This window comes from Paenibacillus sp. F4 (genome assembly GCF_002894905.1).
Lineage (GTDB): Bacteria > Bacillota > Bacilli > Paenibacillales > Paenibacillaceae > Paenibacillus > Paenibacillus polymyxa_B.
Window position 1 is genome coordinate 1 of sequence record NZ_POVS01000006.1, and the last position, 115,343, is coordinate 115,343.

Consider the following 115,343-nt stretch of genomic DNA (forward strand, 5'->3'; position numbering starts at 1 on the left):
GTATCGGAAGCAGCTTATAGCCTAGGGTCTTTTTTCAGTGTCTATAAAATGGGGTCTTGACCAGAACGTCCGTTGGTATACTATTTTGGTTTCAGTCACCTGATGTGTGGAATGGCTCACCAGAACCAGGGTGCATATGAGCAGGCAAGGGAGTGTATCTATAAGTATGCTGAGCTGGGGTGGATGGAGGATCTAAAGGAAGAAGATAATCAGGTTGTCGAGGAGTTCAGGTTTTTAGCCAAAACTAATTTATATGCAGTAGATATTTTGTCTGGAAGTATAGAGCTTGTCGAGGAATACGTAGCCTTTTTGCAGGATAATCTAGAGGAAATATTACCGGGGCTGAATACCATATTACAGGCAGCGCTTATGTATCATTTGGATGTAGGAGATATTTTACATACGTTTGCAGGGCAGATTGATGAATTCGGGAGTTATGAAGACGCAGAGAACGTATCTTACTATTATAGCTACTGCTTTCACTTGGCTTTGTACTATCGGAAGTGTGGCAGATTACAGGATGCAGTGGGGCTTACTTTGCAGGCGATGCAACTAGCTGATCAGTCGGGCAATGATGGTCAATTTAAGAAATGTACAGCATTGTTCGAATCATTGCGTGAGTCAGCGACAGCGGAACAAATCAGCCAATATCGGCAGCTGCTAATGCAGTGTCTTGATGAATACGAAACGGATAGGCATTTCATTGTGAAGAGCGTAAATAATGACCGTTATAATTTGAACAGGGAATAGGCTCGTAACAGAGAGGAAATAGATAGGTAAGAGACGTTTCAGGTGCTAAAATAACTATGTTAAAGGTTCCTTTCATGTTAGGGATCGTAAATGCGATTTTACATTATCATTCGACATAGATAGGGGTATGGAATTTGTTTATTCAGCTTATAGGTGTAGGGAAGTTAAAAGAGAAGTATTTGGTCATGGGAATTCAGGAATACGCTAAACGGCTGGGACCATACATCAAGTTTCAAATGATTGAGGTAGCCGATGAAAAGGCTCCTGACACACTGAGCGAAGCGGAGGTTCGACAGGTCAAGGAGCGAGAGGGAGAGCGCATCCTTGCTCATGTGAAAAGTGAAGCACATGTCATTGTACTCGCTATCGACGGCAAACTGTGGAGCTCGGAAGAACTCGCAGAGGAATTGGACAAACTCGGCACCTACGGTACAAGCCATGTTGTCTTCGTCATTGGCGGCAGTCATGGTCTCTCTGTCGAAGTCCTCAGTCGAGCCCAGCAGAAGCTGAGCTTCGGAAGGATGACCTTGCCGCATCAACTGATGCGATTGGTGCTGGTGGAGCAGATTTATCGGGCGGTGAAAATTAATCGAGGGGAACCGTATCATAAGTAAATGAGATTTTTAAATATTGCGAAAAAAATGTATTGCGAGGTTTTTATATGGAGAAAGTACATAATATTTTTAGTATCCTTATTGGTGAATTTAGAAATGATACACTTAATCAAAATTTGACATTTGTGGTTGCGATTGCTGCGGGTTTATTAACAATCAGTGCTCTTGTTACAATTTTTATTTCATTGAACAAGCGGCATATAATTCAAAAATGCAAAGAACTTACATGGGATATAGAAGATATTATTAATGGAAATGGAAAAGATTACAATAAGTATGAGTTAAAAAGTAAATTCACTTTATCCTGAATTTCGAAAGCCCGTAACAGTAAGGAATCGAGAGACTCAGCATTCGAAAAACCTGTAAGAATCAGGGATAATTTACAGGGGGAATATTCAAAAATTGATTTCCAGCATACAGCTTCCCCCGCCCCAGAAGACCGGGCATCTGAATTTCCATGTTAGATTTTAGAAGTCTTCATTCTAGCTGGGCAATGCGGAATTCCATCCGGTTCCAGCTGTGGCGGTTTGTGAATGTCTTCGCCAGTTTGAGGACGGTGGTTCGACTGTGACTCACCAGCGTTGCTGCACAGTGGAAGAATTCCGGACGAAACCTTGCATTGGTATAGCCCCTATGAACCGGTTCGCAGAGGTTATAGGCCAGCAATTTGACGAGCGGGTCGATTTCATTCGCTTCAAAAGAGCCGGTGGCGATTTTGTCGATGGAAAATCCGCGTTTGGCTTCCTTGATGTAGTTCTCCATACAACAGCGTTGGTTATAAAAGCGCCACAAATCGATGGATTCCCAATCCAGGTTCGTGACGATGGCCTCGTACTCCCAGTCGGTATCCAGCAGGAGACAAGCTTGGTCATCATCAACGACTTTTGCCTTGCGGATCACGGCGACCCGCCGAGGCTTTTTCCAAGACGTGGCTTGGTACCCAAGAGCGATGCCTTCAATGATCCAGTCTTCGTCCACGTAACGTTTCCAGTACCGGCAAGCGGCCACTTCTGTTGCCAAACGCTTTGTCCATTTCATTTTGCCCACGTATCCAATCTTCCGCCCCTCCCACATGGAATAGAAGTCTTCACCGCCAAAACCTTTGTCAAACCGGGAATAGAGAACCTGATGCTGACCGAAGAGGTTAAAGGTCTCTTCCAGAAAAGGGACAGCCTCGGTGGAGGAGTGAACATTTCCTGAGCGGAGCACGGCATTCAGGCAAAGGCGGGACTGTCCCTCAAAAGCGAGCAAGGGGTGGTAGCTTTTTCGCCCCGGTTTATGGGCATTCACGCCTTTTGCTGCTTTGGCCTGATGGCCATAGACCGTCTCCACCGTCGAATCCAAATCAAGAATGAGCTTGGAAGGCAGACAAGGCCGGATCACTTCGAGGTTCACTTGCCGGAGTTCCATTCGAACATGGGGATTGGTTTTCCCCAGCCGATCCAGTTCTTTGTAGAGAAGGGAGTGGTGTGGACAGCGTCCTCCAAGAAACCGCTGAAGGAGAGAGTCCTTTTGCCATCGGCGAAAGTGAAAAAGACGCTCACAGCCGAGAACCCAGCCGACAATGAGATATAGCAGAATGCGATGCACGGAAAACAAGGCATTGTGTGCTTTGCCTCCGGCTAAGATTTGCAGCACCTGGCTCAGTTTAATTTTTTCGAGATAATCGAGGAAGATCTTGCTTCCTCCGATGCTTGTGGACTGATCCAGTGAAAATTCGGTCTTGATTTTATGGATGGGTGTGGTAGACTTCACCTAAAAGGTGCTCCTCTCTTTGGGTGATTTTGTTCTCGCAAACACCATTCTACCAAAGATTTGAGCCCTTTTTTTGTTTTTTAATAGAAGGTTACTTTCGAAATTTAGGTTAATGTTTCCTATATTGTATGCGGAGGCCCCTTAGGAGTAAAAAAACGCTATGCCGGCCACATCCAAAGGCTTAGCGTATATTTCGTTAAAATGTTGGCGGGACCCCAGGAAGCGCTTGAGTAGGGCCGTGTTTATCCGCAGTACAAGCATTGAAAACAATAGTGCAAAGGATCAGGTCGCTGCTGCGGTCTGATCCTTTTTTGCTTGACCTTAGTCTAGGTAATGAACTAGACGGAAGACTGTGTGGGGAAATAATCCATCATGTTATACTGAGAGGGCACTTCCAGCCTATACCAATTTCATTGAAGGAGAATTTTTTAATGCGTAAAAAAAGAGTTACAAAAGTGCTCGCTGTAACGCTAAGCACGTCTCTAGCTGTGACTTACTTGATTGCTTTGGTCGGAGGGCATAGTGTTAGTGCGGAACAGCCCCCTCTTAAGGGGCAAACAATCACAGCGATTCAACCTGCAGCTGTTCCTGCTGCTCCAAGCGGTCCGGTTGACCCCAAAGAAGTGGAGGCCTTCGCGGACAATTACTTTGGGGAAAGCTTGAAGAAGTTCAATGTCCCGGGTGCCATGTTCGTCGTCGTTCAGGACGGACAAGTAGTTTTATCCAAAGGATACGGGTATGCAAACAAAGAAAGCAAAACCCCAGTTGATTCCAATACCGTTTTTCGCATCGGTTCCATTTCTAAGACGTTTACGGCTGCGGCTGTGCTGCAGCTTGCTGACCAAGGGAAGATCAAGCTGGATCAGGACATCCAATCCTATCTCGGAGGTATCACAATACCCAATTCGACAGGTAAACCGCTAACTATGGAAAATATGCTGACCCACATGACTGGGTTCGATTTCCCATATGAAAAAGATGATGACGCCTCGCCCGATCTTCTTAATCAAGAGACTTCTCTTCGAGATTTCTTAATTGATCGAATGCCAACCATCGTCCGGACGCCGGGGGAAGCCTACCAGTATGACGATTATGCTTTTGCTTTGGCGGGATATGCCGTGGAACAAGTTACCGGGCTCCCTTTTCATGAATACATGGATAAAAATATCTTTCAGCCGCTCGGCATGAATTCTTCCCATGATCTTGTAACCCCAGAGCTTAAAGCCCGAATGGCTACAGCTTACGATCAGCAAGGCACGCCATATCCGGAGTATGGCATTTATCCTACGGACATGCCTCAGGGCGGAATGTTGTCCACCGGAAGCGATATGGCTAAATTCATGGTCATGCTTCTGCAAAAAGGAAAGGCCGGAGATCGGCAAATGTTAAGCGAACAAAGTGTTCAGCGAATGAGCAAGTTTTCCGTTTTCGCTCATCCGGCCATACCTATTACAAGCTATGGATTTGAAAGCATTTTCAATGAACTGTCGAATGGTCAGTATGTCGTCGGCAAAGGCGGGAACATCCCCGGATATGCCTCATGGATATGGCTACTGCCTGAGCGCAAAACGGGATTGTTCGTCATTTATAATAATGATTCCGAATTGCGCTCGGATTTGTATGCTGCCTTTATGAACCATTATTACCCGAAGAGCACCGAGACGCCTGAATCGGTATCACCTCTGACAGAACAGCAAGCCGCGCGTTACGTCGGATTATACAGAGACCTGCATACCCCGGCATTTGTGACTAGAATTACGTACAATAACGGACAACTTGTAGCGGAAGACAAATACAAATTGAGGAATGGCAAGACTACTTTGAAAAAGATAGATCCCTTGTTGTTTATGGATGACCACGGGAAGAAAATAGCATTTCTTGAACAAAAGGATGGCGGTATTGCTTATATGTACAGACCTACCAAATCACCGTTAGCCTATTCGCCCAAAATGCAGGAAAAAGCGCTGTTTTCCGATGTCTCGAAAGAAAGCCCCTACCAACCGTCTATTGAAAAGCTCCATTCGCTGGATATCATCAATGGAAGAGATGGGCGCAGCTTTGACCCCAAGGCACCCATGACCCGGGCGGAATTCATCACAATGCTGCTGCATGCTGTCGGCTATCCGCCCTCCAAATCGAAATCCGGTTACACGGATATCGAACACCATTTTGCGGTCAAAGAGATACAGGCGGCGGTCGAGCATCATTGGTTGGGGGAGGAGCCCGGAGGCCGATTTGAACCGGATCGCACGATAACTCGGGAAGAAATGGCCGTCATCTTAACGCGCATTCCTCTTCCATGGCCGCTTGGCGATGAGGTGCGATTGGCAGGGCAAACCGATGAATCGGCTATCAAGGCCGTAAGCAAGCTTGTTGCTGCCGGAGTTACGGATCCAGTCACAATAACCAATTCTGACGGTTCAGTCGATTTCCGCTCCAAAGCACCTTTGCTTCGCCAAGAAGCCTCCTTTTTCATTGACAAGGCTCTATTTGTTCCTTAATCTCTTATCGGCCGTTACAGCCGCATTCGCACCGTGACAGAAACTCCAATCATGACTAACTTGTTGTTTGCTTCCAGTTTCATCTTTCACTACCATCCTTTCTTCATTTGACGGATTGTAATATGAAGTGCGACACCTGCTGGAAATCAATAAAAAAATGGCCCATGACCTGATTCGTGTAGAATGAAAGTTCCAACACCAGCATTCACACAAGGAGAATCAGTCCATGAGTTATTCACATCTTAGCCTAATCGAACGCAGCAAGCTAGAAATCCTGCATCAGCTGTCAGAAGAAAATAAAGTTGTAGACTAGAAAAAGACTGACGGTTCTTCCTTAAGCTAACGGGCAGAATAGTTAAATAAAATGTGGAAATATACTAATAGATTTCGTAATGACCTGATCGGTGTGACGGCTACCGCAGAGCAAAGTATAATGACAGCTACCGCGCAGGGCACGAAAGCAGTATTTTTTTGTATGAAGCAGCCACCAAAGTATTAAAGGCAGCGCAGATCGGCGGCAGGCTCCCGAACATCGCCGTCCTGCAAGCGGAATACAAAAGGCTTCAAGAGGAAAAGCTGTATACCGACTATGGGAAACTAAAAAAGCAGGTAAAGGAATACGACGTTATCAAGCGGAACATTGATGGGATTTTGCGACAGCCAAGAGAAGCCGAACGGCAAAAGGAAACTGAACGATAAGCACAAAAAAAGAACGGGGCGCGGCGGTCATTCATAGACCAACCGCACCCCGTTTTTACTATGGGTGTGTCACGCAGCAGAACGATGATTTTGAGGGAAAAGGTATAAAACCCTTGCTCCTCTCAAAACGTGCCCGGAAACCAGCACTATACACGGGCATATGCGCCCCTATTGCGTAACATTCCGCTGTTTCTGCTTGCGCTCGGCGGTTGTTGATACTGAATTTCTTTCAAAATATCTGATATACTGTTGATAATTGATGTACTGTGTTGTACGATGTATATGCAGGAGGTAGGTGTGAAAGGCGGAACAGATATGACGAATATATGAAAAACAAACCAGTTAACAGAGTATTTTAAGGAAAAGAATTAATTTCTGGGATGCGAAAAAAGAGGAATTTACCGCTTGTTAGGACAGAATAGCGTTGGTAAAACAAAATTATGAATATGATTACAAACTTACAATATTAATAGAGAAGAGGAATTTCTTATGAAAATACGTAGTCAAATTACATTTGCAAGTCTGGCCCTTTTAATAACTGGAAGTTTCCTGCTATACACATTGCCAACCTCAATTGTAAAAGCAGAGCCCACTCAAAATGTATCTAGTTCGTTACAAACAACCACTCAACGAGATCATAATTCCGTCAAGCAAGCAATGCGGGATACATTGCAACTTGGATTCCCGGGGATACTTGCTAAAACTTCTGAGGGTGGAAAAACGTGGGGTTATGCCGCTGGGATAGCGAATCTGAGCACCAAGAAACCAATGGAAACAGATTTTCGATTTCGCATTGGCAGCGTGACGAAGACGTTCACCGCAACGGTTGTACTTCAATTAGCTGGAGAGAACCGCTTAAATCTAGACGACTCCATCGAAAAATGGTTGCCTGGTGTCATTCAAGGAAACGGATATAATGCTAAACAGATTACCATCCGGCAGATATTGAACCATACAAGTGGTATCGCTGAATACTCAAGGTCAAAAGACGCTGATTTTATGGATACAAAAAAATCATATACGGCTGATGAAATAGTGAAGATGGGGATTTCTCTGCCCCCAGACTTTGTCCCAGGAAAGGGCTGGTCTTATTCAAACACGGGATACGTATTGCTGGGTATTCTTATTGAAAAAGTAACCGGAAACAGCTACGCGGAAGAGATTGAAAATCGGATTATTGAACCGCTTGAATTGTCGGATACATTCCTACCTGGCAATTCAAGCGTTATTCCAGGCACCAAGCATGCTCGGGGATATTCCCAACCAGACGAAGCAAGTGAGATAAAAGACGTTACTTATTATAATCCAAGTGCAGGTAGCTCGGCTGGAGATATGATTTCTACTGCTGATAATTTAAATAAATTCTTCTCTTCCTTGCTCGGTGGAAAATTACTGAAGGAACAGCAACTAAAACAAATGCTTACTACAGTTCCTACAGGAAGAGCAGGAATCGATGGATATGGTCTTGGAATCTTTGAAACTAAGCTTCCAAACGGTGTCTCGATATGGGGACACACAGGTGGCATTCTAGGGTTTTCTACTATTGCTGGAGGTACACTTGGAGGCAAGCATACGTTGGTCGTCAGTTTGAACAGTTTGGGTAGAGATAACAGTCCTAATCCTTTTAAAAATATTTTACTTGCTGAATTTAGCAAATAGGAAAAAAGGAAAATACGGATAAATTTTGTCATAGTTTTTATAGTTAAAAATATACCTTTCTAGTTCAAAAGCCTCTGCGTTCGGCGGTTGTTGGTACTGAATTTACTATTGATAAATATAGTACTGTGTTGTACGATATATATGCAGGAGGTACAATACATGAATGTAGAAGATTGGAAATCACAAATTAAGCGAGGAACACTCGATTTTTGTATTCTATTGCTAATAAAGCAACGACCATATTATGGGTATGAAATCATAAGTAAGTTAGAGCGGTATCCTATTATTGCTGCAAAAGAAAATACAATTTATCCACTGCTTAGAAGATTATTGAAAGAAGAATATATTTCTTCATCTTGGCAAGAAAGTACAGAGGGTTTGCCACCGAGAAAATATTATACCCTTACAGAAAAAGGAAACGAATACTTAAACGCGATGTCCTTAGAATGGGATAATTTATTAACAGCTATATCAGAAATTAAAGGAGAGTTAGATTATGGATAAAATTATGAATGACTATCTTGTAAAAATTGAAAAGTATTTGAAATCTATGTCCGATTCCGAGCGTATTGACATTGTAAAAGAAATCAAAAGCGTAATGCTCGAATTGCAAAATAATGGTGTATCTTCTGAGCAAATCATCGAACGGTTAGGAAACCCAAAAGAATTAGCGAAAGCATACTTAGGTGAAGCCATTTCAAAGAACAGTAAATTTAGTTGGCGTAAATTCGGCGCAATATTTGCATTTTGTAGCAGCTTTGCAGGCGTCAGCGGTATGTTACTTTTGCCGTTCATCAGTACTCTTTCCATTGCTTTAATGATTGGTGGAGTTATTACGCTGATAGGTGGAATTGTTAAATTTTTCGGGTATCTTATGGGATATGATATTGCCGGAATAACAATCGAAATGGGAGCATTTACACCAAGCCCAATGCAGTTCTTGCCAATTTCTATTGTGATTGGTGTGTTAATGTTTTGGCTCGGAAAAGTCTTATGGAAGCTTACTATTAAATATATACACGCAATTAGTCAGAAAAAGAAAACAGTGTAATAATATAAAGAACGGGGCGCGGCGGTCATTCATAGACCAACCGTACCCCGTTTTTACTATGGGTGTGTCACGCAGTAAAGCCCTTACCCCTCTCAAAACGAGAGCGGAAACCTGCGCTATACAGGGGCTTATGCCCCCCTATCGCTTAACAATGCCCGTTGTTGTCCTTGAGGCAACCGGACATTACCATCGAAATCTGGTAGGGTATCTTAAACGCAGTGGATGGATTCATTACATCGTCAACCCCCTGCAAGCGAAACGATCGAAAGGCACACAGCTTCGTAAGGTGAAAACAGATGCAGCAGATGCTTGGCATTTGGCTGAAATGAATTACCGAGGGGACGTTAAAGCACACCGTAGCCATCGGAGTTCGCGACTGGAGATGAGCCGGGATACCGGGTCGTGCGGCTATCACAATTGGGCAAAAGAGCATTTCAAAATGGAGATTAGCTTTGTGTTTATGTATATTTAGTGGTCAAACTGTACTCTGTACTTTGTGTTTAGGTTATGTTCTCGATGAACCAGTAGAAGTCCGGATCATTGAGCTAACGGGAAACGTTAGTGGAATAACCAGGGAGCAGATTGCCGTTGCAGCTGTTCCCTAGTTTTCATTGAAGTAACGGGCAGGATAGTTGAATATTAATTCCAGTGAACCGTATCATAAGTGATGGCTAAATTTTTGGCTAAACTTATTAAATCCATAAGCCTCATTGTTTAGAGAATCTAATACAGTACACCATTTTTTAACCGCTGACCCTTCTGCGATCCATGGAGAGGGGTCCTTTGCTGTCAAAATGAAGCGAAGGATTAAGGGACAGGGTATGTCGATTGTGATTTAAAAATTAAGCATTCCCTCCCTAGGGAGAATGGGGTTTGGAAGCGTAATCCGATGTGCGTGACTCTTGGTTTCTAACAATTTCACGATTTCCCCATACCTCTGATGTATAGAAAGGTGTTTGGCAAACGATGTCGAATATTATTTCATGTTACCTCGAGAGGGACTAGATGGGATTGAGGCATAATGAGAGGTAGGAAGTTCACGATGACGATCAGGAACAAGGTAATTCTAACGATCGTCGTTACTGTAATCACTAGCCTTGTGATCGGAGGCGTTGGGATTTACAATCTGAAGCGGGTACAATCCTCGCTTGAGGAGAGCCTTAGTATTAGGGCGGAAGTCATTGATCTCATTCGTACAGCGGATGTCGACCTATATCAGATGCTGTTGGCAGAACGATCGCTGTACAGTTATGAACCAGGGTCGGAGCAATTTTCGAAACAACTGGAGGATTACGAAAAACAAAAGGAGTCGGCAAAGAAGAAACTTAATAAGTATAAGTCAATTGGAACTATTTTTGATAATGAGGAAAAGTTGATTCAAGACTACGAAGCGACGGTTGCAGCGTATGAATTGGTCTCCAAGAAAGTGATTGACGGATTATCGTCAAAGGATTCAACTGTCCGTGAAAGGGCGAATTTTCTTTCTTATCAGGAGGGCAGCGAAAAGTTTGACCAGATGGAAGACGCTTTGGATCACATAGGCGATCTGTACTACGATGATAATCAAATCATGTTGGACAGCACACAAAAACAATACAGCTTCCTGCGATTGATCAGTATCCTCTTAACATTGGCAGGCTTGATCGCTTCATCGTTGCTTGGTTATTTGATCATCCGATCCATCCATCATCCGATCCGTTATTTGCGCGGACGTGTCCGAGAGATTGCGGACGGCAATTTGGCCGTTGATATACGTGCCTTCTCGCAGGATGAGCTTGGGGAATTAACCGCTGATTTTAATATAATGGTATCTCGTATGAAAGAACTCATTTCGACAGTAAGCCAATCGATTGGCCATGTAAATACTTCGGCTCATGAACTTACCTTTATTGCGGAACAAACAACGGCAACCGGCGAGGAAATGACGTCGGGCATTAATGAAATTGCAGTTGGTGCTTCCGAGCAAGCGTCCTTGACAGAGGCAACGAGCCGTGAAACGATGGCGCTATCGGACACGATTGAAAAGGTAAATGTAAGGAACAAAAAAATGACCAGCTTGTCTTCGGAGGCGGAAATCGTTTTAAGAGGCGGCATGGATAAAGTAAAGAAATTACAGGATCACAATCTCCAAACGACAGAAGCCAAACCAACTGGTCGTACAACATATTGAAGGCCTGGCAGAACAGATGCTTACGATTTCTACAATCGTACAAACGATTAATGAAGTATCCGAGCAAACGAAGCTGCTCGCATTAAATGCGAGCATAGAAGCGGCGCGTGCCGGCGATTCCGGAAAAGGATTTGCAGTCGTCGCTACAGAGATTCGCAAGCTGTCGACCATGACTTATGAATCAACAGAGAGAATTAACACAACTATTGCACGCCTCAAGGCAGAAGTTTCTCAAACGTTGCAGGTCATGAATCAGACAGAGGTGGTTATCTCCGACCAATCTCTTATTGTTCAGGAGTCGGGAACGGTATTTGAATCGATTATGGATATGCTAAAGGAAATCATCAGCTCAATTCAAGAGATGGATGGGGATATAGGGCAGATGAATGTTAGTAGGGAACAGGTCATCTCATCCATTATCAAGATATCCGATGTAGCTCGAGACGCAGCTTCTGCCACAGAAGAGATAAGTTCGGCTTCTAACGATCAGAGTCAAGCGTATTCCCATCTGCATAGTGCAGCTGAACAATTGAAACAATCAAGCCAACAAGTGAGCGAAATGATCAGCAGGTTTCGAATTGTACAAGAATAATTAGTACTGAGAATAAGAAAAGGAGCTATCTGACTACAGATGGCTCCTTTTCTGCCCTCGTTGATGAAAAGCGTGCGTACCGTCTCACCTCTAGATGGGGATAATGGTGAATTATTCTGAGGTGTTGATGCGTATCTCCCATTCAATGCGATCATCACAAGCGTTAGATTTTATATGGCTCCTGGAGCGACTACTAAAACGACTATCGGATGGGACTATACAGTCAAGAACAGTGTAGGCGCTAGTGTAAAACCGTTATGATTGTATGGACAGCATAAACTTAATGACCAAGAAGCCTCATAATACTGTCTAAGTTCACAAAGTTACACGATCCGTACTTAGTTTAGACTAAGCGGGTCTGCTTGTTTGCCCCTACTAATTAAAGAATACGGATATCCCTGTTTTGAAAAAGCACTTCAACAAGTCGAGAAACAGTATCAAGATATGCCGGAAGCATTTAGGGGGCATTTTACCTTTGATGAAAACGGAAAGGCAGTTCAATTAAGAACTCCAAACGAAACGAGACAAATGATTGAACGCTTTTTCGCATCACAGAACCGTTACTAATCAGCCGGACGAGGTAATTCGTTATCACTCATCACAGTCAGATAAGCCCAATCTTCTCCGATTCTAATTGGACTGTTCCTATCCACTTTAATTTTTTCTACAGATTCATCAAATTGTTGTTTTCTATCTTCAGTTAAGTTAGAGTAATAGTTTTGCTTGGCTTGCTCAAATAGCTCTTGTGTACCAAAACGATAAAAGAAATAGGGGCTAAATTTATAATCTGCATTTGAAATTGCTTCTGCTACTAATTCATTGGGATTGGATAACAGCTCTTCTACTAATGGAATAAATTGCTGTGAAATATGCATAACGATACGTTGGAAGCTATTCATGAATTCAGGTTTTCCATATAGCTCATACCAATGTATATCAGAGCCTTCATAATAACTCTCATGCAAGCCGCTATGTGTCTTTAGCTTACTGTGCACAATTTTGTAATGTAGGATTGCTTCAGCGCATTTTCCAGCTTCATTATGCCTATTAGACTGCAAATAAATTGATACAATAAATTCATTTCATTTTATAAAATTTGAACAACAACAATCAATTTGATAGAGTTTCAGTAAATAAAACATGGGTTCTTATACTTTTAAAGTGATCCTAACTATTATTTATGAAAAGAATATCTAATGCAGATTAAAATGTTGTAGAAATGTAACTCGTTATTTTTATCTTCTATCTATGAAAAAAGACCCTCACTCAAAACCAACTCCTACCCACTCTCCCGATTTCTATGCTTTAATAAAATGAGCAGTATCAACAAGAAGCGTTGAAAGTGGGATTCTATGAAGCGACTAACGATTGGCCTGTTCGCCCATGTGGACGCAGGCAAGACAACTTTTGCGGAACAGCTGCTGTACCATACGAACAGTATCCGGTCGCGGGGGCGGGTGGATCATCAGGATGCGTTTCTGGACAGCCACGACATCGAGCGGGCAAGGGGTATTACGGTGTTCGCAGATCAGGCGGTAATAGAATATAAAGGAGACAGCTATTATTTAATAGACACGCCCGGACACGTCGATTTCTCCCCGGAGATGGAGCGGGCGATTCAGGTCATTGATTATGCCATTCTGATTGTAAGCGCAGTTGAAGGTGTCCAGGGCCATACGGAGACGGTCTGGCAGCTGCTGCGCAAGCATCCGATTCCGACCTTCTTTTTTATCAACAAGACGGATCGGATCGGCGCGGATGCAGGCAGAACCGAGGCGGATATCCGTCAGCAATTGACGGGGGAAGTATGTTGCATTACACAGAGCTTCGCTGACGGCATAGTCGGCGAGCCGCTGCGGGAGGCCATGGCGGAGCGGGACGAAGCCTTGCTGGAAGTATTCCTGGAGGGAAGAGAGGATTCCGGCTTCTGGCTGGAGGCCTTGCAGAGGATGATAGCGGCGGGTCTTCTCTTCCCCTGTGCTTACGGCTCTGCGCTTCAGGATACAGGCATCATTGAATTTCTGGATCAGCTGCATCTGCTGACGACAACCACTTATGACGAGAATGCTTCGTTCCAGGGGCGGGCTTATAAAATTCGGCATGATGCAGGCGGAGCGAGACTCACGTTCATTAAGGCGCTGGGTGGTCGGCTGAAGGTGAGAGAACAGCTTAGTTACGAGAGCGGCGGGGTTCAATATGACGAAAAAGTTACGCGGCTCTTCTTGTTTAACGGCCTTAAATCGCAGCCGGTGGAACAAGTGGAAGCTGGCGATTTGTTTGCGGTTGCTGGCTTGTCCGCCGCCGAGGCCGGACAAGGCCTGGGGTCGATATCAGACAAGTTAGCTTACGATTCGGAGCCGACGTTACAATCGAAGGTATTATTCGACAATTCGATACATGTACAGAAGGTGCTCGGTGCTTTTCGCATGCTGGAGGCGGAGGAGCCGTCTCTGAACGTCGTTTGGGATGAGAAATTGCAGGAGATTTCTATCCGCGTCATGGGATTGATTCAACTGGAAGTGCTGGAGCAGCTTGTTAGAGAGCGGTTTGGCTTTGCTATCTCTTTTGGACAACCGGAAATCTTGTATAAGGAAACGATTCAATCGGCTGTGAAAGGGTACGGCCACTTCGAACCGCTCAGGCATTATGCGGAAGTGCATCTGCTGATTGAACCGGGAGAAAGGGGCAACGGCATCCTGTTCGATAGCAGATGTCATGCCGATGATCTGAATGTCAGCTATCAGAATCTGATTCGGAATCATCTCTATGAACGGGAGCATCACGGACTGCTGACCGGCATGCCGGTCACCGACGTGAACATTACGCTGCTGAGGGGCCGCGCGCATAAAGAACATACCCATGGTGGCGATTTTCGTGAGGCTGCCTTTCGAGCACTACGACAGGGACTGGAGAAGGCGGACAACGTGCTGCTGGAGCCCTATTACGATTTCAAAATCAAGGTCGCTATCGATGAAATGGGCAGGGTACTGTCCGATATTCAGCGTGCTTCAGGTATTTTTAATCCGCCGCAGACAACCGGAACGCAAGCGGTGGTCACGGGCAGGGTGCCCGTGTCGACTTTCATGAACTACAGTGCCGAATTTGCATCCTTTACGCATGGACGAGGCAGTATCCGCTGCGTGTTCAGCGGCTATGATCGCTGCCATAATACGGAGGAAGTCATAGAGCGGATAGGCTACCGCAAAGGGGCAGACCCACTGTATACATCCTCCTCCATCTTTTGCGCCAAGGGGGCGGGTTACTCGGTGCCATGGGATGAGGCGGAAGCCAAGATGCACCTTGAATTAGAACCTTGAATGAGCTTGCTCTAATGGAGATGAAACTCCAGGTAGGAGAGCAAAAAACCATACCTCAAGTGACGGTAAAAATGTTGTAGTGGATGCAAAATAGTTCAAAAGAGGGTGTCTCAAAGCCGAAAAATAACGGAGAGACATCCTCTTTTATCATGAGGGAGTAAATCGCCCATATTTCCAGGATTCAGGTAGAAAGTAGGTAGATTTAGGACAAACAATTTTTATAATGGAAATAAGATATATATTTTATAGGGCTAAGGGGCGAATGTCATGAAACCGACGCAAGGAATAGAGGCGCTGGCGGCAGAGATTGCCGATGTGGCTAGGACGTCCTTTCGCACTCTTTTTGAAAATGGCGAACGTTACTATTACTGCACGCTATTTACTACTGGAGAGGGACATGCGCCAAGCATCTCCGCCTGGTCATGGGAGGCCTTGGAGAGGGAAGCGGCCAGGCAAGGAGAAGAAAGTGACATGCCGGGGTCAACGATTGCGGAACTCATCAAATGGTCCTATGCCGATTCACCCTATTGTTGTTTCAGGGATGAGGACTTCGATGATGTTAAACAATTGTTTATGAGGCGTCCTTCTATTGCGGAGCTTGAAGCTGACGAATGGAATCGTGAATTTGATTCGAGGCTGAAGGCCATGGAGCTGGCGATGAAAATGCTCGATGATGAAGGCGTGTTTGCCTTGAATCAACCGCGAGAGTCTGTATGCGTCCTTGTCGAGGTCATGCCGCCGGATGAGACTAATACCGAAATCGCCTTACGTTTGAATCGGGCGGAGTCTCCGGTTATGCAAGCATGGCTGGTGGAAGCAGCGGAGTAAGGGCATTCGCGTTTCTTGAGGGAGAGTTGTAAAATGCCTAATGAAAATCAAATGAATATTTTAGTTGAGAGAACAGATTGTATTCTTTATTATGTGGGATCGGCCCTATCGAACGAACATAGTGCAGGCTGGATCGGCGGGAATGCACCTGAATTCTTTGATGATCAATCGGACCTCATCCACGAAGGTAACCAAAAATACGTTTTTTACTTGAGCCTCGTCCATCCCTTTAAACCGGAGAGCATGATTTCGATTTTCATCCCTGAAGACTATGAGGAGTATTTGGAAAACAACATTTATCCTAATTGCTCGGTCAAGGTGATTGAGCATCCCATTTCAACTGAAAGCGCCAAAGATATGTTTACTAACCCAGGGCTTGTAAAGCATGCAATTTCAGACGGGGAACTAAGCCATGACGAAAAATCGATGGATCAGCCTTTTTTGATCAAAGTGGGCGGAAACCCGAGACTTATTCAAAATGAAGACTATTATTTTACGAAGCTCAAGGAGGAGTCATTCTCTTTTTTAGTTCAGGTAGATGAAGATGGTTACCCCGAAACGTTCTTGAACGGCGACGAGCCCATCAAGCGATTTTTGGCGTGCGTATGCCCCATTCGCACAAGCAGGCAGCCCGCCCCTGGCGTAAACTGAATTATAATCAGTGAGCGAGGTGAACTTCCATGGCACAATCGAAAGAGATACGTGCACGGGCTAAGAAGTTTCAGGGCCGTCCGGTCTGTGTCACCCTGCACAGCGGAGAGACTTACGTCGGCTACATCACCGACATTAATCGCGGCGGCTTGACACTTGCCAGTGCTGGAGCTCCCCCACGCGCTTCTTCCGGGAAGCAAGACTCCCGATCTCTCAAACGCAGAGCCAGTTCGCATGCCCCGGGCGTCCGTCTCGGCAACCGGAAAAGCGGCGCTCGCAAGCCGTCTGGCCGTTCGCGCTCCCGCAAGCCGGACGCCAAGGTATCTGCCTTCCTGCCGATGATGGGCTCGCTATTAGGCGGCCTTGGCGGCTCCACTGCGGGCGCAGGAGGTCTTGGCGGTATGCTCGGCGGCGGCTTGCGGCTGTTCGGCATGATCCAGAAATTTGTCCCGGTCGTGAAGATGGGCTACGGTATGATCAAGTCCATTCGCCCGTTTCTCGGCGCCGTTAAAGGCTTGATGCCCCCGGCCAGTCCGGTCACGCCGGATAACGAATAATCGTATACCTGTGGACTTTAAGCCCCTTTGAGTGGTCAAAGGGGCCTAGCCCACACCAACACTTTCTAACAAGAATAAAAATGATCACGGTCTTTGTCATCAAATTTGCCAAGTGTCCGTATCCTAACAAATTCGTGTTGGCCCTCATATGGATTCCATTCATATGGATTTTTTTCTGTGGTACTCTAAGGTGGTTCAGTGGTGACCTTAAGAGAAGCTACAATGAAAGATTACTTAAAGATACATATCATTTTAAAGAGGTACGACCCATAGAAAAAATAATAAAATTGCTGGATAAGCAAACAAAGGAAACCTGGCTATGGTCAACAGGAGGGTTCAAATATGTGGTTTGGGAAGAAAGAAACGCAACTGGATCGAATAAAAAACAAACTGAGTCAAGCCATGCGCAAAGATGCGGATTTCTCGGTGTTTGGAGCATCCTCACATCAATATAGGGTTAAAGAGAAGCTTACAGCAAAAGAACTGGCAGACTGGCAAACCCACAATCAGGTCACACTTCCTGAGCCTTACGCGCTGTTTTTAACGAAAATCGGCAACGGAGGCGCCGGCCCCTATTATGGAATTTATTCAATTGGAAAGGCAACTTCCTACACCGAGCGCCAGGCACTCCTTGCAAAATCCGTTCTGCATCCCGGGATGACCAAAGAGGAATGGAACCATCTGATTGAGCCCCTGACCACGGATGAGGACATTCCCGATGAGGAATACGACGACACCTGTAATAAGGTGTTGGGCGGTATGTTGTGCATAGGCACCCAAGGCTGCGAATATGACATGTATCTCGTACTTGAAGGGAAATACAGGGGGAGAATTGTGTACACCTCCGATTTCCATCCCGATCATCCTTTTTTCTTTGTCTATGAAGACAGCTTTCTGGACTGGTACGAGCGTTGGCTGGATGAAATTATTCTGGATTATGATATCGGGTGGTTTGGCAGTCGAATGCCGGGTGATGAGAATGCGCTGATCCAGATTTATCAGAGCGCTCCAAACGAAGAAATCCAAGCCAAAGCGCTTGATGGAATGTTTAAGTTTAAGAAAGTCTCTCAGCCAACCCTTGATTTTTTGAAAAATATTGCAGAGCAAAGCCCCAAAAATCGAACCACAGCCATTTGGCTCATCTGCCAAACCTCTTTTGACACGGGTAGAACATATCTTCTGGAGCTGTTGCAATCGGATGAACATGAGGATTTTCTGCAAGCTTTACAGATTCTGCACGCTTCCAGTAAAACTGAGGATTTAACGGAGTTTATTCCAGTGATCTTGCAAAGGCTTGACAGGATTCACGACCCGGAAACGTTGCGTTATGCAGGGTATATCTTGGAAGATTACGGTGCGGTTACTCTCCATAACTTTGCGCCTTTCTTGTGTCACGCTGACCCGAAAATGCAAACCACTGCCATCTATGCCGCGCGCAGTTGCGAAAACAAGCTGGGAAGCTGGGAGATCATAGAACAGATGTTGATGGGGGGCGGCCCGCAGGTTCTGAATAACTCGATTTTATACTGGGGTATTATTCCTCATGAGGGGTTGTTGCCTTACTATAAGGAGGTATGGCCGCAATACAAAAGCAATCCGAATTTCAGAGAAAAATTTATCGGTTGTTTGCGAGAACTGCATTTGCCAGAGGATTATTTCGACAAAGACGAGTGGTGAAGAAGGTGTACATAGAGTATCCATAAAGTGTAAACCAATAAGGTTTAGAGTATCACCCTCAGATGATCGGCACCTGCGAGCTCACCTTCGATTTAATTTTGACGTGGCGGAGCCTGAACATTCCGAAATCGGATTTACGAGGAAGCCAAAAAAATGCAAAAAAGCTACTGACATCCCGTTGTCAGTAGCTTTTTTGTACATTAGGAGTATGCGAATAGCGCAGTGTTTGGAGAGGGGGCGACCTTTCTCAAAATCTTATCATAGAGGTGGAATTTATTTATGAGCAATATCAATTGGGAAGTGGATCCGGACCACAGTTCCGTCGAGTTTTCGGTGACGCATTTAAAGATTAGTAGAATTAAAGGAGTATTCGAGCATTTCCAAGCGATCTTGAATTTTGACCCCAATGATTTAACAACCATGGGTATTCAATCTTCCATAGATGCAAATAGTATCACAACTCGCCAATCGCAACGAGATGAGCACTTGAAGAGCGACGACTTCCTTCATGCAGCCAAGTATCCAACCATTACGTTTCAAAGCACCAGCTGCGTCCTTGCTGGCGAAAGGCAATATGAACTTACGGGCAATCTAACTCTGCATGGAGTAACAAAACCCATTACTTTTCATACCGTTTTTGAAGGACTAAACAAAGACCCTCGCGGCCGGGAACGTGTAGGATTTCATTCAACAGCCAGTATCGAACGCAATGAATTTGGCTTGACATTCAACTCGCATCTGGAAAAAGGCGGGATTGTTGTCGGTAATGAAGTGAGAATCGAGCTTTATATCGAGGCAATTAGAATAGAGTAGCGATCCTCAAGGCCATCCTTTTAGCGGGGTGGTCTTTAAACTTGCCGTTACAGGTAGGGTGGTGAACCGTATCACAAATAAGGGCGAAAATGTTGAAGCAAAATTGTTCAGAAACGAACCAAGACTAAGAGCTTACTAATAAGAATGTGGACTAAATGCTATTGCTTCGATAGAATATCATTCTATATTGTTGTATTCAGGATTTTATTAAGGCGGATTGGAGAGGTAATCATGGGAAATACGGATAAGTTTGAAAAGATAGCTAATATATATGACACTTCTGAGAGAATTCACATTGCAAAGGTATCATCTGATGCCATTCGTGAATATGTGGTTGACGCTAATAGTAAGAATGCTATTGATTTTGGGTGTGGGACGGGTCTCGTCGGAATGAGCTTGTTAAATGATTTTAATTCTATGCTTTTTCTGGATACTTCACAAAACATGATTAATCAAATAAAGCAAAAAATTACTGATCTTCATATTCAGAATGCAGATACATTATGTTTTGATTTTGAAAAGGAAGGTCTAACGGATTTACATGCTGACTATATTTTTATGGCTCAGGTTCTACTCCATATTCATGATGTTGAATTCGTTTTATCAAGGCTATTTGATGTTCTAAATGAAGGAGGACATTTACTAATCGTAGATTTTAATAAAAATGAAAAAGTAGTTTCAGATATAGTTCATAACGGATTTAATCAAGAAGAGCTGACTGACATTATGACTAAAATAGGATATAGAGATATTCAGTCCAAAACTTTTTTTAACGGAAGTAAAATATTCATGGGACAAGATGCATCTATGTTTATTCTTGATTCTCAAAAATAAAACTTTTAGGCAGAAATCAGGCTCTCCTTACCGGAAACCATGCTTTGTGTCTTCTCATGCATCGCAGAGGGATTGGATCAAAAGCCGCTTGGCTCTGCAAAGACGATTACCATTACTATGCGATATTTAAAAAATGGCGAAGAACCAGTTGTTTTTCCTCATTAGGTTTGCAGACCGCTTTCGCCTTGTGTCATATGACATTATGGCACTGGCCAATTTGACATCAAGAGCCGTAGGATACGACTACTACTTGTAAAGGATGTGGGCTCTTTGATGACAAGAACCGTCGTCAGCTTTATTCAAAATGGCTATTTCCTACTGCTTACTTTCGCTACCGGATTGTTTTACTTTTGCTTTTATCTGGTCGCTCTTACATTAGGTTTGAGTCTTTCGTTTACCGTCGCGGGCGTTCCTCTGATTACTCGCATTTTGCGAACTACATACGCCTTCCTGCAATTTGAACGCATACAGACCAAGATCTATACGGATATTACCACAGAGCTTTACGTTAAACCAATAAACACCGATGCCTCTATCTGGCTTCAAGCAAGGAAGGAGCTGCTAAATCGGCGCAACTGGATCGCTATCGGCTGGCTGATGCTGAAGCTCCCGGTGGGGATTTTAAGCCTCATTAGTGCAGCCTTGCTTTATATAACTCCACTCGCGATGATTGCGACCCCGCTCCTCTTTCCGCTATTTAATTATTATTTTATGGGTGTACTTATAGATACTGTAATAAAATCCGTACTGGTTTCGGCCTCAGGAGTCGTATTCACTATGGTGAGCTATAGGCTTGCGAACAGCTTGACGCGTATGCTAGGCGGCTACACCCGTCTTATGATCAAGAGTGTGAACCGGTAGCCGGAATGTCCCGGTCTGGATTTAAAAGTATTGTTGGATGATGTTCTGCTCTATAATAGTTACGTAATGTCATACTGATAGTTCTTAGGGGTTGATGGTTTTGTTCGATATGGTAAAGCAGTGGTTCTGGTACGACTGGTTCATGCTTATGATCCGCTTGATTTGCAGTACTTCTCTCCTGCTCACTATCATAGAGCGGCAAGCTCATTTCACGCTGCCGCTTTGGGTTCTTGTGTTTTGGCAGCTTATTGCTTTTTCCGTTCCCTGGCTGTGCTTGCAGCTCAATTATAGATACTACCTGCTTACCGAGATTGTGATCCCGGGCGGGCTGTCCTTGTATTTAGCTTCGTTTTTTCCGGAAGCCTACCTCACATTCCTGTTGTATCCATTTTTAATTGCCGCTAACAGCAAACAAAGAACATATATTTGGTCAGGTCCTTTATCGGTATTGCTCCTACCCGCTATAATTAAGCTGCTTGTAGAGCAGACTGATTTTTGGGTTATGACCATTCAATTCGGGACGGCTTATGCATTCGGATTTTCCTTCCATTTATTGATGGTCAATCATCGTCAAGGCGAAATTATACGCGAGCAAAATGCGGTGCTGGAGCAGTACTTGTCCCAAATCGAGCGCATCACGCTGGCCGAAGAACGAAATCGGCTCTCCAAAGAGCTTCATGATACTGTCGGTCATGCCTACACTTCCCTCATTATGGGATTGGAAACCTTGCGCCCTGAGCTAGAGACGGATACAGGAACGAAACGGCTCGATTCCCTATTGAACCTGGCCCGGAAGAATATGGATGAAGTGAGAGGCTATGTGCATCAAATCGAATCGCCGCATGAAGAACTCCCACTGCTTCAGTCTTTGCGGAAGCTGGCAGAGGAGTTTCAGGAGCATGCTAAGGTGTCGGTTCGTTTCCAGGCCTTCGGGGAGGAATACCCTGTAACGAAGCAAGCGAAGATAGCGCTGTATCGCTGCTTGCAAGAATCATTGACGAATGCCGTGCGTCATGGACACTCGACGGAGATTACGGTTTTGGTGCAATTCGAGCCTCAGCAGACGAGGCTGGAAATTCAAGATAACGGCCGTGGGATGGAACATGGACGGGATGGTTTCGGCTTGAACGCCATGAAAGAGCGAGCGATGAATTTGCAAGGTCATGTTGGCGTCTACACCCAACCGGGCGAAGGCACCCTCGTTACCTGCACCCTGCCACGACAAACGGAGCTTAAGGATGATGTCATCCGTCTGTTGATCGTCGATGACCAGCCTTTTATCCGTGAAAGTCTGCGGACTCTTCTGGAGGAGCAGCAAGATTTGCAAGTCGTAGGGGTGGCAGAAGATGGCGAGCAAGCCATCGAACTGTGCAGGCAGGTTCAGCCTCAGCTGGTGCTCATGGATTTGGACATGCCGAACCTGGACGGAATCTCCGCATCCCGTACCATAAAACAAACGTGGCCCCACATCCGCATCTTGATTCTCACCACGTTCGAAGATACTGGACAGGCTCTGGAAGCGCTGCGAAGCGGAGCGGACGGATACTTATTGAAGTCGATGAAGCCGGTAGAGCTCGCCGAAACAATACGCACGGTCTATCGCGGAGGCACGCTGATCGATCAGGAGATGTCGCACAAATTGTTTGCACAGCTGGAAGCAGACAAGAGTGGGGAAGATCCGTCGACAACCAAAGTGGCCGCGACCTATGACTTAACTCCACGGGAGCTTGAAATTTTACAGTCCGTGTCGAAAGGACTGCGATATAAAACCATTGCCTCCAAATTGTATTTATCTGATGGTACGGTTAGAAACTATGCGTCATCGGTCTATCTGAAGCTGGGGGTTCGCAACCGGGAGGAAGCGGTGCAAAAAGCCCGGGAGGCAGGGCTTCTGGAATAAACCTTACGGCTCTATGCGGATTTCCGTTGGATATGGAGAAAACTAAAAACAAGCGGCAGCATCAGCAGCCGCTTGTTTCTTATTGTACAAGAAAACCCCCAGTTTGATCGGGGGTTCAGGAAATCTTATATAAAGTATCATTATCTTACTTTTTCTGGTTAACCTTTTGAATTAGTGACTGATTGGCAACGTATAGTAATTAAATGCTTGATCCAATAAGGCACTGGCTTCTTGACGCTTCAAAAGCTGTTTGGAGCGGAAGTCTATGGAGCCGTCTAAATTGATCTTGGTATTCGGGTCCATGATACCTTGGGAAACCAGAGCTGTGACTGCTTTAACTGCCCAAGCATCCGTTTCGCCACTCAATTTAACCTTAATTCCAGGCTCAACCTGTTTCAGGTTCTGGATCATTACCGCCGCCATTTGTCTAGTGATAGGAGAATTAGGCTGATAATTACGTAGTCCGGCCATCATCTGCTTCTTATTCGGTTCAATCATGAAAGGTTGTTTATACCACCCGTGGGCGCGCAGCAGCACTTCTGAGAATTCTCCCTGAGTCATCGTTCCTTTCGGATCAAAGAGGTTGGCTGACTTTCCGCTCATGACTTTCAAAGCATTAAGGTTGTTTATATATGGAATATACTTACTATCCGCAGGTACATCAGAAAATGGTGAATCAATGTTTATTTTTTGCGCATAAGCAACGAGGTCTGGGAGCTGCATGTAATACAAATATGCAATATGGCCTGCTTCATTTTTATTAAACGTCAGTTTATTACCTGATTCATCTTCAAATAATAAAGGGTGGATCATTTTTAGTGTATGTTTGCCTGATGTTCCTGTCTCCATTATTAATTTCCCGTCCGAATACGAAACCTTCGTCCTTAAGGCAGCGATACGCGTGTTTTGGTATAATCCCACGTAGTCTTGGGCCTGCTGCTCACTTATTGTCGCGTAGGTTGACTTTGGAACCTCTGATTTTCTCGGATAATAATGATTCATAAATTCTTCATACACGTCAAGACTCATCATGGAGTCGTTATTGTAGGACATGTACATCGCTGTATTCTTCTCAGGCAGAATAACAATCAAGGAAGAATGGCCTGTAACATTTCCTCCTTTTAGAATCACATGCTGATTATTCATCTTCTCTTTGAAGTAGCCCTCGAATCCAATTGTTGTAACCGGGAACTCCTTATCGGGGAATAATTGGTATGTGTGCATTTGCTCTATGCTCTTTGGACTCACCACTTCTTTACCTTTGTACTTGCCTTTGTTCAGGTGCATAATGAGGTACTTCGCCATGTCATCTGCTGTTGAAACGATACCGCCTTCAGGTTTTTCAGTTGGTTTAAACCCATCCAAGGGTATCAGTTCACCTGTTGGCCCATAGTGAGCAGCCATTCTGTTTAACAATTGGGGGGTAAACCGCACACTCGTCGAATTCATGCCTAACGATTTGAAAATATTCTTTTCCATATATTTGGAATATGACATGCCCGTTACGTTTGCTACAGCATATCCCGCTAGCATGAAACCAAAATTGTCATAAGTGTACGCTTCTCCTGGAGGCCTGACAACAGTTGGCATATTTGATGCAATGTACTTCTTCATTGGAAAATATTTGTCCGCGTATTCTGGATGCATTTCCATGAGAATATCTGGTTCATCAAATCCACTTGAATATGTAAGTAGATCAAACATCGTCAGTTTTTTTCCTGTTTTATTCGGAACCTTTATTCCTCCTAAATACTCTTGGATATCGTGTTTTAAGTCCATTTTCCCCTTATCGACCAACTGCATAGCTGCCAATGCAGTGAATGACTTTGTAACAGAGCCGATTTGAAAAACGGTATTTTTATCAACAGGAATTTTTTTGCCCTTGTCGGCATAACCGTAACCTTTGCTTAGCATCACTTTCCCACCTGCAACGACCACAAAATTAGAACCAACTGTATTAAACTTCTTCATCTTGTCCGCAAAAACACCATCTGCAAAAGCTTCTAGTTCCTTGGCATTTCGCGGCCCCTCCAAGCTAGCCTTTTCAGATGCAACTGGTGCGTTAACGGGTGCGGCAACTGACGCGCCGTTGGGTGCCATACATGCGGTAGTTATCGTAGTAGATAATAGTAGAACCGCGAGAATGGTGTAAATCATTTTTTCCATGAATGGTTTCTCCTTGAAATGTATTTTTGCCTTATAGCGTCTGGCAAAACCAAGTATGGCAAAGGACTTGTCATACCAACAAGTTACATTTCGTCACCCACCCATACCAAATCACTCCAAAGTGTCATATGACAATTAGGCTTCTTACAAAGAATATTGAACCCCTTTCACTGCAGCCTCTTCTTTACCGTTTCCCCTTCAATTAATACAGGTTGATAATAGGTGTGGTTGCGTAGATCCTTTTTCCCTTGCAGTTTCTTAATAACCCAATCGGCAGCATCACGTCCCATTTGTTCCTGTGGGTGTGTCAATGTCGTGAGTTTGATGTTCGCATTTTTGGAAATATAGGAATTATCTTGACCAATAATGGACAAATCTTCGGGAACGGATATCCCAAGTTGTCTGCATACATGTACAACTTCTAATCCTACCTCGTCGTTATAGCAGACAATTGCGGTTAACCCGCCTCTTTGTTCGGTCAGAAATTTCTTCAAGTTGGTGGACAGGTCCTGCTTCGTCTCTGTATAGAATGAGAGCACTTGCTCAGGGTGAAACCGTAACTTGGCTTCTCCAAGTGCTTTAATATATCCCTTCATTCGATGCTTTCCTTGTAAATCATCCATTTTGGCAATGATACCAATGTGTGTGTGTCCGTTAGCAATCAATTCTTTTGTTGCCAGATAGCTGGACTGTACGTCATCGAGACAAAAGAATGGAACCTCCAACTCTTCATAATAAGCATTAATCATGATGAACGGAACATCCTGCTCCTTGAACGTCAGATAGTAAGAGATATTGGGATTATATAGATTGCTCTTCGTAGGCTCAATGATCAAGCCATCCACACCAAAGGACAACATCATCTCTAAAGCTTTCTTTTCCTGTGCGACATCATTATTTGTACTAGCTAATAGCAATGAATAATTATCTTCATTTAATCTGGCTTCAATTCCGCGAATAATGGAAGGGAAGATGTAGTCAGAAATGTAGGTCGTGATGACTCCGATGGTTTTATTACTGGAATTCCCGCCGTTTTTTGATCGGAATTGGCTACTGACGTAAGTGCCCGATCCTTTTTCACTTCTTAAAAAACCCTCATTGGATAGCTCTAAAATAGCCTTTCGAACCGTCTGGCGACTAACTTGATATATATCCTGCAAAGCCGACTCCGTTGGAATTTGTTCTCCTACGCTGTATGCTCCTGATAGAATGTTGCTTTTTATATCCTCAAGGATGACCTGATACTTTGGTTTCACTTTATTCCTTCTTTCCAAGTTGTTCTAATACTAATTGATGCATCCATAATATTTGTATGTACATATTTTAGCATAATTATGAGTTTATTATAATCTATTGTCCTATCTGTATAAATACTAAAGACAAAATAGAGAAATACTCGGTTCATCATATCATTTGTAGGCATAACTATGTTTTCGTGTTGACAAATGTACGCACAAAAAATATACTAAGGCTGTAAACAAAAGAAAGCGCCTTCTTTCAATTATTGCGATTATAACAGTTGTTCAGAGAGAGGAGTAACGTGAGCATGGATCAAGACATTAAACAAGCGATTACTAAGGGAGAAACCTCACTTGGTATCGAATTTGGATCCACACGTATCAAGGCAGTGCTGATTGATCATCATTTTGAAACCATCGCATCTGGAAGCTATGAGTGGGAAAATCTCTTGGTAGACGGTTATTGGACGTACAACTTAGAGAGTATTATTACGGGTCTGCAAGAGGCTTATAGTGAAATGAAGCAAGAGGTTGAACAAAAATATGGGATCACCCTTCGTACCGTTGGTTCTATAGGATTCTCTGCAATGATGCACGGATATATGGCTTTTGACAGCAGGGGCGAGTTGCTTGTTCCGTTCCGTACTTGGCGGAATGCGACAACTGGTGCCGCAGCAAAAGTTTTAACTGATAAATTCCAATTCAACATCCCTGAGCGATGGAGTATTGCTCATCTGTATCAAGCTATATTGAACGAAGAGCAACATGTCCCTCAGGTTGATTTTATGACGACGTTAGCTGGATACATTCACTGGTTGTTGACTGGCGATAAGGCGATTGGAGTCGGGGATGCTTCGGGCATATTCCCAATTGATGAGACTACACATGATTATAACGAATCGATGGTTAAGCAGTTCGATGAACTCATTGCGGCCAAAGGTTACGATTGGAACTTAAAAGACATTCTCCCTAAGGTTTATATTTCAGGCGAGCAGGCAGGTGTATTAACCGCCGCGGGAGCCAAAATCTTAGATAAATCCGAAGATTTACAACCAGGTATTCCGCTTTGTCCTCCAGAAGGTGATGCGGGAACAGGGATGGTCGCTACGAATAGTGTAAGAAAACGGACGGGCAACGTCTCTGTGGGAACCTCGGTTTTTGCGATGCTTGTATTAGAGAAGGATCTTTCAGCGGTATATCCGGAAATTGATCTGGTGACTACACCGAATGGTAATCCGGTCGGAATGGTTCATGCCAACAACTGTTCAAGTGATATCAATGCTTGGCTGGGATTATTCCGTGAATTCTCTGAGGCAATGGGGCAAAAGGCGGATCCGAATCAATTGTTCAGTGTGCTGCTGAACAAGGCTTTGGAAGCAGATCCAGATGGCGGCGGTTTACTCAGCTATGGCTATTTGTCAGGGGAGAATATCACCGGAATAGAGAAAGGTCGGCCATTGTTTGTCCGCTCTCCTGAAAGCCGTTTCAATTTGGCCAATTTCATGCGGACTCATCTTTTCACTGCGTTTGCTGCTTTGAAAATCGGAATGGATATTTTGACAAAGAAAGAAAATGTCGCAATTGACAGCATTCTGGCTCACGGTGGTTTATTTAAAACCCCTATCGTCGGACAAAAAATTGTTGCGGCTGCCATGAATGTCCCGGTATCAGTGATGTCAACAGCTGGAGAAGGCGGGGCGTGGGGTATTGCCATTCTGGCTTCTTACATGATGAACAAGGATCAACAAGAAAGTCTGGAAGACTTCCTCGACCAAAAAGTATTTAGAGATGCTGAGGGGCAAGAAATTTCTCCCGACAGTTCCGACGTTAAGGGATTTGAGACATTCATGGAACGCTACACACAAGGTCTAGCAATTGAGCAGGCTGCTGTAGATAATCTAGTGGAAAACTGGAGGAATTGACGTGTTAGAGCAACTGAAAGAAGAAGTATATCAAGCCAATCTGGATTTGCCTAAACATGGACTCGTGAAATACACCTGGGGTAACGTAAGCGCTGTTGATCGTGAGAGTCGCTTATTCGTTATCAAACCAAGTGGTGTTAGTTATGACACGATGAAACCTAGCGATATGGTGGTTGTTGATTTTGATGGCAATGTTGTTGAAGGAGAGATGAGACCTTCATCAGATACACCGACTCACGCCGTACTTTATAAGCATTATGCAGAGATCGGCGGTATTGTACACACGCATTCGACTTGGGCGACCATTTGGGCTCAAGCAGGCTTGGATGTACCTGTAATGGGGACTACTCATGCAGACACCTTCTATGGTTCTGTTCCTTGTGCCCGTTTCTTGACACAAGAGGAGATTGATCGTGGTTACGAAGCGGAAACCGGCCGTGTCATCATCGAAACTTTTGAGCAGCGCGGGCTGGATATTTTAGCAGTGCCGGGTGTTCTGCTTAAGGGTCATGCTCCCTTCACTTGGGGCAAAGATGCAAAATCGGCAGTCATGAATAGTGTCGTGTTGGAAGAAGTTTCGAAAATGAATTTATTCGCACGAGAATTGAATCATTTTGCTGAAGAATTGCCGCAGCGCATTTTAGATAAACACTATTTACGCAAACATGGGAAAGACGCGTACTACGGGCAAAAGTAATATAAACTATAAAATTAAGAAAAGAGGATGAATGATGTCAACAGTAGGTACAAAACAGTTCTGGTTTGTCGTAGGTTCACAACATCTGTATGGAGAAGAAGCATTAGCAGAAGTCAAAGCACACGCACAAGAAATGACCGATGCCTTAAATAAAAGCGGCGTTCTGCCTTATCCGCTTGTATTGCAGGATCTGGCGGTTAGTGCAGACAAAATCACCAATCTCATGAAAGAAGTCAACTATCGTGACGAAGTTGCTGGTGTCATCACTTGGATGCATACCTTCTCGCCTGCAAAAATGTGGATTCGCGGTACTAAATTGCTGCAGAAACCACTGCTTCATTTGGCCACACAGTTCAATGAAAGCATTCCTTGGGCTACGATTGACATGGACTTCATGAACCTCAATCAGGCAGCTCATGGTGACCGTGAATATGGATTTATCAATGCCCGTCTGAAGAAACAAAATAAAGTGGTCGTAGGGTACTGGGAACGTGCGGAAGTGCAAAAGCAAATCGCAGAGTGGATGGATGTAGCGGTTGCTTATAACGAAAGCTTCAATATCAAAGTTGCCCGCTTTGGCGACAACATGCGTAACGTTGGCGTTACGGAAGGCGATAAGGTGGAAGCTCAAATTCAATTTGGATGGACCGTTGACTACTTCGGAATTGGCGACCTTGTTCAGTACGTCAATGCTGTGAAAGAAGAAGAGATTGATGCTTTGTTCGCGGAATACTCCGAACTCTATGAATTTGATTATGGTACTTACAGCAAGGAAGCTTGGGAAGCCAGCGTAAGAGTGCAAGCAAGCTATGAAATTGCCCTTAAACGGTTCCTGGATCATGGCGGCTATACTGCCTTCACTACGAACTTCGAAGACCTCTATGGTATGAAACAGCTTCCTGGTCTTGCCGTTCAACGTTTGATGGCACAAGGATACGGCTTCGCTGGTGAAGGAGACTGGAAGACGGCAGCGCTCGATCGTCTGCTTAAAGTAATGAGCCATAACCAATCCACTGGCTTTATGGAAGACTACACCTATGAATTAGCGGCTGGTCAGGAATCGATCCTTCAATCCCATATGCTTGAAGTTGACCCAACGTTGGCAAGCAACAAGCCTAAAATCATCGTTTCTCCGTTAGGTATCGGCGATCGTGAAGATCCAGCTCGTCTGGTGTTTGACGGCAAGGCAGGAGACGGTGTAGTTGTTTCCATGGCTGACTTTGGCACGCATTATAAACTGTTGATCAATGAGGTTACTGCATTTGAACCGACAGTTCCTGCTCCAAATCTTCCAGTGGCCCGTGTACTGTGGAACGTGAAGCCAAACTTCCAAGATGGGGTTAAAGCATGGATTGAGAACGGCGGCGGTCACCATACCGTGGTTTCCTTGAATCTAACCACAGACCAAATTGTTACTTATGCAAAATTGGTTAACCTGGAATACGTAATTATTAAGTAACTAGAAGATATCCATCTATAAAAGCATTGGGTCAGTCCTCAGGCCCCAATGCTTTTATTGGTTTTCTAAGAATGTATAGATATGGAAAGGTTACTAAGCTACCTGGCGTTATAACGGGATAATTGGTTTCTCCTTAAGGTAATCATTTAATTCATAAGGATGTGATACTATGGCCAATTTACCAGCTACGAAAACGAAACTGGTTATCGTTGAAGGTATACCTGGCTCTGGCAAATCCACATTATCTAGACACATACATGACATGTTAAACACACATCAAATAGAATCGGAACTATTTTTAGAAGGGAACTTACGGCATCCCGCTGATTATGAATCGGTTGCATGTATGCCGAACGAAGAACTTGATCGGCTCCGATCTATCTATTCCGAGGTGTTTCATTACATTGATCCGTTTGTATCTGTGAATGGCAACGACTCTTTAATCGCATATGCACTTGCCCAGCAATCAGCTCAAAATGAAATTCCGTCTAGTTTGTATGAGGAAATGCGGCGTTATGAAATCTACGATGGAGTACCCGTAGAAAAATATTGCGAGTTGATGGTTCAACGTTGGAGTTCTTTTGCTAAGGATCAGCGAGAAAAGGAAAAGCTAATCATACTCGAATGCTGTTTTTTACAGAACCCAGGGTGTGCATTACTCGCTCGACACGATGCTGGAAATGATCGATTTGTTCAGCATGTATTACAGATTGCAAAGCAAATTCAGGACCTAAAACCAATTTTGTTTTATTTGAGGCAACCTAATGTGCGTGAGACGATTGAGCGAGTGAAAACGATGAGGTCTCAAGAATGGTTAGATTTCGCGATTTGGTACCATACGGAGCAAGATTATGGAAAGAAGAAGGGGCTTCAAGGGTATGAGGGATATATTCAGTTCCTTGAACATCGACGTGAGCTAGAATTGCAAATCATTGAGCAACTCCCTTTTCAATCATTTATTATGGATAACTCCGATTATGATTGGGTGAATCAACAACAGACTATTTCGAATATCATAATGAAGTATTTATAAATCGTGAAGCTCATTCGAGGAAACGTTAGTGCAATTAGAAAGGGCCTGTCCCGTAAAGACATATTTTACCGAGTTATTCATATACATGGACTGTTGATTCGATCATTGGAAATCTGTACTCTACATCATTTGCTTCTAAAAGCTTTTTTGGTGTCTGTTATTACTGCTAGTAAGTGAAGCCCCAATAATACAGCGTGTTGAGATCCATTCTTATTATTTCTGCAAAGAAAATTCTCACTTTTTAGCAGAAATGATTTATAATTATCAGATAATAGACAATATAATTTTTAAAAGATTATATTTTAGTTATAATAGAGACAGAAAAGATATGTTCCTGAGTGGAGCCTTGCTTCTTGTATCACCTAAGCAGGAGGGCCTGCTCTTTTTTGCAAATATAAGAGATAAGGAAGGTTTTTATGAATAGCATTCAGAAAAAAACAGACATTATCTTAATTGGTGCCGGAGTCATGAGCGCGACTCTGGGATCATTGCTGAAAGAGTTAGCACCGGAATGGGAAATTCAAGTGTTTGAGAAACTTGCAAACGCAGGGGAAGAGAGCTCTAACGAATGGAATAATGCAGGTACAGGCCATGCTGCACTGTGCGAGCTGAACTATACATCCGAGAAAGCTGACGGATCTATAGATATTCGTAAAGCTGTAGACATTAATGAGCAGTTTCAGCTTTCAAGACAGTTTTGGTCTTTTCTTGTAAACAGCAATTTGATTCGTAATCCACAGGACTTTATCAAACCAATACCTCATATGAGTTTGGTAACAGGAGAGAAAAATGTATCTTTTTTGAAAAAAAGGTTTAAAGCGCTTTCAACTATTTCTCTGTTTCAAGGCATGGAATTTTCCGACGACCCTGAAAAGCTGAAGGAATGGATTCCGCTGATTATGGAAGGCCGTACATTGAATGAACCCATCGCGGCAACCAAAATCGACTCTGGAACAGATGTCAACTTTGGTGCTTTAACACGCATGTTGTTTGAGCATTTAAAAAGTAAAAACGTCGAGATCAATTACAAACATAGTGTAAAGGATATTAAACGTACGAGCGATGGCTCGTGGAAGGTCAAAGTCCATAATCTGGATAACGGTAAAATCGAATACCATAATGCCAAATTTGTCTTTATCGGTGGTGGGGGTGGAAGTCTACCTTTACTACAAAGAACCGGTATTCCTGAGTCCAAATATATTGGGGGATTCCCGGTAAGTGGACTATTTATGGTATGTAACAATCCTAAGGTTGTCGCCCAGCATCATGCAAAAGTATATGGTAAAGCTAAGGTTGGTGCTCCTCCCATGTCTGTTCCGCATCTGGATACAAGATATATCGGTAACCAAAAAGCACTGCTATTTGGACCGTTTGCCGGCTTCTCACCGAAGTTCTTGAAAACGGGCTCAAATTTGGATTTGATCGGTTCTGTAAAACCCAATAATCTCATCACGATGTTGGCCGCAGGCGCAAAAGAGATGGCATTGACCAAATACCTGATTCAGCAAGTGATGTTATCGAATGAAAAGCGTCTGGAAGAATTACGCGAGTTTATTCCGAACGCCAAAATCGAGGACTGGGGGATCGTGGTAGCAGGCCAACGTGTGCAGGTGATCAAAGATACGGAGGGCGGTAAAGGAACACTTCAATTTGGTACAGAAGTGGTTAGTGCCGCTGATGGTTCGATAGCTGCACTGCTCGGCGCTTCTCCGGGTGCTTCTACTGCTGTTCACGTTATGCTGGAAGTATTGGAAAAATGCTTCCCACAACATATGGAAGAGTGGGAACCAAAAATAAAAGAGATGATTCCTTCTTATGGGGTGTCACTAGCGGAAAACCCAGAGCTTTACCAAGAAATTTACAATTCCACGACGGAGGTGCTGGGTCTGGGCGAAAAAGAACCGCTTCATCGTTAATTTTTTATTTGCTGATCGTTCCCAATATGATAGGATGCAGCCAGACAGAAAAGAAAGCAGCGCTATAGGCTCTATTCAGTTCCAGTTGTCCAATGAACGGGTGCAGCGGATTGCTACCCTGGCTTGGTCAAAACGCAGATGGGCGGGGAAAAGGCAGAGCTGTCGGTGGAGGATGGAGTGAAAACGGCGGTCCGACTAGCGACCCGCCGGAGGATGGCCCAACGGGCGGATTCTATTACATGGATGATCAGCTTCCGTGGTAAAGCTTTGTGCATAAATAGATAGGGGCGCACTCACAAGAGGAGGTGCCCCTATCTATTTATATTACATTTGTGCGGTTGGACGGATTACGATTTCGTTCACATCAATATCGGCCGGTTGTTCAATTGCGAATCCAATTGCACGGGCTACCGCGTCAGGTGTCATGGCTAGTTTATCCCGAATGGCAGCGAGTTGATCTCTCAATGCTGGATTGGTCATCCCCTCTGTGAAATTCGTCTGCACAATACCAGGCGAAATGATGGTCACGCGCAGCTTGTCGCCAGCCTCCTGGCGCAATCCCTCTGAGATCGCGCGCACGGCGAACTTCGTACCGGAGTAGACCGACTGGTTCGGCACAGTCTTATGTCCTGCTACAGAAGCGATGTTCACGAAATGTCCGGAACCCTGCTTGCGAAAGATAGGCAGTGCTGCGGCTATACCGTACAAAACGCCTTTAATGTTGACGTCAATCATGTCCTCCCAGTCCTCGACACACAGATCTTCTAGAGGGGAAATAGGCATAACGCCAGCGTTGCTGACGAGAACATCCAGCTTCCCGTACCGTTCGCAAGCCAAAGTAACGAGGTTGTACAGATCCTCGCGCCGTCTCACGTCAGTACGTGCATAGACAGCTTCGCCACCTCCATTGGAAATGCGTGTCGCCAGCGCTTCAAGGCGCTCCGCTCCGCGCGCTCCAAGCACGACTTTTGCTCCACGCTCGGCAAGCAACAGTGCTGTTGCTTCTCCAATTCCGCTACTTGCACCTGTAATCACGACGACTTTGTTCTCTATTCTTCCTTCCAAATGCATAGCCCAATCCTTCTTCCTTTGATCTATTTGCCTTAGGCCCTCTGTTGGCCTTGCAAGTAAATTTTAAGTAGAATTCGATTGAGACAGGTAGACCGATCAAGTCCAATTCTTGCCTAATCCTATTCGGCGCGCATATAATTAGCACATCAATATTAGCGTTCAACGGAAAGGAAGGTGAAGCATGTATGATTTCGTCTCCTCCCCCCTCTGATATTTCTACGAATCTACAAGAACTGATTCGTCTGATTCATCAACATGCGTCTTCGGACGGTACGTTTGTTTCATCTGTGCCAGGACTTTATTTCAGACGTGCAAGCCATGTGTCCGAGCTGAATCATACGGTCCATATGCCCTCCCTGTACGTGGTCGCACAAGGCTCAAAGACAGCAATGCTGGCTGGAGAAAACTATGTGTACGATCCAACAACCTACATGGTCACATCAGTTCAACTTCCCGTAATTGGTAAAATAACTCAAGCCTCGTCGGAACTTCCTTATCTAAGTCTTCAATTATCCATTAGCCCAGACGTCATCCTGGACATTATCAAGAAGAGTCCTCCTCAATGTACCGTAAAGACTGGACGCGGCATACTAGTGAGCCAATTTGACCCTCTGCTGCTTGATGCGCTGCTTCGGCTTGTCAGACTTTCGGATACGCCTGCGGATATTCAGTTTCTTGCGCCGCTTATCACGCACGAGATCCTTTATCGTGTATTACAAGGCGAGCAGGGGGCTTTAATCAGGCAATTTGCCGTAGTTGGTAGCTATGCACATAGCATCTCCCAAGCGATCCATCTGATAACCCGCGATTACTCTAAGCCTCTTGTGATTGAAGAATTGGCGAAGGAAGTAAACATGAGCCCTTCTTCCTTACACAAGCATTTTAAAAAGGTAACGGCTATAAGTCCTCTGCAGTATCAGAAGGTCATTCGACTGCAGACTGCACGCCGCTTGCTGCTCTCGGAGGGATTGGAAGCCGCCAATGCAGGCTTTCGCGTTGGCTATGAGAGCCCTTCGCAGTTCAGCCGGGAATATGGACGCATGTTTGGGCGTCCACCGATGAGTGATGTTAAACATTTGCGCAATTCACTTAGTGTCTCAGTTGATTGAGAGATTCTTCGGGTGATCTGTGGAGGAGGCCCAGAGCAAGTTGTCTTTGGTCTGGTCAAAGAGGGTATATCACACCAACGGAAGTTCGTCGAGCCGTTCGTAAATCAACAATCCTTTCTCTTTCGCCACCCTTACCATTTCATCGGCACCCTGAGAGGGTCCTCCAACCCGAAGCACGGCGTTACAGTAATCAAGCAGGCGAATGGAAGACGGGTGAAAGATTTTGTTAAAGGTCTCATCTCCCAGAGCAGTGGAACCGGCTGTCGTGATAAGGGGCAAAGCATACCACTCTCCCAGCACCGGCATGTGACCAGCCTCGTAAACTTGAAGAGCAATTTCATTCATGTAGTTGACGTTCTTCTCGATTAATACATGATCATCATTCGTTCCAGAACGATACGGGCCTGCGATAAGGATATGAAGCGGTTTCGATTTTACTTTCAAGAGACCTTGGATCTGAGCGTATTGGAGCAGCATTATCGTCTTGGCGTCACGAATCTCGCCGCTTTCGACCATGTCTAGCACTTGAGCAAACGGAAGTTCTATCACTTCAATGTTTTCCTGCTCCTCTTCAAGGCCACCACCGCCACCCGTTGTCATATCTTCACTATACTCGGCTACATAGAAGTGCAGGATTTCGGTAACGGAGCCCGGTGACATATAGGCCTCGCCAACTTTCTGCACACGGTCGATACGGTATCCCGTCTCCTCCTCCGTCTCCCGAAGAATACCTTCTTCCGGTGTTTCTTTATCGAGTAGTCCTGCACAGGTTTCGATAAGCATTCCAGTTTCATTACCGTTCCGATAAGTAGGCATTCGGAACTGTCTGGTCAGTACAACGGTTTGTTTGTGCTGATTATAGAGCAGGATCGTTGCGCCGTTGCCACGATCGTACACTTCACGGGATTGTGTCTCCCATTGTCCATTATTTTTTTCAAACTCGAATGTAACCTTATTTAAGATGTACCAGTTATCCGATAGAAGCTCCTCTTTTACAATCCGTACTCTTGGGTGATATTGTTGTGCCTTCATCTCATTTCCTCCCTAGAAAGATTCCGTTCTCTTTAGTCATTTCGAGAGTTCCGTTCTGCTGCAAAAGCCGATTGATGTGGTCTCGAAACTTGTCAATAGCCGCTCCGACAAGTCGCTCTCTTGCGTTCATCGGAGTCGAAATTATATATTCGATCAGGGGTTCCGCTTCGTCGACCAACAGACAATCCTCGTATCGAAGCAACCGAAGATCGGAAAAGCAAGAAGACAGCAAGTCCCCTCCGTTATCCAGGTGGAACCGTTTAATAGCATGATCCAACACATGAAGCTCAGGATCGAACGAAACCGCCAAGTGTTCGACCTCTTGTAGGTGTTGAGTGCTCATTGTAGAGGTACATACAATACCTCCTTGCTTTAAGATACGGTGCATCTCGCGGATTGCTCTAGGGATGTCCGGCACGTGGTACAGCATGTTGTTAGCGATAACCATATCGAATTGCTCTTCATGGAATGGGATCTGTTGCGCGTCAACAGATAAAAACTTAAACTGCGGATTGTTGCTTCCCAAGCGGCAACGTGCTTCTTCCACCATCCCGCTTGACATATCGGTAAGCGTGATACGCCAGCTGCTTGGAATTCGTTCGGCGTTTCTTATCCAAAAGGTCCCGTCGCCGCAGCCCAACTCAAGAATGTGGGCTCCCGGTTGCACCTCCAGTTGTTCAAAGATCCAACGATGCCAGCCTTGGGGATTCGTACTGTACTTGTCGTAAAGATGTATCCGCGTTTGCAGGCGGTTCGCCGTCCGATATTGCTCCCCCCAATTTTGCTCACTCTGCACGGTTTGAATAACATCCGCCAAATGGTTCCAATCGGATCCATAGGCCGACATTTCCATAGCATCTCGTATTGCATGTACTACGTGCTCCGTATGAGCAATTTTCTTTTGTAAAACATCGAGTTGTGCTTGCAACGAGTGTCTGATCTCTCCGTTGGATGGCGATTCTGCATCTAAAATGTCCATTATTGTTTGAAGCGATAACCCTAGATACTTCAACATCTGAATTCGCTGTAATCTTTCCATATCTTTCATGTTGTACAGTCTTATGGATCCAGTGCGATGACCTCCTGGACTCAGAAGTCCAATTTGATCGTAATAGCGCAATGTCCTGACCGTTATCCCTGTACGTTTGGCAAGCTGTCCTGTCGTCAGACAGTTCTCTTTTTCCATCCATTCCTCACATCCAATTGATTGCTCTAGCATGTCGTTCTCAGCCAGTATAGCAAATGACGTAACGTCACCTTCAAGAAAAATTTATGCAATAAGAAACAAGAGAAAACTACCCTACAAGTCAGATGCTTTTCAAATAACTGAATTATTAAGAGAAGAGGGGATCGAGGTTTTCGTTTCAAGTCCATATCAACGGGCAATCCTAACCATTTAAGAATCAGCTCAATGCTCAGGACAAGAAGTTTTAATATTCGAGGATCTTAAAGAAAGAATTTTTTCTAGTGAAGGCAACCGAATGCCCGATGACGAATTATTCCCTTTGTTAGATAAGTCATTTCTGATCCCAACTTTGCTTTAACGGAAGGAGAGTCTAATGCAGTTTGTCAGAACCGAAGTATAACAGTCTTAAAGGAATTGTTAAAAATCTACCGAGGACGGAAAGTCGTATTAGGCACTCATGGAGCTGCGATGACTTTAATGATGGGGTATTATGACAAGCAGTACGATTTGAATTTTTTACTACACACATCCAAACCAGACGTATACAGAATGGAATTCAATGATCAGGAATTAGTTGAGGTAAAAAGATTGTGGAACATGCCGTAATAGTTTGTGAGGAAAAGGTATACGGACTATTCTTCAAAGAGAGACCACCCTTAAAAAAGGGATGGTCTCTTTTCAAAACTTTACTTATATAGCTATTGCGGTGAACCGTTAAGCAAATCTTCAGCTATTTTTACCAGGTCTTCCTTGCTCAGCGGGCTGTCCTGGTTATCAGATATGTTGTAGTGTAAACGTCTTTTTTCATCGAGCCATCCCAGTCGGTTTTTTCCTACCTCCAAGGGCTTGCTTGTTTCGCTTGCTCTGATGTAATAGGCCTTGGTTCCTTTAATCATCAGCTCCTCAGCCGAATCCTGTTCATTTTGCATCACGGTCGTCTTTGTGACCTCAGGAGCGTATTTGGTGACGGTGATGTTTACATAGTCATTTCCTCTTGCATACCGGGCAAAGGTGAAGTCTGACTTGTCCCAGCTCAGCTTTTGAATAAACAGATGTTCACCTTCCGGTGCAGCTTTGGCCTGTTGCGTCAGTTTATCCGTTAAAGCTCTATATTCCTCTTTGTTCATCATCCCAGGATACCCAGCGACTGGATAGACGTATCCGAAATCAAATCGGTAGCCATCTGGCAGATGAGTGGGACTATGCAACAGTGGGGCTTCTGTCTGCTTGATTTCATCCTGCAGACTGCTGAAGCTAGAAAGTTCAGTCGGTTTGTATGCAAACAGGACAGGATTAGACGAATTTCTTGGATTCATAGAATCGTCCTTAACGTAATAGGCCGCATACTCTCCGGGCTGTAGACGGTCTCTCACCTTTTCGTTCCACTGTGTGTAGGTGGTTGTATACGTTTGGGAAGCGTCCGTTTCGGCAGGTGTTTTGGCGGTATTTAATACGACGTCGCCTTTACTGTTACGGAATTCCAGATATTGCGAAGCGGCGTATCCAGTCACAGAGGCGCCCAATACAAAAAGCAAGATCATGATAGGAGCGGTGATGTGCGGCCGAAGACGCATTTTTACAATGAACCCCTTTTTGGGTTTCGACTTTTGGTAGACCTGTTCCATTACTTTGTCCGAGACGTCAAAGGCTTGGATTTTTAAGACGTTCTCTGGCTCCGTCAGCATATCCATATTTTTTAAGCCCCTGTCTTTCAGATCGGTGTATTTCAGGCCTTGTTCCTGAGTTCTGTCTTGTAATTCACGCATTTTGGGTCCTCCTTTATGGGCTCCATCATTTTTTTGAGCTTTGTTTTTGTTCTGCCGTATTTTTTCTTGATAGCTTCCTCGCTTTTGTTCATAATTTCCCCGATTTCTCTAAACGATTTTTCTTCAAAAATGCGCAGCACCAACAGGTTTCGCTCCTCTGCATTCAGTTGGTCCAATGCCTGGCTCAGCGGTTCACTGAAAAGCTGACGTTCCATAACCTGCGCAGCACTGTCTGAAGTCATATTAGTTGAGGTGAACAGGGTAATCTTAAATTTGCGCTGTAGATTCTTCCTGCGAATCAAGTTCAGGCAGTGATGATAAGCCATTTTATACAGCCAGGAGGAGAAGCCCATTGTGGGTTTGTACATGTTGATTTTTTCAAAAGCTTTGACCAAAATATCCTGTACGGCTTCTTCTGCCTCATGCTCACTTCCTAATAGCCGCCAGCAATACACAAATATCTGACGCTGATACTCCTTCACAATGTAGGCGTAATCCTGGATTTCGCCAGCTTGAACTCGTTTGATTTTGTATTCAATTTCCTCATTCAAAAATTTAGGCACCTCCTCTGATCAAAAAGAAAACTATACCTGTATAACAAATGAAGATGACCGAAAGGGACACCTTGTCTAAAAATTTTTTGAGTGTTTTATCAACTCTCTAAGAGAATACGATAAAGCAGAACGTTTATCACCAACGGTGTTGATTTCATAGGGCTTGGATTTATATTGTGGAAGTAAATAGAATGATAAAGTATACCTATCAAAAATTGAAAATAGATTGTAAAAATATAAAAAGGAGATAAGAAATGAGGTTTTATAATAATAGGGGAGTCCAGATGGTGGTTGCACTTTTATATCCTGTTATAGCATTTGTTATATTAAGCAATAGTCTTATGATAGGTTCATGGACTGTTCCGGCCATTATTGCAATTTTGTTTTGTCTGTTATGGAAAAATACTCTTTATGTAATCATCTCTAATGCCTTGATGTGGATTGTATCCGTACCTATGTGGTGGCTGCTAGTTGAACGTGTGAAAACAGGCCAGGGCGCTGAAATTTTCATTTCGTCATTACCATTCATTATATTGTTATACATATTTGCTGTATTGCTACCCGAGATTTCAATTGTTCTATTTAGACATTACATTTTCAATAACTTTAGACGTCGCAATAGTAAGTAATCTCTGAAACGATTTAGGAGTGCTTTTCCAAAATAACCTATGGATTAGGTAAAGTGGAAGGAATGAGAGATAAAATAAAATTAAGTTAAGTCATTGATAAGGTGAAGATGACTATTGGTTTTATCCAAGAGAGCATACAATTTTCTTGCAAATTCAAAATGGAAAGATGAATTAAACGATCAAGAGGTAAACTAGGCAATCCCGCCCGTTAGCTAACGATAACCATCGGCTGTGCTGGGTGGGGTTGCCTCTCCTTCTTTTATGCAGCATACTTCTACTTATTATTCCCTTTGCGTACCTTTAACAGCTTACCCTTTACGGTTGTATTCTTCATAATCTCAAGCACCAGTGGACCTTTGCCATTCAGAATCTCGACATCTGTCACATTATCCAGAATCGTAATGATCCCGATATCATCTGCGTTGACCCCGTCAAGCTTAGCGATAGTCCCCACGAAGTCGACAGCTCTAAGTTTTTTCTTCTTACCGCCGTTAAAATTCAGCTTCATAATCTGTTGGTTTAATTGCTCGCGCTTATCTTTTTTGAGTGCGGTTTTTACATGCAGTTTCTGCTCAAAATCTTCTCTACGGAGGTCAACAGCCTCTTCAGAGGGAGCCTTTACCTGCGGAATCGCGAACCCAATATATGCTTCAATATCAGCTAATCTTCGGCCATCCTTAGGAGTGATGAGGGAAATGGCTTTCCCCGTTTTGCCAGCACGTCCCGTACGTCCTGTGCGGTGAACATAGCTTTCCTTCTCAAGGGGAATATCGTAGTTAATGACATGGGTGATATTCGTGATATCAATCCCTCTGGCGGCAACATCTGTTGCAATCAAGTAACGGAATTGGCCCCTTCTGAATGCATTCATTACCTCAAATCGCTCGTCTTGCTCCATGCCACCATGAATGCGATCACATGGGTATTCGAGATCAGCCAATGCTCTGAATAATGTATCTACATTCTCCTGCGTACGACAGAAAATAATGCAACTGTCAGGATTCTCAACAATGAGCAGATCTTGCAGTAGTGCCAACTTGTCTGACTCCTTCACCTGAATAAGAGAGTGATCAATTGTGGCGGTCGTTATACCAGTCGCTTTAATCTCAATTCTAACAGGATCTTTCATATATTTACGCGACAGTGTGGCTACATCTTCAGGGAAGGTAGCTGAGAATAACATGGTAACCCGGTCACTAGGCAGCGCTTGAATAATCGACTGGACTTGCTCGATAAAGCCCATATTCAGCATCTCGTCAGCTTCATCAATCACGAGATAGGCAATCCGATCTAACGATAGCGTGCCTCGTTCGATATGGTCCAGTACACGTCCTGGCGTACCTACAGCCACATGCGTCCTTTGTTTTAACTCAGCCTTTTGGATATGAAAAGGATGTTTCCCATAAAGGGGGGTTGCTTTTATCCGCTTAAAGCGTCCAATATTCGTGATGTCTTCGGTGACCTGTAATGCGAGTTCACGGGTTGGCGTCAGGATTAATGCTTGGGGCTTATTCTCATTCCAATCTACTAGCTCACAAATTGGAATACCATATGCTGCTGTTTTGCCGCTACCTGTTTGCGATTTGGCGACAAGATCCTTCTTCTCAAGCGCAACAGGAATAACTTCCGTCTGAATCTCTGTTGGCGTCTCATAGCCCAAGCTATTGAGTGCTCTTACAATTTCTTCACTTAATGCGTAATCTGTAAAATGCTTCTGACTCATTTTCAACCTCTTCTGCGCTGTATTTGAATACCATTACATATATAATGTCATCGTGTATCGAACTTATACTCATATAGTATACTCTATATCCAGGTTCACTCTAATACATATCCATATTAACTGTTTGTCTAACTGAATCCTTGGAACATTTACCGAATAGACGTAGAAACGAGCCTACTCTAAGCAGCAAAGGGAAGCCATGAAGGCACGGGTATCGGCATGTTTCGATATCCGCATGCGTGAAAACATGTGTTACGCACAAAGGGCACCCAATTAGGTGCCCTTTGAACTGCCGTTAGCGCGGAAAACCGTATCAAAAGTATTGTTACGATGAAAAGTGAACCCAATCTCTCCCTTGGACAGCTTCCATCTTTTTAAAGAAAATTTGAGCGCGTTTATTCTCAGTAGAAGTTATCCAGGTCATATGAGCATAGCCATGATTTTGTGAGTACTTTTGACATTCTAAAAAAAGCTGTGATTCTACTTCTGTATCTCTAAAGGGTTCCAATACAAATAGGTCGTTCATAACTGTGATTTTGTCTGCTTTCATCGTGCTAAAGGTAAAGAATAATGTAGCAAAGCCGATTAATTGTCCATTTTGTTCCGCCACAAATTGTATACCGTTTTGCTGCTCAAAAAGGGTATGAATCAAATTATGAATTTTTTCGATAGGTGGCCTAGGGTTTTGATAAAAACCAACGATGTATTCATACATTAACTCGGTCAAACTGCTTAAATCATCAGGCTTAGCGTTTCTTATTAAATATGACATTAGATGTACTCCCTTTTCATTAGTTTTGAATTAATATACATCATTAAGTATATATATGCAAAACTAAGATCAGTGAAGGAATCGTTTGAACTCATGCAAATGCGAAGAAGTATGTAATATGAGCGCAACAAAGGCTGCCGAGAAAATGTATCCGGCAGCCTTTGTTGCGCTGAGGGACATGTGCGTTGAGAATACACTCATTTGTTAAAATTGAATTCATTCCGAATTACTTAAGAAGTGTAAGTGTCACCTCTATCGTGTTATCAATAAATGATCGTTCTGGACGAGACTTTATCATTACGGTCAGTCCAATTAACGATACGACTAGCGCCTGTGATACAGCCTTCGCATTGAGCCCGATCTCAAGCTCACCTGATTGTATACCTCGTTCAATGGTTTCTTGAAATATAACCGATAGGTACATTTGATGTTCCCTTGTAAGAATTTCAAATTTCTCATCATGAGGTGCAAGTTCAACCATTGTATTGATGCAAAAGCATCCTTTCCTAGGGTTTTCTGTATATTCCTCATCGACCACACCTTCAAAAAAAGTTCGAAATGCTTCTTTTACAGATGGGTTGCTTTGAAGTTTGGTTCGGATCATAGAAGCACGGGACATCATGTATTTGCGCAGCGCAGCTTCGAACAATTCTTTTTTGCCCCCAAAAGTGGAATATATACTGGGGCGTTGAATTTCCATTCTGGAAGTTAAATCACTTAATGAGGTAGCTTCATATCCCTTTTCCCAAAATATTTGCATAGCTGCATCTAATACTTTTTCTTCGTCAAATTCTCGGATTCTTCCCATAATCAATACCTCTCATTGCTCTTAATTTTATTCTTAATTCAATGACTCTGATCATAATTGTCAGGGGTCTTTATTTGCGTACCAATTAGTATGTTATTATCTTATAATTAGCCCGTTATATTGTCAAATGCAGATTGGTTTATCGCACCAAGGAGATATCAGTATGAGGATAAATTAAAGTATTTTTACTATATTTATTGACAGTATTCTTTTTGGTGAGTTATATTTACTGGGAAAAATATTTTACCGATCAGTATGATATTTTATCAGTATTTGATTGTCATACAAAGAAAGCTATTAGAATAGGAGAGATGGACCATGGAGATAGGTATTACTTCGTTTGTAGAAACAAAGCCTGACGTTCAGACAGGTGAAGTGATAAGTCACGCACAGCGATTGCGCGAAGTTGTCGAGGAAATTATCCTTGCTGATCAAGTGGGACTTGATGTGTTTGGGGTAGGTGAGCATCATCGGCAGGATTATTCGGCATCTTCACCAGCAGTTGTGCTGTCAGCGGCTGCAGCGCAGACGAAACGGATTCGGCTGACCAGTGCAGTCACAGTGCTTTCTTCAGCTGATCCCGTTCGTGTTTTTCAGGATTTTGCTACGCTGGATGGTATTTCGAATGGACGTGCGGAGATTATGGCGGGTCGAGGTTCCTTTATTGAATCTTTTCCACTGTTTGGCTATGACTTGGAAGACTATGATGAGCTGTTTGAACAACATTTGGAATTGCTCCTTAAAATACGGGAGTCCGAAAAAGTAACCTGGAAGGGCGGGCATCGGCCAGCGATTAACAATTTGGGTGTGTACCCACGGCCGGTTCAGAATCCTTTACCGATATGGGTTGGCAGCGGGGGCAGGCAGGATTCTGCTATCCGGGCAGGTCTGTTAGGACTGCCCTTGATACTGGCGATCATTGGCGGGAATCCGGTAAATTTTGCACCACTTGTCCAGCTTTATAAGAAGGCAGCAGCGCACGCTGGTCATGACGAATCGCAGCTTAAGGTTGGATCGCACTCGATAGGATTTGTCGGAGAGAATAATGAGCAAGCTGCAGATACATATTTCCCTTCTACGATGGCAGGTATGAATAGATTGGGCAGGGAGCGGGGCTGGGCACATTATGATCGTTCTAGCTACGATGCCGCGCGCAGCTTTGAAGGCGCGCTGTATGTCGGCGATCCAGAGACTGTTGCCCAGAAGATCATTCACCTTCGCAAACATGTAGGTGTTACTCGCTTTATGCTGTATGTTCCGTTAAGCACGATGCCGCATGCCGAAGTGATGAGAGCCATTGAGCTGCTAGGAACAGAGGTAGCACCCCGAGTTCGGAAGGAAATAGCCAAGTGGGAAGCGGAGACGGAGAAAAGGTTATAAAAAACAAACATAGGAGTGATTTGCGTGGATTTTGAAAATCGTTTGTTACCAGAATTAAGGTCGGTAATCGCACAATTTCCTGGCTTTCAACTGGAAGAAAATTTAGAACTGAGCAGAAGCTATTTGTCGAGTCCTCCTATTGAGCAGTCGGAGCACGTACGCACGACAAGCCGGATGATTCCGAGCGTAGCAGGCGAGATATTAGTCAAAATCTACGAACCTGCCCAGCGAACTGACGTTAGGCTTCCGGCCATGCTGTGGACTCACGGGGGAGGCTATGTGATGGGGCATCCTGATATGGACGATGCTTTGTGCGAACGCTTCGTGCAGGCGGCCAAATGCGTCGTCGTATCGGTCGATTACCGACTTGCTCCCGAGCATCCCTACCCAGCTGCCATCGATGACTGTTATGCCGCTTTGACGTGGATGACCGACGAAGCTGAGCTGCTGGGCATCGACTTAGATCGGGTTGCAATTGCCGGAGCAAGTGGGGGCGGCGGTCTGACCGCAGCACTTGCTTTAATGGCCCGTGACAAAGGCGGGCCAGCCCTCATTTTCCAAATGCCGCTGTATCCGATGATCGATGACCGCAGTATTACGGCGTCAAGTCATGAAATTACGGCCGATAACGCACCATGGAACCGGAAGAACAACTTGGCGGCCTGGAACATGTACTTGGGGGATCGTACTGAAGACATCGAGGTGTCCCCATACGCTGTGCCGTCGAGAGCGGAATGCTTGGCTGGGCTACCGCCGACCTATACGTGCATAGGCCAGCTCGATCTGTTCCGAGATGAAACGATCGAATATGTAGCACGCCTTGCCCAAGCGGGGGTGGACGTCGAATTCCATCTGTATCCCGGCACATTCCACAACTTTGAGGGGATGGTTCCGCAAGCAGAAGTAAGCCAACGTGCTAGCCAAAGTTATGTAGATGCAATTGCAAGAGCCCTTAATCCTTAAACTATTAAATGGGCAGTCTCCAAAGTGATATGCTTCCAAAAAAGTAGACAGGTTAAATAACAAAACTTGCTACTGTAAGGGGAGCATATCACTTTTTGCAGTAATCTTTTTTGTCGTTTGATACGAGACTAGATTCTAATCGAAACGATGTGTTAAAGGAGCACGAGGTGTTCAGTCGCCCCGCAATGATGTAAAGTTTTTCGGGTAAAATCTTTACTTTTACATGTAGCGGATAATAACCTTTCATTCTTATAATTGGAAATGTAAGCGATTTATTCAGGAGTAGGAATATTAAAAAACTATACGTATGAGGAGGAGATTGTATGTCGAAATTTAAAGTGGGCAAGTTGGTAAGCAGCTTGGCGTTGGCGGGTGTGTTGTTATCATCAGTTCTGATAAACCCGGCTAGTGCCAGTATGGCGAACGGTGGTAAATTCCTCGGGAATATCATTGCTGGAAGTGTCCCTGCAAGTTTCGGAACGTACTGGAACCAGGTGACGCCAGAGAATTCGACCAAATGGGGGTCAGTTGAAGGCAGCCGTAACAACATGAACTGGTCGCAGGCGGATACCGCCTACAATTATGCACGTAACAATGGCTTCCCGTTCAAGTTCCATACATTGGTATGGGGTGCTCAGGAGCCAGGTTGGATTAGCGGACTGTCGGCTGCTGATCAGAAGGCGGAAGTGACCCAGTGGATTAAAGCAGCAGGTCAACGCTATCCGAATGCGGAGTTTATAGATGTGGTGAATGAGCCCCTGCATCAGAAGCCATCCTTCCGCAATGCCATAGGCGGTGACGGATCGACCGGATGGGATTGGGTTATATGGTCGTTCCAACAGGCAAGACAAGCTTTTCCAAATGCCAAGCTGATGATTAATGAATATGGAATTATCAACGATCCCTCGTTAACCGACCAATATGTCAATATTATTAATCAGCTCAAGAGCAGAGGCCTGATTGACGGAATTGGTATTCAATGCCACCAGTTTAGCATGGACACTGTTTCAGTTAACACGATGAACACTGTACTGAACAAGCTGGCGGCAACAGGATTGCCAATCTATGTGTCGGAACTGGATATAACTGGCGACGACAACACCCAGCTTGCCAGATACAAGGAGAAATTTCCGGTATTATGGAAGCATTCTGCGGTGAAGGGAGTTACGCTCTGGGGGTATATCCAGGGACAAACTTGGAAGCCGAACACACATCTGCTGAATTCTAACGGCACGGAACGTCCCGCGCTCCAATGGCTGAGACAATATCTGCAGAGTTAAACTATAGGTGGCACTTAAAACCCAACAGATGCGAACTTTTGCCAAATGTCTGGGCTGGGTAGATGTTTATTTGACGAAGTCTTGGCTGAAATGTTATACGCCCAAGGCTTCTTTTTATTTAGCTTAAACGTATTTTCTGGTTGAAATAAAACCGTCTGGACGGTATAGTAAAGAGGGGTGATCAATATGAATACAACTAAAAAAGCATTAAAAAGAGAATTAATTCTTAAAGCGGCCTCGATGATTGTGCACGAAGAAGGAGTAGAGAAATTAACGTTAGAAGCGGTGGCTAAGAAAGCGGGAATAAGTAAAGGAGGATTGCTTTACCATTTTCCGAATAAAGATGAATTGATTTTGGGAATGGTTGAACAACTATCGACCAGCTTTGTCTCCGAATTTAATGAGAGAGCAGAAAACGATATGCATTCCCAAGGAAGATGGACTCGCGCGTATATGAATACATCATTTTCTGGCGATCGGAATGCAAGTGACCTGTATACCGCTCTTTCAGCAGCACAGTTTACGAACCCTCACATGCTAAAGTTACTTCAGGACGAGTATGAGAATATCCAAAATAAAATCGAAAACGACGAATTGGATCCCGTTCGTTCCACGATCGTCCGATTAGCTATAGACGGCTTATGGTTTGCTGAAATGTTTGGGCTTGCTCCTCCCAATGAAGAAATGAGGCAAAAAATGATGGAAGAATTGAAAACATATATAAAGGAGAATGAATAATGGCTTATCTTTTCTTGGCAATCTCTATTGTTGGTGAACTTGTTGGAACTTCAATGCTTAAAGCTTCAGAAGGTTTCACCAGACTGTATCCGACTCTATTCACAATTGTGGCGTTCGTGATTTCTTTCTTCTTTATCTCTCTATCCCTTAAGACGCTTCCTTTAAATATGACTTATGCCATCTGGTCAGGTGCAGGAGCTGTTGCTACAACGCTTATTTCAGTATTGATTTGGAAAGAAAAAATCAATACAGGAAGTATCGCAGGTATTGCTTTAATTGTTATTGGCGTGGTGGTACTGAACCTATTTGGTGCAGGACATGGTGAGGCAAAAGGTACAGCAGAAACGACGAGTTCAATCGTTCAAAAATAAAATAAAAATTTTCGGGCCGAGGATACAAACACGCTTGAAGGCACAAGGGCATTCGTCGAGAAAGTCCTTGCGCCGTTCGGCGTGAGGGTATAGTTCTTAGTCAGTGCTGCAGCTAATCCAGGGAACTAAATCAGCATGTGAATTTTTTTGATTGAATTACAGATATAATAAGTCTATAATATCGATTGTAGGGTGCTTCATATTCACCACCATACGGAAGCAAGGTGTAGATATTAGTAGACTTTAAAATCTAATTAGTAGAAGGGATGTCTAATTAATATGACCCAGTCTTTATTTGATCCCGAAGTATGGAAGGCTGCTTGGATTAACGATCCGGAAGCCGGTGTAAATCGAATGCTTAGAGCGGGAACGGTACCGGCTCATTCGTTTGATGATATGACGAGGGCAAGAAGCTTCCACGAGCAGGCATTTAATGAAGAGGGAATAAAGAGAACAACCAGAATTATGGGATGGCTAAGGACACAGGGAGTTACCATTAAAGACTCCTCTATCCTAGATATTGGTGCTGCCTCCGGTGTCTTCAGTATTCCTTTTGCAGAGGAAGGGGCAAATGTTACTGCCGTTGAGCCTTCAGGACCGTTGACAGCCTTAATGGAAGAGAGTATTAAGCCATCGATAAAGGAAAACATTAAAATCGTGCGGGAACAATTTGAGGAGTTATCTATTGAGACGAACAGATGGCAAAACAAATTCGATCTGGTGTTTGCATCCATGTGTCCAGCCATTTTCGGTTGGGAAATGGTAGAGAAGGCGCTCGCCTGTGCCAGCCAGTTTTGTTACATCAGTACGAGTGCTGGGCCTAAGGAGCATAGTCTGATTCAGGAATTGCGCCCTGTAGTCGGAATAAAAGAGGACCTAGTACAAACGTCAGATATGGCATATATCATCCAACTATTAAATATATATGGCTATTCTTTTCAAACCCTGATTACTCGTGAAACCCAAACGGTAATGATGTCGGTGGACGAGGCGGTAAAACATACATTAGGCTGGTTCTCATTCTTTGGGATGCCGACAGATGAACAGTCATTACAGAAGGCCGAAACTTATTTAAGAAGGACGTACGCAGGAAAGAGAATTCCTGTCCAACAAGGGGGGCGCTTTGGTAAGGTTTTGGTCCGTATAAAGAATCAGCACATGTATTAATCGTTTTGTCATGTAGCTTCTATTTATTCCCCTTGCCCTTCAGAATCTCAACGTCTGTTACATAATATAGACACAAGAGCATTGTGGGGAAAATGTATTCAAAATAAGAGCCCTAATGAAGGGAAGAACCACTGCATTAGGGCTCTGGAGATTTACTACGACTATGGATCACTGCCAGTTTGTGTGAAAGGATCCTGCTGCATCACTTCGTTCATAAGTATGGGCACCAAAATAATCCCTTTGTGCTTGCAAAAGGTTAGCATTCGAAATGCCTGTCCGGTAACTATCATAATAAGTAAGTGAAGCACTTAAACATGGAAACGAAGTACCAGAATTAATACCCTCACAGACAACTTTTCGTAATCCTTTTTGATACTCTTTAACCTTTTCAGCAAAATACGGGGCGATTAATAGATTAGCCAAATTCGGCTGTTCTTGATATGTTTCGCTTATTACGTTTAAGAATTCGGCACGAATGATGCAACCACCACGGAAAATAAGGGCTATATCCTTTAAAGGTAAATTCCATCCGTAAAGTTCAGAAGTCATTTTATATTGTATAAATCCTTGCGCGTAGGCACAAATTTTACCCATATAAAAAGCTTGTCTAATGTACTCAATCCACACATCTTTATCTAAACTTCGCTGATCAATCCCGGGTCCTGTTAGAATATTTTCTGCATAAACTCGTTCTTCTTTTAAAGAGGAGATGTAACGGGCAAACAATGACTCTGTAATAATGGATGATGGGATCCCATTGTCAATTGCTTGAATGCTTGTCCATTTACCTGTACCCTTTTGCCCTGTTTTATCAAGAATCACATCGATTAGTGGTAAGCCTGTTACATCATCCTTTTTCCGTAAGATCTCTGCTGTGATTTGGATTAAATAACTTTTCAGCTCCCCTTGATTCCATATTTCAAAGATATCAGCAATTTCATTCACAGATAAACGTAACCTTTTTCTTAAAAATGTATAGGTTTCTGCGATTAACTGCATATCTGCATACTCGATTCCGTTATGTACCATTTTTACAAAGTGGCCGGACCCTTTTGGACCCATATAAACACAGCAAGGGTCTCCGTCCACGTGGGCTGCTATTTTTGTTAGAATAGAAGCTGCTTTTTCATATACGTTTTTATCTCCACCAGGCATGATCGAAGGTCCATTTAAAGCCCCAACTTCACCGCCGGAAATACCGATTCCTAAATAACCGATTCCTTTTGACTTCAATTCATCATATCTATGTTCCGTATCTTTGTAATGGGAGTTACCACCGTCCATGATCACATCGCCTGCTTCAAGAAAGGGTACTAATGTACCTATTACCGAATCGACCGGTTTGCCCGCTGTTACCATAAGGAAGATTTTTCTTGGAGTTTTTAAGGAGTAAACAAAATCTTGAATTTCGTAGTAGGGATGGATGGGGTGACCTTCACTTTTTTTAACAAGATCGTCAGTTAAATCCCTCGTATAATTATAGACAGCGACTTGCTCACCCTTACCAGCCATGTTTAAGGCGATATTACGGCCCATTACCCCTAAACCAATGACACCAATTGTGTTGGACATTTTTTCTGCTCCTTTTATTTGAAATGAATAGGCCGTAGATCCTCACTTATAGGCTTAGAAGATTCTAAGAAAAATAAGTGGGGGGATCTACCGCCCGGGAATCATGGTTTATACGAATAAACTTAGTACTAAAATAAATCCTAATCCAGCTACAGAAATGATGGTCTCAAGCAATGTCCATGTTGCAAATGTTTCTTTCATGCTTAAACCAAAATACTCTTTAAACATCCAGAAACCAGCATCGTTAACATGTGAAGCTATTAAACTACCCGCTCCCGTGGCAAGCACAACTAAAGCAAGATTAACGTCGGATTGTCCTAACATCGGAATAACTAAACCAGCGGTTGTTAAAGCTGCAACAGTTGCAGAACCTAAGGAAATACGTAATATTGCAGCGATGATCCAGGCAAGCAAGATGGGTGATAATGTAGTTCCATTGAATAATTCAGCTACATAGTCACCTACGCCGCCATTAATCAGTACTTGTTTGAAGGCTCCGCCACCCCCAATGATTAAGAGCATCATCCCAATATGAGTAATAGCCGTTGTACAAGATGCCATTACATTTTTGATTGGAATTTTCCTTGCTATTCCCATGGTGTAGACAGCTACCAGTAAGGAAATTAACATGGAAGTTGATGCATCACCAATAAAACGGATCGCTGCTAGTAAACTACTATCTTCAAATCCCATTGTTTTTTGAAGCAAAGTAATAACCGTAGCAATAGACATTAAAATAACAGGAAGCATTGCAGTAAATACACTGATACCAAATCCCGGAGTTTCCTCGGATTTAAATACTTTTTGTTCACCTAAAGAGGCAATATTACCCGTTTTCGTAAATGATGCAGGTACGAGTTTTTTGGCAAGCTTAGTAAATACAGGTCCGGCTAAAATAACAGTTGGAATGGCAATAATGAAGCCGTAAAGTAAAACCTCACCAAGGTTCGCGCCATATTCACCAGCAATAACTGTTGGCCCTGGATGTGGAGGTAAGAAACCATGTGTTACGGATAAAGCTGCAACCATCGGAATACCGAGATATAAGATAGAAACCTTTAATTCTTTTGAAATGGCAAATATGATTGGAATTAACAATACTAATCCTACTTCAAAAAATAACGCCACACCGATAATGAATGAAGCAGCTACGACTGCCCATTGGATATTTTTTTCACCAAATTTGTCTACGAGGGTCATGGCAATTCGTTGAGCACCACCAGAATCAGCGATCAACTTACCTAACATCGCTCCAAGTCCAAAGATTAACGCTAAGTGACCAAGGGTTCCGCCTAATCCGGCTTCGATGGTTTTGACAATTTCCTCTAATGGCATTCCAAGTGCTAAAGCGACGCCGAACGATACAATGATTAATGAAATAAAGGTATTCAATTTGAAGCCCATTATTAAAACTAATAATGCTAAAATTCCAATCGCTACGATAACTAATGGCATTGTAATTACCCCCTGCTTTTTATCTTTTTAGTGTTTAATTAAGCTTCTTTGATAATTGGAAATCCGTGTATAATCATCTTCTAATACTCTGGATAGGTTAATGAAAATCGGCAGCAATTTCCTATATTCCTTGGTTGCTTCTTCTTTTGGTGTATGTTTGTTGGTACTGCCAATCATTTCAGAAACGACTTCAAAGGACTGGATTTTTCCGGTGGCATACAAGCCTAAAATACAAGCTCCTAGACAAGAACTTTCGTAGCTTTCTGGAACGACGACTTCAGATGAGAATATGTCAGACATCATTTGCCGCCAAACATCTGATCTTGCGAAGCCTCCAGTAGCTTGAATTCGGGTCACAGGACCGTCCATACATTCGGTTAATGCTAAAAATACGGTGTACAAATTGTAAATGACTCCTTCTAGGGCTGCGCGAATCATATGTTCTTTCTTGTGTGACATCGTCAAACCGAAGAATGAGCCACGTACGTCTGGGTTCCATAATGGCGCACGTTCACCAGCCAGGTATGGATGGAATAACAATCCGTCAGATCCTGGTCTTACACGTTCAGCAATCTTGGTTAGTACATCATATGGATCAATTCCTAGTCTTTTCGCTGTTTCTACTTCTGATGAGGCAAGCTCGTCACGGATCCAGCGAAGGACCATCCCGCCATTGTTCACCGGCCCCCCAATAACCCAGTGCTTTTCTGTTAAGGCATAACAAAATATTCTTCCCTTTTCGTCTGTTTGAGGCTTGTCTATAATGGTTCGAATGGCACCGCTTGTCCCGATTGTGACGGCAACTTCGCCTTTTCGTATCGCATTAACACCTAGATTAGAAAGGACTCCGTCGCTAGCTCCAATGACAAACGATGTTTGTGGATCGATCCCCATCTTTTTTGCTAAATCTGAATCACAGTTGGTAAATATCCTGGTTGTTGGCACGAGCTCAGATAATTGAGAAGGGGTTATACCAGCAATTTTTAATGCTTCTTCATCCCAATCTAATTTTTCTAGATTCATCATGCCCATGGCAGAAGCTAGGGAATAATCCACTACATATTGATCAAAGAACTTTTTAAAAATATATTCTTTAATTCCGATATACTTTTTAACCTTGACAGCGGTTTCAGGAAGGTCATTCACAATCCAGGCTATTTTCGTTAAGGGTGACATGGGGTGAATGGGTGTTCCTGTTCGTTTATAGACTTCATGGCCATTCAGCTCATCTTTTATTTTATGTGCCCATGCTTCACTTCGATTATCTGCCCAAGTGATACAAGACGTAAGTGGGAGGTCATTTTCATCCATCGCAATGACACTATGCATGGCACTGCTAAATGAAACAAACGATAGCTTTTTTTGTGAGTGATGTTTCATGATATTCGAAATGGCCTGTAGGACAGCCTGAAATATCTCTTCTGGGTTTTGTTCAGCTGTCGCTATGTCCGGTGTATAAAGCGGGTATCCAATATTCTCTTGTTGGATGACTTCGCCCTTTTCGCTAAATAGAACGGCTTTCGTACTTGTGGTCCCGATATCTACACCCAACATATAGTTAGTCATTTTGTTGCACGACTCCTTTAGATAGCATTTGTTGTGACATCCATAGGTCTTCTACTTTACCTTGAACATCATCAAAGTTTTCATGTAAAGACTTGATCATGAGGTCTCTATCTTTTGCTTTGATTGCTTCAATATAAAGTTCGTGATTGTTTATAATCCGTGTAAAATCTTCATACTTTTCTTTGAAACGCATACGCATCGACAGAAGAATGAGACTTTCCATAACAGGCTTCAAATTATTCCAAATCATCAGAATATGGGAATGATTGACTGCACGAATAATCGTTTCATGGAATAAGACATCTTGATATGAAAACTCATCAGCATCACCATATTTGATGGCGACTTTCATCATTTCGAGTATTTTACTAAGTTCCTTCGCCAAATCATCAATGTCCATCTTTACAAGACGTTCAAATACGAAGGATTCTATGAGCAGACGGACATCATAAATTTCTTCTATTTCTTTTTCTGATAGGCCAATAACAACGGCTCCCATTCTTTCTAATCGAATGATATTTTCGGATGCCAGTATTTTTAACGCTTCACGAATGGGTGAGCGACTTACAGTGAAATCAGCAGCTAGTTTATTTTCAGATAATATGGTACCGCTTTCAATACCGCCAGAAATAATGCGCATTCTAAGCTCGGATGTTACGCGATCACCAGCAGAGGCTTTTAAAAGCCATTTGGAGGGATATAGGAATTCTGATTCGACCATCATTTCACCTTCTCAATTAATCAAGTATACTTGTATACAGGTATTATAATCTGAAATTTTAAATTTGCAAGCGTATACATTAAATTTGTGTGTGTTCGTCTGATATTTTTCTAAGCTTGATGGGTTTACGAATATTATGTGGCCGCAAGTATTTAATATGAAGATATAAATTTTTCGTAAGTCTTGATTCTGATTGGAGAAGATGGGCTTTTTATATGTGCAAATGCACAATCAATTTCGTCTGTTCTTCAATATTTTTAACGTGCGGCAATCGATATAATGAAAGCGTAATCAAAAATTGCCCGGGGGGTTAGACAGATGGAAGGATTGACGATCAGTTGGATAGGAGCTCTGGCAGGGCTGGCTATTGCAATTATTCTGATATTAAGAAAGCTGAATCCGGTTTACGCTTTATTTTTGGGAGCTATTGTAGGCGCTTTATTGGGCGGAGCCAATCTGGAGCAGACGATCAGCGTGTTAATAAGCGGTACGCAAAGTGTGATGGGGACGGTCATTCGTGTGCTTGCCGCAGGTGTATTGGCAGGCGTAATGATGGAATCTGGGGCGGCGGAGACGATTGCGCAGGCTATTGTAAAGAAGTTCGGCGGCAGTAAAGCGATACTCGCACTAGCCTTGGCGACGATGATTATTACGGCGGTAGGTGTATTTATTCCCGTTGCCGTGCTGATTGTGGCACCTATTGCATTGTCGGTCGGTAACAAGATGGGGATTTCCAAGCTGGCGCTCCTGTTGGCTTTGTCTGGGGGCGGAAAAGCGGGGAACATCATCTCTCCCAATCCTAATACGATTGCGGCGGCGCGCGGATTTAATCTGGATTTAAGCCACGTGATGTTGGCGGGTGTGGTTCCTGCGATATGCGGTTTAATCATGACTGTTTTGGTGGCATCTATGTTGAAAACCAAAGGTGTGAAGGTGTCCGACCAGGATATCATGGACAGTGATGTCGATACATCGAAATACCCGGCGTTGGGACGGGCGATTGTAGCCCCGTTGGTAGCTGTTATTTTGCTGATGATTAACCCGATTGGTTCCATCTCTGGTATTGAAGCACTTTCGAATTTCAAGGTGGATGCGATGTACATTTTGCCGATCGCTGGGATTGTGGGTATGCTGGCCATGGGACAAGGGCGCAATATCCTGAAGTATTCGGCCTCCGGTCTGAATAAAATGACGGCGACCGTGCTGATTTTGATCGGTGCAGGCGGGATTGCGGGTCTGATCTCTGCCTCCAATTTGTCTGCTCAGGTGGTTGGTCTGATTGAAGCTTCGGGAGTTTCCGGTACATTTTTGGCACCGCTTGCAGGTATTCTGATGGCAGCTGCCACGGCGTCCACCTCGACGGGCGTTATTTTGGCGACAGGCTCGTTTGGGGAAGCCATTCTGAACATGGGAACGGCCCCACTCGCTGCAGCTGTGATGGTGCATACAGGTGCTACCGTCATTGATTCCTTGCCACAGGGCAACTATTTTCACGTCACAGCAGACAGCATGAAAATGAGCATTAAACAACGGATGGGATTGATTCCTTACGAAGCTATTGTGGGTGGAACGATGGCAATTGTAGCGACACTCATGTATGGATTTTTACTTTAATATTCACGATGGGGTGACAAGATGAGAGAGAAAACATTTGTGCTGGCACCAGATTCTTTTAAAGAAAGCATGACGGCTAAAGAAGTGTGTATCGCGATGGAAAAAGGACTGCGCAAGGTCTATCCGGCGGCGAATTATGTGCATGTACCGATGGCGGACGGCGGTGAAGGAACGGTGCAGTCACTGGTGGATGCGACAGGCGGACAGATTCGTTATATCGAGGTGACAGGACCGCTTGGTGAACCTGTAACTGCTGTATACGGCTTGCTAGGAGACGGTACTACGGCGGCAATCGAGATGGCATCTGCTAGTGGAATCCATCTGGTCAACAAGGATAACAAAAACCCGCTAAAGACAACAACTTACGGCACAGGGGAGTTAATCCGTGAATGCCTGAACCAGGGAATTCGAAAAATTATTATCGGCATTGGCGGAAGCGCAACGAATGATGGCGGTACAGGAATGGCGGAAGCGCTGGGCGCCAGATTTTTGGATGCAACAGGCAATACTCTTCCGCGCGGCGGCGGTAGTCTGGGCGAGCTGGCCAGTGTTGATATTTCATCACTGGATGACCGCTTGCAGCAGGTACAACTGATTGTAGCCTGTGATGTGACAAATCCGCTGTGCGGAGAGCATGGGGCATCTCAAGTATTCGGGCCACAAAAAGGAGCAACCCCGGAGATGGTGCAGCAATTGGATACCAATCTTGCCCATTACGCCGATGTGGTGAAGCAGCAGCTGGGCAAGGATGTACGCGATCTCCCAGGCGCAGGCGCAGCAGGTGGATTGGGTGCGGGCTTATTGATTTTCACTCAGGCGGCGCTGCAAAAAGGCATTGAAATTGTGATTGAATACACCGGTTTAAAACAAAAGCTCGCCACTGCCGATATCGTTTTGACGGGGGAAGGCGGTATTGATTTTCAGACCAAATTCGGTAAAACTCCTTATGGAGTAGCTCAGGCGGCAAAACAGTCTGGTAAAAAGGTCATTGCGGTCGCAGGTTATATCGGGGAAGGGATCGACACGTTGTACAAGGAAGGGATAGATGCGGTGTTTGGCATCGTGCCGGGAGCCTCGGAGCTCGGTAAGCTGCTGGCCGAAGGGCCGCAAAACGTAGAGCGTACGTGCGAGAATATCGCAAGAGTACTTCAGTTCAGCGAGAAATGAACAGATGGAGAAGAGGGTTATAAACATAAAACGGCATCATACAAATACGATATAATACGAGCGCTCGCCTGTAATCCCGAACTTAGCCAAAGCCGGATTGGCTGAGGAATTTGGGAGTGACGGCGAGCGGAAATATGATATTACTGGCGCATGGTCTGGCGTGAAACAGCAGTTCATTGATACAGTGCCAATAAGCCGTGCGTAAGCTCAAAGAGCTGAAGGAGATTCCGGGGATCTTTACCGGTTAAGGTATGGATGCGCTTCAGGCGGTATTGCAGCGTATTTCGATGAATATTTAATTCATCTGCGGTAAAGGAGACACTGCCGTTATGATTAATAAAGCTTCGCAGCGTATCCAGCAAATCCACAGTATCTTCCAGCTTGCTGACCAGATAGATCGTGTTCGTCAGGTTCGTTTGACTCAATTTGACTAGAAATTCGACTTCCGCAAAAGAAATTTTCTGCACAGGCGGGCGCAAAGCCAGTAAAACATTCATAGCTGATTTGGCTTGCATAAAAACATCCGCAATGTTGTGCTCTTGTCTGCTGACCGTAATCAGCACATCGGGATGGCTGCGTACAAGTGGCTCTAGCAGTTTGTCTGTCGGCTCCTGATTTTGTATTAGGATGAGATAGCAGTCTTCCTCCATACGAAAGGACGGATGCTGCATGAATATATTAGACAATTCGGCTAAATGAGCTGGATCAGCAGGCAGATACTTTACATATACAGCCGAAGTTTTTAGAAGCAAATCAATGTGATATTGAGCTGCTTCTTTTTTTATTTTTTGCGTATAGGCTCCCTGATGATTTAACAACATTTCCAGCACAGACTTTTTGCGGTTGGCTTCGTGGGCCAGATGCTCCAACGAGATGCGCTGTTTAATCAGGAGAGACACCGTAGTTTTAACAATATTGCAAAAAGGACGCACTTCATCGGGATTGCCTGAAATACCAATGACACCAACTAGCTCATGATGAATGACAATCGGTTCATTGGTTCCCTTTTTCTCATAGTGGCCATCCTGCCACACTTCAACCATTTTCCCAGTTTCGAGTGCCTGAACAGCTCCTTGGTGAATGGTCCCGATTCGTTCACTCTCGCCGCTGCCAATGATGATGCCTCGTTCATTCATTATATTGATATTGTATGGAATATCCTTCATCATTTTGTCTACGATGTCTTGGGCTTGTTTTTCGGAGAGCTGAAACAAATCCGGATTCCTCCTTTATCTATAGTGATATAGCGTATTTTAATGTACCAACTTTATGAAAGGGCTTCCAATATATTGTGCATCTGAACAACATGATAAGGCAGGTTGTCGAACATGTCAGTCCATTTTATCATAGATGTGAAGAATCGTTGTACGCAAAAAACAGGGCTCATAGGAGCACCTGCTTTTTGTGTCTATCCTTTTTATTGCCAGCCACGCTGACTAATGACGAACCTCCCGGAAGCTATAGATAATGTCGTGTAGTTCTTGCTTTAAACGGCCGTCTTTAGACGCTGGTGCATATCCAAGCACCTGGTAGTAATCCTTTTCGGTCTCAATAATCGCTACATGGGTGACATAATGGTTCACATCTTTTTGTCCTTTAATCGTAAACTCAATGGCAGGATATCCATGAATCGTTGTGTTAGATGAAGGTCCTACAGTAGAGAGATTAAACTCTTTGGTCATGTTGTATTGAATTTTCTTTGTGTAGTGCTGGAGAGTTACATTGCCCAATTCCTTTTTCGAATTGGATACTACCGCAACGGATTTTTGAATGTACGGATTGAATATCGCAATATCAGTTATTTTTTCACGGTCCGGGTCTGTTGACCAGTCTAGCGGGGCTGAGATCTGAAAACGTCCATCTTTACTTACATAGCTTTGCTCTTTCTTGCTCACCGGAGCTTCAGGAGGTACGTAACTGTCTGCAAGTATAAAAATAGCATTTACAAACGAGGCTCCCAAGATCACCATTGCGGTAAAAAATATAAAGAGCGAACGTTTCATTGTCTTTTTGCTAATCGGCTCTAAATCCCGTACCTTTACAACATATGTACCTGCAGCTAAATCACCAATTCGTTGTCTTGATGCAGTTACTAACACACTGATACCAGCAGGTATCCCACCCATTAGCAATGGATTGGTGTCTATTAGCCTGAGCAGCGTACGAATGAGTGATTTAAGAAAACCAGGAGGCCTTCCTTCCCCGTTAACCACCTTAATACGAAAGACGAACTTACCCAGCGTATAGCCTGTGTAACCTTCCAAAAGCAAATAATAGCTGAAGAAAGCAATAAGCAGAATACAACGGGTTGCAATCGCTAAAGGCAAAAACCATCTGTCCGTTATTTGAATGACAGAAATAAAAAAACAAATATACCCGATTACAAAAAATATGCAATCAAAAACTGTTGCTCCCCACCGTCTAAACAGAGTAGAATTCCCGTATGTTTTTGATAACGCCGCCATCCTGTTTGGATCTACCCCATAATTTTGACCATGCCGAATGTACGTCTGTCTTGAAGTTTCCTGCGGAATGTGTGATATGTGCTGTTCGTCCAAAAAATACACCTCTTCTTAATAATTAAAAACACACTCCTTATATTAACGGTCATTTTACAATCCATGTTTAGGAAAACATTCTATAAACAAAGAAATTATTATAAATATCCCCTCCTCTCATTTACTTTATAATTGGAAGAAGAAGATGTAGGTGAATCAAACAGGGGAGCATGGATAGGAGGAAGGTTGATCATTGTACAACATGATCGACCTTCAGCAGCATACCCATTTCATATTGCTCAATGGGGTCTTTCGAGAGACCTATTTTTTGGGTAAAGCCTTCAAGAGACTCATTGTCAGACAGACAGATGGACACCTTCTCAATCTTGTGGATCTCTGCTGCTCTATGAAGGAGGGCGCATCCTAATCCTTGGTTGCGATGCTTAGGATCGACCCAAAGAAAGTTGATTTTGCCCTTAGCACTCATGCTTACCATGCCGAGGCACGTTTGATTCACTTCGTAGATGCCGAGAAAAGCTTCCTGTGTACTGGTGGCATAATAAGGTGTGTCGCTTTGCCAATGGATGTGGCAGTCGGTGAGGGTCTTACGAAAAGCTGCGATGTCATCAAATGTAACTTCCTTAAGAATATACGAAGATGAGAGGGCAGCGGGTGGGGCGGAGGGCAGAGTGCCGTTGTAGTATTTCAGCGTATAGCGTGGCTGATAGCCTTGATTTTCATATAATTTAACGGCTCGATGATTATCCTTGATGACTTCGAGCCATAGCTGCTGGCAGTCCGCGGAGATGGCTGTTTGTTTATGTAATTCCAGCAACTTGTTGCTAATCCCCTGACCGCGGTAAGCCGGAGCGATGCATAGCGTGCCGCAACGCATGGTCTTGTACCCGTCGAACTGCCGGACACCGCCGAGAATTAAGCCGATCGGTTGATCCACATCCATGGCAAGGAAAGAGTGATTCCGTGTATTACCCTCTGGACCAAAAAAACGTGCTACGAAATCGTCCTGATCCATGGTCAGGCGAATGGAATAATCCGAGAACCCAAGCGAAAACGCTTGAAAAATGTGTTCCATACTGACGTCATTGCATCTCACATAGGTGATCACCGTTATTCCCCCCTAGAAATTCATGCTATATTTGGATTATAGGGAATTAAGGGAGCTCCATCAATCTCCCACTGAAAATGAAAATAACCCCTTAAAAAAGGGGATTGGTGCTGGGTGTTGTAGGGTTGCAATTCGTGTCGCTAAGATCAGGATTGGTAGAGAGGTCACGATAATGGTTGAGCTTATATTCAATAATTTTTTGGGTTTCCATAAGTTTGGAAATTTCTTGTTGAATCTTCTGATTATGTTTTTCAAGTAAGGAGTGTCTGATCGGAATGGTGCTGTTGCCTTGCATCGAAAGTTCTCGATAATGCTTCATTTCCTCTATGGTCATTCCAGTGGCTTTTAATCGGGTTAAAAAGATAATCCCCAGAATCTGATCTCTACTGTAGAACCTGTGTCCGTTAGCCTTTCGTTCTGCATAAGGCAGCAAGCCAATTCGCTCATAATAGCGTATGGTATCCTCTGTTAAACCTGTTAGTTCTGCAGCTTGACTAATAGAGGTTATCGTCTCCGGAATTTCCTGCAAAGTATCCCACTCCTTCATTGTAACGATTACCAAGGCACTTCTCCATTCGAGTCGAAAAATCCTCCTGACGGCCCGTCATTATTTAAAGTGGCTAAACGAACAACGACAGCAGCAGCTTGTTGTACCGAACCCGGTCCTGTAAAGCCATTTAAGTCAGTGGCGGTAAAGCCAGGGTCAGCCGAATTAATTTTGAGAGGTGAGTCTTTGAATTCTTTGGCAAGGGTGACGGTGAACATATTAACCGCTGCTTTGCTGCTATTGTAGGCAAGCAAATTAAATTGTGCATGTTCATGCTCAGGATCGCTATTATAGGTTAACGAACCAAGGCCACTCGACAAGTTAACGATTCTACCACAAGGAGATTTTTGCAATAAAGGCAGCATGGCTTGCGTCACCGCGACCAAACCGAAAAAGTTTGTTTCATACGTTTCTCTTAAATCGTCCAAAGAGAACTGACTTGGAGGATTGGCTCCTCCCAAAGATATGCCGGCATTGTTGATGAGTACATCAAGGGAACCGAATTCTTGTTTGATCTGTTGGACTGCGGAATCAATCGTACTTTGATTCGTCACGTCTAACAAAATCAATCGGGCTTCTACTCCCTCATTAGCCAACTTAGCCACCGCTTCCCGGCCGCTCTGCTCATTCCGTGAGCCAATCAGGATTGTAAGACCCATACCCCCCAATTGTCTGGCTGTTTCATACCCGATGCCTTTGTTGGCCCCAGTAATAAGAGCTGTTTTCCCAATAGTCATGAGCGATTCCTCTTTTCATTATTCTTGAATTTGGCGGCCACCATGCTTTAAATGTACTACTTGGAGTATACTTAAAGTCAACACAAAACCAGCAAAAATATAGCTCGAAGTGCCCTGGACATTCTTTAACTTGGAAGATGGGAGAATGGAATGAATAAAAGGCAAATGGAAATTTTACGCATGTTGTTAACTGAACCAGACCGGTTGTGGTTAGCGCAGGATTTGGCGGATCTGACCGACTGCTCTGAAAAGACGATCCGCAACGATCTGAAAGTAATTGAAGATTATATCGTCAAGCATTCTGATGCCGATCTGGTGAGAAGGCCGGGACGCGGCATTTATCTGGAGATGGGTGAAGCGGATCAGAATGAATTGTTCCATCGACTGTATGCGGACGAGAGTACAGCCCAACATGAGTCGGATGAGGAAAGGGTACTGCATCTCGCCTATCGGCTCTTGATGAATGCCGAGCCTGTGACCATCCAGGATCTAGCTTCACAGTATTATGTGAACAAGACGGTAATTCGTAGAGATATGGAGAAGATTGATGGCTGGCTGCACAGCTTTAATCTGGCCTTAATTACCAAGCAGCGCGTAGGCTTGACCATTCAAGGCTCTGAGAAAAATAAGCGCATCGCTTTGGCGCGGATGAACCAGCTGATTGACAGTCCTGAGTTAACAGGACAGTTGATGCGCAAACAGTTTGAATCGCACGAGATTACAACCATAAATCATGAATTAAAAGCATTGCAAAAACGCCATGAGCTCAGCTTTACTGACGAAGCTTTCGAAGCTCTAATGCTGCATATCCTCTTAATGGTCAAACGAACTAAGATGGGACAACCCATTTCCCTCTCCAAGCAGGACATTGCCTTTTTGCAGGAGAGACGCGAATTTACATGGGCTACGTCTTTTTTGCAGCAGTTGCAAAAGTTGTTTGCCGTGCCTTTTTCCAAGGAAGAGACAGCGTATTTAACTCTGCACCTGCTTAGCGGGAAGTTCCGTTACCAGCAGGAGGAAAGAACAGGAAAACAAGGTGAGCTGGCAGATAGCCACCCGCTTTTGCCTGAGTTGATTGAGCAGTTAGTCCGGCGGATGTCCGAGCTGAATATGATTGCCTTTTCCAAGGACAAAATGTTGCTGAAAGGGTTGAATGTCCATTTATATACGACCCTGAACCGTCTTCAATATGGGTTGACCGTGTCCAATCCTATGCTGGCCGAGATCAAGAAGATGTACCCCTACATGTTCGACCGAGTTATTATTACGCTGGAAGAGGTGGGGAAATGGATCAGGCTATCCTTCCCCGAGGAGGAAGCGGCGTATTTAACGCTGCATTTTCAGGCTTCTGTGGAGCGATTGCACCAGAAAGAGAGTCATCCCCAGAGAGCCATCATCGTGTGTCACATGGGCATCGGTATGTCCCAACTGCTACGCACCAAGGTGGAACGTAAATTTCCGGCTGTACATGTGGAGACAACCCTTTCCAAAGCAGAAGTCCAGGACTATCTGGCAGCCCAGGAGGTGGATCTCGTCATTACCACTGTAGATCTCCCAGAGATGAACATTCCGCACATTCTCGTCTCTCCCTTGCTGGATGCCAAGGACGAACGTCGACTGGAGCAAGTGATCCGACGACTGGATGAGCCGGAACATAGGGCAGCAGAAGAATCGGTATTTTTTAAATATACAACACCTTTTTTGGTCTTTCCCCAGCAGGAAGTGCAGCATCCGGAACAATTGATCTCCAAGCTGGCGCAAATACTGGAGGACAAAGGATATGTGGAGCCTGGTTATGTGGACAGCGTACTGGCACGAGAAAAAATGTCGGCCACGACGATTGGGGGAGGCATAGCCATCCCGCATGGCGGTTCTGAGTGGATAAGGCAGTCCTCCATTGTAATCGCTACCTTGAAGCAGCCGCTTACCTGGGGAACCGAGAAAGTAGAGCTTGTGTTCTTGCTTGCGGTTAAACAAGATGGGCGGGAAGAGATGCGCCAGTTATTTAAGGAATTGTCCCTGATCAGTGAGCAGCCTGCTTTGGTTCATGCCTTATCTAAGGAGACCGATGCGATGAGATTATTAGGGAGAATGAAGGGATAAATTAAAATCAAAAGCTGTGCTCTGGAACAGGACTTATAGATAAGTCCTGTTTTTTGCCGGTATAATTCCGTTTTTCCGAAAGTTCCGGTAAAAAGTTCGTCCGATAACAGCAAGATAGGCGTTTATACTATCAATGTAAGCGGAAACAACAGAGAGAAGGGGAATGACTATGAAGATATTAGCGATTACCTCATGTCCTAACGGAATTGCACATACGTATATGGCAGCTGAGAATCTGCAAAAGGCAGCAGCAAAGCTGGGCATCGAGATGAAGGTCGAGACACAAGGCTCCATTGGAGTCGAAAATCAACTGACCGAGCAGGAGATCCGTGAGGCAGATGGCATTATTATTGCAGCGGATAAAACGGTGGTTAAAGACCGCTTTGTCGGTAAGAAACTGCTGGTCGTTGGCGTACAGGATGGCATTCGCCGTCCAGAAGAATTGATCCAGCGGGTGATGAAGGGTAATGTACCTGTGTACCAAGCAGAGCCACGTTCTGCCGAAGGTAGCTCACAGGAGAACAAACCGAAGCAAAATCCCATCTACCGCCACCTGATGAACGGTGTATCCTATATGGTACCCTTCATCGTCATTGGGGGATTGCTCATTGCCATTGCGTTGACGATTGGCGGTGAGAAGACACCAGGCGGTCTGGTTATACCGGACGGTTCATTCTGGAAGACGGTTCAGGATATCGGCTCAGCTTCGTTTACCTTTATGATACCGATCCTCGCCGGATTTATCGCGATGAGCATTGCGGATAGACCGGGGCTTGCACCGGGTATGATTGGCGGATTCATTGCTGCGAACGGCAGCTTTTATGGAAGTGAGGCGGGGGCTGGATTTATCGGCGGGATTATCGCTGGTTTCCTAGCGGGTTATGTTGCACTTGGGATTCGGAAAATTAAAGTTGGGCGAGCATTACAGCCGATCATGCCTATAATTATTATCCCTGTATTAGCATCTTTAATTGTTGGATTAATCTTTGTCTTTGTGATTGGTGCTCCAGTCGCACAATTGTTTGAAGCTTTAACAGGTTGGCTTGCAGGTATGCAAGGTACAAGCTCAATTCTACTGGCATTGATTCTAGGTGCGATGATCTCCTTTGATATGGGCGGCCCTGTGAACAAAGTTGCATTCTTATTCGGTTCGGCCATGATCGGCGAAGGGAATTATGAAATTATGGGGCCAATCGCCGTTGCGATTTGTATTCCGCCGATTGGGATGGGACTTGCAGCGATGATCAACAAACGTAAATTTGCACCTGCGGAACGCGAGGCTGGGAAGGCAACATTCACGATGGGGTTGTTCGGTATTACCGAAGGTGCGATTCCATTCGCGGCGCAAGATCCACTGCGTGTTATTCCTAGTATCATGGTAGGATCCATGGTCGGTTCAGTCATTGCGATGTTGGGGAATGTAGGTGACAAGGTAGCTCACGGTGGACCGATTGTAGCTGTACTTGGTGCAGTGGACCATGTGCTTATGTTCTTCATCGCCGTTATTGTCGGCGTAGCTGTATCGGTTGTCCTGGTGAGCCTGCTGAAAAAAGATATTGCAGCAACCCTAACTCCGGATGCTGCTGGGGAAGCGATGCCTGGACATTCTACCGCAGGAGCTGGACAATCTGCGATTACTACAAGGGCCGCTACGGAGTCATCTGCTTCAACAACTGTTACAAATAATGGGCCAGCCGTTTCTCCACAAGCCATTCAAATTGAGAAACTGACGGATATTGTAACAATGGATCTGATTAATTTGGATCTGGAAGGAACGACACGAGATGCTGTGGTTGATGAAATGATCGGGGCACTTGAGAGAAATGGAGCCGTAAGCTCTGCCAGTGATTTCAAACAGGCGATATTAGCCAGAGAGGAAGAAGGCTCCACAGGCATTGGAATGAATATTGCCATTCCTCATGGCAAATCGGAAGCTGTCCTGAAGCCAAGCGTGGTCTTCGGCATCAAGCAGGGTGGTGTTGACTGGAATAGTGCAGACGGAAGTGAAGCAAAACTGATCTTCATGATTGCCGTACCGCGCAACAGCAAGGAAAATGCGCATCTGAAAGTGCTGCAAATGTTATCACGTAAGCTGATGGACGATCATTTCCGAGAAGCGCTTCTGGCAGCTACAACGAAGGAAGAAGCATATCAATTGCTGGATCAGGTGCATTAATTCAATGCGCTAAGAACCTAAATTAAAGAAAAGAGGCTCCCGAAGTTTCAGCCGGGAGCCTCTTTTTTGAGAAGGTCTTTGCGTGAGTCAGCAGCGTTCACCACGTGATATAAGTATGATGCCGAGAAATACAAAGCCTGCACCAGCCAGATGAGCAAATGAGAAGGATTCACGGAGGATGATATAGGACAGCAGCAGTGTGCTGACGGGAATACAACCCGTGTATACAGCTGCTGTACTAGCCGGTACTCTTGATACACCCCTAAACCATAATACGTAGCCTAATGCGGTGACAAAGATACCATAATATAAGACTAGCCCAATCTCCCCTACACCAACGTGGTTAAAGTTGAACTGTTGGGCCTCCACAAAGGAACAAGCCAGGAACATGAGGAATGAAAAGAGTGTTATATACATGGTTCCAAGCAGGGAAGAGACATGGCTGGATAGCATCTTGCGTAACACTGTCAGTGCAGCTTCTCCGAACACAGCAGACAGAACAAGCAGCAGGCCAATGAACGAGGTTGCGTTAGGAGCATTGAACCAGAGCGCCGATATGTGAGGTACTTGTAGTGCCAAAACACCGAGCAGTGAACAGGCAATCCCTAGTCCGGGGCGGAGCGTAATCTTTTCTCTCAGCAGCACATACGAAAGAAGTGCAACAATAGCTGGGGTTAAGCTAGTTAAAATTCCGCTTTCGGAAGCAGAGGCGTAGGCCAGCCCGTACAGCATTAGGACGCGGAAGAGAAACATGCCGATCAGGGCCTGAATAAACAGGATTAAGGCATCCCGTTTGCTGATCCTTAGTGAATATTTCTTGATGAATACAATGGGTACCAAGAATAGAAGGGCAACAGCCAGACTGGCAGATTGCGATAAAAAAACAGGTAGCTGCATCACGACCAGTTTACCGACTACCACAGAACTGCCGACAATGGAGGTTGCGATCACTAATTCCATGTAAGTCGAAAAGGTTGGTTTGTTCATTTCATCTCACCTCTTGTACAGATATTGATATATACTGTAGCAATAGAAACTGGGCACTTGTAGATCCAGTTGAAGAGGTTTTTGACAGTACCGCTTGGGGGGCAGCTATGTGGTTATCTATCGATAAGAATGTGACAGTTCCGATGCTGCGTCAGGTATATCAAGCAATACGGGACCGTATTTTAGCCGGAGAACTGCATGCAGGATATAAACTTCCTTCGACCCGGGTGCTGGCCTTACAGTTGAATGTTTCCCGGAATGTTATCCTCGAAGCTTATGAAATGCTGCTAGCCGAAGGCTTAGCCATTGCGCGCTCGGGCTCAGGTACCTATGTAGCCGAAGGGGCCGTCCTTCCAGGTTATGTATCCGCACCGCCTATCGAGGCGTCTGCGTCTGCAGTGGAATCTGCATATTCAAATGAGATGTCGGTAATTTCCTTCCAGACAGGCCTTCCTGCATTGGAATTATTTCCGCGCAAATCATGGGCTGACTTGCTTCAGAGCGTATGCAAAGAGGCTCCTGATCTGGCACTAGGTTATGGCGATCCTGCCGGAGAGTCTGAGTTACGCAGGGAGCTGGCCGACTATTTGGTTCACACCAGAGGAGTGAAAGCCAGCCCGGAACATATTGTAATCACTAGCGGAGCAGTACAAGCGATTCAGCTTGTCACCCGTCTGCTACTGTCAGCTGGAGACGAAGCCCTGGTAGAGGAACCGACAAATGAAGATTTAAAAAGCATTCTGGCGGCCACAGGAGCCACATTGCGGAGTATGCCTGTTGATGATTCGGGAGTTATAACAGCCGATCTGCCGCAAAAGAGACACCCCAAACTGGCATATCTGACACCCTCGCACCAGTTCCCGCTGGGGGGTATCTTGCCGATCCAAAGGCGGATCGAGCTTATTCAGTATGCAGCCCGGACAGGATGTCTTCTGCTCGAAGATGATTATGACAGTGAGTTCCGGTATGACGGGGCGCCCGTCCACTCCTTGCAGAGTCTGGACCCAGAACGGGTGCTATATGTCGGGACGTTTAGCAAAATATTGTTCCCTGCGCTGCGGATCGGCTATATTGTTCTTCCCTCGTCACGAGTCGCTGATTTTATCCGTTTAAAGCAACTGGCGGATTACCAGACAGCGAGCCTGGAACAAATTGTGTTGAGTCGGTATATCAGGAAGCGACTCCTTCATAAACATGTACATAAGATGAAGAAAGTGTATGCCAAGCGTCGTCAAGTCCTGCTTGATAGCCTGGAGCAGCATTTTACAGGGCAATATCGGGTGTGTGGCCGATCGGCGGGTTTACATTTGGTAGCAGAGTTTCAGTTCCCGTTCCGAGAGGATTTGCCGAAATGTCTCCATAGTCAAAATGTATTTGCGGCACAGCTTGAAGGGAACCGGCTGCTCATGGGCTATGGGCATCTAAAGGAAAATGAAATTCGTGAAGGGGTTCGCAGAATCAGGAACGCACTGCAACGGTAGTAAACGCGAAAGCAGCCTATCCTTAGGTGAGGATAGGCTGCCCTTTTCATAGCAAGATATTGTGTTCCATGATCACTATTCATACGAGGTTTGAGCCATGTAATCCTACATAAAGTCAAAAAAATAACGGATTACATGAAAAAAGACGGGCGAGGTGTAGGTCAAGCTATCCACCCGGCTTAAATAGCTTTTTTTCAAAGCATCGAACTTATTATCATCGCCGATTAATAAATCCCGCTTCAGCACGGAAACCGTTAAGCTGCCGAAGAAACCGCTCAAGCTGATCAGCATGCCGAAAATAATTCCAAATTTCAGGTCAAACGGCGTCAGATAGGGATAGATGAAATAGGAAGCCGCTATAGTTACGGGAAAAGCGAGTGCAAAGCCTTCCCAAGTTATATTGGGATTGGATGTCGGGACGATTTTCCGCTTACCGAAATAGAGTGATGCTAGATAGTGTACGACATCATTGAGCTGCGTCAGTACCACTAGAAAAAGTACAAGTTTCGCTCCGTATTGCGGTGTAGCAAACTGAAAATAGGCCAGATGACTCAACCCGAAAACCATTAGCATGAGTCCCCACTGGGTCGAGCTGACACTGCGCAGAAATCCAACCGTTCCTTTGTTGATCAATCGTGGGAGCGGTAGCAGTAAGAATACATAGATAGGGATAAAGACAATGAACATTCCGTACCACCCGATATAAATCCAGTAAAATTGTACGGGAATCGCCAAGTACGCCCATAGAAACAATCTGCGATCAGCTTTTCTGGATCTAATCATAGAAAAGTATTCTTTTAGCGCAAAAAAGGTGAGTGCCATCAGGGAAAGCAGTGAAACAATCGGATTGAAAAGAGTTGCCAAGCAAAAGATAAAGAACATACCCCACCATGTCTTGAGGCGAAGCCCAATAGCTGTATAGTCTTTGTCTGGCTGTGTTTTGACTACTACTATGTAAATCAGATGGATGACCAATAAGGCTGTAAAAATAAGGATTAACGTTAATAGCGAACTGTCCATTACCACTCACCAACTTATCGCGAAATAGGGTTCCATTAGGGTTCCTATGTTATTATGAAGGAATAATTCAAACTTGATAAGGGGAAATTTCGTAAATGGTAGCAGATCAATCCGTCTTTATCTTGCTTACGAATACGGGAACGTTTCTTACGAGAGTCATTAAAAGCTATACGAGAGCGCCATATAATCACGCCTCCATTTCCTTCAACCGGAAACTTTCGGAGTTATACAGCTTCGGGAGAAAGACCCCTAATAACCCTCTGGATGGTGGTTTCGTGAAAGAGGATATTAAGACAGGTACATACAGCAGATTTCCGAATACAACATGTGTTATCTACGAGCTTCAAGTAACCGACCGTGAAGTTGAAAAAATGAAGCGAGTTTTACATGTATTTATCCGAAGTCGCCAAAAATATATGTATAACTTACTGGGTTTGATTGGTATTGCACTCAAAGAACCAGTCGAGTTCAGCAATTCTTATTTTTGTTCGCAATTCGTTGCAGAAATTTTACAGCGATCTGGCATAAAAATATGGAACAAGCTACCCGCTCTTGTTACGCCAGACGATTTTCGTCAAAGTGGTCGATTCCATTTGATCTACGAGGGGAAATTGAGCGAGTATGATCCTCAAGCTTGAGGATCAGCACCGCATGACTTAAACCTCTTCCGGCACAATTACCTCGATATGACGCGGTAAAATACCAAGCTCGATAGGCAAAGACGGCCCTTCCTCACCATCTACATTCGTACTGACCGGTTCTGCGGAGCTGACACTTACATGCTTTGCGGTAAAGTAAACGATATCACTATGATCCTTCAGGTTGCCTAAAAATAAGGATATGCTGGCCGTCACGGTGTTCAATATATTGAGGTTTTTGAAAATAAAGCAGTGAAGTAGACCATCATCAACAGCCGCATCGGGTGCCAGTTTCTCGAATCCGCCAACTGAATTGGTTAAAGTGGCCAAAAAGAGTGGAGATTTCCCTTCCCAGGTCTTGTCATCATAGCGGACGATAAGTGAGTGGGCAGGATGGCTGATAAGCTCTTTCATGCCTTCTTTGAAGTAGGCAAACGTGCCAAACATGGATTTATCGTCTGATGATACAGCTGATAGCGATTCAGCAAGCGAACCTGTGGCAACCACATTGGCAAACATTCGGCCGTTTAAGAGGCCCATATCTACGTTTTTCACGCGGGCAGAAGTCAGTGTACGGATCGCCAGCTCGGGACTTAGCGGAATTTGCAAGGCACGGGCAAAATCATTGACTGTCCCAAGGGGGATGACCCCCAGTCTTGGGCGATGGTCTTGATCAATGAAGCCGTTGATGGTTTCGTGAAGTGTGCCATCCCCGCCGATGGAAACGACTAGGTCACAAGCTTCCTCACACGCATTAACGCAAAAACGGGTGGCGTCCAGTTCCTTTGCCGTTTCTTTAACCGTAACAGCGTATCCTTGGTCACGTAGAATTTCTTCTACGTTTCTGACATGTTGGAGAGATTCCTCTTTGCCGGAAGAGGGATTTACAATGACCATAGCTTTTTTCATATACATGTTCCTTTCTCTGGGGAGAGTTTGTTGTACCAACTCTTACCCGAAAAGCAGACCTTTAGACTCTAGATTAGACATGCGTTATATTTTTAGTTACTATATAAAAGTAAATACAATCTGAATGGAGGATTTCATATGAAAATCGCATTAACAGGAGCAACGGGGCAATTGGGTTCCATCGTGGTAGATACGTTGCTTACATCTGTCTCCACAAACGATCTTATTGTTAGTGTAAGAAATCCAGAAAAAGCAGAGAACTTACGGTCTCGTGGCGTTGACGTTCGTCATGGCGACTTTGATAAACCGGAGACGCTGGATCAGGCGTTTGCTGGAGTAGACCGATTGCTGATTATATCCGCAGACGGGGATAATGATACTAGAATCCGTCAGCATAAAGCGGCTGTTGATGCTGCTGTACGTGCTGGAGTAGGCTTCATCGCCTATACTAGCGCTGCCAATGCCGCTGACAGCACTCTATTCCTTGCCCCCGTACATCGCATCACGGAGGAGTTCATTCGTGAGTCAGGCATTCCTTACTCCTTCCTGCGTAATAATTGGTATCTGGAGAATGAGGCAGGCACGATCCAATCCGTACTCGCGGGGGCTCCTTGGCTAACCTCGGCAGGGTCCGGTAAAGTAGGTTGGGCTACCCGCGCAGATTATGCACAAGCAGCTGCAACCGTTTTGTCTGGCGAAGGGCATGAGAATACAATATACGAGCTCTCCGGTAAGCCGATTACCCAAGAAGAGTTTGCAGCGGTACTTGCTGAGGTTCTGGGCAAAGACGTTCCTGTACAGCAGGTGGATGATGCTACGTATGCCGAGGTTATGCTCGGTGCGGGAGTCCCGGAAGGTGCAATCCCTATTGTGGTCGGTATTCAACAAGCGATTCGTGAAGGAGCCTTGGATGTCGTAAGCAATGATTTCGAGAAGCTGTTGAAACGCCCCCTTACGCCGCTTAGCCAAGGAATGAGTGAACTGATCAAGCAAACCCAAGCATAATAAACGTACCGTAGAGTACAATTTCAACATATGATACTGCTTATGATTAAAACGGATGCTGCCTAGAGAGGCCAGCATCCGTTTTAGTTACATGTTCACCCTCTGGGTATTTTCAGAGGCAGGGCGCTTACGTATCGGTACAAAACTCAGATTAATTTTATCCATGAGTGGAATCGTGACTGTTTATCCAATATACTTGTAGGGAACTCCAAGGGAGACTTGGAGCAAGCTTGGTCTATCAAGGAAGCTTAGCATAGCAGTAGAATTTGAAAATGAATGGAGTACATAATACCATGTCTAATTTACCAAATTGTCCTGAATGTAATTCAGAGTACACTTATGAGGATCGCAGTCTTTTCATTTGCCCGGAATGCGCTCATGAGTGGTCTACCGAGTCAGAAGCAAGCAGTGAAGACGTAAAGGTCGTCAAAGATGCGAATGGTAACATCCTGCAGGATGGTGACTCTGTAACGGTTATTAAAGACCTTAAAGTGAAGGGAAGCTCATCCGTCTTGAAAATCGGGACCAAAGTAAAAAACATCCGTCTGGTGGATGGCGATCATGATATTGACTGCAAAATTGATGGTTTTGGAGCAATGAAGCTAAAATCGGAGTTTGTAAAAAAGAATTAAAATGTAAGAAAGGAGAAGCCTAGGGCTTCTCCTTTTTTATGTTTATAATGGTGCTAACCATACGGTTCCTGTTCCCCTGTACACATTTACTAGCCCTTCGCCGGAAGCAGCCGAGCCCATTTTGGTTTTCCCGGATTTTTCGACGGTGAACTGTAAGGTATTGGACCACATGAGGGCGAAGTTACCATCCACCTTCAGCACATCATTTTGCAATTCTATAACGACCGCTTCTTCGGAAGGGATTGGCGCTTGAAGTGCCAGCACTCCTTTTCCGCGGGCGCTTAAATTAAATAACCCTTCTCCACCCAGTGCTGCAGAGGAAAGATTACTACGTGCAACGACGGATATGTCCAGCGTCGTGTCACAAGCCAAAAACAAGCCGTCTTCGATGGCAATATCATCATTGTCGACATCAATAAGCCAAATATATTGGTAGGTAGGCTCCAGCATAATGGTACCCGTGCCTTTATAGTGCGGTTTAATGGCACCTGTCCCGGTTACAGCACCGGACACCAAGTTTCGCATTAAGCCTCCCACGCCTTTTACACCGGTAGTCATTTCCATGCTACCCACAGTATATTGCATGGCTCCCGCCTTCATCATAATCTCACTATTGTTGATTTCGATCATGAGCTGTTTGCGGCGCATGTTACTTTTGCTCATATAGTAATTGTTTTTCGCAGCCTCCACCGAGGTGGAACTCAAATCTGTTATGTATTCCAGTACCGTAAATCCGCCTAATTGGTCAGTGATGGCAACATTGCTGTTATCCTTTAAATTGTTAATGACAAAAGCCATAAATGTATGTGCCCTCCTTGTTGTATTCATGTTGTGGGATGGGAATCTTCTTTATTCCATAAAATATTCGACAAAGAGACTTCTTTTCCTGCGGCGAATCTAGACACTTCCCTTGGCTGGTTTTCAGACTCAGAAAAAGATTGCTTGAAAAAGATGCAAAAAAGGTTCAATATAAAGATATCGGTTTTTAAAATGATTGGCTTCGAGAGCAGCCGTATGAGAATGAGGCATGAAAATAGGGGGTAGAACAAGTGGAGATAGGTATAAGCACGTTTGTAGAAACAACGCCGGATCCCCAAACGGGTGAGGTCATCAGTCATGCACAACGAATACGCGAAGTTGTCGAGGAGATTGTGCTTGCAGATCAGGTAGGGCTGGATGTGTACGGCGTGGGGGAGCATCATCGTAAAGATTATGCAGCATCTGCTCCGGCTGTTATCCTCGCTGCTGCTGCTGCGCAGACCCAACGAATTCGGTTAACCAGTGCAGTTACGGTGCTTTCATCGGATGATCCTGTACGTGTGTTTCAGGATTTTGCTACACTGGACGGCATTTCGAATGGACGAGCTGAGATTATGGCAGGCCGGGGTTCTTTTATCGAATCATTCCCCTTATTTGGGTATGATTTGGATAACTACGATGAGTTATTCGATGAAAAGCTGGAGCTATTATTGAAAATACGGGAATCCGAGAAAGTTACCTGGAAAGGCGGACATCGGCCGGCAATCAACAATTTGGGTGTGTATCCGCGTCCAGTTCAAAACCCTTTGCCCGTATGGATTGGGAGTGGGGGCAATCAGGAATCTGTGGTTCGTGCAGGCTTGCTCGGATTGCCGTTGGTTCTGGCGATTATTGGGGGGAGTCCTGTACAGTTTGCCCCGTTGGTGGAACTGTATAAAAAAGCCGCTAGGCATGCCGGTCATGATGCATCGCTGCTTCCAGTTGCATCACACTCACATGGTTTTATCGCAGAGACGACTGAGCTGGCAGCGGATAAGTTCTTCCCTTCCACTCAGCAGAGCATGAATGTGCTTGGGCGTGAACGTGGGTGGGGTCCTTACACTCGTTCCAGCTTCGATGCCGCACGCAGCTTTGAAGGAGCGTTGTATGTAGGCGATTCCGACACGGTTGCCCAAAAAATCATTCATCTGCGTAAACAGGTAGGCATTACACGTTTTCTGCTCCACGTACCCGTCGGGACGATGCCGCATGATGATGTCATGAGAGCTATTGAGCTATTGGGAACAGAGGTAGCACCACGGGTTCGTGAAGAGATATCCAAGTGGGAATCCGAGAGTAAATAAGCGGATTACCTCATAGATAAAAGAGAAAGGAGCAGGCCATGGGGGTGAGGTCGCTCCTTTTTTTGCTTCTAAAAAACTATATGCGAGCTGATGAGATCATTCTTTATTTTGTCCGTTTTTTATGAGCGATGCGTTTTTGCAATAGGATTTTACCTTGTTTTAGTCTCTTAGGTTTAGCAGGAACTCTGCGCAAGATAGGTTTCTCTTGGGTTGCTTTGGAAGGCAATGTCATGCGGAGTGTGGAAGATGCAGGTTTTCTTTGACTGCTGCTCGTTACAAAGTTGATAGTATAGTCGAAGACGAACGGGCTAACTGCGATTCTCCGCAGTCCCACGCTTCTACAAGTGGTACAGCCTGTATCCCAGCACCAATTGAAGGCATTCTCAGGAACTTGAGTGAAATATGAACCCCGCCATTCGCGTCCAAAATCATCTTCAGCGTAATAAAAGAACGTATTACCTCCTGCGTAGCCGCTCCACAACTGAACAGTCTGTCCGGGGTTAACGCGGTACCAGCCTGTTTTAGAGTAGTTAACAGGACTACAGCTGAAGTCCGGGTAGGCGAAGACTACAAAGATAGCCGCATTAGTACTGTTGCGAAAATTGAGACCCATTGTCGTCACTTCTTTCCTCATATAGTAATTTACAGTGTATCCTATGAGAGTTTTGAAAGAAGGGAACGGACATGAGTCTCTTAATCGCTAAAATTGAACCATTTGCTGATGTCTATTTTGTGATGTTCATTCATAGATCGCCATTCGTTTGATTCTGGTTGATAGGTATAATCTCTTTGCCAGGTCATGATGTTTTCCACGATTGCCCGTATGGAAGAGGCGATATAGGAGACTTCCTGATTCGTCATCATGGGATGGAGCGACAGACGCACCCAGCCTGGTTTTCGAGATAAGTCTCCCGCATGGATCAGGTCTGTCATTTGTTTAGATGTTTGCTTGTTGATGCCCAGCAAATAATGTCCGTAGGGGCCTGCACAAGAGCAGCCGCCCCGAACCTGAATGCCAAACCGATCATTCAATAGTTTTACAATCAGGTTATAGTGAATATGGCCGACAACGAAAGAAACGATTCCCATTCGTTCTTGGCTACTTCCTCCTAAAATGTGTAGGTCTGGTATGGTACTCAAGCTCTTTAGTAATAGAGATGTCAGTTCCTTTTTGCGCTCCAACAGGCGCTTCTGTCCCATTTGTTCCTTCAGCCGAATGCAGAGCGCCGTTCGAACGGCCTGTAGAAAGGCAGGCGTCCCTCCATCCTCACGGGCTTCAGTATTATCTTTATACTCGTATCCACCCCAAGGATTAGTCCAGCTAACTGTGCCCCCTCCTGGCTGATCTGGAGCACAATTGAGGCACAGCCTCGAATCCATAATTAAAACGCCGCTTGTACCGGGACCCCCAAGAAATTTGTGGGGTGAAAATACAATCCCGTCCAGTTTCTCAAGGGGATCTGTGCGGTGCATGTTGATCTCGGTATAAGGTGCGCTTGCCGAAAAATCAACGAAACAAACGCCGCCATGTTCGTGCATTTTGCGGGCTAGCTGGTAAATCGGCACTTCGAACCCTGTAACATTGGAGCAGGCGGTAAAGGCGCCGATTTTGATAGAGCGATGCCGAAATTGAAGCAGCAGTCGTTCGAGATGAGTTGGATCGACCATCCCGCCAGGACCTGGAGGAAGACACACAACGTCTCCAATGGTTTCTGCCCAGGAAATATGATTGGAGTGGTGCTCCATGTGTGTAACGAAAATAACGGGACGTTCTTTTTCGGCGATGGGGTAGAGAGGCTTTAAATTTTCATGTATTTTCAATCCTAACAGTCGCTGAAGCTTATTCACTGCACCTGTCATACCAGACCCGGCGAACAGGATGATATCATGTTCATTGGCATGAACGTGGCTTTTAATGATTTGTTTCGCTTCTTCATAGGCTTGGGTCATCAGAGTTCCTGTCAAATTAGACTCCGTATGCGTGTTCGCCACAAAAGGGCCTAATTCATTAGCTATTTTCGACTCGATGGGTCCATACAGACGGCCGCTGGCTGCCCAATCCGCATAAATCAGCTTTTTTTGCCCATATGGAGATTCAAAGGTCTGGTTATATCCGATTGTACTTTCACGATACCTTTGGAAATAAGCCTCGTTAGAAGGCTGATACCTACAATTACTGTTTCCAATTCGAGCCATGAGCATACGGCGCCTCCCAAGTCGTTCTGTCTTCTTAGGGTACGTAGGTAGGCCCGAATGGGTTAAAAAAAATAGGCGAGTGTCATCATTTAGTCACAATAAAAGCCTCATCCAAAAGCGGGATAAGGCAGTAGGTCTATCTTATATAAACAACTGCATATCGGATTCGAGCGCATCTTTTAGATACGTTTTGGCCTCGATAATTTCCAGTTCAGGTATAAATTCTTCCGGTTTAAAACCCATAATATCGACCGATAGCTTACAGGCATAAAATTTTACGTTTTTCTTCCGCGCTCCTTTCAAGAAATGAATAAGCTTCGGGGCTTCGTTATCTTCGATCATTTCCGTCAGCATCAGCTTGCCAAGACCGCTAAAATTCATTTTGGATAATGGCAGCTCTTCGGGTCCTTTTGGAGTCATCCAGCCCATGATTTTTTCATAAATCGTCTTGTCCTCCAACGTCATCTTGTCAGGGTCACGAACCAGAAATAGTCCCCAGAACGCAAAAAACATCGTCACGTCCACGTCCAATTCCCGTGCCGTATTTGCCAGAATCAGTCCAGCCATTGCCTTATCATAATCGCCGCTGAACATAAGCAGATTCATCCTTTTATCCACAATTCCCGCCTCCATTACCAACAGATATATTCAGTATGGATTTGGAAATGAGAAGTATGCCCAGTTCACATATTGCTCACAATTACAAGGCATAAGTTGCAAACATGTGGTAATTACACATAAAAACATTCTATTTGCTAATTAGCGGATGATCTGCGAGAAGAATGAGAATAATTTAAAGGCCACATCGGTTTAAAACCCTAAATGACTATTATGGTTTGATTTTATTCAATATATAGTACAACTTTAAAAAAAACAAAAAAAATCATTTCCTTAAGTCCGAATTTCGATTAAAATATAGGTATTCCTCATACCTATGAATCGGAGCGATGGATATGGATAAATTCAAATTTAATTCCGAACACAACAAAATGATTGTTGATGCTATCGTAGATGGATATCGCGATTATATTGAGCATCGTAAAGATCGAAAAGCAAAAATGAAGATCAGTTCAGCTTTTGCCTGGACCAAGGGTAACTTTATCGAAAGTAAGATCGCAGAAGAGTGCGTTGATTACGGTTTTACATATAAAAAATCGAAAGCTGGATTAACGTGGGACTATCTCCAATTTATCCATGGAGACTCTAAAATTCTTTTTCTTATTAAGAACGCGGCTTATTTCAATGAGAAATGTTTTTCACAGGCAAAGCTACCTAGTAATTACGGTGGGAAAGGTCCACGTCGTACCTATCTTCATGAACTTTCAAAAATTAACAAGGATTTATTGTTTTCTCCTACTCAGCAATCCTCCAAAATAGGAGGAGTACCTGAACAACTTTCTTTTCTAATTTTAGAGAGTCAGGTAAAAGATGAACTCGAAAGCTTTAAATCATCCTACAATGAGTTCCATATACTCACATATGCACTTGATGAGGCATATCAGATATCTGAAATAATACATTATTTGCCTAATCCCGATGATAATATTGCTTACCTAATAGAAGACCTCTCAAGTCTTATTTCTGGAGCTGATTTAACGGAAGAAGATCGCGAAGTAGTCGCGCCAGAAATGAATGAAGATATTATGGATCCAGCAGCTTTCGATATTGGGATCTTGGAAGAAGAACAACACAACTAGACAAACAAGACGGGTTAGTCAAATAAGGAGGGAGCAGCATGTTCATAGGTGAAAATTTGACCAATCTACGGATCATGCATGGATATTCAAGAAAACAGCTCTCCGAAATGTTAGGTGTTACAGAACAAGCAGTCTGGCAGTACGAGAATGCGTATACATCTCCTAAAATGCAAATCGTGAATGAGTTAAAGCGGATTTTTAACGTGAAAAGTAAATACTTTTATACTAAAGACATGCTTGCACGGAATATGACACCTGCCAACGTAAACGTAATGAACATCGCTTATCGTTCAAAAGTTTTGAATGTTATCTCGAAGACGCAGGCGGAAGCGAAGCATGTTGAATATTTAGATGCTTTTATTAACTATATCACAGCCAGAGTTAGGCTCCCTACCCTCAAAATTATCAGCTTAAGGGATGAAGTTATCGAATATCTAAACCATTCAGATGACGATAGATCCACTCAAATTGATAAAGTTGCTCATTTGGCACGAAAAAGACTGGGTCTAGCGCAAGATACAAACGACGATCTTATGTTTCTAGTCGAAAAAAGTGGAGTATTCGCCTTTGAGAAGGCAATGGGCGAGGAGATTGATGCTTATAGTCTCTGGACTCGAAACGACCGGCCTTATATCATATTAGGGAATATGAAACGATCAGCCGTTCGGAGAAACTTTGATATAGCACATGAACTGGGGCATTTACTGCTTCATTATCGCGTTGAATTTGCTAATTTAGATCGAAAAGAACACAAAATTATTGAAAATGAAGCAAATATGTTTGCGGGAGCATTCCTATTACCTGAAGACGAATTTACACTTGATATGAAAAATGTGGTTCATATCACAAATCCAGATAATTACTTGGATTTGAAAAAGAAATGGAAAACTTCGCTGCAAGTGTTGGGATACAGGGCGGCCTATTTGGGAAATCTCAAACCAAAAGATCATCGGAACTTCTATGCAGCTTTACATCGAAAAGGTTATTTGAAAATTGAACCACTCGATGAGTTAATTACAATTCAGAAACCAACAAAAATCAAAACGATTATCGACCTTGTCTCTAAAAAGGGCCTCGTGAACATACATCATATGGTTGAGAATGATTGGAAAACTGAAGTATCCTTCTTTTATCATATGACCGGAATTGTTCCTGACTTTTTTAATAAATATTTGGCGAAAAATCTTGATTTCGGTCTACAAAATGTCACGGATATATCCAAGCGTATCTCTGATGTAGCTAAGCAAGTGTAACTATAGCTTTTTAAAACATATATTTAAGGCTTTAAGACTGTCGAGAAACCTATCTTTTTAGATGCAGGTTTCTTTTGTTTATTTAAATTTTCGAGACTCCATTTTCGCCGTTACCAATGTCATATCTACAAACCGCTCCTATTCTGTATAATCTCAAGGGAATTCAAGACATAAGCCTGAGATCGGGAGGATCATGAGAAAGTGAGTATAGACAACAAATATAAAGCACTTGAACTGGAAACGCCGGGCATCTACGAGCTGGAGGGACTGGAAGTCGGGGTCACCTCTAATTGCAACTTCAAGTGTGATTACTGCTGCGCGTATCAGCGGAACGATGGGCAATGCATTAGCAGCAAAGAGGTCATTGATATTATTGATGACATTCCAACGTTAAAACGTGTGCGACTGTCCGGGGGAGAAGTGACCTTGAAGTATGAGGATTGTCTGGACATCGTGGCTCACTGTTCAAGCAAGGGCATCGCTACCCAGCTCAACACCAATGCCAGCTTGCTCAGCCCTGAACGAATTGAGAAACTACGTGATGCAGGACTTTCCAACATTCATATCTCTTTCAACTTCACGGATGCCGATAAATATGCAACCTATTATCATGTTCATCCTCGCATGTATGAGAAAATCGTTCAAAATATCCGGTTATGTACCGAAGCCAAGCTGGAAACGGTGCTGGAGACGTTGCTGTTTGCGGAGACGCAGAATAACATGCCAGCGATTAGCGAAAAGGTATATGAACTCGGTGTGCGTATCCATGAAATCCAAAACAGCATCGTAATGGATCATACCAACTGGAACGCTATTTCTACCAAGGAAGCGCTTGTTCGTTCCGTTCATGACCTGATTGCACATAAAAAGGACGATACTGTGTTGTATTTCACCTGTATGGACCGTTTTGCAGAAGCACTGGGCTTCAAGGAGCAGCCGGGTGTTTATTTTTCCAACTGTGTTGATGGTAAAAAACAGCTCCATCTTCACGGGAACGGGGACATCCTGATCTGTGAGCTATGCCATCCTGTGGTCATCGGCAATATTTATAATGGAACATCCTTAAAGGATATTTACAAAAATAAACCGAAGCAGCTTCAGGAGTTTCTCGACAAACTGCCTTGTCCTGCCTATGATGCGCTTTTTCCTGTAGGAAGCAAGTAGATATGATTTGAGATTGTGAGGCTATAAGCATCTACCACCCTAACAGTCAGGGTGGTGGATATCCTTCATGTAACTCCATGAATCCTTTATTATTTCTGGATTTTACAAAATCCTCATTTGTTTTAATGAAAGGGTTTACATGTTAAAATATAAAAATATGATCTTCTTATGAAAGAAGGAGTAGATATGAAATATAGAAATGTAGGCAACAGTGGTCTTAAAATTAGTGAAATCGGTCTGGGGAGCTGGTTAACGTACGGTACAGCCGCCGAGCAGGAAGCAGCTCATACCTGTATTGCCAAAGCCTTTGAACTCGGGATTAATTTCTTTGATACTGCGAACGCGTATAACCGGGGAGAAGGCGAGAAGGCTATGGGAGCTGCCTTGAAGCCTTATCGAAGAGAGAGCTATGTGTTATCTACCAAGGTGTACTTCCCTATGGACTCCGGTCCCAATGACAGGGGACTGTCACGCAAGCACATTATGGAGCAATGCGAAGCGAGTCTGAAGCGTCTGGGTACGGATTATATCGACATGTACTTCTGTCATCGTTATGATTCGGATACTCCTTTGGAAGAGACGCTGCGAGCGCTCGATGACCTTCAGGCTCAGGGTAAGATTCTGTACGCTGCTGTCAGTGAATGGAGTGCTGCCCAGCTCACGGATGCCCATGGGATTGGAAAAAGGCTAAATTTGCGGCCATTGATTGCTAATCAGCCGATCTATAATATGTTCGAACGTTATATCGAACATGAGGTACTTCCCGTATCCGGGCAGGTAGGTATTGGCCAAATTGTATTTTCGCCTCTGGCCCAAGGGATCCTCACGGGTAAATACAAGCCTGGACAACCTTTACCGACGGGTAGCCGTGGGGCTGATGCCTCGGTCAATAATGTCATCAGCAGTTACATGAACGATACCGTTCTAAACTGTGTCCAGGAGCTGGATAAGCTGGCGAAGGATTTGGGTATCACCCTGTCACAGCTCGCGCTTGCCTGGATTCTGAGAGAACCGGGTATCAGTGCTGCACTCATTGGGGCAACTAAGCCGGCACAAATCGAAGAAAATGTGAAAGCAGTAGAAGTGAGGCTACAACCGGAGACATGCGTGGAAATTGAGCGGATTCTCAAGCAAGCAGAGGGTTTTGAACCTTTGCGTTAAGCATTTTTAACTTGCTTCAAGCATGGCATAAATACCTGAACCCACACTAAATAAAATCCCGCTCACTAAAACAAGGATCTGCTTTTTACTGAGATCCAGCGGATCAAAAAAGATGGGCAACAGCCATTTTAGGCTGATGACAGCCCATAAACCCTCCAGTAATCCTAGCATCAACACCTTTTGTCCCCAGTGAAACTTCATTTGCGGTGTTAGCGGACCTTCGAGAAACAGGTCACCTGAAGTATGGAGGTTCCAAGAAACAATAACTACGAATATAAGAAGAGTTAATAGGGTTGACATAATATAGGTGATATCTTTTTTAGCCTCTTTCGTAAGTTTCGGCGATTTTTTAAACTCAGGCAGGCCAATCAGGAAAAAGACGATTCCTACGATAATAGCCACGCCTAAAGAGGAACCGAGTATGATATTGGCTAAGATGCCGATGCCATTGATGATTAATAATAAAATAAGCTCTCCCCCTTTGGGGTTACGATGATAGTTATTTTATTGTACATGTAGGAACGAAAATGCTCAAATATTTGAAAAAGCCCCAGCACTTTCGCCTGGGACTTTTTTGCTTTTTATCAATTACAATGCTGATTTAATGACCTTTTTATAATACAGGATGGATAGTATCCCGAAACTGGAATATAAGGCGGTGTACAGCACCATAACGATGATCATAGGCATCCAAATTTCGGTTCCAAACAAGAACCAGCCAGATTGGACAGCGAAATAGCTGTGTGATAGGCCAATTACTAAAGGAATGCCGAAGTTAAAGAGTTGTTTTATTTTAATGCCTCTAAGCAGGTCGCTCTGTGTGAACCCTAACTTTCTTAACACGGTGTAATTGGCTTTTTCGTCTTCGCTCTCATCCATTTGCTTAAAATAAAGGATACAGCCTGATGTAATGAGAAAGGTGAGTCCTAAAAATCCAACTACAAACATGATCACTCCCATGTTCCGCTTCTGATTGCTGCTCATTTCAAGGCGTGATGTTTGTTGATCATTAAAATTCGCAGCTGCAAAGAGACGATTGGCTTCTTCAATCTGTTCTGCGTTTATCATATCAATTCCAATATATAAGGATGATTTCTTTTGAATCTCAGGATTTACATCTTTCTTTAACCGCTCAAATATGGTTTCGTCTACAATGGCAGTGGGTAGTCCCCCGGCTGTAAAATAGTAGGGAATCACATACTCCTTTTTTAGACCCAAATATTGTTGATGTATGACTTCTTTTTTTCCCTTCAAATCCAATGGACCAAAGTTTTTCAAGGACATAAATTTCTGTAACAGATCATTATGGCCTGTTAAAATTGCTTGACCTGGAGATACATCCGTACCCTCCACAGATTGATCGCTTATGACAGGCAACGTCATGGAATTCGCACCGATATTTAACCCTTCCAAAGGAGTCTCCATGATTTGCGCTGTGTCCACACTGACTTGAATAACTTCAATTTTCTTCTCACGATACTTTATGTCATGCTCCTGAAGTAACGTTTTGAATTTCTCAGCATCCGGTACATTCGTCATTGCAAAATGGGAAGGTACATTGTCCTCAGCTGCTTGATCCGCAGAATAATAGGCGATATAGCTTAAGGAAAGTAAACCGATGGCAAGTGCCGATACTGTTGTAATAATGGTCAACATCAAAGCATTGGATTTCATGCGGAACATAATGGATGAGAGAGATAGCACCTCATTAATGTTCAAATAGCCGCCTTTACTTTTTCTGATGATATTGGAAATAAAGCGGATAGATCCTTTATAAAAAAGTAGTGTTCCGATGATGACAGTGCCCAAAATAAACACCATAGCCATAAACAACTCATTCATGGATGTAAAGTCTCCGCCAAATAATTTGGAGGAAACATAGTAACCTAAAGCGATGAGAGAGATGCCGATGATCCCGATGATCATCTCATAGATCGTTATTTTCTTGATTTTCCCTTCGGTGGTTGAGTTCACTCTGAACAAAGACAAAATACTTTGTCTCTTGATAAAGGAATAATTCATGAGCATGATCAACAGGTAGATGATACAAAAAACGATGAGTGTTTGAATCAGTGCTTGGTTAGAGAAATATAGAGTGGCAATGGCTTCGACGCCCGTCGTTTTAAATAAGATCATGATCACTAATTTGGAAAAGGAAAATCCAACTCCGATTCCAATAAACAGGGAACTGAAGTATAGAATTAAGTTTTCAGCACTCAGGATGCGAAAAATTTTGTTTTTGGTCATTCCGATCAATTGAAATAGGCCAATTTCTTTGCTGCGCCTTTTTATAAAGATATTATTAGCATATAAAAGGAAGATGCAGACAATGGCGACCAGTAAAACGGAAGCTGCCCTTATGGAAGCTGCACCTTTAACAGAACCCTTTACTTCGTCCATGGAAGGATCGTATTGTAATGTGACGAAAGCGAAATAGAGCGCAACACTAAAAATGAGAGCAAAAACATAAAGGTAATAATTTTTCAGGTTTTTTTTCAAATTCTTTAGAATGAGCAGATTAATGTTCATATTGGACCCCGCCTAAGACCCCTTGGGTTTTCATGATATCCTGGAAGAAGCTTTGTCTTTCCTGCTCGCCTTTATGAAGCTGCGTATACATTTGCCCATCCTTAATAAAAATAACCCGACTGCAATGGCTGGCTGCGACAGGATCATGCGTGACCATAATAATGGTGGCTTTGCGTTTTTGGTTCAACTGGCCCAGCTTATTTAATAAATCGGAAGCCGACTTGGAATCCAGCGCACCCGTAGGTTCATCGGCAAAAATAATACTGGGCTCATGAATAAACGCCCTAGCCGCAGATGTACGTTGTTTCTGTCCACCGGAGATTTCATTGGGGTATTTATCCTTGAGCTCATAAATTCCCAGTTCTGTAGCTACTTCCTGAAATTTTCGGTTGGCCTCTTTTTTAGGCGTTTTGGTGATGGATAAAGGCAAGAGGATGTTCTCCTTCACGGTTAGCGTATCCAGCAGATTATACTCTTGAAAAATAAAGCCTAAATGCTTTTTGCGAAATTCAGCCAGTTGCTTTTCTTTCATTTTCGTCATTTCGATATCATTGATTTTAATGGAACCTTGGCTTACTTTATCAATAGAGGAAAGAACATTCAGCAGTGTGGTTTTACCTGAACCGGAGGCTCCCATAATACTGACAAATTCCCCTTCTTCAATAAGGATATCTATTCCCTTCAAAACCTCCTGCATATTTAACTTATTACCGTAGCTTTTATGAATTTTATGGGCTTCTAAAATATTCACTTCGATGCACTCCTTATTGTTCTTGTAGCCTTATTATAAAAATAGAGCCGATGGTTTTCCTTTGATTAGGCGAACAATACATAAAAGCATGTGACATCTCTGTCACATGCTTACCACACTCACGAAATCATTTCGTTTGGGAAAAATTAAAGTGAAGGTTGTACCCACGTTCGGTTTGGAGTGCACATCTATATGTATGAGCAAGGACTGTGCTGCCTTTTTCGTTAAATATAACCCCATGCCCGTTGAAGTATGATCAGAATGTTGGGTTGTGGAGGTAAAACCTTTCTCGAAAATACGGGGTATATCCTTCGGATCAATACCGCGCCCAAAGTCTTGGACCTCAAGTTGTATTCGATCCCTTTGTTCATAGCTGTGAATGATAATATCACTGGCATCGCTATATTTGATGGCATTGGTTAAGAGCTGTCTGATGATAAAAGCCAGCCATTTGGCATCACTCAGCACTTCCATGTGCTCCAATTGGATGTCAAAACCGATCCCTTTTTGGATGCACCATGACTGTAGTGCTTTGATTTCATTAAAAACCAGAGATTTTAAATTCACTTGCTCGACATATAGATCATTTTCAATAAAGGATATGCGTTTGTGATGGAGCTGCTGATCCAGCAGTAAGTGGATTCGTAGCCATTCATAGGTTAGCTGAGCTTTTAGGGGCTTATCGTCCAACCGCTCAATCATCAAATGCATGGTGGTCAAAGGCGTTTTTACCTCATGAATCCAGGATAATAGTTCATCTTTTTCATGTTCAAGTGTCAATTGATTTTGCGAGATGATCTGTTGTAACCGTTCGGTCTGGTCAGTGATTTTTTGTTCAATGATTTGCTCAAACGGACTCTCCGGTTCGCCTATACCCGTTAGTTCAAGAGGGCTCCTCCATTCTTCTAGTGTTGTATAGAATTTGGTTTCCTTGGGATAGCGAATGATTAAAAAAACCAAGAAAATCATCATGGATAAGAAGACGATATAAAGGATGGGCATTAACGGAATTGCTGCATCCACATAAGCAATGAACAGGATCAGAAATTGCTGGCATACAAACAGTAGAATCCAGCTCCGCCTCTCTATAAGATATTTTTTAATCATAGGAAGGTGCCTCTTCTGTAGCCATGTAGCCTTGCCCGACTTTCGTTTCAATGAAACGGCCCAAATCCAACTCGTCTAATTTTTTACGCAGGCGGTTCAAGTTGACGGTCAGGGTATTGTCGCTGACAAAACGTTCATCATCCCAGAGGCTTTTAATTAATTCCTCTCGTGCGACAATTTTATTTTTTTGTTCGATTAGCAACTTCAAAATAAAAATCTCGTTCTTGGTTAATTCGATGGAGCCAGCCTCATTGGCTACTACATTTTTTTCATAATCGACCGTCGCTCCACACCATGTTTTCAGGGAGACGGGTTCTGTATTGTAATTATATACGCGGCGGAGTGTCGCCTGTAATTTTGCAATGAGTACATCAAAATGAAACGGTTTTTGGATAAAATCATCCGCTCCAAGCTGCATCGACATCACCATATCCGTAGGATGATCCCGTGACGATAAGAAAAGGATGGGAACGTTAGAGTGAGATCGAATCATTCGACACCAATGAAACCCATCAAATTTCGGCAATTGAATATCTATCACGACCAGATCAGGCTTTATCGTTGTGAATTCCTGAATGACTTTATTAAAGTCATGGATGCCATACACATCATAGTTCCATTGAGTTAACCGCTCCTTCATTTCATGGAACAAAGTTTCATCATCTTCAATTAGTAAGATTTTGAACAACGATTTCACCACTTTTTACTTTTTTTAGGATTTTGAAAAATTCGATTCCAGTCGCTTATTGGATTTTGCAAACTCCTCTTTTATAAAGTGTATAGCAAAAATTGTGTATGTGCTACATGTGTGGACTCAACTTGATATAGCGATAATCTACTGTTAATAGTTGAGGTTTATAGTGGGTTTATATTGACTATCTCATATATTTTAAAGGATGGATGCAATGATGGGAATTCACACGTATTTTCGGTCGCTAAATGAGCTGGAAAGAATCATCCGTTGTCCGGGTAAATTTAAATTTGAGGAACACAGCGTATCGGCTCATTCCTGGAAAGTGGTACAATATGCCAAAACGCTAGCTGATATTGAAGAAAGAAATGGGGTCAGTATTGACTGGAAAAAGCTATACGAGATTACGAGCAGTCACGATTACGGGGAGATTTTTATTGGAGACATCAAAACGCCAGTTAAGCATTCCTCTAAGGAACTACGGCTATTAATCCAGCAGGTCGAAGAAGGTATGGTTGAGTATTTTATTGAAGAGAATATTCCCGAAGACTTTAAAGCCATTTTTCGCAAACAGCTAAGGGAAGGTAAAGATGATTCTGTAGAAGGGTTAATCCTTGAAGTTGCGGACAAAATGGATCAGGTGTACGAAGCATTTGCTGAGCTTCAGCGGGGCAATACTGAAAAGGAATTTATAGTCATGTATCGTAATGCACTTGTGAAAATCAAGAATATTCAATTACACTGCGTTAATTATTTTTTGGAAAATATCCTGCCCGATATGGTCAAGGAAGAAACGCCCTCATCCATTGATATCAAAAAGATTACGGAAGAGGCCTTAGCTTTGTAAATGAATTCCCCTACCGTCCAGAAGCTACTGAAGCGCTTCTGTTCATACATAATAATTCTCCTTTCAAACCAGACAATACTTGACTTCAAGTTAACTTTAAGTAGTAACATACGGAATGTGACGTAGTGATTAGGAAATGCGATGACTATTCTGACAATTGAGGAGTGATAGAAATTGAAAAAGAAACAACTGGGTAACAGCGACCTTCAAGTATCTGCAATGGGTCTGGGCTGCATGGGAATGTCCGAATATTACGGTGAGTTGAATGATCAGGAGTCGATCAAAACGCTTCATCGTGCGCTGGAGCTAGGGATAAACTTCTGGGATACTGCCGATGTCTACGGTGTGGGGAAAAATGAAAAACTGATTAGCCAAGTTTTGCGGAGCCGCCGTGACGAAGTGGTGTTAGCTACTAAATTTTCCATTATGCGTGGGGAAGATGGCGCATTTATGGGGGTAAGTGGCCGTCCCGAATATGTAAAAGAGGCATGTGACCGCAGCCTGCAAAGACTAGGAGTAGATGTGATTGATTTGTACTACCAGCACCGTGTCGATCCGAATGTACCTATCGAGGAAACGGTGGGTGCGATGAGTGACCTGGTTCAGGCGGGAAAAGTCCGCTATTTGGGGCTGTCCGAAGCTTCTCCTGGGCTCATTCGACGCGCTCACAAGGTACATCCGATTACAGCCCTGCAAACGGAATACTCTTTATGGAGCCGGGAAGCGGAAGATGAAGTTATACCAACGTGTAAGGAACTGGGCATCGAATTTGTGGCCTACAGTCCACTTGGACGCGGCTTTTTGAGCGGGCAAATTCAGAAGTTTGATGATTTTGCAGAAGATGATTTCCGTCGCTCTGTGCCACGTTTTCAACCTGAGAATTTCCAGAAAAATCTGGATCTCGTGCAGCATGTTAAGGACCTTGCTGCCCAAAAAGGGGTCAAACCTTCTCAACTGGCGTTGGCATGGCTGCTTGCGCAAGAGGGAATTGTACCGATTCCAGGAACCAAGCGGGTTACGTATTTAGAGGAAAATGCAGGAGCCGTCGATGTGGTTTTATCCGCACAGGAAATGGAAGCTATTAACGCAATCATCCCCAAAGGAATGGCAGCAGGCCTTCGCTATCCTGCAGAGCGGATGCCGAATTGGCAAGCTGAATAATGAAGATAATGAGATAAACCCCAAAGCCGTCTTTCACGCGGATCGGCGTGAAAGACGGCTTTGCGGGTTTCATAGATAAGCAAGAACGTACTTTTTCTTTTTACAAAACGGGAGCTTGCAATGCAGTATTGATATTTTGCAGATCCATCGAAAGCTGCTCTTTTACGTTCCAAGGGTGATACCAGCCGCGTTCAATCATGTACGTGGAAATTTGCTCATGCGTATCAATAGCTTCATCCAGTTGCTTTGTAAGAATTGCCTTAATTTCTGGAGTTCCCGCTTCTGTTACGGCCATAGCGTAATTTCTCACACCGCTTTTGGCCGCGTTCAGAAAATCGGCTGCAATGACTTGGTCCGTTAAGGTATGCAGTCCGGTCAAATGCTCCAACAGTGTATTCATGGCTTAACCTCCTGTGAAATGGCTTGATCTAAGAGGGTGCCGAGTTCTTGTAATTGGCGGGTCGATAAGTCAACATCCTGCTGTAATATAGCTTTGAGAGTCGGATCAGAGATCAATGCTTGCATGGTTTTAGACTTGGTAAGACACACTGTTTTGAACGCTGACAACTCATGGACTTCAAGAGTTTCATGCAGGCCATACACCATATGACGTTTACCTCCAATACTCCAATATATAGTTAAGGTTTAAGCACAACTTTGATGCAATTATCCTGTCTGGTATCAAAAATTTCATATCCGTGTTTGGCGTCGCTTAACGGAATGACGTGTGTGACAACGTCTCCGGGGTCCACCTTTCCTGTATCAATCAGCTCATACATATAAGGCATATAGTGAATAACGGGAGCCTGTCCCGTACGTAAATTAACATTTCGCTGAAAAATGTCTCCCAAAGGAAAACCGTTATATCGTCCGCCGTATACCCCGGTAACTTGAATGGTCCCGCCTTTGCGCACAGCTTGTGTAGCTATGACCAGTCCTCCTAAAGCTCCGCCGTGAAGCTTGAGACCGGAAGCGAGAGATTCCAGCGGAGACATTTTACCGCTCATGCCGGAGCAGTCAATAACTACATCTGCGCCTCCTTTGGTTATCTCTTTGAGGTAGTTGCCAACGTTTTCTTGCGATTCCACATTAACAATCTCCACATGATTTGTACGCTTCGCATGTTGCAGACGATAATCCAGATAGTCTGCCGCAATGACCCGTTTTGCCCCTTTGAACCAGGCAAACTTCTGAGCTAACAGCCCTACCGGCCCACAGCCAATAACAATGACAGTATTCCCGTCCGTTACCCCGGCATTATCGACGCTCCAGAACGCAGTGGTCATGGCATCAGCAATCAGGCAAAGCTTCTCGTCAGGATGTTCACAACTCTCCGGAATTTTGAAGTGAGTGAAGTTGGCAAAAGGCACACGTAAATATTCAGCTTGTCCACCCGGATATCCACCAGTTGTTCCTGAATAGCCGAAAAAACCGCCCATTTCTCCGTGCTCATTAGAATGATCACATTGGCTTTCCAATTGGTTTTTACAATAAAAGCATTCACCGCACGCTATGTTGAACGGAATGATCACGCGGTCTCCCTTTTTCAAGTTGGTTACGCCGCTGCCGACTTCTTCTACAACCCCCATCGGCTCATGCCCAATTACATAATTCTCTTGTAGATTCGGAATCATTCCATGAATGAGATGCAGATCTGAACCACAAATAGCGGTTGTTGTCAGTCTGACAATCGCATCATCGGCTTTTTGAATACTCGGGTCCGGAACATCTTTAACCACAACATTTTTGATACCTTGGTAGGTCACTGCTTTCATGCCTGGTTTCCTCCCATATGTTCGTCCGGCGTGCGATCAAACATACCCTTGCGGGTGGTATCGTCTGGGAACAGTTTCATTTTACTGATGTCCACCGTCTTGTTGGCTGATAGTTGATCCAATTGATACTGCTTTTGCAGATCATAGGGATGAAACCATTTTTTTCGTACCATAAGATCAGTGATTTCCTGATGAAGCGCGATGCCTTGATGCAATTGATTGCGCAACAGAGTTCTAGCATCTGAAGAGACGGTTTCCGTCAAGGCTATGGCTGTATTTCGAACCCCTTCCTTGACGCGAACCAGAAAGTCCATCGCTAAGGTCGTGTCTGCCATTTCTGGCATATTTAATGAGTTTTTTGGATCCACATAATCCATTTTAGCGGACTGGATCTGATCTAATGTCACATCATTCACCTCAATTTAATATTGGTGTGGGACGGAATTCTGGAACAGGTGCCTGAAACGGTGCTTTAACATACAATGCTTGCAAATCGGCAATAGCTTGTATAGATTGCTGAACATCTTTTTCCATTAAATCCTTTAGCTCTTGATCGAATACTAAGCCCTGCATTAATTTGGACTTGGCTAAGCATAACGTTTTAAAATTAAGCGCTTCGTGGATCTCTAGGGACTCATGCGCCGCTAATGCAGACTGTTGGCTTATCATAGGATCACCTTTCTTTTATGATTCTCAAAGGTATGTTGTCCAGCGTAACTATGTTTATTCAGAGCTATGAAAAGGTTGGGTTACCGGGGTGTAGCTCTTCATGTAGGGCTCTTGTCGACTTCAACCTTGCCAAGCGATTTTTTTGCCGGTCCTTCAATGACTTCGCCTTGATATGAAAAGCGTGAGCCATGACAAGGGCAATCCCATGTTCTTTCCGCCTCATTCCACTCGACTTCGCAACCCATATGGGTGCATGTTGTGTCCACTAGGTGTAATGCTCCTTGTGGGTCTCGGTATGCGCCCGCTCTTTTGCCGTTTACCCGAATGACCGCCCCTTCGTCGTGATGCAGTTCTTCGGCTTTTTTGTAGTTGATCCCCAATTTCCCAGCAATCAAATGTTTAGCCACATTCGCATTTTGAGTCACAAATGTTTTAATGTCAGGGTCCATATGAAATCTTGAAGGGGAGAAAAGATCCTGATACGGGCTTTCCTCTCTGGTAATCAGATTCGTATTTAATAAAGCTGCCGCTACACTTGTGGTCATTCCCCATTTTCTATACCCCGTAGCAACGAGGATGTTAGAAGTGTTAGATAGTTCCTGCCCAATATAAGGGAGTTTGTCTAGCGTATACAAGTCTTGAGCCGACCAGCGATAAACGATCTCCTTTAATCCAAATGTTTGCTCTGCGAACTTTTTTAAAGCTTCATAGTACTGGAAAGTACAGATTCCTTGTCCCGTTTTGTGGCCTTCCCCACCGACGATAACCATCGGTTCTCCGTTTATTAGTACAGAGCGAAGCGAACGTTTGGGGGTTTCCGCACTTAGGTACATACCACCCGGATAGGTTTTGTCCGTCTTGACCGCTAGTACATAAGACCGCTCGGCATGCAATCGCGCAAAATAAAGACTGTTTGGATCATTGAACGGAAAATGCGAGGAGGATACGACATGATTGCAGGTAATTCTCTTTCCGTCGCTTGTTGTAATGATGGCAGGGTTTCCTTTTTCTACATCTACAACGGTGGTTTGCTCATAAATTTTCCCGCCCTGACGGATGACTTGGTTTGCCAAATATCTTAAGAAAGGTACCGGATTAAACTGGGCTTGGTTATTCATCTTAATAGCTGCTTTAGTTGAAAAGGGCAGAGGCGTTTGTTCGACATAACTTCCCGGGATGCCAAGTTCCTCGTAGGCTTTATATTCGGCGGCGATTTTCTCCACATACGTATCTGCACATGTATAAACGTAGGCATCTTCTTCTGTAAATTGACAATCGATATTAAACTCTTCTACCGTTTGTTTGATAAATTGAAGAGCGTTGTAATTGGCTTCGTAATAGAGCCGGGTTTTTTCCTTGCCAAAATGTGAAATAAACTCGCTGTAGATCAAATCATGCTGTGCGGTAATTTTGGCGGTAGTATGACCGGTTGTCCCATGAAGTATCTGCCCTGCGTCGACGACGGCAACGTTTAGTCCTTTTTTAGAAAGTAAATAAGCAGTGGTAATGCCAGTAATCCCCGCACCTACAATGGCAACATCCACCTGAATATCTTCACTAAGTTTGGGGAAATTGGGGATGTCAGTTGAAGCTAACCAGTACGATTCGGGAAATTGCGGAAATGTGGTACGAGATTCGTCTTGTTTCATTTTTACAAATACCCCTTTGATTACAATTTATGTATATTGTTATCATTGTGGGCTTTTATATTCACTAAACGACTCTTTTTAATACGGAGGGAGTGATGAAATAAAGCCGTCCTTAACGCGGATCGGCGCGAAAGGCGGCTTTGTGGGTTTACATATACAGCTAAGGACGTGGCTTAAAAATGCCGAAAGGACGCCCGACGGGCAGGAATGTACGGCCAAAATGAGCATTCAGAACGGCAGCTCCTGTACCATACAGTGAGAGCAGACCAATGCCCATTTCAGCATAAGCGGCGATGGTATGGAACACCTCTGGGGCAACGCCAAATGCATCGAAGCTAAGACCGAGGAACAGAAAATCAATCAACACAAAAATAAAGAATAAAACCTTATGCGTCTCCATCGCTCCAATGGTCATGAAAAGCGTAAAGATGAGATAGCCCGCAAAGGCAAACCCGAGCTGTTTGCCATCTACAGCAGATGCCAGCTCTGAGCCAAATACGCCCATTTTAATCATCCAGCTACTGGCTACGGCCAACCAGAAGAAGGCGTAAGCACCAAATGCCGTCATGCCGAAGGTGTTGTTATGTTTTGCATCCTGAATGGAAGCAAATAGCTGTGCAAAAGCACCGAGAAATATAGCCCAAGGGATGATGAAGCTTAAGCCTTCGGTGAAGCCAAGCTTTTGGGATGAAGCCACAAGCGTTACAATAGCCAAGCCAAACAGGCCGATCGCACTCGGATCGGCCGTTATGATTTTTACGTTAGAATGAGATTCATTTTGCATAAAAAAATAGAAGCCTCCAATAATGTTCAAGTACGCGTCAATCTGCCGATGCCAGAATCACACTGACATATTGTAACGGAAACCAACCTACTCGCATAGTAGGTAAATCATAAAATTTCTAACGATCTGTCTTGTGATGGGGCAAGGATTTATTAAATGGTGTTACCGCAGGATTTGTGATAATATTTACACCTATATAGAATGAGGAAGTGACATAGTGATTAATATAACGATTCCAACTCCGGATATCACGATTACCAAACAGGTTAACCCTGAGCTCAGCCATATTTACGGATTTACCGACTTTCACCTGATCCCTAGGGATAAGGCAGGTATCTTTATGTTCTACAATGCGCAGGAGGAATTGCTGTTCGTTGGTAAAGCAAGAAAGCTAAGACCAAGAATCAAAAAGCATTTTGAAGATAACGTATCGCCGATCAAGGACAAGCGAAACGAAGTATCGATTATTGAGGTTTGTATTGTGGAAGATGCAGTAGAGCGAGAAATCTATGAAACCTACATCATCAATTCACAAAAGGCTAAATATAACGTCGAAAAAGTATTTTTTAAGTAATGGAGTAACTTCCGTATGAAAAAAAGAGCAATAAGTCGCAGTGACTGTACTGCCCTTATTGCTTTTTTGTATTTCTGCATTTTAGATCCTTCTAGAGAGGGGCCGTGGTATGAACAAAACAGATCGTTTGCTAGCGATCTTGCTAGAGTTGCAGCGTAAGGATATTTTACGAGCCGAGGATTTGGCAGCCATATTCGAAACGAGTGTGAGGACCATCTATCGGGATATTCAGGCTCTAAGTGAATCGGGCGTACCGATTGTAGGAGCACCGGGCATTGGATATTCCTTGATGGAGGGGTACTTCCTCCCCCCCCTGAGCTTTACCGCAGAAGAGGCTTTGGCGTTGCTAATCGGAACGGATTTTGTCGAACAAAAATTTGATACAGACTACGGTATCAAGGCGCAAGCTTCCCGCAGAAAGATTGAAGCCATTTTACCGGAGAACGTTCGCAGGGAAGTCTCCCGGGTGCGTACGACCATCAGACTGCTCGCGGTGGGTGAAGGAGCAAACCATAGCGAGAAAACCTATTTGGAAACGCTGCGTCTCGCTGTATTGGAAAAACGGAAAGTACAGTTTGGCTACTCCAAAAGAATGCCAGAGGCTGACGGGAATCGTCAAAGTGTGCGTGTGGTCGCTCCTTATGGTCTTGTACTGCTCCGTGGTTCTTGGGTGTTAATTGGGCAATGTGAATTGCGGCAGCAGCTTCGCCATTTCCGTCTGTCACGTATGGACGAGCTTATCGTGCTGGAGGACAGGTTTCAGTTGCCTGTCGATTTTCATTTGCAGGATTACAAGCAAACCGATGACCGTCATGTAACTGTTCGCATATTAGCACGTTTGGATATCGCAGATAAGGTGAAGGAAGCGAACAACTTTTATATGGAGGCCATAGAGGAGCGTGCAGATGGACTGCATATACTCTTCCGCGTCAGACAGCCGGAGGAATTACTGCAATGGGTACTTGGATGGGGTGCGGATATGGTTGTGCTGGAGCCTGAGTCGCTCCGGGAGCGGATACGTACGGAAGTGGAAAAAATGTTGAAATGCTACTGACATAATGCTGTCAGTAGCATTTTTGTATAGTAAAGCTACTTTGATAGAGAGGGGCAATTATTAATATATGAATACAACTGAAACATTACAGCGTTTCGAAGAAACGGCACAACACTATCTTCTTGAATTGGACAGCTTTAGCTTGGAGCAACTGCAGTACACACCTCAGGAGGGTCAATGGTCGCTTGGACAAATGTATCTTCATTTGGTGAACTCTGCACTGTATATGCATCTTAAGAACATTGATCTTTGTCTACAACCTAATGGGGAGACAGGAGTTAAAACGGAGGCAGGCACAGCCATTTTTAATCTGGGGAGCTTTCCACCAATGCGTATCCAAGTTCCACCATCCCCGCAGTACACTCCCCAACAACCCACTAGCAAAGAAGAAATTGTGGAGGGATTAAACGTCGTGATCCGCAAGATGAGAGAGATTGAGCCAACCGTTGGGAAATCAACAGGGCCGTCTACCGTCTCTCATCCCAGATTCGGCGCGCTGAATGCTGGAGAGTGGTTTTCGCTCATCGAGATGCATTATCGTCATCATCTTTTGCAGAAGGAGCGCTTGAAGCACGCAATAGCCGATTAATCGTCTCCCGACGCAGTCCAATAAACTGGCCGATTTCCTCCTGCGTCAGCACGTCCGTTAACGTGGCGGGTGCGATGTAGGAGTGGAACCAGCGTTGAAGCTTCCGAAGCTTCTCGGCAGGTGACACCTCGGTGAGCTGGTCAATTCGTTGCTGCATCATGCGCAACTTGTCCTGTAGCTGCAAAGCGATAGCCCGACATTGAGTTGGGTCTTGCTCCAGCGCCTGATACCATTCTTTTTGCGACAAAACCTCAACCTCAGAGGTTACCAACGCCACCGCTGTACCATAATAAGGATTGGGGCTGATCAGGGAGTGGTGCGGGATGATTTCATCGGGCACAATCACATTAACTAAAATTTGCGAGCCGTCTTCATGGACTCGGACAATTTTTAACAAGCCGCTCTTTAAGTGATATAAAGGGCCGGATTCTCCTTGTCGAAATAAGGTCTCGCCTTTGTGTAATATCATGAACGTAAACAGCCTCCATTCCATGTATTCCAGCTTTTAGATGAACCCGCCATTGACGCGGATCGTCTGCCCGGTAACCCACTGTGATTTGACGCTGACCAGGAACTCAATCACATCAGCGATATCTTCCGGTTCGCCGAGCCGACCCATAGCATTCATTTTTTTCATGCCTTCGATTTGCTGCTCGGTTTTTCCTGCTTGGAAAAGCTCGGTGTTCACAGGGCCGGGAGCCACAGCGTTGATCGTAATTTGCTTGCTTCCGAACTCCTTGGCTAGCTGACGGGTAAATTGCTCCACTGCGCCCTTGGTACCTGCGTATACGCTATATGCGGGGAACATTTGTCCGATCACGGATGTGGACAGGTTCACGATTCTTCCGTAGCTCTCCATATATTTCATGGCTTGCTGACAGGCAAAGAAAGTGCCCTTTACATTCAGTGCGAATTGTTTGTCAAAATCAGCTTCGGTTACCTCAGCCAGAGGTTGGGTGATCATCAGCCCAGCGTTGTTAACCAGAATATCCACTTTACCGAATTCAGCAATCGTATTTGTAAATAATGCTTCAATGTCACTCATTTTGCCCAGATCAGCGTGAAGTGCTATGGCTTTGCCGCCTTTTTGAATAATGCTCTCCACGACTTCTTGGGCTTTATCCGGACTGCTGGCATAATTGATGACTACATTAGCGCCTAGATCAGCCAGTTGCTCGGCAATGGCACGTCCAATCCCTCTGGAGGACCCGGTGATAATTGCTGTTTTTCCGTCCAAATGCTTCATATGCGTTTTGTCCTTCTTTCCCTTATCTATTTTAAGTGATTGCTTTTTCTAAAAGCATCCACACATCCGAAAACTCCTGATTAATCACGGGACTCTTCCATTCGTAAGCATGAGCGGGATGATGAAAACGAGCTGTGGCATAGAAAAGGGTACGCGCCAGTTGGGCTGGCTGATCTGATATGATGTCCCCGCGTGCAATGATATCAGCGAGCTGATCCACAATGTGGGCGATATGCTGGTCGATTAAATCAGCGGCTTGCTCGGTGACCCTCGTATACATCTCGAACATTTCCTCGTCGTCGCGGGCATAATACTGTTTGAGTTCAACCAAGGTCTGTATATATCGTTTTAAAAGTGGCGTTCCTAGTATAGATGAATTCTGACAGACCTCCGTTAACGGGCCAATAATCTTTTCATTCAGCCATTTCTCGGTCACACCTTCAAGAAGCTCGGCTTTACTTTTAAAGTGTCGGTAAATGGTGCCATGACTTACTCCCAATACTTTGGCAACATCGGTTACGGAGGTTTTGGCTACACCAAAACGCCTAAGTGTGTCTTCAGTAGCAATGAGAATCTGTTCCTTGGTTAGCACATCTGAGGATTTTTCCATAGGGACACGGTCAAGTACCGTGTGAGTCACCTCCTTGAAGTCAGGATAACACAAAGAGTATCAAATGACAAATATTAATTTTTGTCATTTGATACTCTTTTTTTAAAGAATCTAAAGAAGTGAACGGAAAAATTACAATAGCGATTCGATGACAGGATCAATGGTGCAGGGCTCCGTTGTTACTTCAAATCTCCCTTTTACCTGGCCATCGCGATCGACCAAGAATTTAGAAAAATTCCACTTGATACCGTCGCCAGCGTATATTTCTGGATATTTATCCCGCAGGAAATCCTCCATCCATTGACCGTCTTTGGTTTGGGTATCGAAGCCTTGAAACGGTGCCTGTTGGGTCAGATATTGAAATAAAGGATGAGGAGATGAGCCTCTTACATCCGTCTTCTCAAAGAGCGGGAAGGTTACTCCATGGTTAGTTTGACAGAATCCCTGAACCTCCGAATTGCTGCCCGGCTCTTTTTCATTGAATTGGTTACAAGGAAACGCAAGGATTTCAAAACCTTGTTCCCTCCGTCTTTCGTAGAGCCTCTGCAGATCAGCGAATTGACTGGAGAAGCTACACTTGCTGGCTGTGTTTACAATGAGGAGAACCTTTCCTCTGTAGTCTGAGAATTCAATCGGTTTCCCGTTAATTGAGGTTGCCTGAAAATCATAAATAGACATGTTAACGTTCCTCCTCACGTTATTATTAATACATCATATAACCAGAATTATTATTGGTCTAATATATTATTGGAATCAACTTTATAGGTATTCACAATAACTTCGTTATGCAAAGAACACATTGTCCATTTCTCTCTTGAAATCAAAGAAGACTCGCCTTAAAGAAAGTAGGAGATTTGCCTCTTTCATAGCAAACTGTGGCATTCGCCGTTACCAAGATAGAATATAGATGCATATTCATGTAATGTGTGCAAAAACCCAACAGAATCGAGGGATATTCGTGCCCATTGGAAAGATGATTCAATACAAGGAAATGCGACAACATCCCATTTTACGTTCTCACTTGCCCGAAACCCGCTGGATCAGTAATGCAAGGACTTTACGGATGCTGGATACCTACCGCACAGTCTTCATCAAGCCTAATTATGGGAGTGGAGGAACTGGCATCATACGTGCGAAAAAGCTGGGGAGGAAATATGAGGTTCGTTGTGGCTCCAGTCGCAAAGTCGTTAGATCCCACGCCGTAAGAAAAGCAGTTAGAACTTATCGGAGACCGCATCGTCGTTATTTGGTACAGCAAGGACTTAAGTTAGCCAAGTACAAAGGTTCGATTTTTGATGCCAGAGTGTATATGCAGAAGCCGGAATCGGAATGGGTCATTTCAGGAATAACCGGTCGTGTCGCTGCACCTCGAAAAGTCGTTACCAACTATCGGAAGGGAGGACATGCGGCGCCGTTGTCCAAAGTGCTTTTAAGGGTCTTTAAAAATGACAGAATAAAAATGAAAGAGATTCTGGACCAGATCATCGAGCTTTCTAGAATCATTGCCGACACGATAGATAAAAATCATCCGGTTCGCGAGCTGGGCATCGATCTTGCTATTGAAAAGAGCGGTCAAATCTGGATTATCGAGGCCAATCCGCATCCCGGACATATGTTGTTCAGGCAGCTCCCCAATCACAAGATGATTCGCAACATTTTGAGAAACAAACGTCGTATTCATCATTAGGATAAAGTTTTTGAAATCATTCATTGATAAGAAAAGGAGGAGAACGCCCAAGCAAAGATGCGGGAGCGTTCTCCGTTTTTTTTGTTAAATGACTGACGGATTTAAGACGAAGGCTTTTATGTTAAAATATGTCCGCCATCCACATGAAGGACGGTTCCGGTCACAAACTGATTTTGAATCAAATAAAGTACACCTCGTGCAACATCCTCCGCAAGTCCAACTCGCTTTACAGGAAGCTTATGCGCGACCGTATCATAGAATTGATTACGCGTATTTTCAGGCATTTTGCTGCGGGAAGGTGTATCAATAATACCGGGTGAGACGACATTCACGCGGATGGGAGCAAGCTCTAACGCCAAGGTTTGACCAAGATTTGAAACCGCTGCATTCACAGCACCGAGCGCAGAGGAGCCAATCATCGGCTTGTATGCCACCACTCCTGAAAATAAGGTAATGGAACCCTCGGTTGAAAGTTGGGAAGCTCCGTATTTAGCTGCATAATACTGGCCCCAAAATTTGTTTTCGAATAGCTTGCGGGCTTGATCCGTCTCCAACTGAAGGAATGACCCACCTGAGGTTTCTGCCGCGCTAACGATAAGATGGTCATAGGGGCCGACTTTTTCGAAGAAAGATTTTACCTGCTGCTCATCTGACGTGTCCAGCACATATATTGCAGCACGAGGGCCCAGCATTTCTTTGGCCTTGTGCAATTTATCCTCCGAGCGGCTGGCGATTACCACTTCCGCTCCAAGCGAAATGACTTGCTTAGCTGTTTCTAAACCGATACCTGAGCTTCCACCAATAATGACAATCTTTTGGTTTTGCAAATGGATTACCTCCTAGTATTCATCTGGATTTGTTAATCATGTAATACGGCTTGTAGATGTATATCGAGATCAGCAATAAATTTAGGTATATTTGGATTTTTAATAACATCGTAGCATGCAAAGCTTTTCAAAGGCTCCATACCGAGAAACGTATGTGCAGAATGCAAATGCCTGAGTGCGGCTTCTAGACTAGCGCCATTAAAAAATTGAGTTGGATCATTAAAAGCTTTTTCTGGAGCGTTCCAAGTCGTGGAGAACATATATTTCTTGTCGGTTAATAAACCTCCGCTCCCATATTTATGAGCACCCGTGAAGAATACACCGTAAGCATAGACTTCATCCATATAAGTCTTTAATAATCCAGGAACGCTGAACCAATAGATGGGGGTTTGGTAAATGACTACATCCGCCCATAAAAATTTTTCTTGTTCTTCGCTGAGGGTATAGCCATTTTGAACAGACGTTGTTTTGATTTTGTTCTCTTCACTTAAGAGACGCACCATATTGTCCATCAATGTTTGGTTCAATTTCCCTTCAGACGAATCATATTTTTGATGACCGTTAATGATTAGTATATTTTTCATCTCTTCACCTCCTCGTATTAGAGAAAACATGACTTGCTACAGTGATATTGTATATGTAGTAAGTTTATTTAGGGAAGTAGTGATATTTAATTCATATAGTTTCCTAAAGGGAACTATTGTGATACCATTGGGTTTAACAGATATTTTTTGGAGGAGTTCCTATGCACGCCCAAGAACCTATTGAATTGACCAAAGGAATACCAGGCAAGCCGTGTCCTATTGCCCAAACACTTGACTTGATCGGAACGAAATGGACTTTTTTAATCATCCGTGACCTGCTTATCGAAGGAACACTGAGATTCAGCCAACTTCAGAAATCCATGAAGGGGATTAGTCCCAAAACGCTTTCCCTACGCCTGAAGGAACTTGAAGATAACGGTCTGTTAGAAAGAATGGTATATGCCGAGGTTCCCCCGCGTGTTGAATATTCGTTAACGGAAAAAGGGAAGCGACTGGAAGGTGTTTTTATTGAGCTGAAGAGATTTGGCTTAGATTTAAAAGCAGATCATTGAGGGATATGACTGCAACATTCCAAGGTATCGTTGAGATGAACGATGCCTATTTCTTATATATAAAAAGAAGCGTTTACTATAAAGGAAGGGATGATGGAATTGCCAACAACGAAGAAAGAAGATTTTTATTTTGGTTTAATGATGTGCTTGGGGATGGTCGTATTTATGACATTTTATAATCTATATACAAATGACTTGATTGGCACAATATCTCTAAAAGTAATGTTTCTTCAATTTATTTTATGTTTTATCATTGCTTTCCCTCTGCAGCTCTTAATTGTAGGGCCGCTTGTTCGGAACTTATTTGTTAAATTCGTGAAAGGTACACGAATTGCGGTATCTTTAAGCTAAAACGTAGTCAACGACGGTATACGATTAGCTCAAAAGCCGCCTTCTGTCTGAGAAGGCGGCTTGTTTTTACGCAGAAGTCCCAGTATCTTTACAGCGTTTGTCCGCTGTCTACCGTAATAATCTGGCCTGTCATGGCTTCCTGTTCCAAAGCAGAGCAGATCATGCTGGCAATATCCTCGGGCGTGGAAATGCGCTGTAGGAGCAAATGAGGAAACAGGTGCTTCATTTGTTCTTCCCTGCCTGCCCACCATCTTGTTGCTACGGCTCCCGGCACGATGCAATTGACGCGAATATCCGGTGCCAGTGCTCGTGCTAAAGATTTGGTCAGCCCGTGGATGGCCGCTTTGGATACCGCATAGGGAAGCGAGGAACCTAGCCCTGTTTGCCCTGCTATACTTCCCAGATTGACGATAGCTCCTTGTTTACTACGCTTCATAAAAGGAGCTACGGCTCTGGCACAGTAAAACATGCCTTTTACATTTACATCAAATAGATCATCCCATACCTCTTCCGTGGCTGCCTCCAGATCATCCATAGGAATGTGATGTGTAATGCTAGCGTTATTCACGAGTATATCAATCGTACCGAATTGCTGGACAATCTGGTCAACCATAATTCGAACTTCCTGATCTCGGGAAACATCTGCCTGTAATGCGATAGCACGTCCGCCCTTTTCAAGGATCATACGTACAGTTTCCTCTGCATCGTTTTTAGAGCGGGAATAGTTTACGACTACCGTAGCTTTTCGATTTGCCAAGGCCATACATACGGCTCTCCCAATTCCTGTACCTCCACCTGTAACCAGTGCTACTTTTTGATGTAAATCCATAGATATTCGCTCCTTCCATCCAGTTCATCTTGCGTCTGAAAAATAATATGATCTGATATGTATCATTGTAGAGGATGTATTGTGTTCTGTATAATTGAATTAACTGAATTTACAATTCAATAAAATTGAATTAATTGTGCACATAGGAGACTGAGAATGGACATTAAAACACTCAAAACATTTCAAATGATTGTGAATTACGGGAGTTTTATGCGTGCAGCAGAAGAGTTGAATTATGCCCAATCTACCGTGACGATGCAAATACAGAAGCTGGAGTCCGATATGGGAATTCAACTGATCGAACGGGGCAAGAAAATAAAGTTAACTGAAGCGGGCAGGATGTTTTACGAGCAAAGTCTACATATTGTAAAGGATATGGAGCAATTGCAGGAAAGTATGGACAATCTGCAAAGAGGAACCGCAGGCGACCTTCGTATAGGAGTGACCGAACCGACTGCCAGTTACCGACTACCAGAAATTTTAAAACGATTCTTAACCCATTATCCGAACATTCGGGTTTCTGTTGAGTTTGGGAATACCCCTACTCTAAGCGAGCGTGTTCTCAAGGGGGATATTGATTTAGCGCTATGTTCCGCACCGGATGTGGGCACAGAGCTATATTTTGAACCTTTATTTAAGGAGAACTTTGTAGTTTTGATGCCTGAAAATCACCCGCTTGCGGAAAAAGAAAAGATTAGGCCGGAGGATTTACAGGGACAACGGTTGCTTATTACGTCGGCTACCTGTCCATATCGTCGCAAACTTGAAATGGTCATGAAGGAATATGGAATAACCATATTAAACACGATGGAAATTGGCAGCATGACGGCTCTGAAATTTTATGTGGAAAGCGATTTGGGTATTGCCCTTGTGCCACAAATTCTGGTCAGTCCTGTTCCGTCAGGAACAGCGGTGAGGGAGTTAAGCGACAGCCTGATCGATATGACCTTCGGCCTTCTTTGCAAAGCAACAGACTATCCGCTAAAGCCGGCAGGTTCAAGGCTATATTCTGTGTTGAAGCAGGAGCTTGGGGAGTTGCCTGGGAGCATTAAGCTAGAGTAGCGAGTATGCAGGGAATTGTGTTTTCTGCCACCTTATGATGTAAATGCAGTACGGTATAAAACCGACTGCGATACGCAGTCGGTTCGGTTTGTTTACTTTTTCTTAATCGGAATCCAAACTTCACTTCGGTAGTCTTCAGCATGTGAATCTCCCATAGTATACACTTCCAGTTCCGGGCCGCCTGAATGCTCATAATTACTGGCAGGGAACCATTCCTGAAAAATTCTTTGCCATACCTTTTGGATCGAGTGAGGCATAGGGCCGATGGATGTAAACACTGCCCAGGTTGAAGCCGGAATGGTTCTGGATTCCAGCCCATTCGCGGTTGCTACGTCTTCGCTGCCTTCTGCGGCAATCAGGTACGTGAGTTTCTCTTCTCCATGTTTGAAATCCAAACAAATACCGAGTATATCGTCGCCTGTCCCCAAGGCATGAATCCGATCCGATGTCCCATCCGCATTCAGTTCGTTCCAGAATTTTGGGATTTCTCGAAGATTATCACCGTTCTTAGTGGTGACTTGAATGGACTTGCCAATGACCGTAAAGGCCGCTTTCTCTACAATTTTGTAATCCATTTCCTGTTCTCCCTTCAACGATAGATGGAAGGTGATGCGTGGAAAGGCTTTCATGTTCACCCCAGGGCTTCTGGCCTCAGAGGGAGAAATACCGTGTACCTTTCGGAACGCTTTAGAAAAAGATTCGGGGGAATCATATCCGTATTTGAACGCTACATCCAGCACCTTGGCGGAAGAAAGACTCAATTCCTGAGCAGCCAAGGTCAATCGACGTTTGCGCACATATTCTGCTACCGTGACGCCGGTTAGCATATGAAACATACGCTGAAAATGGAAAGGAGACGAATAGGCTGCCTTTGCAATTTCATCGATATCGAGTGGCTGCTGCATTCTCTCTTCCATCAGATCCAGTGCGTTCTTGATCCGAAGTAACCATTCCAACCGCATCACCTTCCTTGGTTGTAATCATATCATTAGGAGTATCTGTAATCCTGTCTTTGCGTGCTCTAGTCGAACAGGTTCTGTCGCCTAGTTTAATGTGGCTTGTACTTTGTTTCAAGACATAATTTCTCGATAAAATTTTGGAGAAACAATGTGCCTGCCCCCTTGTGTTCATAATTAAAATTTGGGACAATGAAAGAGGCGCTTAAATAGCGCAGATTGCTTAAACATGCTATGATGCAATGATGGTTGAGACGAATGGTGCGTGCTTAGTTTTATATAGAGGAAGACGAATTTGAATGTTTTGAAAAGAGGATCGAACATGAAAAAAGAATCCATTTATGGATTAACGCTAGATCAACTGACAGCATGGCTCATCGAGCATGGACATAAGAAATCCCGGGCATTGCAGGTATGGGACGCATTGTATCGGAAGCGGGTTACTGATTTTGCAGCGATGGCAGAGGTTCATGAGGATTGTACTCGCCTGTTGGCAGAGCACTTTTTCATTGAAACACTTGAAGAACACGTAAAGCAACAGTCAGCAGACGGGACGGTCAAGTTCTTGTTCCGGCTCCAGGATGGTAATTTGATTGAGACAGTATTGATGCTGCATAAGTTTGGCTTATCCGTATGTGTGACTACCCAGGTAGGATGTAACATTGGGTGCAGCTTCTGTGCGAGCGGATTGTTGAAAAAGAGCCGTGACCTGTCCAGCGGTGAAATTGTAGAGCAGATTATGAAGGTACAGCTATACCTGGATCAAGAACGTCCGGGCGACCAGGTCAGTCACGTTGTTGTGATGGGAATTGGCGAACCGTTTGATAACTTCGTGAACCTGTCCGATTTCATTCGGGTCATTAAGGATCACAAAGGGCTAGCGATTGGGCCGCGGCATATTACTGTTTCCACAAGTGGACTTGCTGATAAAATCATTGAATTTGCAGATTCAGATCTGCATGTTAATCTGGCGATCTCCCTCCACGCCCCGAATAATGAGATTCGTACTCGCATTATGAAGATCAACCGGGCGATTCCGATTGAGAAACTCATGCAGGCGATTGATTATTATTTGGACAAAACAAATCGTCGAATTACGCTGGAGTACATCTTGCTGAAGGATGTTAATGATGGTAAGGAGCATGCGCTCGAACTGGCTGAGCTGGTGGGACATCGTCGTAATCTGGCCAATGTAAACCTGATTCCGTACAATCCGGTGGATGAGCATAGTCAATACCAGCGGAGTGAGTCGGAGTCGATTACGGGCTTCTATGATGTTCTGAAAAAACAAGGCATTAGCTGTAGTGTTCGGCTGGAGCATGGAGTCGATATTGACGCAGCTTGCGGACAGCTACGCAGCAAGCAAATCCGCAAGGATGCCAAGGGTAGCCGCAATGCGGAGCGCGAAGCCATTAGTTAAATACACAAGCGTACTCTCTAACAGGAGTACGCTTTTTTATATCACGAGTAGCAGGGCGAAACGTTGCCCGTAAATGTGAAAATAGTCACGTAATAGTTGCTGCTTTTACGTTATAGTGAGTGGTTAGTGGAGGGGTTATATGGCTAACGTAATTTCGAATGTGGCGCTCGTTCCGGGCATCTATGTGATGAAAATAGAGGGAAAGTTTAAAGGGAACATGGGGCAGTTTTACATGCTGCGCAGCGGGACAGGTTACCCACTGCTGCCCAGACCCATCAGCATTTATGATATCGGGGAAGAGAGTATTTCCTTTTTGTACCGGGTTGTTGGAGAGGGGACAAATTTGTTTTCCCAATTACAGCCTGGTCAGAAGATTCAGTTGGAAGGACCTTTCGGAAACGGTTTTCCGCAGGTAGAGGGTAGTTTGGCTTTGATCGGCGGTGGCATGGGTACAGCTCCGTTGCTATTGGCTGCAAAGTATTACCCACATGCGCACGTTTATCTGGGGTTTGCACAGCAAGCCTTCGGGGTTGAAGCGTTCGAAGCTGTGGCGGCATCTGTACAGGTCAAGGTAGGGGGAAGCATCGTCGAACAGGTCGATCCGACGCTCTATGCAAATATGTTCTCCTGCGGGCCAACTCCGATGTTGCAAGCACTCGCCATGAAAACGGTGGATACGTCGTCCCGTTTATATATTTCAACTGAAAGACATATGGCCTGTGGTATTGGCGCATGTTTGGGCTGTACGATGCGCACCCGTGGAGGCAATCGGAGGGTATGTAAAGAAGGGCCTGTATTCCCGGTGGAGGAGGTGGAGTTCGATGATCTCCATGGCGTGTAATATTGCGGGTGTACCGTTCAAGAATCCGATCATCATGGCTTCCGGTACGTTTGGATTCGGACGTGAGTATGCGGAATTTTATTCTCCTGAATTATTGGGCGGCATCGTCGGCAAGGGACTAACCCTGCATCCGAAGGCTGGTAATACGGGATCACGAATACAGGAGACAGCATCGGGCATGCTCAATAGTGTGGGGCTGGAGAATCCGGGTGTTGCCGCCTTTTTGAAGGATGAGCTGGATGATATGACTCACTGGAACACGGCTGTTATTGCCAACGTGGGCGGTTCCAATCTGGAGGAATATGTTCAGGCCGTAGCGATGATTACTGAAAACGCGCAAAAACGACGCACGATGAACCGCAGAGGCGTTGATATGCTGGAATTGAACATTTCATGTCCCAATGTGAAGCAGGGTGGAATGCAATTTGGTATCCAGACGGAGGTAGCGCGGGAGGTCGTGCGTCAGGTGCGCAATGTGACGGCGCTTCCGTTGGTCGTCAAGCTGTCTCCAAACGCTGAGAACATCACGCAGATGGCGGTTATGTGCGAGGAAGAAGGCGCAGACGGAGTTTCGCTGATCAATACATTTTCTGCAATGAAAATAGATATACGCCGGCGTCGCAGTGTCTTCGCCAACACGTATGCTGGTCTTTCCGGCCCGGCAATTAAGCCGATTGCTTTGCGCATGGTTCACCAGGTGGCACAGGCGGTGTCGATTCCGGTGATCGGGATGGGCGGGATTAGCTCGGTGGAGGATATTATTGAATTCACCATGGCAGGGGCCGCTGCCATTCAGGTGGGAACGTACAACTTTGTCCATTTACATGCAGGGGCTGAGCTGGTACATGGCCTTGAACAATGGATGCAGCGGGAAAAGGTGCAGTCATTGGATGAGATACGGGGAATTTTGTAAATTTGGAACCTTTTTGCATACACTAATCCATATAGAACCGGCTTGTCTTTTAAAGACAAGTCGGTTTTATTTATTTTACTGAAATAATCAAGCTCAACTAGTGGTTAATATCGCACTTGTTCAAGATGAACGAAATTTGATTTTCCAGCCGATGAATGGCCTCCTCGGACGCCTGGTCGTTCGCACCTTGTTCCTGAAGCGCAGCGAGTTCCTGCTTGAGCTTATGAAGGTCTTGTCCTGCATTAGCGCAGTTGTAATTGCTTTCGAGATTGTCAATCATCCGATATCCTCCATTTCATTAGGTATACGTCCTTATTATGGAGAATTGATCTTTCCTTATTCAGCATATCGTTTTATTTCAGATAAAGGCTACGTTTGTTGTCGGTGGAGCGCGCAGAGCTTACAGAATAAGAAGGAAATTGTCAAACGATGTCGAATAACAAGGGATTATAGGGAAAGAGATAGGCTCTTATTCCTAATGGAGAGCTTAACAAAGAAGCTAGGTGATGGGGTTGCGGTTAAAAAGTAAGTCGAAACCGAGACGACAATTCAAAGTTTCGCTACAATTCATGATTATTATTTTGGTTGTTTTAGTTATCATTATTTCTTTAATTATATCCTTGCTTCTCATTCGTAATTTCGTGATTAACAAACATTTTGATAATACGAAGGAAAAACTTTCGGGTATTGCCAAGATGGTTGCCAGTGACAACGATGTTATTCGTAATGTCGAGCAGGGAACTCCTGTGAAGCAGATCCAAGACTACTCGCTTGGAGTCATGCATAACGTTAATGTGGATTTTGTTGTCATTTTGAACCACGATTTAATTCGGCTATCTCATCCGAATGCAACGATGGTTGGTAAACCGTTCTCTGATTTGAATGATGCCAGAAGAGCGCTATCCGGTCAGGGACATTTTTCTGAGAATATAGGTATTTTGGGCAAAGGTTACCGATATTTTACGCCGATATTTAATCAACAGCATGAGGTCATTGGCATTGTATGTGTAGGGCTAACCATGAGAACCTTAAATCATGATTTGATGCAGGCGCAGTATACCATTTTTGGAGGACTGATGCTGGGGCTCTTTAGTGGAGTTTTGGGCGCGATCATTCTGGCTCAGAAAATCAAAACGATTTTATTTGGGCTTGAGCCGCAAGAGATAGCAACACGATTGCGCGAAAAAGAAATTATTGAAAATGAGGTCGCTGAAGGAATTATAGCCATTTCGGCGGACAAGAAAATTATGCTCATGAACAAAGAAGCTCAGGCCAAGTACCAACTGGCGAACCAAGAGATGAAAGCCCCGATTGGCGAGCAGCTAGATACCAATTTTTATAACGTGCTCTTCAAGAGAGTGTTTGATGATAAGAAGAAGATCAAGGATCGCTCATTTTATGTGAATGGTATAGAAGTCATTGCGACAGTAACCCCTATATATATTGAAAATGAGTTTTTTGGGGCGGTTGCAACGCTGCGCGACCAATCCGAGATGATCCATCTTAGCAACCAGTTAAGTGGTACAAAATATTATATTAACTCCCTTCGCGGACAGACCCATGAATTTATGAACAAAATGCACGTAATATCCGGGCTGATTGAAATGAGGAAATATGCGGAGGTCAGTCAATATATTCAGCAGCTAAATCACCGGTATCAAGATGAGGTGGGCTTTCTGACTGAGAGAATTAAAGTTCCGGCATTAGCAGGTTTTATTATGGGTAAAATCAACGAAGCACGCGAACAGAATATTTCGGTTCTTCTTGCAGAAAGCTCGAATGTCTCTAATGTGGAGATGCAGGATATCGTTCATGATGTCATACACATCCTGGGTAATTTTTTTGACAACGCCATAGATTCCATCTTACAAAAAAAAGAACCCGGCAAAATTGAGCTGAAATTGAACTATGAGTGTGAGGGAAATGTATTCATTTTGAAAGTGAAAGATAATGGGTTGGGGATTGATTTTGAGATGCAAAAAAGAATATTCGAGCATGGATTTTCAACCAAAGGAGAAGACAGAGGCTACGGCTTGAATCTGGTTAAAACCATGGTGGAAAATCATCAAGGAATCATTGAGCTTGATAGCCAACCGGGTCTGGGAACAAGTATTTATGTAGAGTTGCCCTGTACATTGGAGGTGACAAATGAATGAAGGTTCTAATTGTTGAGGATGATCCGATGGTTGCTGAGCTCAATCAACAGTTTATCGAGCGCATGGACAATTTGGACGTTGTATGTAAGGCAGATACCGTCAAGAAAGCACAGGACTGCCTTCAAAAATGGTCACCGGATCTGGTATTACTGGACGTTTATTTACCTGGAAAAAGCGGATTAACTTTATTATCACATATGCAGGAGCATCAGTATCATGCTTCAGTTATTTTAATCACGGCTGCAAAAGATATTCAGACGGTGAAGGAAGCTGTTTTTTATGGTGTTGCAGACTATTTAATTAAACCCTTTACATTCGAACGCTTTAGACTGGCTGTTGAGAAAATTCAGCGTCTGGCCACGGTGATGGAGGAAGGGAACGGAATTAATCAAGCTGTTATTGACCATTATTTTAATAAAGAAGAGCATGCGGGTGTGGAAAAGAAAAAAACTGTTGAACATCCATCGCATAATCTATCGAAAAACCTGTCTAAAAATTTGTCCAAATTGACCATGACCACGATACTGAAGAGTATTCAAGAGCTGGACGGACCATTCTCGGTTGAAACGTTAGCCAGAGAAGTGGACTTGTCCCGTATCACGGTAAAAAAATATATTCAGTTCCTGGTGGACGATGGCTTTCTGGTTGAATCGATAGAATACCACAAGGTTGGCAGGCCGCTAATGCTCTATCAGTTGAATCCTGATATAAAAGAACCGCCATTTCCATTGTAATCTGGAAATAGCGGTTCTTTTTTTGTTCAACAAAGGTGCCGAGCTTCCTAATTATTTATTTCATAGAGAGGACAGGAAGTGGGACCAGGTTATCTGAAGAATGAGTTGTAACGATATCATGGAAGTTGTCGTAGCTAGTTTCAATCATGTTGGATAACGCCGTAACGGTATTCGAGCCAGCATGAGGCGTTACCAAAACTCTTGGATACAGCTCCACAAGCTTCTGGATCGTTGGGTCCGGGAGCATTTGCCATGGTTCAAACGCTTTGAAAAATAGTTCTTCCTCTTTAGGGAAGACATCTGTCCCAAATCCCTCCAAATGATTACTGAGTAAAGCGTCCAGAATGGCTTGATTATCTTGTAATTCTCCACGTGAGGTATTGATGAGGATAGAGCCCTTTTTCATTTTTGCTAAAAAGCCAGCATTAATCATTTGGTCGTTCTGTCCCGGCAGATAAGGAACATGCACACTAACGACATCGCTCTCTGCCAGTAGTTCATCCAAGGTTGTGAATGGAATGACTTCCTTGGCTGCGTCGGATTGGTACACATCATAGCCGATAACAGAAGCTCCTAATCCTTTAAACAATTTGGCCTCCGTCAGACCAATGCGACCAACCCCGATAATCCCAACTTTACAGTTATGGATCTCTTTGCTGAATGTATGCTCATCCACAATAAAATTTTTGAACGAGCTTTTGGTAGTCATATAAGCGGTGTGTCGGAACAGCATCATCGCTAAGGTCAAGGAGAGCTCGGCGATGGCATTCGGAGAGTAGGATGGCACGCGTGCCACCTTCATTCCGAATTCGCTGCAGGCATCCAAATCAATGTGGTTGATTCCGACTGTTCTGGTGAAGACATATTGAATGCCGTATTCATTGAATTTCGTGATATTTTCCCGATTGGCAGCACAGTTTCCTCTTAGCAGAACGGCATCGTGGTGTTGCGCCAATTCTGCATTGCTGGTGGTTAACAACTCTTCGACCAGCGTTAGTTGAAAGTTATATTTATTGAGATCCTGGAAATAGGGTGTCTCATAAGAACGGACACCATAGCAAATGATTTTTAACATGTTGTTTTCCCCCTGATTTAGAAAATACCAATTTTATCAATGACATTGAGCGTAATGATCCACACTGGAATCATGACGACAGAAGTGATAGTAGATAGAAGCGATGCATTAGAAGTTAATATGGCTTCCTTATCAAAACTGATGGCATAGGCTGCGGCTACGGTAGCTGTAGGAGTAGCCATCATGATGACAATAGTAGCTAAAGCGACAGAATCGACTGACAGAATATGAGATACAGTCAACAAAGCCAGCAAGACGATGTTAACAATAGGTACAAGCCAAACCTTAACTATGCTGTAATACCAAGAGGTCTTATCCGTAGCTGCCGACTTGAAGCTGATTTCCCCTAATGTCGAGCCAATCGATAACCAGGCTAACGGAGAAGCTAGTCCAGCAAGGTAGGTCATGGGCTTGAACAGCCAGACAGCGGTTTGATCAATTCTTAGAAAGGCGAACTGCTGAATGGCCCCATCCTCAGTAGCTACACTCATCTGTGGCAAATAACCTTGAAACAACCAAACAAACAAGCCTAGAAACGTGGCGATAACGATTGGATTCATAAACATGGTTTTGAGATTTTTAAGCTCCATTTTCAGACCGCTCATTTTGATATAGCCATAGGAGTATAAGAAAATGCGGTACCCTATGTTAAAAATGGAGCTGTACATCACTCCGGTAGGGCCGTAAATGGCTCCGACAATTGGAATCCCGAAGAAAGTCGTAGAACCGAAAATGGTTAACACCCGCAAAACATCCTGTTTATCCTTGTTGTAACTCAGGAAGAACGGTTTTGAAATAAAGATGAGAATAATATAAATTAGAACTCCCCATATTAAAACATTCATACCTTGTTTTAACATTGTAGGATTAATATCCTGCATGAAAGAATTAAAGGCTAGTGCTGGTAGAGCCACGGTTAAAACAACCTTGGATAGCATCTTTCCTACTGCTGCGTTAAAAATCCCCTTTTTACGGCAAAAGAAACCAAGAAGGATAATAAAAACGGTGGAAGCGATAGAGCTGACAATTTTGTTATCTGTTAAGGTCGCTGTAATCATTTCTAGTAAAGACATAGATAAAACCCTCTCTTGTACCTTTTTTCACATATATACCGATGCAAAATGTGACGATGCAATTCCCTGATCTTTTGGCCAAAGTGTTGGTTTGCACTTTTATAGTAAAATGACTTTGTGAAAAAAAGAACAATATCTAATTAATTTAACTTATGAAACTAATTTAAAAAATTTATACATTACCTCAGATGGCAAATGAAACGAGAGGGGACATCTTCACGGAATGATTATTTCTTGGCTTTGTGAGTGCTCATCAACATTCGTGCTATAATGTAAATCATTAAAACCCACTTGATTAGTGGGTTAAATAGAAAAGACGAGCAGGAGGGGCCGCATGAATCCGATACAACATATACTGGACGAATTTCAGCTGATCGTGCTGGACGGCGCAATGGCGACCGAGCTGGAGCGTCATGGACATGATCTGAACGATAGCTTATGGTCAGCTAAAATCCTCCATGAGCACCCGGAGTCGATCAAGCGTGTACATAGGGATTATTTTGAGGCTGGGGCAGACTGTGCGATTACTGCGAGCTACCAGGCTACCGTTG

112 protein-coding genes and 2 pseudogenes (1 of these 114 running past the window's edge) are annotated in these 115,343 nt (G+C 44.0%); 63 read left to right on the forward strand and 51 right to left on the reverse strand.

Features of this window, described 5'->3' with window-relative positions; genetic code table 11:
- Positions 1-63: 63 nt before the first annotated feature.
- The 3 genes and pseudogenes from C1T21_RS02495 to C1T21_RS02505 form a co-directional block, all read left to right on the forward strand.
- Positions 64-750 (forward strand): annotated as a pseudogene (locus tag C1T21_RS02495) (DNA-binding protein); the annotation flags it as partial.
- A gap of 134 nt (positions 751-884) precedes the next feature.
- Positions 885-1,364, forward strand: coding sequence for a 23S rRNA (pseudouridine(1915)-N(3))-methyltransferase RlmH (gene rlmH / locus C1T21_RS02500; RefSeq protein ID WP_103047076.1), 480 nt, complete (start codon positions 885-887; stop codon positions 1,362-1,364).
- Positions 1,365-1,411: 47 nt separating this feature from the next.
- Entirely contained in the window at positions 1,412-1,672 is a 261-nt protein-coding gene (locus C1T21_RS02505; RefSeq protein WP_258012340.1) for a hypothetical protein, read from the forward strand.
- Between the two features lie 169 nt (positions 1,673-1,841).
- Here C1T21_RS02505 and C1T21_RS02510 read toward each other — a convergent pair whose 3' ends face one another.
- Positions 1,842-3,119, reverse strand: coding sequence for an IS1380 family transposase (locus C1T21_RS02510; protein ID WP_103047077.1), 1,278 nt, complete (start codon positions 3,117-3,119; stop codon positions 1,842-1,844).
- A 431-nt stretch (positions 3,120-3,550) separates the two neighbouring features.
- Between C1T21_RS02510 and C1T21_RS02515 the strand changes: the two genes are divergently transcribed.
- The 8 genes from C1T21_RS02515 to C1T21_RS27710 all read left to right on the forward strand — a co-directional run bounded on the left by C1T21_RS02515 (position 3,551) and on the right by C1T21_RS27710 (position 11,791).
- Positions 3,551-5,620, forward strand: a complete 2,070-nt coding sequence (locus C1T21_RS02515) for a serine hydrolase domain-containing protein (RefSeq protein ID WP_103047078.1) — start codon at positions 3,551-3,553, stop codon at positions 5,618-5,620.
- A gap of 471 nt (positions 5,621-6,091) precedes the next feature.
- Positions 6,092-6,319 (forward strand): hypothetical protein, encoded by a 228-nt coding sequence (locus tag C1T21_RS02520; protein WP_103047079.1) that lies wholly within the window; start codon positions 6,092-6,094, stop codon positions 6,317-6,319.
- Between the two features lie 489 nt (positions 6,320-6,808).
- Complete coding sequence (locus tag C1T21_RS02525; RefSeq protein WP_103047080.1) at positions 6,809-7,978, forward strand: serine hydrolase domain-containing protein; 1,170 nt, start codon at positions 6,809-6,811, stop codon at positions 7,976-7,978.
- Positions 7,979-8,137: 159 nt separating this feature from the next.
- The gene (locus tag C1T21_RS02530) at positions 8,138-8,482 is read left to right on the forward strand and encodes a PadR family transcriptional regulator (protein WP_103047081.1); all 345 of its coding nucleotides are present in this window, start codon (positions 8,138-8,140) and stop codon (positions 8,480-8,482) included.
- The gene (locus tag C1T21_RS02535; RefSeq protein ID WP_103047082.1) at positions 8,475-9,029 is read left to right on the forward strand and encodes a DUF1700 domain-containing protein; all 555 of its coding nucleotides are present in this window, start codon (positions 8,475-8,477) and stop codon (positions 9,027-9,029) included. Before C1T21_RS02530 ends, C1T21_RS02535 begins: the two co-directional genes overlap by 8 nt.
- Before the next feature lie 130 nt (positions 9,030-9,159).
- On the forward strand, positions 9,160-9,501 hold the full coding sequence (locus C1T21_RS27705; protein ID WP_258012341.1) for an IS110 family transposase: 342 nt from the start codon (positions 9,160-9,162) through the stop codon (positions 9,499-9,501).
- 570 nt (positions 9,502-10,071) lie between these two features.
- A complete protein-coding gene (locus tag C1T21_RS02545) occupies positions 10,072-11,199 on the forward strand; it encodes a methyl-accepting chemotaxis protein (RefSeq protein WP_258012342.1) in 1,128 nt (375 codons plus the stop codon).
- A 16-nt stretch (positions 11,200-11,215) separates the two neighbouring features.
- Positions 11,216-11,791: a methyl-accepting chemotaxis protein gene (locus C1T21_RS27710; protein ID WP_258012343.1), complete on the forward strand. Its 576-nt coding sequence runs from the start codon at positions 11,216-11,218 to the stop codon at positions 11,789-11,791.
- Positions 11,792-12,354: 563 nt separating this feature from the next.
- On the opposite strand, the gene C1T21_RS02555 is transcribed toward C1T21_RS27710, so the two are convergent.
- Positions 12,355-12,690: a hypothetical protein gene (locus tag C1T21_RS02555; protein ID WP_103047084.1), complete on the reverse strand. Its 336-nt coding sequence runs from the start codon at positions 12,688-12,690 to the stop codon at positions 12,355-12,357.
- 453 nt (positions 12,691-13,143) lie between these two features.
- Here C1T21_RS02555 and C1T21_RS02560 point away from each other — a divergent pair, with 453 nt between their 5' ends.
- The 9 genes from C1T21_RS02560 to C1T21_RS02600 all read left to right on the forward strand — a co-directional run bounded on the left by C1T21_RS02560 (position 13,144) and on the right by C1T21_RS02600 (position 23,229).
- Entirely contained in the window at positions 13,144-15,108 is a 1,965-nt protein-coding gene (locus C1T21_RS02560) for an elongation factor G (protein WP_103047085.1), read from the forward strand.
- Between the two features lie 267 nt (positions 15,109-15,375).
- Positions 15,376-15,936, forward strand: coding sequence for a DUF4303 domain-containing protein (locus C1T21_RS02565; protein ID WP_103047086.1), 561 nt, complete (start codon positions 15,376-15,378; stop codon positions 15,934-15,936).
- A gap of 33 nt (positions 15,937-15,969) precedes the next feature.
- Positions 15,970-16,587 carry a hypothetical protein gene (locus C1T21_RS02570; RefSeq protein WP_258012344.1) on the forward strand — a complete coding sequence of 206 codons (618 nt, stop codon included), beginning with the start codon at positions 15,970-15,972 and terminating at the stop codon, positions 16,585-16,587.
- Between the two features lie 29 nt (positions 16,588-16,616).
- Positions 16,617-17,144, forward strand: a complete 528-nt coding sequence (locus C1T21_RS02575) for a hypothetical protein (protein WP_103047087.1) — start codon at positions 16,617-16,619, stop codon at positions 17,142-17,144.
- A gap of 342 nt (positions 17,145-17,486) precedes the next feature.
- Complete coding sequence (locus C1T21_RS02580) at positions 17,487-18,821, forward strand: SMI1/KNR4 family protein (protein ID WP_103047088.1); 1,335 nt, start codon at positions 17,487-17,489, stop codon at positions 18,819-18,821.
- A gap of 279 nt (positions 18,822-19,100) precedes the next feature.
- Positions 19,101-19,634 carry a YceI family protein gene (locus C1T21_RS02585; RefSeq protein ID WP_103047089.1) on the forward strand — a complete coding sequence of 178 codons (534 nt, stop codon included), beginning with the start codon at positions 19,101-19,103 and terminating at the stop codon, positions 19,632-19,634.
- A gap of 231 nt (positions 19,635-19,865) precedes the next feature.
- On the forward strand, positions 19,866-20,468 hold the full coding sequence (locus tag C1T21_RS02590; protein ID WP_103047090.1) for a class I SAM-dependent methyltransferase: 603 nt from the start codon (positions 19,866-19,868) through the stop codon (positions 20,466-20,468).
- A gap of 273 nt (positions 20,469-20,741) precedes the next feature.
- On the forward strand, positions 20,742-21,329 hold the full coding sequence (locus C1T21_RS02595; RefSeq protein WP_103047091.1) for a sensor domain-containing protein: 588 nt from the start codon (positions 20,742-20,744) through the stop codon (positions 21,327-21,329).
- A gap of 100 nt (positions 21,330-21,429) precedes the next feature.
- Positions 21,430-23,229: a helix-turn-helix transcriptional regulator gene (locus C1T21_RS02600; RefSeq protein ID WP_146032469.1), complete on the forward strand. Its 1,800-nt coding sequence runs from the start codon at positions 21,430-21,432 to the stop codon at positions 23,227-23,229.
- 171 nt (positions 23,230-23,400) lie between these two features.
- Here C1T21_RS02600 and C1T21_RS02605 read toward each other — a convergent pair whose 3' ends face one another.
- Complete coding sequence (locus tag C1T21_RS02605) at positions 23,401-25,395, reverse strand: serine hydrolase domain-containing protein (protein WP_103047093.1); 1,995 nt, start codon at positions 25,393-25,395, stop codon at positions 23,401-23,403.
- Between the two features lie 167 nt (positions 25,396-25,562).
- On the reverse strand, positions 25,563-26,651 hold the full coding sequence (locus tag C1T21_RS02610; RefSeq protein WP_103047094.1) for a GntR family transcriptional regulator: 1,089 nt from the start codon (positions 26,649-26,651) through the stop codon (positions 25,563-25,565).
- Between the two features lie 290 nt (positions 26,652-26,941).
- Here C1T21_RS02610 and C1T21_RS02615 point away from each other — a divergent pair, with 290 nt between their 5' ends.
- The 6 genes from C1T21_RS02615 (at position 26,942) to C1T21_RS02645 (ending at position 33,923) form a co-directional block, all read left to right on the forward strand.
- Positions 26,942-28,555 carry a xylulokinase gene (locus C1T21_RS02615; protein WP_103047095.1) on the forward strand — a complete coding sequence of 538 codons (1,614 nt, stop codon included), beginning with the start codon at positions 26,942-26,944 and terminating at the stop codon, positions 28,553-28,555.
- 1 nt (position 28,556) lies between these two features.
- Positions 28,557-29,252: an L-ribulose-5-phosphate 4-epimerase gene (locus tag C1T21_RS02620; protein ID WP_068939259.1), complete on the forward strand. Its 696-nt coding sequence runs from the start codon at positions 28,557-28,559 to the stop codon at positions 29,250-29,252.
- Positions 29,253-29,286: 34 nt separating this feature from the next.
- Complete coding sequence (gene araA, locus C1T21_RS02625; RefSeq protein WP_103047096.1) at positions 29,287-30,711, forward strand: L-arabinose isomerase; 1,425 nt, start codon at positions 29,287-29,289, stop codon at positions 30,709-30,711.
- Between the two features lie 169 nt (positions 30,712-30,880).
- Positions 30,881-31,744 (forward strand): P-loop NTPase family protein, encoded by an 864-nt coding sequence (locus C1T21_RS02630; RefSeq protein WP_103047097.1) that lies wholly within the window; start codon positions 30,881-30,883, stop codon positions 31,742-31,744.
- A 416-nt stretch (positions 31,745-32,160) separates the two neighbouring features.
- Positions 32,161-33,660, forward strand: a complete 1,500-nt coding sequence (locus C1T21_RS02640; protein ID WP_103047098.1) for a malate:quinone oxidoreductase — start codon at positions 32,161-32,163, stop codon at positions 33,658-33,660.
- A gap of 110 nt (positions 33,661-33,770) precedes the next feature.
- Complete coding sequence (locus tag C1T21_RS02645) at positions 33,771-33,923, forward strand: hypothetical protein (protein WP_258012345.1); 153 nt, start codon at positions 33,771-33,773, stop codon at positions 33,921-33,923.
- A gap of 61 nt (positions 33,924-33,984) precedes the next feature.
- Here C1T21_RS02645 and C1T21_RS02650 read toward each other — a convergent pair whose 3' ends face one another.
- Positions 33,985-34,731, reverse strand: a complete 747-nt coding sequence (locus tag C1T21_RS02650; RefSeq protein ID WP_103047099.1) for an SDR family oxidoreductase — start codon at positions 34,729-34,731, stop codon at positions 33,985-33,987.
- Positions 34,732-34,916: 185 nt separating this feature from the next.
- On the opposite strand from C1T21_RS02650, the gene C1T21_RS02655 reads away from it, so the two are divergent.
- Positions 34,917-35,840 carry an AraC family transcriptional regulator gene (locus C1T21_RS02655; RefSeq protein ID WP_103047100.1) on the forward strand — a complete coding sequence of 308 codons (924 nt, stop codon included), beginning with the start codon at positions 34,917-34,919 and terminating at the stop codon, positions 35,838-35,840.
- A 69-nt stretch (positions 35,841-35,909) separates the two neighbouring features.
- Here the strand turns inward: C1T21_RS02655 and nudK are convergent, their stop codons facing one another.
- Both nudK and C1T21_RS02665 read right to left on the reverse strand, forming a co-directional pair.
- Entirely contained in the window at positions 35,910-36,872 is a 963-nt protein-coding gene (gene nudK, locus C1T21_RS02660) for a GDP-mannose pyrophosphatase NudK (RefSeq protein ID WP_103047101.1), read from the reverse strand.
- Between the two features lies 1 nt (position 36,873).
- The gene (locus tag C1T21_RS02665; protein ID WP_103047486.1) at positions 36,874-38,058 is read right to left on the reverse strand and encodes a MerR family transcriptional regulator; all 1,185 of its coding nucleotides are present in this window, start codon (positions 38,056-38,058) and stop codon (positions 36,874-36,876) included.
- Positions 38,059-38,176: 118 nt separating this feature from the next.
- On the opposite strand from C1T21_RS02665, the pseudogene C1T21_RS02670 reads away from it, so the two are divergent.
- Positions 38,177-38,664, forward strand: a pseudogene (locus C1T21_RS02670) (histidine phosphatase family protein); the annotation flags it as partial.
- A 92-nt stretch (positions 38,665-38,756) separates the two neighbouring features.
- Here C1T21_RS02670 and C1T21_RS02675 read toward each other — a convergent pair.
- From C1T21_RS02675 to C1T21_RS02700, 5 genes are all read right to left on the reverse strand, one after another.
- Complete coding sequence (locus C1T21_RS02675) at positions 38,757-39,824, reverse strand: DUF4367 domain-containing protein (protein WP_103047102.1); 1,068 nt, start codon at positions 39,822-39,824, stop codon at positions 38,757-38,759.
- Positions 39,785-40,375 (reverse strand): RNA polymerase sigma factor, encoded by a 591-nt coding sequence (locus C1T21_RS02680; protein ID WP_103047103.1) that lies wholly within the window; start codon positions 40,373-40,375, stop codon positions 39,785-39,787. Before C1T21_RS02680 ends, C1T21_RS02675 begins: the two co-directional genes overlap by 40 nt.
- Before the next feature lie 906 nt (positions 40,376-41,281).
- A complete protein-coding gene (locus tag C1T21_RS02690; protein ID WP_103047105.1) occupies positions 41,282-42,730 on the reverse strand; it encodes a DEAD/DEAH box helicase in 1,449 nt (482 codons plus the stop codon).
- A 325-nt stretch (positions 42,731-43,055) separates the two neighbouring features.
- Positions 43,056-43,502 carry a GNAT family N-acetyltransferase gene (locus C1T21_RS02695; RefSeq protein ID WP_103047106.1) on the reverse strand — a complete coding sequence of 149 codons (447 nt, stop codon included), beginning with the start codon at positions 43,500-43,502 and terminating at the stop codon, positions 43,056-43,058.
- A 226-nt stretch (positions 43,503-43,728) separates the two neighbouring features.
- Complete coding sequence (locus tag C1T21_RS02700) at positions 43,729-44,310, reverse strand: TetR/AcrR family transcriptional regulator (protein ID WP_103047107.1); 582 nt, start codon at positions 44,308-44,310, stop codon at positions 43,729-43,731.
- 318 nt (positions 44,311-44,628) lie between these two features.
- On the opposite strand from C1T21_RS02700, the gene C1T21_RS02705 reads away from it, so the two are divergent.
- From C1T21_RS02705 to C1T21_RS02730, 6 genes are all read left to right on the forward strand, one after another.
- On the forward strand, positions 44,629-45,690 hold the full coding sequence (locus C1T21_RS02705; protein WP_103047108.1) for an LLM class flavin-dependent oxidoreductase: 1,062 nt from the start codon (positions 44,629-44,631) through the stop codon (positions 45,688-45,690).
- A 24-nt stretch (positions 45,691-45,714) separates the two neighbouring features.
- The gene (locus tag C1T21_RS02710) at positions 45,715-46,653 is read left to right on the forward strand and encodes an alpha/beta hydrolase (protein ID WP_103047109.1); all 939 of its coding nucleotides are present in this window, start codon (positions 45,715-45,717) and stop codon (positions 46,651-46,653) included.
- 323 nt (positions 46,654-46,976) lie between these two features.
- Entirely contained in the window at positions 46,977-47,933 is a 957-nt protein-coding gene (locus C1T21_RS02715; RefSeq protein ID WP_103047110.1) for an endo-1,4-beta-xylanase, read from the forward strand.
- A gap of 186 nt (positions 47,934-48,119) precedes the next feature.
- Positions 48,120-48,671: a TetR/AcrR family transcriptional regulator gene (locus C1T21_RS02720; RefSeq protein WP_103047111.1), complete on the forward strand. Its 552-nt coding sequence runs from the start codon at positions 48,120-48,122 to the stop codon at positions 48,669-48,671.
- Positions 48,671-49,042: a DMT family transporter gene (locus tag C1T21_RS02725; protein WP_103047112.1), complete on the forward strand. Its 372-nt coding sequence runs from the start codon at positions 48,671-48,673 to the stop codon at positions 49,040-49,042. Before C1T21_RS02720 ends, C1T21_RS02725 begins: the two co-directional genes overlap by 1 nt.
- Before the next feature lie 279 nt (positions 49,043-49,321).
- Positions 49,322-50,209 (forward strand): class I SAM-dependent methyltransferase, encoded by an 888-nt coding sequence (locus tag C1T21_RS02730; protein WP_103047113.1) that lies wholly within the window; start codon positions 49,322-49,324, stop codon positions 50,207-50,209.
- Positions 50,210-50,377: 168 nt separating this feature from the next.
- Here the strand turns inward: C1T21_RS02730 and gnd are convergent, their stop codons facing one another.
- The 4 genes from gnd to C1T21_RS02750 all read right to left on the reverse strand — a co-directional run bounded on the left by gnd (position 50,378) and on the right by C1T21_RS02750 (position 55,526).
- Complete coding sequence (gene gnd / locus C1T21_RS02735) at positions 50,378-51,781, reverse strand: decarboxylating NADP(+)-dependent phosphogluconate dehydrogenase (protein ID WP_103047114.1); 1,404 nt, start codon at positions 51,779-51,781, stop codon at positions 50,378-50,380.
- A gap of 108 nt (positions 51,782-51,889) precedes the next feature.
- Positions 51,890-53,236, reverse strand: a complete 1,347-nt coding sequence (locus C1T21_RS02740) for a GntP family permease (protein ID WP_023991059.1) — start codon at positions 53,234-53,236, stop codon at positions 51,890-51,892.
- 27 nt (positions 53,237-53,263) lie between these two features.
- Positions 53,264-54,802, reverse strand: coding sequence for a gluconokinase (gntK, locus tag C1T21_RS02745; protein WP_103047115.1), 1,539 nt, complete (start codon positions 54,800-54,802; stop codon positions 53,264-53,266).
- Complete coding sequence (locus C1T21_RS02750) at positions 54,795-55,526, reverse strand: GntR family transcriptional regulator (RefSeq protein ID WP_103047116.1); 732 nt, start codon at positions 55,524-55,526, stop codon at positions 54,795-54,797. Before C1T21_RS02750 ends, gntK begins: the two co-directional genes overlap by 8 nt.
- A gap of 315 nt (positions 55,527-55,841) precedes the next feature.
- Here C1T21_RS02750 and C1T21_RS02755 point away from each other — a divergent pair, with 315 nt between their 5' ends.
- Both C1T21_RS02755 and C1T21_RS02760 read left to right on the forward strand, forming a co-directional pair.
- Complete coding sequence (locus tag C1T21_RS02755) at positions 55,842-57,137, forward strand: GntP family permease (protein WP_013312693.1); 1,296 nt, start codon at positions 55,842-55,844, stop codon at positions 57,135-57,137.
- 21 nt (positions 57,138-57,158) lie between these two features.
- Complete coding sequence (locus tag C1T21_RS02760) at positions 57,159-58,304, forward strand: glycerate kinase family protein (RefSeq protein ID WP_103047117.1); 1,146 nt, start codon at positions 57,159-57,161, stop codon at positions 58,302-58,304.
- 173 nt (positions 58,305-58,477) lie between these two features.
- Here the strand turns inward: C1T21_RS02760 and C1T21_RS02765 are convergent, their stop codons facing one another.
- The 5 genes from C1T21_RS02765 to C1T21_RS02785 form a co-directional block, all read right to left on the reverse strand.
- A complete protein-coding gene (locus tag C1T21_RS02765) occupies positions 58,478-59,518 on the reverse strand; it encodes a CdaR family transcriptional regulator (RefSeq protein WP_103047118.1) in 1,041 nt (346 codons plus the stop codon).
- 222 nt (positions 59,519-59,740) lie between these two features.
- Positions 59,741-60,862 carry an RDD family protein gene (locus tag C1T21_RS02770; protein ID WP_103047119.1) on the reverse strand — a complete coding sequence of 374 codons (1,122 nt, stop codon included), beginning with the start codon at positions 60,860-60,862 and terminating at the stop codon, positions 59,741-59,743.
- A 190-nt stretch (positions 60,863-61,052) separates the two neighbouring features.
- Positions 61,053-61,928 carry a GNAT family N-acetyltransferase gene (locus C1T21_RS02775; protein WP_103047120.1) on the reverse strand — a complete coding sequence of 292 codons (876 nt, stop codon included), beginning with the start codon at positions 61,926-61,928 and terminating at the stop codon, positions 61,053-61,055.
- Positions 61,929-62,019: 91 nt separating this feature from the next.
- A complete protein-coding gene (locus C1T21_RS02780; protein ID WP_258012346.1) occupies positions 62,020-62,490 on the reverse strand; it encodes a MerR family transcriptional regulator in 471 nt (156 codons plus the stop codon).
- Positions 62,484-63,212: an SDR family oxidoreductase gene (locus C1T21_RS02785; RefSeq protein WP_103047121.1), complete on the reverse strand. Its 729-nt coding sequence runs from the start codon at positions 63,210-63,212 to the stop codon at positions 62,484-62,486. The genes C1T21_RS02780 and C1T21_RS02785 overlap by 7 nt, the downstream gene beginning before the upstream one ends.
- Positions 63,213-63,362: 150 nt before the next feature.
- Between C1T21_RS02785 and C1T21_RS02790 the strand changes: the two genes are divergently transcribed.
- Both C1T21_RS02790 and C1T21_RS02795 read left to right on the forward strand, forming a co-directional pair.
- Positions 63,363-65,315, forward strand: a complete 1,953-nt coding sequence (locus C1T21_RS02790; protein ID WP_103047122.1) for a BglG family transcription antiterminator — start codon at positions 63,363-63,365, stop codon at positions 65,313-65,315.
- 169 nt (positions 65,316-65,484) lie between these two features.
- Positions 65,485-67,491, forward strand: a complete 2,007-nt coding sequence (locus tag C1T21_RS02795; RefSeq protein ID WP_103047123.1) for a PTS fructose transporter subunit IIABC — start codon at positions 65,485-65,487, stop codon at positions 67,489-67,491.
- An 87-nt stretch (positions 67,492-67,578) separates the two neighbouring features.
- Here the strand turns inward: C1T21_RS02795 and C1T21_RS02800 are convergent, their stop codons facing one another.
- Positions 67,579-68,478 (reverse strand): DMT family transporter, encoded by a 900-nt coding sequence (locus tag C1T21_RS02800; protein ID WP_103047124.1) that lies wholly within the window; start codon positions 68,476-68,478, stop codon positions 67,579-67,581.
- A 107-nt stretch (positions 68,479-68,585) separates the two neighbouring features.
- Here C1T21_RS02800 and pdxR point away from each other — a divergent pair, with 107 nt between their 5' ends.
- Complete coding sequence (gene pdxR / locus C1T21_RS02805) at positions 68,586-69,959, forward strand: MocR-like pyridoxine biosynthesis transcription factor PdxR (protein WP_103047125.1); 1,374 nt, start codon at positions 68,586-68,588, stop codon at positions 69,957-69,959.
- A 105-nt stretch (positions 69,960-70,064) separates the two neighbouring features.
- Here pdxR and C1T21_RS02810 read toward each other — a convergent pair whose 3' ends face one another.
- Complete coding sequence (locus C1T21_RS02810) at positions 70,065-70,979, reverse strand: phosphatidate cytidylyltransferase (protein WP_103047126.1); 915 nt, start codon at positions 70,977-70,979, stop codon at positions 70,065-70,067.
- Between the two features lie 95 nt (positions 70,980-71,074).
- On the opposite strand from C1T21_RS02810, the gene C1T21_RS02815 reads away from it, so the two are divergent.
- A complete protein-coding gene (locus C1T21_RS02815; protein WP_103047127.1) occupies positions 71,075-71,617 on the forward strand; it encodes a hypothetical protein in 543 nt (180 codons plus the stop codon).
- Between the two features lie 18 nt (positions 71,618-71,635).
- Here C1T21_RS02815 and C1T21_RS02820 read toward each other — a convergent pair whose 3' ends face one another.
- Positions 71,636-72,526 carry a diacylglycerol/lipid kinase family protein gene (locus C1T21_RS02820; RefSeq protein WP_103047487.1) on the reverse strand — a complete coding sequence of 297 codons (891 nt, stop codon included), beginning with the start codon at positions 72,524-72,526 and terminating at the stop codon, positions 71,636-71,638.
- Positions 72,527-72,664: 138 nt separating this feature from the next.
- On the opposite strand from C1T21_RS02820, the gene C1T21_RS02825 reads away from it, so the two are divergent.
- Positions 72,665-73,531: an SDR family oxidoreductase gene (locus C1T21_RS02825; protein ID WP_103047128.1), complete on the forward strand. Its 867-nt coding sequence runs from the start codon at positions 72,665-72,667 to the stop codon at positions 73,529-73,531.
- Between the two features lie 293 nt (positions 73,532-73,824).
- Positions 73,825-74,163, forward strand: coding sequence for a zinc ribbon domain-containing protein YjdM (locus C1T21_RS02830; RefSeq protein WP_013312677.1), 339 nt, complete (start codon positions 73,825-73,827; stop codon positions 74,161-74,163).
- 42 nt (positions 74,164-74,205) lie between these two features.
- Here C1T21_RS02830 and C1T21_RS02835 read toward each other — a convergent pair whose 3' ends face one another.
- Positions 74,206-74,961 (reverse strand): AIM24 family protein, encoded by a 756-nt coding sequence (locus tag C1T21_RS02835; protein WP_068939217.1) that lies wholly within the window; start codon positions 74,959-74,961, stop codon positions 74,206-74,208.
- A gap of 251 nt (positions 74,962-75,212) precedes the next feature.
- Between C1T21_RS02835 and C1T21_RS02840 the strand changes: the two genes are divergently transcribed.
- Entirely contained in the window at positions 75,213-76,265 is a 1,053-nt protein-coding gene (locus C1T21_RS02840; RefSeq protein ID WP_103047129.1) for an LLM class flavin-dependent oxidoreductase, read from the forward strand.
- A 103-nt stretch (positions 76,266-76,368) separates the two neighbouring features.
- Here C1T21_RS02840 and C1T21_RS02845 read toward each other — a convergent pair whose 3' ends face one another.
- The 3 genes from C1T21_RS02845 to C1T21_RS02855 form a co-directional block, all read right to left on the reverse strand.
- A complete protein-coding gene (locus C1T21_RS02845; RefSeq protein ID WP_103047130.1) occupies positions 76,369-76,878 on the reverse strand; it encodes a DUF1036 domain-containing protein in 510 nt (169 codons plus the stop codon).
- An 80-nt stretch (positions 76,879-76,958) separates the two neighbouring features.
- Positions 76,959-78,467, reverse strand: coding sequence for an aminotransferase class V-fold PLP-dependent enzyme (locus tag C1T21_RS02850; protein WP_103047131.1), 1,509 nt, complete (start codon positions 78,465-78,467; stop codon positions 76,959-76,961).
- A 135-nt stretch (positions 78,468-78,602) separates the two neighbouring features.
- A complete protein-coding gene (locus C1T21_RS02855; RefSeq protein WP_103047132.1) occupies positions 78,603-79,079 on the reverse strand; it encodes a DsrE/DsrF/DrsH-like family protein in 477 nt (158 codons plus the stop codon).
- 335 nt (positions 79,080-79,414) lie between these two features.
- On the opposite strand from C1T21_RS02855, the gene C1T21_RS02860 reads away from it, so the two are divergent.
- From C1T21_RS02860 to C1T21_RS02875, 4 genes are all read left to right on the forward strand, one after another.
- Positions 79,415-80,158 carry a spr1630 family ClpXP-sensitive toxin gene (locus C1T21_RS02860; RefSeq protein WP_025719189.1) on the forward strand — a complete coding sequence of 248 codons (744 nt, stop codon included), beginning with the start codon at positions 79,415-79,417 and terminating at the stop codon, positions 80,156-80,158.
- 38 nt (positions 80,159-80,196) lie between these two features.
- Positions 80,197-81,411 carry a spr1629 family repressor/antitoxin gene (locus C1T21_RS02865; protein WP_103047133.1) on the forward strand — a complete coding sequence of 405 codons (1,215 nt, stop codon included), beginning with the start codon at positions 80,197-80,199 and terminating at the stop codon, positions 81,409-81,411.
- Positions 81,412-81,612: 201 nt separating this feature from the next.
- A complete protein-coding gene (locus C1T21_RS02870) occupies positions 81,613-82,575 on the forward strand; it encodes a radical SAM protein (RefSeq protein ID WP_103047134.1) in 963 nt (320 codons plus the stop codon).
- 186 nt (positions 82,576-82,761) lie between these two features.
- Positions 82,762-83,736: an aldo/keto reductase family protein gene (locus C1T21_RS02875; RefSeq protein ID WP_103047135.1), complete on the forward strand. Its 975-nt coding sequence runs from the start codon at positions 82,762-82,764 to the stop codon at positions 83,734-83,736.
- 6 nt (positions 83,737-83,742) lie between these two features.
- Here the strand turns inward: C1T21_RS02875 and C1T21_RS02880 are convergent, their stop codons facing one another.
- From C1T21_RS02880 to C1T21_RS02905, 5 genes are all read right to left on the reverse strand, one after another.
- On the reverse strand, positions 83,743-84,138 hold the full coding sequence (locus C1T21_RS02880) for a hypothetical protein (protein WP_103047136.1): 396 nt from the start codon (positions 84,136-84,138) through the stop codon (positions 83,743-83,745).
- A gap of 186 nt (positions 84,139-84,324) precedes the next feature.
- Positions 84,325-86,265 carry an ABC transporter permease gene (locus C1T21_RS02890; protein WP_103047137.1) on the reverse strand — a complete coding sequence of 647 codons (1,941 nt, stop codon included), beginning with the start codon at positions 86,263-86,265 and terminating at the stop codon, positions 84,325-84,327.
- Positions 86,255-87,016 carry an ABC transporter ATP-binding protein gene (locus C1T21_RS02895; protein ID WP_103047138.1) on the reverse strand — a complete coding sequence of 254 codons (762 nt, stop codon included), beginning with the start codon at positions 87,014-87,016 and terminating at the stop codon, positions 86,255-86,257. Before C1T21_RS02895 ends, C1T21_RS02890 begins: the two co-directional genes overlap by 11 nt.
- Positions 87,017-87,118: 102 nt before the next feature.
- Positions 87,119-88,123, reverse strand: coding sequence for a sensor histidine kinase (locus C1T21_RS02900; RefSeq protein ID WP_103047139.1), 1,005 nt, complete (start codon positions 88,121-88,123; stop codon positions 87,119-87,121).
- Positions 88,116-88,811 (reverse strand): response regulator transcription factor, encoded by a 696-nt coding sequence (locus C1T21_RS02905; protein WP_103047140.1) that lies wholly within the window; start codon positions 88,809-88,811, stop codon positions 88,116-88,118. The genes C1T21_RS02900 and C1T21_RS02905 overlap by 8 nt, the downstream gene beginning before the upstream one ends.
- 220 nt (positions 88,812-89,031) lie before the next feature.
- Here C1T21_RS02905 and C1T21_RS02910 point away from each other — a divergent pair, with 220 nt between their 5' ends.
- Positions 89,032-89,661, forward strand: a complete 630-nt coding sequence (locus C1T21_RS02910; protein WP_069290707.1) for a YfbR-like 5'-deoxynucleotidase — start codon at positions 89,032-89,034, stop codon at positions 89,659-89,661.
- A gap of 174 nt (positions 89,662-89,835) precedes the next feature.
- Positions 89,836-90,822: an aldo/keto reductase gene (locus C1T21_RS02915; protein ID WP_103047141.1), complete on the forward strand. Its 987-nt coding sequence runs from the start codon at positions 89,836-89,838 to the stop codon at positions 90,820-90,822.
- Between the two features lie 100 nt (positions 90,823-90,922).
- Here C1T21_RS02915 and C1T21_RS02920 read toward each other — a convergent pair whose 3' ends face one another.
- The 7 genes from C1T21_RS02920 to C1T21_RS02950 form a co-directional block, all read right to left on the reverse strand.
- A complete protein-coding gene (locus C1T21_RS02920) occupies positions 90,923-91,222 on the reverse strand; it encodes a spore coat protein (RefSeq protein WP_025719163.1) in 300 nt (99 codons plus the stop codon).
- Positions 91,219-91,428: a hypothetical protein gene (locus C1T21_RS02925; protein WP_029518844.1), complete on the reverse strand. Its 210-nt coding sequence runs from the start codon at positions 91,426-91,428 to the stop codon at positions 91,219-91,221. The genes C1T21_RS02920 and C1T21_RS02925 overlap by 4 nt, the downstream gene beginning before the upstream one ends.
- Before the next feature lie 32 nt (positions 91,429-91,460).
- Positions 91,461-92,597, reverse strand: a complete 1,137-nt coding sequence (locus C1T21_RS02930; protein WP_103047142.1) for a zinc-dependent alcohol dehydrogenase — start codon at positions 92,595-92,597, stop codon at positions 91,461-91,463.
- Complete coding sequence (locus C1T21_RS02935) at positions 92,594-92,974, reverse strand: spore coat protein (protein WP_103047488.1); 381 nt, start codon at positions 92,972-92,974, stop codon at positions 92,594-92,596. Before C1T21_RS02935 ends, C1T21_RS02930 begins: the two co-directional genes overlap by 4 nt.
- Before the next feature lie 40 nt (positions 92,975-93,014).
- Positions 93,015-93,266, reverse strand: a complete 252-nt coding sequence (locus tag C1T21_RS02940; protein ID WP_061829797.1) for a hypothetical protein — start codon at positions 93,264-93,266, stop codon at positions 93,015-93,017.
- 98 nt (positions 93,267-93,364) lie between these two features.
- Positions 93,365-94,915 carry an FAD-dependent oxidoreductase gene (locus tag C1T21_RS02945; RefSeq protein WP_103047143.1) on the reverse strand — a complete coding sequence of 517 codons (1,551 nt, stop codon included), beginning with the start codon at positions 94,913-94,915 and terminating at the stop codon, positions 93,365-93,367.
- A 160-nt stretch (positions 94,916-95,075) separates the two neighbouring features.
- Entirely contained in the window at positions 95,076-95,699 is a 624-nt protein-coding gene (locus tag C1T21_RS02950) for an acetate uptake transporter (protein ID WP_103047144.1), read from the reverse strand.
- A gap of 217 nt (positions 95,700-95,916) precedes the next feature.
- On the opposite strand from C1T21_RS02950, the gene C1T21_RS02955 reads away from it, so the two are divergent.
- From C1T21_RS02955 to C1T21_RS02965, 3 genes are all read left to right on the forward strand, one after another.
- Complete coding sequence (locus tag C1T21_RS02955) at positions 95,917-96,273, forward strand: nucleotide excision repair endonuclease (protein ID WP_103047145.1); 357 nt, start codon at positions 95,917-95,919, stop codon at positions 96,271-96,273.
- A 109-nt stretch (positions 96,274-96,382) separates the two neighbouring features.
- Positions 96,383-97,327 (forward strand): helix-turn-helix transcriptional regulator, encoded by a 945-nt coding sequence (locus tag C1T21_RS02960; protein WP_103047146.1) that lies wholly within the window; start codon positions 96,383-96,385, stop codon positions 97,325-97,327.
- Positions 97,328-97,394: 67 nt separating this feature from the next.
- Complete coding sequence (locus C1T21_RS02965) at positions 97,395-97,916, forward strand: DinB family protein (protein WP_081330704.1); 522 nt, start codon at positions 97,395-97,397, stop codon at positions 97,914-97,916.
- On the opposite strand, the gene C1T21_RS02970 is transcribed toward C1T21_RS02965, so the two are convergent.
- The 4 genes from C1T21_RS02970 to C1T21_RS02985 all read right to left on the reverse strand — a co-directional run bounded on the left by C1T21_RS02970 (position 97,849) and on the right by C1T21_RS02985 (position 100,450).
- A complete protein-coding gene (locus C1T21_RS02970) occupies positions 97,849-98,385 on the reverse strand; it encodes a Crp/Fnr family transcriptional regulator (RefSeq protein ID WP_103047147.1) in 537 nt (178 codons plus the stop codon). The two genes, C1T21_RS02965 and C1T21_RS02970, sit on opposite strands and share 68 nt — an antisense overlap.
- A gap of 36 nt (positions 98,386-98,421) precedes the next feature.
- Positions 98,422-99,162 (reverse strand): SDR family oxidoreductase, encoded by a 741-nt coding sequence (locus tag C1T21_RS02975; protein WP_103047148.1) that lies wholly within the window; start codon positions 99,160-99,162, stop codon positions 98,422-98,424.
- 31 nt (positions 99,163-99,193) lie between these two features.
- A complete protein-coding gene (locus tag C1T21_RS02980) occupies positions 99,194-99,772 on the reverse strand; it encodes a TetR/AcrR family transcriptional regulator (protein WP_103047149.1) in 579 nt (192 codons plus the stop codon).
- 132 nt (positions 99,773-99,904) lie between these two features.
- A complete protein-coding gene (locus tag C1T21_RS02985; protein WP_103047150.1) occupies positions 99,905-100,450 on the reverse strand; it encodes a glutathione peroxidase in 546 nt (181 codons plus the stop codon).
- A 280-nt stretch (positions 100,451-100,730) separates the two neighbouring features.
- Here C1T21_RS02985 and C1T21_RS02990 point away from each other — a divergent pair, with 280 nt between their 5' ends.
- On the forward strand, positions 100,731-101,459 hold the full coding sequence (locus C1T21_RS02990; protein ID WP_258012347.1) for a YheC/YheD family protein: 729 nt from the start codon (positions 100,731-100,733) through the stop codon (positions 101,457-101,459).
- Between the two features lie 116 nt (positions 101,460-101,575).
- Here C1T21_RS02990 and C1T21_RS02995 read toward each other — a convergent pair whose 3' ends face one another.
- On the reverse strand, positions 101,576-102,286 hold the full coding sequence (locus C1T21_RS02995; RefSeq protein WP_103047152.1) for an SDR family oxidoreductase: 711 nt from the start codon (positions 102,284-102,286) through the stop codon (positions 101,576-101,578).
- A 32-nt stretch (positions 102,287-102,318) separates the two neighbouring features.
- Positions 102,319-102,870: an NAD(P)H-dependent oxidoreductase gene (locus C1T21_RS03000; protein ID WP_103047153.1), complete on the reverse strand. Its 552-nt coding sequence runs from the start codon at positions 102,868-102,870 to the stop codon at positions 102,319-102,321.
- Between the two features lie 161 nt (positions 102,871-103,031).
- Here C1T21_RS03000 and C1T21_RS03005 point away from each other — a divergent pair, with 161 nt between their 5' ends.
- Genes C1T21_RS03005 through C1T21_RS28535 form a run of 3 tightly spaced genes read left to right on the forward strand, consistent with a single transcriptional unit; the run spans position 103,032 to position 103,733 of the window.
- Complete coding sequence (locus tag C1T21_RS03005; protein ID WP_103047154.1) at positions 103,032-103,382, forward strand: winged helix-turn-helix transcriptional regulator; 351 nt, start codon at positions 103,032-103,034, stop codon at positions 103,380-103,382.
- A gap of 5 nt (positions 103,383-103,387) precedes the next feature.
- Positions 103,388-103,561, forward strand: a complete 174-nt coding sequence (locus C1T21_RS27195) for a hypothetical protein (protein WP_180984540.1) — start codon at positions 103,388-103,390, stop codon at positions 103,559-103,561.
- Entirely contained in the window at positions 103,548-103,733 is a 186-nt protein-coding gene (locus tag C1T21_RS28535) for a DUF2798 domain-containing protein (RefSeq protein ID WP_483874460.1), read from the forward strand. The genes C1T21_RS27195 and C1T21_RS28535 overlap by 14 nt, the downstream gene beginning before the upstream one ends.
- Positions 103,734-103,821: 88 nt before the next feature.
- On the opposite strand, the gene C1T21_RS03015 is transcribed toward C1T21_RS28535, so the two are convergent.
- Complete coding sequence (locus C1T21_RS03015) at positions 103,822-104,562, reverse strand: SDR family NAD(P)-dependent oxidoreductase (RefSeq protein ID WP_103047155.1); 741 nt, start codon at positions 104,560-104,562, stop codon at positions 103,822-103,824.
- A gap of 156 nt (positions 104,563-104,718) precedes the next feature.
- Here C1T21_RS03015 and C1T21_RS03020 point away from each other — a divergent pair, with 156 nt between their 5' ends.
- Positions 104,719-105,624, forward strand: coding sequence for a LysR family transcriptional regulator (locus C1T21_RS03020; protein ID WP_103047156.1), 906 nt, complete (start codon positions 104,719-104,721; stop codon positions 105,622-105,624).
- A 92-nt stretch (positions 105,625-105,716) separates the two neighbouring features.
- Here the strand turns inward: C1T21_RS03020 and C1T21_RS03025 are convergent, their stop codons facing one another.
- The gene (locus C1T21_RS03025; RefSeq protein WP_103047157.1) at positions 105,717-106,586 is read right to left on the reverse strand and encodes an AraC family transcriptional regulator; all 870 of its coding nucleotides are present in this window, start codon (positions 106,584-106,586) and stop codon (positions 105,717-105,719) included.
- Positions 106,587-106,902: 316 nt separating this feature from the next.
- Here C1T21_RS03025 and rlmN point away from each other — a divergent pair, with 316 nt between their 5' ends.
- The 3 genes from rlmN to C1T21_RS03045 all read left to right on the forward strand — a co-directional run bounded on the left by rlmN (position 106,903) and on the right by C1T21_RS03045 (position 109,754).
- Positions 106,903-108,000, forward strand: a complete 1,098-nt coding sequence (gene rlmN, locus C1T21_RS03035) for a dual-specificity RNA methyltransferase RlmN (protein WP_103047158.1) — start codon at positions 106,903-106,905, stop codon at positions 107,998-108,000.
- A gap of 139 nt (positions 108,001-108,139) precedes the next feature.
- Positions 108,140-108,841 (forward strand): dihydroorotate dehydrogenase electron transfer subunit, encoded by a 702-nt coding sequence (locus C1T21_RS03040; protein WP_103047159.1) that lies wholly within the window; start codon positions 108,140-108,142, stop codon positions 108,839-108,841.
- Positions 108,822-109,754 carry a dihydroorotate dehydrogenase gene (locus C1T21_RS03045; protein ID WP_103047160.1) on the forward strand — a complete coding sequence of 311 codons (933 nt, stop codon included), beginning with the start codon at positions 108,822-108,824 and terminating at the stop codon, positions 109,752-109,754. The genes C1T21_RS03040 and C1T21_RS03045 overlap by 20 nt, the downstream gene beginning before the upstream one ends.
- A gap of 97 nt (positions 109,755-109,851) precedes the next feature.
- On the opposite strand, the gene C1T21_RS03050 is transcribed toward C1T21_RS03045, so the two are convergent.
- Positions 109,852-110,034, reverse strand: a complete 183-nt coding sequence (locus C1T21_RS03050) for a DUF2524 domain-containing protein (protein WP_103047161.1) — start codon at positions 110,032-110,034, stop codon at positions 109,852-109,854.
- 226 nt (positions 110,035-110,260) lie between these two features.
- On the opposite strand from C1T21_RS03050, the gene C1T21_RS03055 reads away from it, so the two are divergent.
- Together C1T21_RS03055 and C1T21_RS03060 are read left to right on the forward strand one after the other, a co-directional pair.
- Positions 110,261-111,910, forward strand: coding sequence for an ATP-binding protein (locus C1T21_RS03055; RefSeq protein ID WP_146032470.1), 1,650 nt, complete (start codon positions 110,261-110,263; stop codon positions 111,908-111,910).
- On the forward strand, positions 111,907-112,644 hold the full coding sequence (locus C1T21_RS03060) for a response regulator (protein ID WP_103047162.1): 738 nt from the start codon (positions 111,907-111,909) through the stop codon (positions 112,642-112,644). Before C1T21_RS03055 ends, C1T21_RS03060 begins: the two co-directional genes overlap by 4 nt.
- A 55-nt stretch (positions 112,645-112,699) precedes the next feature.
- Here the strand turns inward: C1T21_RS03060 and C1T21_RS03065 are convergent, their stop codons facing one another.
- Complete coding sequence (locus tag C1T21_RS03065; protein ID WP_103047163.1) at positions 112,700-113,719, reverse strand: 2-hydroxyacid dehydrogenase; 1,020 nt, start codon at positions 113,717-113,719, stop codon at positions 112,700-112,702.
- Between the two features lie 17 nt (positions 113,720-113,736).
- The gene (locus tag C1T21_RS03070; protein ID WP_103047164.1) at positions 113,737-114,792 is read right to left on the reverse strand and encodes an AEC family transporter; all 1,056 of its coding nucleotides are present in this window, start codon (positions 114,790-114,792) and stop codon (positions 113,737-113,739) included.
- Positions 114,793-115,126: 334 nt separating this feature from the next.
- Here C1T21_RS03070 and mmuM point away from each other — a divergent pair, with 334 nt between their 5' ends.
- Positions 115,127-115,343, forward strand: the 5' portion of a protein-coding gene (gene mmuM / locus C1T21_RS03075) for a homocysteine S-methyltransferase (RefSeq protein ID WP_103047165.1). 731 nt of this gene lie beyond the right edge of the window; 217 of the gene's 948 nt are visible here — the first part of the coding sequence; it begins with the start codon at positions 115,127-115,129; its stop codon lies off the right edge, out of view.

Excerpts from the sequence above, each read along its gene's own strand:
- C1T21_RS02505 (WP_258012340.1), top strand. The coding sequence starts at position 1,412 with ATGGAGAAAGTACATAATATTTTTAGTATCCTTATTGGTGAATTTAGA.
- C1T21_RS02515 (WP_103047078.1), top strand. The coding sequence starts at position 3,551 with ATGCGTAAAAAAAGAGTTACAAAAGTGCTCGCTGTAACGCTAAGCACG.
- C1T21_RS02525 (WP_103047080.1), top strand. The coding sequence starts at position 6,809 with ATGAAAATACGTAGTCAAATTACATTTGCAAGTCTGGCCCTTTTAATA.
- C1T21_RS02530 (WP_103047081.1), top strand. The coding sequence starts at position 8,138 with ATGAATGTAGAAGATTGGAAATCACAAATTAAGCGAGGAACACTCGAT.
- C1T21_RS02535 (WP_103047082.1), top strand. The coding sequence starts at position 8,475 with ATGGATAAAATTATGAATGACTATCTTGTAAAAATTGAAAAGTATTTG.
- C1T21_RS27705 (WP_258012341.1), top strand. The coding sequence starts at position 9,160 with ATGCCCCCCTATCGCTTAACAATGCCCGTTGTTGTCCTTGAGGCAACC.
- C1T21_RS02545 (WP_258012342.1), top strand. The coding sequence starts at position 10,072 with ATGACGATCAGGAACAAGGTAATTCTAACGATCGTCGTTACTGTAATC.
- C1T21_RS27710 (WP_258012343.1), top strand. The coding sequence starts at position 11,216 with ATGCTTACGATTTCTACAATCGTACAAACGATTAATGAAGTATCCGAG.
- C1T21_RS02555 (WP_103047084.1), bottom strand. The coding sequence starts at position 12,690 with ATGAATAGCTTCCAACGTATCGTTATGCATATTTCACAGCAATTTATT.
- C1T21_RS02560 (WP_103047085.1), top strand. The coding sequence starts at position 13,144 with ATGAAGCGACTAACGATTGGCCTGTTCGCCCATGTGGACGCAGGCAAG.
- C1T21_RS02565 (WP_103047086.1), top strand. The coding sequence starts at position 15,376 with ATGAAACCGACGCAAGGAATAGAGGCGCTGGCGGCAGAGATTGCCGAT.
- C1T21_RS02570 (WP_258012344.1), top strand. The coding sequence starts at position 15,970 with ATGCCTAATGAAAATCAAATGAATATTTTAGTTGAGAGAACAGATTGT.
- C1T21_RS02575 (WP_103047087.1), top strand. The coding sequence starts at position 16,617 with ATGGCACAATCGAAAGAGATACGTGCACGGGCTAAGAAGTTTCAGGGC.
- C1T21_RS02580 (WP_103047088.1), top strand. The coding sequence starts at position 17,487 with ATGTGGTTTGGGAAGAAAGAAACGCAACTGGATCGAATAAAAAACAAA.
- C1T21_RS02585 (WP_103047089.1), top strand. The coding sequence starts at position 19,101 with ATGAGCAATATCAATTGGGAAGTGGATCCGGACCACAGTTCCGTCGAG.
- C1T21_RS02590 (WP_103047090.1), top strand. The coding sequence starts at position 19,866 with ATGGGAAATACGGATAAGTTTGAAAAGATAGCTAATATATATGACACT.
- C1T21_RS02595 (WP_103047091.1), top strand. The coding sequence starts at position 20,742 with ATGACAAGAACCGTCGTCAGCTTTATTCAAAATGGCTATTTCCTACTG.
- C1T21_RS02605 (WP_103047093.1), bottom strand. The coding sequence starts at position 25,395 with ATGGAAAAAATGATTTACACCATTCTCGCGGTTCTACTATTATCTACT.
- C1T21_RS02615 (WP_103047095.1), top strand. The coding sequence starts at position 26,942 with ATGGATCAAGACATTAAACAAGCGATTACTAAGGGAGAAACCTCACTT.
- araA (WP_103047096.1), top strand. The coding sequence starts at position 29,287 with ATGTCAACAGTAGGTACAAAACAGTTCTGGTTTGTCGTAGGTTCACAA.
- C1T21_RS02630 (WP_103047097.1), top strand. The coding sequence starts at position 30,881 with ATGGCCAATTTACCAGCTACGAAAACGAAACTGGTTATCGTTGAAGGT.
- C1T21_RS02640 (WP_103047098.1), top strand. The coding sequence starts at position 32,161 with ATGAATAGCATTCAGAAAAAAACAGACATTATCTTAATTGGTGCCGGA.
- C1T21_RS02650 (WP_103047099.1), bottom strand. The coding sequence starts at position 34,731 with ATGCATTTGGAAGGAAGAATAGAGAACAAAGTCGTCGTGATTACAGGT.
- C1T21_RS02655 (WP_103047100.1), top strand. The coding sequence starts at position 34,917 with ATGATTTCGTCTCCTCCCCCCTCTGATATTTCTACGAATCTACAAGAA.
- nudK (WP_103047101.1), bottom strand. The coding sequence starts at position 36,872 with ATGAAGGCACAACAATATCACCCAAGAGTACGGATTGTAAAAGAGGAG.
- C1T21_RS02665 (WP_103047486.1), bottom strand. The coding sequence starts at position 38,058 with ATGGAAAAAGAGAACTGTCTGACGACAGGACAGCTTGCCAAACGTACA.
- C1T21_RS02675 (WP_103047102.1), bottom strand. The coding sequence starts at position 39,824 with ATGCGTGAATTACAAGACAGAACTCAGGAACAAGGCCTGAAATACACC.
- C1T21_RS02690 (WP_103047105.1), bottom strand. The coding sequence starts at position 42,730 with ATGAGTCAGAAGCATTTTACAGATTACGCATTAAGTGAAGAAATTGTA.
- C1T21_RS02695 (WP_103047106.1), bottom strand. The coding sequence starts at position 43,502 with ATGTCATATTTAATAAGAAACGCTAAGCCTGATGATTTAAGCAGTTTG.
- C1T21_RS02700 (WP_103047107.1), bottom strand. The coding sequence starts at position 44,310 with ATGGGAAGAATCCGAGAATTTGACGAAGAAAAAGTATTAGATGCAGCT.
- C1T21_RS02705 (WP_103047108.1), top strand. The coding sequence starts at position 44,629 with ATGGAGATAGGTATTACTTCGTTTGTAGAAACAAAGCCTGACGTTCAG.
- C1T21_RS02715 (WP_103047110.1), top strand. The coding sequence starts at position 46,977 with ATGTCGAAATTTAAAGTGGGCAAGTTGGTAAGCAGCTTGGCGTTGGCG.
- C1T21_RS02720 (WP_103047111.1), top strand. The coding sequence starts at position 48,120 with ATGAATACAACTAAAAAAGCATTAAAAAGAGAATTAATTCTTAAAGCG.
- C1T21_RS02725 (WP_103047112.1), top strand. The coding sequence starts at position 48,671 with ATGGCTTATCTTTTCTTGGCAATCTCTATTGTTGGTGAACTTGTTGGA.
- C1T21_RS02730 (WP_103047113.1), top strand. The coding sequence starts at position 49,322 with ATGACCCAGTCTTTATTTGATCCCGAAGTATGGAAGGCTGCTTGGATT.
- gnd (WP_103047114.1), bottom strand. The coding sequence starts at position 51,781 with ATGTCCAACACAATTGGTGTCATTGGTTTAGGGGTAATGGGCCGTAAT.
- C1T21_RS02740 (WP_023991059.1), bottom strand. The coding sequence starts at position 53,236 with ATGCCATTAGTTATCGTAGCGATTGGAATTTTAGCATTATTAGTTTTA.
- gntK (WP_103047115.1), bottom strand. The coding sequence starts at position 54,802 with ATGACTAACTATATGTTGGGTGTAGATATCGGGACCACAAGTACGAAA.
- C1T21_RS02750 (WP_103047116.1), bottom strand. The coding sequence starts at position 55,526 with ATGATGGTCGAATCAGAATTCCTATATCCCTCCAAATGGCTTTTAAAA.
- C1T21_RS02755 (WP_013312693.1), top strand. The coding sequence starts at position 55,842 with ATGGAAGGATTGACGATCAGTTGGATAGGAGCTCTGGCAGGGCTGGCT.
- C1T21_RS02760 (WP_103047117.1), top strand. The coding sequence starts at position 57,159 with ATGAGAGAGAAAACATTTGTGCTGGCACCAGATTCTTTTAAAGAAAGC.
- C1T21_RS02785 (WP_103047121.1), bottom strand. The coding sequence starts at position 63,212 with ATGACTATTGGGAAAACAGCTCTTATTACTGGGGCCAACAAAGGCATC.
- C1T21_RS02790 (WP_103047122.1), top strand. The coding sequence starts at position 63,363 with ATGAATAAAAGGCAAATGGAAATTTTACGCATGTTGTTAACTGAACCA.
- C1T21_RS02795 (WP_103047123.1), top strand. The coding sequence starts at position 65,485 with ATGAAGATATTAGCGATTACCTCATGTCCTAACGGAATTGCACATACG.
- C1T21_RS02800 (WP_103047124.1), bottom strand. The coding sequence starts at position 68,478 with ATGAACAAACCAACCTTTTCGACTTACATGGAATTAGTGATCGCAACC.
- pdxR (WP_103047125.1), top strand. The coding sequence starts at position 68,586 with ATGTGGTTATCTATCGATAAGAATGTGACAGTTCCGATGCTGCGTCAG.
- C1T21_RS02810 (WP_103047126.1), bottom strand. The coding sequence starts at position 70,979 with ATGGACAGTTCGCTATTAACGTTAATCCTTATTTTTACAGCCTTATTG.
- C1T21_RS02815 (WP_103047127.1), top strand. The coding sequence starts at position 71,075 with ATGGTAGCAGATCAATCCGTCTTTATCTTGCTTACGAATACGGGAACG.
- C1T21_RS02820 (WP_103047487.1), bottom strand. The coding sequence starts at position 72,526 with ATGAAAAAAGCTATGGTCATTGTAAATCCCTCTTCCGGCAAAGAGGAA.
- C1T21_RS02825 (WP_103047128.1), top strand. The coding sequence starts at position 72,665 with ATGAAAATCGCATTAACAGGAGCAACGGGGCAATTGGGTTCCATCGTG.
- C1T21_RS02830 (WP_013312677.1), top strand. The coding sequence starts at position 73,825 with ATGTCTAATTTACCAAATTGTCCTGAATGTAATTCAGAGTACACTTAT.
- C1T21_RS02835 (WP_068939217.1), bottom strand. The coding sequence starts at position 74,961 with ATGGCTTTTGTCATTAACAATTTAAAGGATAACAGCAATGTTGCCATC.
- C1T21_RS02845 (WP_103047130.1), bottom strand. The coding sequence starts at position 76,878 with ATGGGTCTCAATTTTCGCAACAGTACTAATGCGGCTATCTTTGTAGTC.
- C1T21_RS02850 (WP_103047131.1), bottom strand. The coding sequence starts at position 78,467 with ATGCTCATGGCTCGAATTGGAAACAGTAATTGTAGGTATCAGCCTTCT.
- C1T21_RS02860 (WP_025719189.1), top strand. The coding sequence starts at position 79,415 with ATGGATAAATTCAAATTTAATTCCGAACACAACAAAATGATTGTTGAT.
- C1T21_RS02865 (WP_103047133.1), top strand. The coding sequence starts at position 80,197 with ATGTTCATAGGTGAAAATTTGACCAATCTACGGATCATGCATGGATAT.
- C1T21_RS02875 (WP_103047135.1), top strand. The coding sequence starts at position 82,762 with ATGAAATATAGAAATGTAGGCAACAGTGGTCTTAAAATTAGTGAAATC.
- C1T21_RS02890 (WP_103047137.1), bottom strand. The coding sequence starts at position 86,265 with ATGAACATTAATCTGCTCATTCTAAAGAATTTGAAAAAAAACCTGAAA.
- C1T21_RS02900 (WP_103047139.1), bottom strand. The coding sequence starts at position 88,123 with ATGATTAAAAAATATCTTATAGAGAGGCGGAGCTGGATTCTACTGTTT.
- C1T21_RS02910 (WP_069290707.1), top strand. The coding sequence starts at position 89,032 with ATGGGAATTCACACGTATTTTCGGTCGCTAAATGAGCTGGAAAGAATC.
- C1T21_RS02920 (WP_025719163.1), bottom strand. The coding sequence starts at position 91,222 with ATGAATACACTGTTGGAGCATTTGACCGGACTGCATACCTTAACGGAC.
- C1T21_RS02925 (WP_029518844.1), bottom strand. The coding sequence starts at position 91,428 with ATGGTGTATGGCCTGCATGAAACTCTTGAAGTCCATGAGTTGTCAGCG.
- C1T21_RS02930 (WP_103047142.1), bottom strand. The coding sequence starts at position 92,597 with ATGAAAGCAGTGACCTACCAAGGTATCAAAAATGTTGTGGTTAAAGAT.
- C1T21_RS02935 (WP_103047488.1), bottom strand. The coding sequence starts at position 92,974 with ATGGATTATGTGGATCCAAAAAACTCATTAAATATGCCAGAAATGGCA.
- C1T21_RS02940 (WP_061829797.1), bottom strand. The coding sequence starts at position 93,266 with ATGATAAGCCAACAGTCTGCATTAGCGGCGCATGAGTCCCTAGAGATC.
- C1T21_RS02945 (WP_103047143.1), bottom strand. The coding sequence starts at position 94,915 with ATGAAACAAGACGAATCTCGTACCACATTTCCGCAATTTCCCGAATCG.
- C1T21_RS02950 (WP_103047144.1), bottom strand. The coding sequence starts at position 95,699 with ATGCAAAATGAATCTCATTCTAACGTAAAAATCATAACGGCCGATCCG.
- C1T21_RS02960 (WP_103047146.1), top strand. The coding sequence starts at position 96,383 with ATGAACAAAACAGATCGTTTGCTAGCGATCTTGCTAGAGTTGCAGCGT.
- C1T21_RS02965 (WP_081330704.1), top strand. The coding sequence starts at position 97,395 with ATGAATACAACTGAAACATTACAGCGTTTCGAAGAAACGGCACAACAC.
- C1T21_RS02970 (WP_103047147.1), bottom strand. The coding sequence starts at position 98,385 with ATGATATTACACAAAGGCGAGACCTTATTTCGACAAGGAGAATCCGGC.
- C1T21_RS02975 (WP_103047148.1), bottom strand. The coding sequence starts at position 99,162 with ATGAAGCATTTGGACGGAAAAACAGCAATTATCACCGGGTCCTCCAGA.
- C1T21_RS02980 (WP_103047149.1), bottom strand. The coding sequence starts at position 99,772 with ATGGAAAAATCCTCAGATGTGCTAACCAAGGAACAGATTCTCATTGCT.
- C1T21_RS02985 (WP_103047150.1), bottom strand. The coding sequence starts at position 100,450 with ATGTCTATTTATGATTTTCAGGCAACCTCAATTAACGGGAAACCGATT.
- C1T21_RS03000 (WP_103047153.1), bottom strand. The coding sequence starts at position 102,870 with ATGAAAAATATACTAATCATTAACGGTCATCAAAAATATGATTCGTCT.
- C1T21_RS03005 (WP_103047154.1), top strand. The coding sequence starts at position 103,032 with ATGCACGCCCAAGAACCTATTGAATTGACCAAAGGAATACCAGGCAAG.
- C1T21_RS27195 (WP_180984540.1), top strand. The coding sequence starts at position 103,388 with ATGACTGCAACATTCCAAGGTATCGTTGAGATGAACGATGCCTATTTC.
- C1T21_RS28535 (WP_483874460.1), top strand. The coding sequence starts at position 103,548 with ATGACATTTTATAATCTATATACAAATGACTTGATTGGCACAATATCT.
- C1T21_RS03015 (WP_103047155.1), bottom strand. The coding sequence starts at position 104,562 with ATGGATTTACATCAAAAAGTAGCACTGGTTACAGGTGGAGGTACAGGA.
- C1T21_RS03020 (WP_103047156.1), top strand. The coding sequence starts at position 104,719 with ATGGACATTAAAACACTCAAAACATTTCAAATGATTGTGAATTACGGG.
- C1T21_RS03025 (WP_103047157.1), bottom strand. The coding sequence starts at position 106,586 with ATGCGGTTGGAATGGTTACTTCGGATCAAGAACGCACTGGATCTGATG.
- rlmN (WP_103047158.1), top strand. The coding sequence starts at position 106,903 with ATGAAAAAAGAATCCATTTATGGATTAACGCTAGATCAACTGACAGCA.
- C1T21_RS03040 (WP_103047159.1), top strand. The coding sequence starts at position 108,140 with ATGGCTAACGTAATTTCGAATGTGGCGCTCGTTCCGGGCATCTATGTG.
- C1T21_RS03045 (WP_103047160.1), top strand. The coding sequence starts at position 108,822 with ATGATCTCCATGGCGTGTAATATTGCGGGTGTACCGTTCAAGAATCCG.
- C1T21_RS03050 (WP_103047161.1), bottom strand. The coding sequence starts at position 110,034 with ATGATTGACAATCTCGAAAGCAATTACAACTGCGCTAATGCAGGACAA.
- C1T21_RS03055 (WP_146032470.1), top strand. The coding sequence starts at position 110,261 with ATGGGGTTGCGGTTAAAAAGTAAGTCGAAACCGAGACGACAATTCAAA.
- C1T21_RS03060 (WP_103047162.1), top strand. The coding sequence starts at position 111,907 with ATGAAGGTTCTAATTGTTGAGGATGATCCGATGGTTGCTGAGCTCAAT.
- C1T21_RS03065 (WP_103047163.1), bottom strand. The coding sequence starts at position 113,719 with ATGTTAAAAATCATTTGCTATGGTGTCCGTTCTTATGAGACACCCTAT.
- C1T21_RS03070 (WP_103047164.1), bottom strand. The coding sequence starts at position 114,792 with ATGTCTTTACTAGAAATGATTACAGCGACCTTAACAGATAACAAAATT.